Below are 112,388 nucleotides of genomic sequence, written 5' to 3' on the forward strand. Positions count from 1 at the left end.
ATCGCTGGTGGTGGAGTCGGTTCGGCATTCGCCGCAGAATCTGCGCAGTCCTACGCGCCGGAACTCGATATCGTCTCGACAGTCCTCGAGGGCATGGTGATCAAGCCCCGAACATTCATGGAGACAACAGATTCCTCGGTCGGCGCGGGCTTCGGATTTGCGACGCTCCTCGGTCTCGAACCGTGGTATCCCGAGATGAAGTTGAACGACAAGCTCAATCCCGTGGGCCGAGTGATTGCCGACGTGTACCGGGGTGAGTGCCAGATGCCGGCGTACTTCACGCTTCCGTTCGTACCGTTGGCAAGCCTTTTCGCGCCGGGAATCGATCCGATCACAGAACCCAGCTTCCAGCGTGCGTACGACGACAACGTATTGGGCCACGGCGCTCCGGCGTCGAAGGTATTGATAACTTCGTGCGCAAAGGACGACTCCCCGATGTCACTTGTACCGGCAGCCGATGCGCGAGAACTGGCGGACACGTACAGAAGCAGAGGGACGGACGTGAGCTATCAGCCCACCGACTGCAGTATGGATCGCGCAGTCGCGGATCCATACGGTTGGGGGACAGACCTGTTCGGAATGCAGACAATCGATTGGATTGCCCACAATTTCGACAACTGAGTGAAACTATCCGGTGACAGCGAGACGCAAACTCTGATGGCGGCGTACGAACATGCTGGGGACCCAACGTGGCGGGAATTCGGAATCGACTGTGACATGCGAACTGTTTTCGAGAAGTACGGCGATGGCGGTTTTTGCTTCCAGCCTGGCCAGCGCGGCCCCGACACAGAAATGTGCTCCCTTGCCGAAGGCGAAATGCGCTCGGAGATTGGCCCGGTCGAGGTTCATCGCGTGTGGCTCGGCGAACGACTCCGGGTCGCGGTTCGCCGAGCCCCACAGCAGTATGAGATGACTGCCGGCGGGTAGCGCAACTCCGCCGAGGTTTGTGTCCGCATTGACATGTCGGTGGTGTCCGCGAAAAGGCGACTCGAGTCTGAGCGTCTCCTCCAGGAATGCGCTCACGAGTAGAGGGTCCTCGCGCAGCTGCGTCTGTATCTCGGGGCGCTCGGCGAGTAGCCGAGCAGAGTTGGCGATCAGTCCGGCGGTCGATTCGCCACCTGCACCGACGAGTTGCACCAGCATCAGAACGGCCACGTCTTCGCTGAGTTCGCCTGCGTCACAGCAACGGACGAGGTCTCCGAGTAGATCGTCGACCGGGTTTGTCCGCGCCTCACGAAACTTGCTGTAGAGGTACCCGGTGAGTTCGGCCGCCGAGGTGACGACGTCCGTAAACCGTTCCGCCGTCACGATGCCGCTGAGAAGTTCGGTGCTGTCGTAAGACCACGCCAGCAATTGGGGGACGTCGGCTGTCGGCAAGCCGATCAGTGCGGCAACCATCTGCAGTGGGAGGGTGTCCGCTATCGACGTGACCCAGTCGATGTGGCGACCGTCGAAGCCGTTGTCCCACAACTGCTGCGTGTACCCGAGCATCGTCGGCTCGAGTGCTCGTATGCGTTTGGCGACCAGTGTCGGCAGGACAAGTTTGCGATGGTGCTGATGGTCGGGTTCGTCGGCGGTCGCGAGGACATGAGCGGCTTGCCCGCCGCCGTTCATGTCGAACGTCACGGCCGATCCGTCCGGTGTTCGAACCAGTACGCCGGTGAGGTTGGAGGAGAAGTCCTCGGTACGGGAAACGGCTTCGGTGACCAGTTCCCACGTCGACACCAGATAGAAGTCGGTATCGGGTATTCGATACACGGGGTGCTCGCGCCGGAGTACGTCGTAGAGCGGGTAAGGGTCGTCGATATTCGACGGGAGGAAGGGGTTGATGTCCAGCGTCGGTGGTGTCACGAATGGAAGATTTCACGGCCGTCGAGGAGAAGTCAACAGGTGGAAAATGCCTCTGAACTGGCATTTTGAGAAAATCTCACGCACTTCAACCCCCTCGTACTTCTCCCAGGTCAGAGGCTCGCGGCCTTCCGTAGCCTTGAGATTTCTGATTGAATCTGTCTCAGAGTGAGACGAGGTGACGGAGAGTGACCGGTGCAAACGAGCGCCGCGCCGCCGACTGGTTGGCCGGCGGTAACCGCCGTGAACTCGCAACCGAGCGCATCTTCGCGGCTGCAGCAGAGCTGATTCGAGAACAGGGATTCGATCGGTTCAATGCCGACGACGTCGCTTCCCGCGCAGGCTGTTCGCGGGCGACGCTCTACCGCTACGTGGGTGGCAAGTCCGCGATCCGTGAGGGGCTGTTGTCGCGAGGTGCGGCGTCCGTGGCGAGCCAGGTTGCGGCTGCCGTCGAATCACTGCGCGGCGACGAGCGGATCGTGGAGTCGATCCTCGTCGCCGTCGACGCGATCAGAGCCGACGCCGCCATGAGCCATGGCCTTGCGGCGGCGCGGGCCAACGGTATAGACGAGTATCTCGTGTCTTCTTCGTTGCTGCCGCGTACTGCACTCGAACTTGCTGGATTGGATCCCGAAGGTCAACAGTCGCAGTGGGTGGTTCGGATCGTGTTGATGCTGTTGGCGTGGCCTCTAGCAGACAGGGCCGCCGAACGACGGATGGTCGAGTCGTTCGTCAGCTCCTGAGGCTGCCGCGTCAGCGAGTGCCCACGGGTCTGTCGCCGACTATCGAGATTCGATCCATCACTCTGCGGGCGGGGAAGTAGTCGCTGGCCGCGTAGTGCTGACAAGTTCGGTTGTCCCAGAATGCAATCGTATTCGTCCGCCACTTGAGTCGTACTTGGAACTCGGGACGATGTACGTGTCGGTAGAGCAGGGTGAGTAGCTCGTCGGACTCGGCTTCGGACACCCCGACGATCCTCTGGGTGAAGCTGAGATTGACGAAGAGAACCTTTCGGCCGGTCTCGGGAATCACTCTCACCACCGGATGTCGAACCGCCGGGAACTGTGGACGCAACTTCGCCACCGTCGACGGATCCATGTGCTTGCCGAACGAATTGATCCAATCATGCTCGGCAACAAGCTGGTCGATGCGTTCTTTGATGCCCTCTGGGAGTAGCTCGTATGCCGCTCCGGTATCGGCCCACAAGGTATCGCCTCCGACCGGGGGTACCTCGACTGCGCGCAATACCGCTGCGAACGAGGGGAATTCGTGCCAACTGACGTCGTTGTGCCAGTTGTTCTCGACCCCGCCGGTCATCGCATCTTTTGCAAGTGTGACTATGTCGGCTTCGCTTTGACCGGGTTGGGTGTACTTGAAAAACGGATGCTGTTCCAGTGAGCCCCATCGACTCGCGAAATCTCGGTGTTCGCTGCGATCGATAGTTTGATCGCGGAAGAAGAGTACTTTCCATTCGAGTAGCGCTCGGCGAAGTTCCGACATCGTCTCATCCGAGAGTTGGCCACTCAGTTGGATTCCCGAGATTTCTGCACCGATGGTAGGCGTCGTCGGAGTGAGTGTGAAACGTGTGTACGGCAACACTTCGAATCCCTCCGCGGTGCGAGAGGCCACGAGCGGCCCGTAGGCGGCGAGTGGATCGGTTGCTACCGGATAGATCTGTCCGCTCACGAATGCCGTCATGTCCGTCATCCTTACTCGTTCGGGTGGGGTCTTTCGCCACGGTAAGGCAATATCCTTAAATGTGTCAAGGGTGAGTGAAAAGTATGGTTGCATTATTGAGAATTAACTTTATGATCTGAATCAGATGGTCTGCGGCAGATTTGATGGTTCGAAACACTGATCCGTTGGACACTAATCCTAGGAGTGGACGAGTATGGAAACACGTGTCGAGTACACGGAACTATTCATCGGCGGTGCATGGGTGACGCCGTCCGGTAGTGGAGTCATCGAGGTGATGTCGCCGCACACGGAGCGCGTGATCGGTTCGGTCCCAGCGGCGTCGACGGCGGACGTCGACCGCGCAGTGGAGATCGCGAGGGCGGCATTCGATTCCGGGGAGTGGGCACAGACACCTCTTGCTGATCGCATCGCGGTCGTCACTCGCATCAAGGACGCGATCTTCGCCAGGAGTGAGGAATTCGCAGCGCTGATCTCGCGGCAGAACGGTGCTCCGGCCAGTTCGGCGATGCGCACGCAGGTGTTGGGAGCCGTTGCGGCCTACGGCGCGGCGTGTGCCGTTGCGGCGCAGTTCCCGTTCGAAGAGTCGCGTGCGGGCGTCGGCGGCCCGATGTTGATCCGTCACGAACCGGTGGGTGTCGTGGCCGCAATCGTTCCGTGGAACGTGCCACAGTTGGTGATCGCTGCGAAACTTGCTCCGGCACTCTTGAGTGGATGCGCGGTGATCTTGAAACCGGCTCCGGAGACGCCGCTCGATTCGAACTTGCTGGCCGAGATCTGTTCACAGGCAGGGCTTCCAAAGGGAGTGCTGACCGTCTTGCCTGCCGAACGAGACGTGAGCGCTTATCTGGTTGCCCACCCCGGAATCGACAAGGTGGCCTTCACCGGTTCGGTGCCAGCAGGTAAGGCGATCATGGCCGCTGCGGCGGCGAATCTCACGCGGGTGACCCTCGAACTCGGTGGCAAGTCGGCTGCGATAGTCCTCGAAGACGCAGATGTCGATCAGGCGCTGCCCAATATCTTGGCCGGATCGTTCGCCAACAGCGGTCAAGCCTGCGTCGCGCTGACGCGTATTTTGTTGCCCGTCAGCAGGTATGACGAGATCGCGGGGAAGTTCGCTGCCGCAGTCGCGGCGATGAAGGTCGGCGATCCTACCGATCCGGCGACTGTGATCGGCCCGATGACAAGTGCGGCGCAGCAGCGACGAGTGCTCGACTATGTCGGAATCGGCGAGGCAGAGGGTGCGAAGATCTTGACGGGAGGGTCTGTTCCGGAGGGGCTTTCGACGGGCTGGTACGTCGAACCCACGGTCTTCGGCAACGTCGACAACTCCATGCGGATTGCTCGCGAGGAAATCTTCGGGCCGGTCGTCTGCCTGATTCCTTTCGAAGACGAAGCCCACGCAATCGCGATTGCCAACGATTCCGATCTAGGACTCTCCGGAGCGGTCTGGACCGCGGACACTGAGCACGGCGTCGAGGTGGCACGGCAGATTCGCACCGGCACCTTCTCGGTCAACTGCCAACGATTCGACGTCGTTGGTCCCTTCGGCGGTTACAAGAATTCGGGAGTGGGGCGCGAATTCGGCCCGGAAGGTCTGGCGGCGTACCTCGAAGCCAAGAGCATCTTCCTCCCTGCTTGATCAGGCGAAATCACAAAGATTCAGCCCCACTTCGATTGTCGAGGTGGGGCCGAATCAGCTTGAGTCAAATGCCAATGTCCTTGGCGATGATCGTCTTCATCACTTCACTCGAACCCGCATAGATTCGGTTGACCCGTGTGTCCGCATACAGACGAGAGATCGGGTACTCACGCATGTAGCCGTATCCGCCGTGTAGTTGCAGGCACTTGTCGATGACTCGGCCGGCCATTTCAGTACAGAAGAGCTTGATCCTCGCGGCGTCCGCGACGGTCAGCTCGCGGATCTCGTCCAGATCGAGTGCGCGGTCGACCGCAGCTTGCGCGGCCGCGACTTCTGCCGAGCATTCTGCCAAGACGAATTTCGTGTTCTGGAACTGAGCCACGGGGGTGCCGAAGACCTCGCGCTCCTTGACGTATGCGGTCGCGAACTCGATTGCTGCGCTCGCATTCGCGTAAGACCCCACGGCGGCGCCGAGTCGTTCCCGGACGAGATTTCGGGTGAGGTAGCCGAACCCGGCACCTTCCTCGCCGAGGAGGTTCTCGATCGGCACGTGGACATCGGTGAACGACAGTTCTGCGGTGTCCTGCGCTCGCAGCCCCAACTTCTCGAGCTTGCGACCGACGCTGAAGCCTTCCGACGTGGTGTCGACGCAGAGAATCGACAGACCAGCGCGGCGGTCCGCATCGCCTGCAGGACTGGTGCGGGCGACCACGAGAATCAAGTCGGCCTGCACTCCGCCGGTGATGAACGTCTTGGATCCGTTGAGCACGTAGTGGCTGCCGTCACCGGACAGTTTCGCAGTTGTCTTGATCCCGGCAAGGTCGGAACCGGCGCCCGGTTCCGTCATCGCGATGGCGGTCATCAGTTCACCGGAGAGGAAACCGGGAAGCCACCGCGCTTTCTGTTCGTCGTTGCCGTACTCGACCAGATAGGGAAGGACGAGGCACGTGTGGACGACGTCGGCGCCGAAAGTGACCCCTGCCCGTGCGGTCTCCTCACGGATCACTGCCTGATACTTGAAGCTCGTCTCCCCGCCGCCGCCGTATTCCTCGGGTAGCTCGATTCCGAATATTCCGAGGTCACCCAACTGCCGATACAGTGACCGGGGAACCATGCCGGCTTCCTCCCATTCTGCGAAGTGTGGGACGACCTCACGGGCGATGAACGTCCGAATCATGTGACGGAACGTATCGTGATCGCTGTTGTAGACGGTTCGTTGCACGTGATTCTCCTTGGGCTCGGTACCCTGAAGTCAGGTGTCCGGTTCTGAGGTGAGGTAAGGTTCTCTAACCAGATGTTGAGAGAAAATTGCGGAATGAGCTGTTGTTTTCCGGCAATAAGTGAATAATAACTCATAGACGTGTGTTTGACGATGCAACACTGGTTGTTCGGAATTCCGGTTTGTTCGGAAATTCCGGTTGTCGCGAAGGAGAGAGTCAGGATGGTCGTACGTCGGCCCCACGACCGCAAGCAGCAGATACTTGCTGCTGCTGGTGAACTTTTCCGTGAGCACGGCTATCACAACGTGTCCGTTGCGCAGGTGGCTGCGGGAGTTGGAATCACGGCGCCTGCCCTGTATCGGCACTTCAAGAACAAGCCGGATCTTCTCTACGCCGCGGTCAACGCGGGCATCGAATCGCTCTACGACCGGGTCGCCGGGTCCGAGGATCTGAAATCGATGATCGCCGAGCTTGCGGCTTCGGTATCTCGTCGTCGAGGGCTCTCGCTGCTGTGGCAACGCGAAGCCCGCTACCTGCCCGACGAGCAACGGGAAGAAATGCGCGCGACGCTCAAGAGTGCCGCCGCACGCGATGCTGCGCTGATCCGAACGGAACGCCCCGAACTCGACGAGGAAGACAGCTATCTACTCGCCTGGGCTCTCATCGCTGTCTTCAACAGTGTGTCCTCGCATCGGGTGTCCCTGCCGAGACGTCAGATGGAACTGCTGCTGGCGGAGTTGGCGGAGCGGGCGGTGCATACGGAACTCGGCCACTCCGAGGTGAAGGTGGAGACGCCGACCGGTCACGTTCCGTTGGCGATGCCCAGGCGTGAACTCTTGTTGACCGAAGCAATTCGTCTGTTCGACGAGCGTGGGTACCAGGCGGTCAACACCGAGGACATCGGTGAGGCTGCCGGAACTACGGGCCCCAATGTGTACAACCACTTCGATGCCAAGATCGACCTTCTGATCGCGGCGGTTTCGCGAGGTGGTGAGCGGCGGCGGATCGGTGTCGCGCAGGCGCTCGCTGCCGCATCGGGACCGGAGGATGCGTTGTCCGGATTGCTTGCGGCACATATTGATTTCGCGATCAACGAGCGTCATCTGATCGGACTGTTGATCAGTGAACTCGACCAATTGCCGGACAAGTTCCGCCGCACGTGCGAACAGAATCAGCGTGAGTACGTCGCGTTGTGGGTCAAGATGCTCGACGACGTTCGTCCGGGGCTCGAACCCGCGACGGCCAGAATAACCGTCAATGCCGCATTGACCGTTGTGGAAAACGCGGTGCGTATCGGCCGGCTACGTCGTCGTGACGACCTGCCTGAGTGCCTGTTCGAGATCGGCTCCGCAGTTCTGCTGGGCGGCTAGTCGAGACAGTAGCCGGGTGCTGTTGGCGGACAGTCACATTCAAGATGGTATACATTTTTGTATATGTTTTTTGCGAACCTAGTCGATGAATTCAACTGATCGGAGACGTCCATGCGTTTCGACGCAACAGAACTGACGATCGAGGAACTCGAACTTCAGGCAGAAGTGCGGGAGTACCTCGACGAGCGGCTCACCCCCGGTAGCTACCCGCTCGGACTCGGGATGTCCGGGGCAGTGGATCCGGAGTTCTCGCGAGATCTCGGTAGCCGTGGCTGGCTCGGAATGTCTCTGCCGAAGGAATACGGCGGGGGCGGGCGGTCGGCAGTGGATCGATTGGTCGTCGTGGAAGAACTTCTCGCGCGCGGGGCACCCGTCGGTTATCACTGGATCGGAGACAGACAGTCAGGTCCGAGCATCGCAGCCAACGGCACGGAAGAACAGAAGCGGCACTTCCTGCCAGGTATCGCGAACGGTGAGTTCTCGTTCTCGATCGGAATGAGTGAACCCGACTCGGGTTCGGACCTGGCATCGGTAAGAACTCGCGCCGAATGTGTCGAGGGCGGATGGAAAGTCAACGGAACCAAGATCTGGACCACCGGTGCCTTCCACGCCACACACATACTCGCCCTGCTTCGAACCTCGGCAGACAAGCACAACGGACTCACTCAGCTGATCGTCGATCGCGACAGCGAGGGGCTGACCGTCTCACCCATTCCGTTCATCGACGGAAGCGAGGACTTCTGCGAGGTGTCTTTCCAGGACGTTTTCGTGCCGGACTCGCGTCGCCTCGGCGACGTCGGAGCGGGCTGGGGACAAAACACCGGTGAACTCGCACTCGAGCGAGGTGGCGTCGACCGTTGGATGTCGCTGATGCCGGTCCTCGAGAACTGGGCAGCCAACCAGGCGGCGCAGGGCGGCCCCGCGGCCCTGGCCGATCTGGGCTCGATTGCCGCGCGCTGCTGGGCTTTTCGTGGGATGTCGCTGTCCATTGCGCGAATGGTCGACGCGGGTCGCTCGCCGGTCACGGAGGCCGCGCTGATCAAGGAAATGGCAACACGCTTCGAACAGGACTGTGTTGCCACCGTGGCACGGCACCTCGGCCGGGCTCCGGACCTTGCATCCGACGACCCGTACGAGTCACTGCTCGCCCGGGCTGTGCTGGTGGCACCGTCGTGGTCGATTCGCGGTGGCACCAACGAAATTCTCCGCACCGTGATCGTGAAAGGGTTGAACCGATGAATTCGGGGTCAGAGATCAACGCGTACACATTCGACGCCGACCTCGAAGCGATGGTCGAGCAATTCTTCGCCGAGAAGTCCGGCACCGAAGTGGTGGCGCAGGCCGAGATCGACGGTCTTCCCAGCGAACTTTGGAACGCAGCAGTGGAACTGGGGTTGCCGCTGGTCGGTCTTCCCGAATCTGTTGGTGGTTCCGGTGGCTCGCTCCTCGACGCCGTGACTGTGCAGCGCGCTGCTGCGAGGCACGCTGCGCCGTTGCCTCTCGCCGAGACTTACCTCGCGGGCAGGCTGGCAGCAGCGGCCGGGCTACCGGTGCCCTCCGGAATCGCAACCGTCGCCCCGGGATCGCAGCGCGACGATGCGCGTCGGATCGGCGACGGCCACGTATCGGGAACCTTTCACGATGTGCCATGGGGGAGCGCAGCATCAGTGCTGGCGGCAGTCCTCGGTGATCGAGTTGTACTTCTGGACATCTCCGATGCCGAGATCGGGTCCGGGACGGATTTCGCAGGGCAACCGCGTCAGAGTCTGACGTTCACCGAAGCGCGCACCGTCGACGGTGACAACCCGGTCGATGCCCGGATTCTCAGTAGACTCGGTGCCTTCTTGCGCTCGGTACAGATGGCAGGAGCCATGGAGTCGGTGTCGACGTTGACCCGTCGCTACGTTTCGGAGCGGGTGCAGTTCGGCAGGCCGATTGCGCAGTTCCAAGCCGTCCAGCAGCACATCGTCACCCTCGCACAGATGGCATCGATGTCCACACTGGCCGTGGATCGCACGGCGCACGCGCTCACCCGTCGCGACGCCGACTTCGAAGTGTGTGCAACCAAATTGGTGGTTTCGCAGAATGCGCTCGCGAGCGTGCGCGCCGCCCACCAGGCACACGGTGCGATCGGCATGACCCGCGAATACCGCTTGCAACAACTCACCCGACGACTGCATGCCTGGCGATCGGAGTTCGGCGACGACATCGCGCTTGCAACGCAACTCGGAAGTGCTGTCGCGACGAGGCCCTCCCTGCCGCGCTTGATCACCGACCCACAACCGACCTTGGAGCTGAAGTCATGACCGATGCCGTGCACGTGGAAATCGACGGACACGTCGGAACCATCGAGTTCTCACGCCCGCCCGCCAACTACTTCGATCAGGAGATTCTGCAGCAGATCGCCGATGCGGCAGCCGGTCTCGTCAACGGTGGAGACATTCGCGCGATTGTTCTCGCCTCGGCGGGCAAACACTTCTGCGCCGGCGCGAACTTCGGTGAGGGTGGACTGGGGCCCGATCGCGCCGACACGGTGCGCGCGATCTACACCGAGGCGTTGCGGCTGTTCGAGATTCCGGTTCCCGTGATTGCGGCAGTGCAGGGATCCGCGGTGGGCGGTGGTCTCGGCCTCGCCTGCGCCGCGGACTTCCGCGTCGCCGGGCCGTCGACACGGTTGCACGCGAACTTCGCTGCGTTGGGGTTCCACCAGGGATTCGGCCTCAGCGTCACCTTGCCCCGAATCGTCTCGATGCAGTCTGCAGCGGATCTGCTGTACACGGCGCGGCGGCTGACGGGCGTACAGGCGCACGACCTCGGTTTGGTGGACCGATTGGCCGAAGATGCGAACATTCGGCAAGAGGCACTGGCGTACGCCCACGAAATTGCCTCGAGTGCACCGTTGGCCGTCCGCTCCATGAAGGCGACGTTGCGCGCGGGGCTACGGGACGAGGTTGCCACTGTTCTCGAGCGCGAGTTGGCGGAGCAGGTTGTTCTGTGGGGGACCGAGGACTGCGTCGCCGGCATCGAGGCCAACCTCGCACGAGTGCAACCGCAGTTCAACGCGAGGTGAAGTCGACGCGACCACTATCGTATCCACCGTGAAGGAACCAACCGGTGCGCAACGCTGCCTGCAACAGATCCGGCAGATGATCGTCTCGGGTGAGCTGCTGCCTGGACAGAAAGTCCACCAAAGCGAGCTCGCCGAGCGGTTGAACGTCAGCCGAATTCCGGTCCGTGAGGCACTTTCGACCTTGCAGGCAGAGGGCGTCCTCGAACACAAGTCCAACACTGGGTACACCGTCGCCAGATTCAGCAGCGAAGATCTTTCCGAGCTCTACCTGATGCGACGTCTGCTCGAAACGGAGATCCTGGCGTCGATCGATCTCGGTGGCGTCGACGTCGCCGAGTTGGAACGAATCCAGGAGCAGGTCGACCAGGCGGAACCGAGCGAGCAGGGTCCAGAGTTTCAGGAAGCCAACCGTGAGTTCCACTTTCGTCTGTTCTCGTACTCGCCCCTGCAGCGTGTGCTGCAGGAAGTGGATCGGCTCTGGTACATGTCGGACTTCTATCGTGCCCTGTACATCCACGAGCCGTCGTCGCGTCGGAAGGTTTCCGAGGACCACGGCCGGATTCTCCAGTCCGTTCGCGATCAAGATTCGGCCGAACTGATCCGGGCGAGCGACGAACATCGATCTGCTACAGAAGATCTGGTCGTACGAAGGCTGGGTCGCAGTCGACCTCGCTGAGCGAGGACGAAGAGCAAACAGGTGCGCGGTATCCGTCCGGTTCTCGGATACCGCGCACCTGTGGTCGTGGGAGGGCCGAACGCTCAGGGCGCCAGAGTGTCGCGAAGTTCGTTCTTACGGATCTTCCCGGTCTGCGTCGACGGTAGCTCGTCGAGTACGTATACCTCGCGTATCTTCTGGTACGGAGCAACCTGCGTGGCAACGTGATCCATGATCTCGGTCGCAATCTGCTCGATGCGATCGACCGACTCCGGGTTGACCACGACGAAGGCCACCGGAATCTCCCCGGCCAGTTGGTCGGGCGCGCCGACCACGGCTGCCTGCAGTACGTCGGGGTGCGTGCACACCAACTCTTCGAGCGGTTGCGGGTAGACGTTGTACCCCTTGTAGATGATCAAGTCCTTGGAGCGGCCGCCGATGAACAGATTGCCATGCTCGTCACGCCAACCCATGTCTCCGGTATGAAGCCAACCGCCGATGAACTGACCGGCGCTGAGTTCGGGTTCGTTGTGGTATCCGTCGGTGATCTGTGGCCCGCGGGCCCAGATCTGCCCGGTCTCACCCGTAGCCAGGACGGCTTCGGTGACTTCGTCGCGGATCTCGATCTCGGTGTCGGGGAAGGGGAGCCCGACGCTTCCCAACGGAGTGGGGCGTTCGTCGCACGGTGAACCCATGGTCAGACCCATTGTTGCTTCGCTGAGCCCGTAGCCTTCGGTGACGAGCGCGTTCGGGAAGACCTCTCGCAGTGTACGGATCGCCGTCGTGTCGAGTGGGGCTGCTCCGGATCCGAGAATCCGAACCGAACCCAGACCGTGCTCACGCAGAGTGCGTGCGCGTAGCAACGCGTAGTACATCGTGGGAGATCCGCCGATGTACGTCACCTGATACTTGTCGACGTCGGCGAGAAATCGGTCCGGATCGAAGCGCGTCCCTAGTATCACCGTGCCACCGAGCAAGGTGGTGAAGTTGTGACTGACCAGACCGAGGCCGTGGAACAGAGGCGCGATCGAAATCGACGCGCCTTCACCCGGAACGATGGAGTAACGCGTGACTGCGCCCTCGATCGGCCGAACGAGAAGTGCCCCGTCGACGAGTTCGGTTCGATGCCCGGAGCGCCAACAGGCGGATTGGAGCACGTTGGCCACGAGATTCCGGTGAAGTACCCGTACGGCCTTGGACTTTCCGGTTGTGCCGCCGGTCAATTGCAGGTGAGCAACAAGGTTGGGATCCACCCGGTAGTCGGCCAATGGTTTCGACGAGGCGAGGTCCGTGATGGAGGTGAGACCTTCGCAATGGCCTGACTGCGCGCCGACTCCCGGAACCAGTACCAGGATGCGATGCGGTGTGTTGGCCTCGATTGCCGTTGCAGCACAGGATGGATGGGTGAATACGACCTTGGCGTCGACGTCGTCGAGCTGGCGCTTCAATTCGGTCACAGGCTGCGCCGGATTTATCGGAGCCACTGCTGCTCCGGCGCACAGTGCGCCGTAGTACGCGACAATGAACCAGATCGAGTTCGGCATGTGCAGTCCCACTGCGTCACCCGGCTGGACACCACGCTCCCGCAGACCCTGCGCTACGCGCAGCGCTTGATCGTGCAATTGCGAGTAGGTCAGTGACGTGTCGCCGTCGACGAGGGCGAGACGTTCGGGGTACGAGCGGGCCGCTCCGGCCAGAATCGCGTCGGCACCGCATTCGGGATATTCCAAGCTGCGTGGCAGTCCGAGCGGCCAACTCGAACTCATGTCAGGGCTCTGAATTTCTGTAGCCGTCATCTCAGATCAGCTCGAGAATCGTGGCATTGGCCATTCCGCCGCCTTCACACATGGACTGCAATCCGTAGTGGATGCCGTTCTCTCTCATGTGATGTACGAGAGTGGTCATCAGACGTGCGCCGGAACCACCGATCGGATGACCCAATGCCATCGCGCCACCGTTTGGGTTCATGCGTTCGTAATCGGCGCCGGTCTCACGGAGCCAGGCCAGCGACACCGAGGCGAAAGCTTCGTTGATCTCGAACGCACCGATGTCACCGATCGAGAGACCGGACTTCGCAAGAGCTTTCGCCGTAGCCGGAATGGGACCCTTGAGCATGGTGACAGGATCCGTACCGGTGACCACCGCGGTGTGAATACGTGCGATGGGTGCCCAACCTCGAGATTTCGCGAACTCGCTGGTGGTCACGAGCAGCGCGGCGGAACCGTCGGAGATCTGCGACGAATTGCCGGCAGTGATCGAGCCGTCTTCGGAGAAAGCAGGTTTGAGCGATCCGAGCTTCTCGAGAGTGCCACCGCGACGCACCCCCTCGTCCTTCTCGAAGACACTGCTGCGGCCGTCGGCGTCGGTCACCGTCACAGCAGTGATCTGATCCTTGAAACGACCTTCGTCGATCGCGGCGGCGGCGCGCTCGTGCGAATCCAGCGCATGCTGATCCAGTTCGGCCCGCGAGATGCCGTACTTTTCGGCAATCATCTGGGCGCCCATACCCTGGTTGAAACGAATACCGTTGTAGCGCTCCCAGACAAGCGGCCCGTGCGGCTCTCCGAAACGTGCGTCGGCACGTGCGGAGCCCATCGGTACGGCGCTCATCATCTCGACGCCGCCCGCGATTGCGACATCGTACTGGCCGGAGATCACGCCGGCGGCCGCCTGGTGAACTGCCTGTTGGGACGATCCGCACTGGCGATCGACGGTTACCCCTGGCACATGTTCGGGCCAACCGGCCGCCAGGACCGAAGACCGGGCGATGCACCCGGACTGCATCCCGAGCGTGCCGACGCAACCCCAGATCACGTCGTCCACGAGCGCCGGATCGAGATCGACTCGATCGGCCAAGGCCTCGAGAACATGTGCAGACAGCGAGACTGCATGCATTCGGGAAAGTGCACCGTTTCGTTTACCGACTGCGGTTCGGACGGCGTCGACGACGACTGCGTCACGCATGGGAACTCCTTCGATCGTTCGTGTGACTGGGAAGATCTGGATCCGGTCTCTACAGACCCATGTCCTTGGCGATGATCGTCTTCATGACTTCACTTGTACCGCCGTAGATACGGCTCACCCGAGTGTCTGCGTACAAACGTGCGATCGGGTACTCGAGCATGTAGCCGTATCCGCCGTGCAATTGCAGGCACTTGTCGATGACGCGCGCGGCGACCTCGGTACCGAACAGCTTGATGCGCGCTGCGTCGGCGGCGGTGAGTTCGCCTGAGTCGTCGAGTTCGATGCCTCGATCGGCGAGTGCCTGCGCGGCCTCGACCTCGGCAGAGCACTCCGCGAGAACGAACTTGGTGTTCTGGAACGCCGCGACGGGCTTGCCGAACACTTGGCGTTCCTGGACGTAGGCCTTCGCGAATTCGATTGCAGCCCGGGCAGATGCCACACCGCGACTGCCGATCGAGAGGCGCTCTCGCGGCAGGTTCTGCCCCAGGTACGAGAAGCCCTTGTCCTGCTCGCCGAGGAGATCGGCAACCGGAACCTTGACGTCGGTGAACGAAAGTTCGCTGGTGTCACTGGCGCGCAGGCCGAGCTTCTCGAGTTTGCGACCGTATTCGAAGCCGGGTGCGTCGGTGGGAACCACCATCAGGCTCAGTCCGAAGCGGCGATCGTCCTCTGCGGGCGCGGACGTGCGTGCAACCACCACGCACAGTTCGGAATTCACCGCACCGGTGATGAAGGTCTTCGCTCCGTTGAGGATGTAGTGAGTGCCGTCGTCGGAGAGCTTGGCAGTGGTGCGGATGCCGGCCAGATCGGATCCGGTACCGGGCTCGGTCATGGCGATGCACAGCGTCTTCTCACCCGTGGCGATCGAGGGGAGCCAACGCTGCTTCTGCTCTTCGTTCGCCAGACGCAGGAGGTACGGCAGGACGATTCCGGTACTGACCGTGTAGTGGCCGAAGCTGACTGCAGCGCGCGAGGTTTCCTCGTCCATCACGGCCTGGAACTTGTAGCTGATCGTGCCGGTTCCGCCGTATTCCTCGGGGATGTCGAAACCCATGACACCGAGATCGCCGAGTTTGTGGAACAACTCGCGTGGGACGCGGTTGTCGCGTTCCCAGTCTGCGTAGAACGGAGTGACTTCCTTCGCGATGAACGTGCGGATCGTCTCGCGGAAATCCTCGTGCTCCTGGGTGAAGAGGTTGCGCTTCATCTCGTCCTGCTTTCTCGTGGAGGGTTAGTTGACCGCGACGACTGCGGAACCGCGCAGTGTCACGGTGCCGTCGGGCAGCGTCATGGTGAGGTCGAGGTGACCGAGGCCGTCTTCGACCTTGACGACCGTCCCGGTGCACCGTGGCGTCGAGTTCACCGGGGTGATCGCTGAGAACCTGACCGAGAAGGAACGGATGCGCTCCTGCTCGTAGTGATCGGTGAGTAGTCGTCCGAGGTACGCCATGGACAACATGCCGTGGGCGAAGACGTCGGGGATACCAACTGCTGCACAGGCATCCATGTCGATGTGGACGGGATTGTGGTCTCCCGAAGCGCCGGCGTACAGAGCAAGTGTGGTGCGTGTGATCTTCGGGACCGTCAGGTCCAGGATGTCTCCGGTATTCAACTCAGCTCACCTTTTCGTAGAGGGTGACGACTCCGGCCCCGCCGAGGCCGAGGTTGTGCTGCAGCGCGAGGGTTGCACCGTCCACCTGACGTGGACCGGCGTCGCCACGAAGCTGCCATACCAACTCTGCGCATTGGGCGAGGCCGGTGGCGCCGAGTGGGTGGCCCTTGGACAGAAGGCCGCCGGACGGGTTGACCACCACTCGTCCGCCGTAGGTGTTGTCGCCGCTGAGGATGAACTGCTCGGCGCCGCCCTCTTCCACGAGTCCGAGAGCTTCGTAGCAGAGCACCTCGTTCACCGTGAAGCAGTCGTGAAGTTCGACGACCTTGATATCGCGGGGGTCGACGCCCGAGGCCTCGTAAACGTTACGAGCGGCCGAGGCGGTGACGTCGTAGCCGACGGCCTTGATCATGCTTCCTTCGTCGAAGGTGCTGGGTAGATCGGAAGTCATCGACTGCGCCTTGATCGCGACGTCTGTACGAAGTCCGTTGGCGCGGGCGAACTCTTCGGTGCAGATGATCGCTGCCGCGGCGCCACACGTGGGTGGGCAGGCCTGATACCGCGTGACGGGTCCGAAGAGCGTCGGCGCTGCCAGCACTTCTCCTTCGGTGAGTTGTGTGCGGAACACCGCGTACGGGTTGTCGGCCGAGTGCTTGCGTGCCTTCACCTGAATCTTGGCGAACGTTTCGGCCTTCATACCGAACTTCTCCATGTATTCCATACCCGCCACACCGAAGTACTGCGCAGCCCGCGGAACTGATGCGTCGATCCCGGCGGCGGCCTCTAGTACCTCGTCGAAGCGACCGAGGGGGCGTGGGCGGTCCGTCCAGGCACCCTTGAGGGCGCCGGGTTGCATCTGTTCGAAGCCGAGCGCCAGAGCACATTCCACCGCGCCGCTCTCGACTGCCTGGCGGGCCAGCCAGAGCGCAGTCGAACCGGTGGCGCAGTTGTTGTTGACGTTGATCACCGGGATGCCGGTCTCACCGAGGTTGTACAGCGCGCGCTGGCCACTGGTGGAATCGCCGTACACATACCCGACGTAGGCCTGCTGAACCTTCGAGTACTCGAGGCCTGCGTCCTCGAGTGCCGCGGTGGCCGCGCCTGCTCCCATGACGTCGTAGTCGTCGCTCTTACCTGGCTTGGTGAAAGGGATCATGCCGACCCCGGCTACAAATGCTTTACGGCTCATCGTTTCTCCGAATGATCGAGGGGAGCGGTGTCAGACTCGTCCGCCGTCGACAACCAGGCACTGGCTGTTGACGTAGTCGGATTCCGGTGTGCAGAGCAGGTATACGGCACCCGCGGCTTCCACCGGAGTCGCACCTCGACCGAAGGGGATGGTGGTTGCCATGGCTGCCATGCGGTCGGGATTGACTCCGACACGAATGTCGCGACCGTCGATCGTGATCTTGGTGTCGGAATCGGCTGTCACCTCGGTCATTCGGGTGACGACGAAGCCGAATGCAACCGCGTTGACATTGACCTTGTAGCGGCCCCACTCCTTGGCCAGCGTTTTGGTGAGACCGACGATGCCGGCTTTCGCGCTGCCGTAATTGGATTGTCCTGCATTGCCGAAGACACCCGAAGTGGAGGAGATGTTGACGACCTTGCGGTGGTAGTCGGTGGGATTGGCCTTGATGTACGGCTGGGCGGCACGCAGGATCCGGAACGGCGCCTTGAGGTTGACGTCGAGGATGGTGTCCCATTGCTCGTCGGTCATTTTCTGGATCACGCTGTCCCAGGTGTATCCCGCGTTGTTGACGATGACGTCGAGTCCGCCGAATGATTCGACGGCGGTGTTCACGAAGCGTTCGGCGAACCCCTCCTCGGCAACGGAGCCGACGCACGAGACAGCCTGTCCACCTGTGGCTTTGATATCGCGCTCGGTCTGAGCGGCAGGTTCGGGATCGAGGTCGTTGACCACTACCGAGGCGCCTTCGGAAGCGAGCTTGAGAGCGATTTCACGGCCGATCCCGCGTCCCGAGCCAGAGACGATGGCAACTTTGCCGTCGAGTGTTCCCATGATGCGATCCTTTTCGTTTTCAGCTTGCGGCAGTGACTACGCCGATTTCGGCGAGCACTTCGTCGGTGTGTCGGCCGATGACGGGTGCGGGACGCGGGTCGTCGGCCGGTGTATCGGAGTAACGCGGAGCGGGATTCGGTTGGATGTGACCGTCGCCGAGTTTTCCGAATGTCGCTCGGAAGGCATTGTGCGGGTGTACCGCTGCTTCGTCGAAGTTCAATACCGGGGAGACGCAGGCGCCCTGCATGTCGAATGCAGCGTCCCATTCGTCGCGGGTACGGGTCGCGAAGAGATCGGCAAGCCGGTCCGCCATTGCCGTCCATGCTTCTCTGTTGTGCTGCTGTGCGAACAGTGGATCTTCGGTCAGTCCGAGCACTCTCATGGTTGCGGCATAGAACTGTGGCTCCACGCAACCCACCGCCATGAATCCACCGTCGGCGCAACGATAGTTCCGGTAGAAGGGAGCGCCGCCGTCGAACATGTTGGATGCGCGCTCGTCCACCCAGCGATCTCGCGCGAGTAGTCCGTGGATCAATGCCAGCTGCACGGCGGTGCCGTCGGTCATCGCCGCGTCGACCACTTGTCCGCGGCCGTCGATTCGTGCGCGCAACATTGCGGTTGTGATGCCGAGTGCCAGCAGCATTCCGCCACCGCCCATGTCTCCGACCAGATTCAGCGGAACCGGAGGGACCTCCCCGGGGGCTCCCATGGCCCCGAGTGCGCCGGTCAGGGCAATGTAGTTGAGATCGTGGCCCGGTTCCTGTGCCAACGGCCCATTCTGGCCCCACCCGGTCATCCGGCCGTACACGAGCTTCGGGTTCCTGGCGAGGCAGGTGTCCGGGCCGAGCCCCAAACGCTCGGTGACTCCCGGCCGGAAGCCCTCGATTACCGCGTCGGCGGTGTCGATGATCTTCAAGACGGTGTCGACGTCGTGAGGATCCTTGAGATCAAGAGCAACCGAACGCCGGTTGCGATGCAGCACAGGATGTCCGGACTGCTTTCCGGCCTCGGTGCTTCGGTCGATCCGAATCACGTCAGCGCCTTGATCGGCAAGTAGCATGCCGCAGAACGGGCCTGGCCCGATACCGCCGAGTTCGACGACACGAAGGCCGGCGAGCGGACCGCTGGGACTGGCGTCAATCGTCATGGAAATAGACATCTTTCGCTGGTAGGGAGACTAACGCGAGCCGGCATCGACGGTCAGGCACTGCCCACTGACGTAGTCGGTGTCCTGCGTGCAGAGCACGTACACGGCGCCGGCAGCCTCTGCGGGAGTACCCGGGCGACCGAGTGGGTTGGACGTCTTGACTCGTTCCATGACGGCCGCGCTGACACCGGCCTTGATCTTGCGGCCGCCGATCTCGACAAACGAATCGTCGCCGGCAACTGCTTCGGTCATGCGGGTGAGGATGAACCCGTAGGCAACCGCATTGACGTTGACCTTGTAGCGTCCCCATTCCTTGGCGAGAGTCTTTGTCAGTCCGACGATTCCGGCCTTCGCGGCTGCGTAGTTGGACTGTCCGGGGTTTCCGTAGAGGCCGGCCACCGAGGAGACGTTGACGACCTTGCGGTGGTAGTCGGTGGGGTTGGCCTTGATGTACGGCTGGGCGGCCCGAAGAATACGGAAAGGTGCCTTGAGATGGACGTCGAGAATGGTGTCCCACTGCTCGTCGGTCATCTTCTGGATGACGGTGTCCCAGGTAAATCCCGCGTTGTTGACGATGATGTCGAGTCCGTCGAACGCATCGATTGCGGTGCCGACGAAACGCTCGGCGAAATCGGCGTCCGTCACGGATCCGACGCAGGCAATTGCGTGTCCGCCTGCAGCCTTGATGTCTTCGACCGTTTCGTGGGCCGGTTCGGGATCGAGGTCGTTGACCACTACGGATGCGCCTTCGGAAGCGAGGCGGAGTGCGATGTCGCGACCGATTCCGCGGCCGGAACCGGAGACGATGGCGACCTTGCCGTCGAGAGTGCCCATGTTCGATGTCCTTGCAGTCTAGGTGGAATGAGTGTCGTCAAGCTCGAGGATCACGGATGACCGTGGTGGAGCGGAGGGTCGCAATCGGTTGCCCCTCGCGTGTCACCTCGGTGGTGCGGACCAGAAACTGCAGTGCACCAGCCTTTTTCGCGTAGCAATCCGTGACCGAAGTGGAGAAATGGAGAGTGTCACCTGCATACGCGGTCTTCAGGTAGGTGAACTCCTGCTCGCCGTGCAGGATCGTCCGGATGTCGATTCCGAGATCCGCGTAGAAGGTGGAGGGATTCGGTCGCTCCATGTCGAGGCAGAACAAGAACGTCGGTGGGACAGGGATGTCGCGGTGTCCGGCCTGTTCGGCGGCGCTCCGGTCGGTGTAGATCGGGTCGTCCTGTCCGGTGGCGCGGGCAAAGAAGGCGAGTCGCCCGCGCTCGACCTCCACCGAGTGCTCGGGAATTCGGGTGCCGATGACCCCGGCGTCGAGGCTGGTCATGACAAACTCCTCGGAATCTGGGCGAAAGTGTCCGCCATCTGATGAATGAGTTTCGAATCGCGGTTAGCGCATATTCACTTTGGCCCAGATATGTGCAGTTGTCAAGGAGTCTGAGAACCTAATCCGAGTGATGGATGATTCCCGAGCCTGGTGGAGAGGACAGACTAGTCCGACGTGGCGGCCAGGGCACGCAGATCGCGTTTGAGTACCTTGCCGGCACCGTTGACCGGCAACGCATCGACGAACTGGAAGGAGCGAGGAACCTTGTACCCGGCGATGAGTGTCTTCACATGCGCGCGCAATGCGTCGACGTCGACGTTCGAATCCGCTCGAAGGACGACCACGGCATGTACGCGTTCGCCCCACTGGGAATCGGGTAGGCCGATGACAGAGCACGCTGCCACGGATTCATGTCGAGCCAAGGCGTTTTCGACCTCGGTGGAGTAGACGTTCTCGCCTCCGGTGACGATCATGTCCTTGATGCGATCGACGATGAACAGGTAACCGCGCTCGTCGAGGTATCCCGCATCGCCCGTGTGCATCCAGCCGTCGCGTAGTACCTCGGCGGTCTCGATCGGTTTGTTCCAGTATCCGAGCATGATGTGGCTGCCGAACGTGACGATTTCGCCTACCTCACCCGGAGGCAGTTCCGTGCCTGCCGGATCGACGATCCGGACCTCGCAGTGCGGGAGAATGCGACCGGCGCTACGGAGCAACTCGCCGCCTTCCAGATGATCAGCGGGGCTGAGAACACTGATGTGGGCGGTCTCCGTCATCCCGTAGCCCTGCGCGAAGGCGCTGTTGGGGAACATCTGCATGACTTGCCCCAGAAGCGTCGGAGAAATGGGGGAGGCGCCGTACCTCAGGACTCGAACACTGGTCAGATCGTAGGAAGCCGTGTCCTCGTGCGAGATCAACATCTGAAGCATCGTCGGGACCAGGCCGACGGTTGTCGGCCGATGGCGGTCAACTGCTTCGAGGAATATGCCCGGACTGAATCTCGACAGGAAGACCTGAGTGCCACCCATCAGCGACTGGGCCAGCCACCCGACGATCCCAGCGATGTGGAACAGAGGGTTGACCGCTAGGTTCACTCCACCACTGACAGCGACATTTCCTGCGGCGAGTGTGCCCAAGGCAGAGGTGATCAGCGATCGATGGCTGACCATCACACCTTTCGGTACGCCCGTCGTACCACCTGTGTACAGCAGGAGTGCCAGGGTGTCGCCGCCGACGCGTAGATCGGCGACAGGTACCGATTCCGAGATCACCCGTTCGTAGTCGAGCATTCCCTCGGGGGCCTGTCCTTCGCCGCAGTAGATCACAGTCGCCAGACTTGGGCACGATTCGCGGAGGGCGCTCGCGGCGGGAGCGAAGTTGTCGTCGACCAGCAGGAAGGTCGAGCCGGAATCCTCGAGTGCGTAAGTGATTTCCGCTGGGCTCCAACGGGTGTTGACGGGACTCGCCACCGCTCCCGACCACCAACAGGCGACGAGCGCCTCGTGGTACCAGTCCGAATTCAATGCCAGAATCGCGACGCGATCGCCGGGTTGCAGGCCCATTGCCTGCAACCCGCCCGCCAGCTTCGTGATTCGTTCGACCGATTGTCGGCAGCTTCGGACTCGATCTCCGAACACTGTCATCGGGGTTTCCGGGGCTGCTCGCATGGATCGGTGAACGAATTGAGTCAGTTGCATGTGCTTCCTCCAAGGAGTCCGGGGCGCGTGGCCTGATTCAGATCAGTTCCAGGATCATGGCATTGGCCTGACCGCCAGCCTCGCACATCGACTGCAATCCGTACCGAATGCCGTTGTCGCGCATGTGGTGTACGAGGGTGGTCGTCAGACGTGCGCCCGAACCGCCGAGAGGATGACCGAGTGCCATCGCGCCGCCGAGAGGGTTGAGCTTGGCATAGTCGGCGCCGGTCGCCTGCAGCCAAGCCAGAGTGACCGAAGCGAAAGCCTCGTTGATCTCGAATGCCCCGATGTCGGACAGTGACAGCCCCGAACGCTCGAGGACCTTGGCGGTGGCCGGAATGGGACCGGTAGCCATGGTGATCGGGTCGACGCCTGCCAATGCCACGGTGTGGACCCGGGCGATGGGCTTCCACCCTCTGCGAGCCGCCAATTCGCTGCTGGTGACCAGAAGCGCAGCGGCGCCGTCGGAGATCTGTGACGAGTTGGCAGCGGTGATACGTCCGTCGTCCTTGAACGGGGTAGGGAGCGCAGCCAATCGCTCGAGAGTCGATCCGCGCCGGACCCCCTCGTCGGTGTCGACCATGGACACGGTGCCGTCTTCGGCCGTGGTCTTCACCGGGCTGATCTGACTCTCGAATGCGCCCGAGTCGATTGCCGCGCCAGCTCGCTCGTGGGAATCGAGAGCGTGCTGATCCAGCTGCGTTCGGGTCAGCCCGAAGTTCTCGGCGATCATTTCTGCGCCCACACCCTGGTTGAATTCCACTCCGTTGTATCGCTTGCGGACCAGCGGGCCGAACGGCTTGCCGAATTGGGTGGCGCTGCGTGCCGAGCCGATTGGGACGCGGCTCATGCTCTCGACGCCTCCGGCGACGGCGATGTCGTAGTGGCCACTGATGATTCCGGCCGCGGCGAAATGCAAGGACTGCTGCGAGGATCCGCAAGCCCGGTCCACGGTCACACCGGTGACCGATTCGGGCCAACCCGCGGCGAGTACGGCGTATCGGCCGACGCCGCCGGCTTGTTCACCAACCTGGCTGACGCAACCCCACAAGACGTCGTCGACTGTGCTCGGATCCAGGTCGTTGCGTTCGGTGAGGGCGCGAAGGACATGTGCGGACAGGTCGACGGGGTGAACCCCGGACAGCCCTCCGTTCCGCTTTCCGATCGGTGTGCGAACTGCGTCGACGATGACGGCGTCGTTCATGGCGTGCTCCTTCGTTGCCGACTTCGAGGTCGGCGTCTTTGCGGTTGGACAGATAAGTGAATTGCCAATAACTTTTGTTTGGATGGCGATCCATTTCGATCATTGACCCTGCATCTAGTTATGGCAAATTCACATTATTCATTGAACTGCTTGCTAGGAAGCTGTTTTAGTGATTGAATCCTGCCTAGCAGGCAATGTGACGCCCATCACCGAATCGGGCATGTCGGGCGCCAACGGCGAAGTCGTGGCGAATCTTCCCTTACCAGTTCAAGGAGATTTAGTGGTACTCGAACAGCAGGTGAACCGGCCTCGGGCCAAGCTCGGAGAAGCAGGCGAATCCAGGACAGTGGCCTGGGGGATGACCAGCGTGCTGGTCGCCATGTATGTCATCAACTTCGCCGACAAAGCAGTTCTCGGCATCATCGCTCAGCCCTTGGCCAAGGAGTTGGGACTCTCCGCTTCGGATATCGGTCTGACCGGTAGTGCCTTTTTTCTGATGCTCTCGCTCGGTGGCTTGTTCTCGGGCGCTCTCGACAAGTGGCTCGGACTGCGCTGGGCGCTCGTCCTGCTGGTCGTCCTGTGGTCCGTGGCGATGTTGCCGCTCATTCTCTCGGCCAGCTTCGTGACCCTGCTGGTGAGTCGGATGATTCTCGGCTTCGCCGAAGGACCCAACTCGCCCCTGCTGTTCTCCGCCGCGTACTCCTGGCATGCGCCGGCGCGACGCGGACTGCCGGGAGCCGTCCTGACCTGCTCGGCGTCGATCGCGAAGATTGCGATCGCACCCATCCTCGCGTACGTGGCCGTCACCTGGGGTTGGCGTTCTGCGCTGGTCGCATTGGCGATCGCGGGTCTGTTGTGGGCTGTGCTGTGGCTGGCAATGTGGAAGGAAGGTCCGTACGGCCGCAGTGGCAACTCGGGTAAGGCCGATAGCGTCGACTCGGGCCCTGAAGAATCGGGCCCTGAAGACCCGGATCCGGCAACGACAACGGCGCCCGCGACTGACGCTGAGCCGGCTGTGCCCTGGCTGCACATCTTCCGTACCCGCACCTTCATCGGCGGAGTTCTGCTCATTGCAGCCGCCTATGCACTCGCAGCAGTGGTCCTCACCTGGTTGCCGTCGTATTTCGAACTGGGCCTTGGCTATTCACGGCTTCAGGCCGGTTCCATGTTCTCCATCCCCAGCCTCATCGGCCTTGTGATCATGTTGAGCAGCACGTGGCTCAGTGACAGGCTCATCACCAAAGGCGTCAGCATGCGGGCTGCTCGGGTGGTCTTTCCTGCGGTCGGCATGCTGATCGGCGGCACGATGTTGGTCTTCCTGCCGTTCGTCAATACGCCTGTCATGGCTGTGTTCATGGTGTCCTTGGGCTATGCGATATGCACTCCGGTGCTGCCGCTTCTCAATGCCTGTGTGAGCGAATTGTGCCCGCCGAAGCAAATTTCCGGGGTACTCGGGGTGTTCCTGTCGCTCATGGCGTTCGGTGGTTTCATCGCGCCGTACATGATGGGACGCATCGTCGATGCGGCCGGCGACGGTGGTGACGGCTACGCGACCGCCTTCCAGATCCTCGGTGGGGTTGCACTCGTCGTGGCCGTTGTCGGCGTCGTCATCATCGACCCTGCCCGTGACAAGAACTTGGTGCGCCCCAACGCTCCCGTTGTTGCTGCCCGATAGGCCGATCTCGATGACCTTCGTACTCGATCATCATGTTTCGCCTGACTTCGAGAGCCTACTCACTTTGGAAGAGTTGAGCAGCAACGATTTTCGCGGCTACTGCCATGCCGGGCATCCGATGAGGGCGTTCGGCGGGCAGGTGGCGGCTCAGGCTCTGACCGCCGCTGGCTGTACCGTTCCACCGGAAAATCTTGCGCATTCGCTGCACGGTTATTTCCTCAGCGCGGGCGATCCCACCAAACCGATCGTCTACGAGGTGGAACGACTCCGAGACGGGCGGTCGTATCGCTCCCGTCGAGTCACTGCGAGACAAGATGGCGAACCGATCTTCACGTTGTCGGCCTCCTTCAAACTGCCCGAAGGCGGCGCGGATCGGCAGTTCGCGATGCCCGAAGTGCCGCCACCCGAGGAACTTCCGGATCCGTACGAGCACTGGGCGCAAGAGCGGCCTGAGGAGTACCAGGCCGCGACAACAGTGCGAGTGATGTCCCTGCGCTTCGTTCCGCAGGATCGGGTATCGGACCACCGTGCAGTACCGGGACTTTCAGAGCAGACGGTGTGGCTCAAACCCGCTCGAGCCTTGCCCGACAATCCGTTGCTTCACGTCTGCGCCCTCACGTACGGCTCCGACATGACATTGGCGTCGACAGCGTCACTGGACATCCAACCGCATCGTTCGATGCTCAAGGGTCAATCCAGGGCGATCGTGACTTCCCTCGATCACGCTGTGTGGTTCCATCGACCCTTCCGCGCTGACGACTGGATGCTCTTCTCGCAGAGCAGCCCATCGTCCTGCGACGGCCGCGGACTGTCGAGTGGGCACTTCTGGAGTAGGGAAGGAGATTTGGTAGCCACTGTTGTCCAAGAGTCGCTGGTTCGCCGACTCGACTAGAAGATTCATTCCATCCATTCCGAACAGCTGGAGGTTCTACTCATGACGCTCGCCTGGCCGACCGATATGCCTCGGTGCCTCGACTATCCGACGACGGGAATCGACGCAGTTCTCGCGGGAGCTGCGCGCGCCTACCCTGATCGAATCGCGTTGCAAGACGGCGACCTTGCACTCACCTTCGCCGAGTTGCATGATCGTGCACAACGAGCGGCCGGGGGATTGCGTGCACTCGGAGTGCAACCGGGGCACGTCGTGGCGCTCCATATGGTGAACAACCTGTGGTACGTCGTGGCGTACTACGGTGCGTTGTGTGCGGGTGCTGCTGTGGCGCCGGTCAATCCGACTCTCCCGCCCGCCGGTCTCCGCGATCAGTTGGACGATGTGAAGGCCCGGGTGGTCATCTCGCACCCCGAAACCGTCGGCATCGTTCTGGCAGCGGACGCGCAGTGCGTCGACGCAGTGGTGTGCGTATCCGCGACACCCTCGGCGCCGGCGACCGAAACGGTTCTGCCAGAGGGCGTTCGTGCATTCGGCGATCTACTGCAAGCGCAGCCGTTGGTGTCGTACCGCGTCGATCCGGAGCTCGTCGCCCATCTGCAGCTGACCGGTGGTACGACCGGACGCTCCAAAGCTGTTCGCGTACTTAACCGTAACCTGGTTTCGAATGTCATCCAGATGGCGTCCTGGCGATCGGGACTTCTCACCGAACTCGACGAATTCGGTGGGCTTCGCATGCAGTCGACCGTCGATCGCGGTCCTCACGCGCTGGTGCCTGGCGAAGGCGTCAACATCGCAGTGGCGCCCCTCTTCCACGGTCTGGGCTTGGTCGGACAGAACGTCAGCACGCTGCTCGGTTCGACCGTTGTCTTCACCGGCCGCTTCGATCCGGACCGGATGTTGGCAGACATCGAGCGCCTCGGCGTCACGCACATCACCGGTTCGCCAGCGATGTACTACGCGTTGTTGGCGAGCAGCAGGATCGGAGCGCACGACTTGTCCTCCGTGCGTGCGATCAACTCCGGCGCAGCCCCGTTCGACACGACATCGCTGCGGAGCCTTCAAACGATCTTCGGCAACGCCTGGGTCACGGAGGGATACGGCCTGAGCGAAGCGACGATGGGCCTGACCGGTGCGCCTTTGAACAGTGATGTCGCGACGCCGCCGGACAGTGTCGGTGTCGCAATCTTCGACACCGAACTCGAGATCCGAGACGAGAATTCGGCAGTCCTCGGGCCCGGCGAGGTCGGTGAGGTCTGGGCCCGCGGGCCCCAGATCACCGACGGATACCAGAACCAGCCGGAGCTGACCGCGGTTCAGTTCCGCGGTGGTTGGCTCGCTACCGGCGACATGGGGCGGCTGGACGATGCGGGGCACCTGTTTCTGGTCGGGCGATCGAAGGACATGATCATCTACAAGGGCTACAACGTGTATCCGCAGCCGCTCGAAGAGATTCTCTGTTCGCATGCTGCCGTTGCGCAGGCAGCCGTCGTCGGCGAAACGGTGCCGGTGGTCGGCGAGCGTGTGACGGCCTTCGTTCAATTGAACCGCGACTTCGCGTCCGAATCTGCGTCGGACCTGCAATTGCTGGAACGGGAATTGACGGACTACGTGGCCGCGAAGGTGGCTCCGTATCAGAAGGTTCGTTCGATCAGGTTCGTCGACCGCCTGCCTGTCACCGCAACGGGAAAAATACAGAAGAACATATTGCGGAACAGTCTTACCGTCGACACAGCCTAGGACGTTCGTCCAGTTGCCTCTTCCGATTCTGTCCTGCGACGGCGTGATTTCTGCGAGAGTGTCGAACATGCGTGGAATTCTGGTAGCCGGTGTGAGTGCATTCGCGGCGGTCGTCTCGGTCGTCTCGGCTCCCACGGCCGGTGCCGAGGCGACTGCGGACCGAGCTCGCTCGTTCTCCGAGACCACGTCCGTCGGCGTCCACAATTCCTACGAGAAGGCGACGTTTCCGTACTTCGCCGACGCTTTGGACTCCGGGGCCTCGCTGCTCGAATTGGATCTGTGGACCAACGGCGGTGGTCCGGACTGGCGTGTCTCGCACATGAATCCGGTGGCGAGTGACAGCAACTGCGTCGGTGCGCAGGACGCATCCGGGTTGCGAAGTGGTCAGCGAGATCAGGGACTGCGCGGATGCCTGGCAGATATGCGGGCGTGGCACGAAGCCGACCCCGAGCATCCTCCGGTGATGATCAAGTTGGAACTCAAGGACGGTTTCACCACCGGCTACGGACGCGGACCTGCCGATCTCGACGCCTTGATCCTCGGGACTCTGGGCGACGCGGTCTTCACTCCATCCGATCTGATGGGTGAGTCCTACTCGACCCCGGATGCCGCCGTCACCGACCGTGGATGGCCGACCATGTCCGAGATGAGCGGCAAATTTCTGTTCGAGCTGATTCCGGGAACGATCGAGGAGGGAAACCCGCTCGACACGGAGTGGACCGACCGGCAGTACGCGACGCACTTGCGAGATCTGTCCGCTGCCGGACTCGTCCAACTCGGCGCCGCCTTTCCCGCTGTTCACCGGGCGTCACCGGGAGACCCACGAATCGACCGTTACGCCGACCCGGGCATCCGCCCGTGGTTCGTGATCTTCGACGGCGACGCCCTCGATTACACCTCGGGCGTTGTGGATCCGCAGTGGTACCACCATCGTGGCTACCTGCTCGTCATGACCGACGCGCACAAGGTCGCTCCACAGATCGACGGTGCGCATGCCACCGAAGCCGAGGCGAGCGAGCGTCTCGACCGGTTGGCGGGTGATCACGCAAGTTACATCACCGCGGACTGGTCGAGGTTGCCGAACGTACTGTCCACCGTGGTGCCGCGTCGGTGATCTAGAGGGCGGCAATTCTCAGGAACAGGGTGCAGGATGGGTTCATGCGCACTGTCACGTGGAATCCCGAAGTCTACGGCCGCTATTCGGGTGAGCGGTCACGCCCGTTCGTGGACCTGGTGTCACGGGTGGCGACCGAAGACCCGACGCGGGTAGCCGACCTCGGTTGCGGATCAGGTAGCTTGACCGCGATGCTGGGGGAACGATGGCCGGACGCCTCGGTATCCGGTTTCGACTCGTCTCCCGAAATGGTGGCGCAGGCCCCGACAGACCTACCGGGAAACGTCACCGTCGAGTTGGGGGACATCATGTCCTTCGATGCCACGGGTTACGACGTGGTCGTCAGTAACGCTGCATTGCAGTGGGTTCCGAGCCACCGTGAGCTGATCGACCAGTGGGCGGACACCCTGGCATCCGGGTCGTGGCTGGCGTGGCAGGTTCCGGGAAACTTCGATGCACCGTCACATGCGCTCATGCGAAGCCTCGCGGAGTCCGCGGAATGGAGCGAGCGACTGGGCGGCGTCCTACGCGGCCCGGAAGGCGTCGACAGTCCGGTTGCGTACGCGCAGCGTCTGCAGGAGCACGGATTCGACGTCGACGCCTGGGAGACGACGTACGTACACGTGCTGGCCGGTGCTGATCCGGTGCTCGGATGGGTTCGAGGGACTGGACTTCGGCCGGTGCTGGACGTTCTCGGCGAGGCCGACGCTCCGGAGTTCGAGCGCCAGTATTCGGATCTGCTGCGGGAGGCGTATCCCGCAACAGCCGCCGGAACGCTGTTTCCGTTCCGGCGGGTGTTCTGCGTGGGACGCAAGCGGTAACTACTCGGCTGTGCTGCGGTCCGCCGATCACTCAGCGGTGACAAAACCTTCCGAGACCAGCCAGTCGCGAGCCACGTCCGCCGGCTCCTTGCCGTCGACGTCGACCTGCCGGTTGAGCTCGGTCATCACCTCGTTGGTCAGTTTCTCCGAGATCGGCGCCATGACTTCGGCAACCTCCGGATGTGCTTCCGCGAAGTCCTTTTTCATGACCAACGCCGGATTGTATTTCGGGAAGAACTGCAGATCGTCTTCGAGCAGAACGAGATCGAGTGCGATGATGCGACCGTCGGTGGTGAACACCTCGCCGAACTTGCACTGATCGCTGTCGGCTGTCGCCTGGTAGATGATGCCGGTCTGCAGGATCTGGCGCTGGGCACGCGAGGCGTCGAAACCGTATTTCGCTGCCAGGCCGGGGTATCCGTCCTGGCGGACGTTGAACTCGGTCTCGACGCACGTCACCGCGGCGCCGGGATCGGATTCGACCAACTTCGCGTAGTCGGAAACCGTCTTGACGCCGGTCTTCTCAGCGGTCTCCTTGCTCATCGCCAATGCATACGTATTGTTCATCGGCGCCGGATCGGTCCACACCATGTCGTTCGCAGCAAGGTCCGCATCACGGACGGCCTCGAACTGCGCCTGCGAATCGGGAAGCGGAGTCTCGTTGCCGAGGTAGTTGATCCAGCCGGTCCCGGTGTACTCGTACGCAAGGTCGATCTGCCCGTTCAACTGTGCGTCACGGGTGCTGTTCGAGCCCTGGATGTTCGTGAGATCTCGAACATCTGCGCCCGCAGCGGCCATCGCGAATTCGATGACGTATCCGAGCACGATCTGCTCGGTGAAGTCCTTGGAGCCGACGGTCATCTTCACACCCTCGAGCTCAGGAACCGGCTCGATGCTGCCGGGGCCGACAGCCAGGGGCAGTGCGCCACCGGACTCGAGGCCACACGAAGCGACAAGTGTGAGGCCGATCGTGGCAACCGCGACTTTCCAGCCCCACGTTCTGGTGATCGAAGTCTTGGTCATCGTAATCCCTTGGGCCCGAGATAAGTTTCGGCGAGCGCGCCGAGCCAGTCGATCAGCAAGGCCAACGACACCGCCAGTACGGCACCGACCACGAGGGTGACGTTGTCGCGGAGCTTGTATCCGGTGTCGATCAGAATGCCGAGTCCGCCGGCACTGACCAGGAAGCACAGCGTCGCGGTGCCGACTGCCAGAACGAGCGAAGTGCGCAGTCCTGCAAGGATGTACGGGACGGCCATCGGGAATTCGAGTTGACGCAGGACCGTGAGCGAAGACATTCCCTGCCCGCGCCCGGCATCGATCAAGGTCTTGTCCACTTGCTGGTAGCCGAGGATGGTGTTGCGCAGCACCGGGAGCAGCGAATAGAACGCGATGGGAAACACGCCGATCCAGAAGCCCGTCGTTCTTGTTGCGAGATAGAACAGCACGAGCAGGCCGATGGCCGGCGCTGCGGCTCCGATGTTGGCTATTCCCACGAAGAACGGTGCCAATCGGGTGAATTTCGGCCTGGTCAGCAGGGTTCCGAGTGGAACCGCGATGGCGACGACGATGATGACCACGGCGGCCGTGATCAGTACGTGCTGCCAGGTCAGTGTGACGATGTTGTCGAGATTGATGCTCGCCTTCTGCGTCGCGTTGAGATCTCGGCTGAATGCCCAGATCAACACGCCCGCAACCAGGATCAGGACGATGACCGGTTGCACATACAGTCGCATCCGTTCCGCACGGCGTGTGGCGGCGTTCTCGGCCGCGCCCAGATCGGGGGCGTCCGGTTCCATCTCAGGCGCGGAGACGCGCTCCTCTGTCGTGGCAGTCATGTTCAACCTTCGACGTTCTCGGTGTCTGGCTCTTCGTCGTGGTCGTGCGCATGCTCCTCGCGCATCTCGGAGAGATGGCTGACCAGTGTGTCGATGGTGATGAGACCGACATACTCGCCGCGCCGTCCGGTGACCACAGTGGACGCATTGCTTTCGGCGAGAAGAGCCTCCAAGGCATCCTGCAGGGTGGACTGGATGGACACGGCTTCGCCGATCTCGTTACCGACACCTCGAAGCGTCGACGCATGGGCGAGGTGGCCGGGCGAGACCCAGCGAAGCGGCCGTCCACGCTGATCGAGAATCAGGGCCCACTTCCACTTACGCGCTGCGAGTGCGGTTCTCAAATCATCGACCGAATCGGTTTCGCGGGCGGTGAGGCACTGCTTGAGTTTGATCTGGCGCACGCGTGTCAGGGTCAGCTGCTTGAGCGAGGCGTCCGCCCCGACAAATCCCGCGACCATGTCGTTTGCGGGATTGGCGAGAATCGCCTCCGGAGTGTCGTACTGCATGATGCTGGACTGATTGCCCAGCACGGCAATACGGTCACCGAGTTTGACTGCCTCGTTGAAATCGTGGGTGACGAAGACGATGGTCTTACCCAACTCCGACTGCAGACGCATCAGTTCGTCCTGCAGCAGGCCGCGGGTGATCGGGTCGACGGCACCGAAAGGCTCGTCCATCAACAAGACAGGGGGATCGGCAGCCAGCGCCCGCGCCACGCCCACACGCTGTTGCTGGCCACCGGACAACTGGCGAGGGTAGCGGTCGCGATAGGTATCGGGATCGAGGCCGACGAGGTCGAGCATCTCGTCGGTGCGAGCTGCGATACGTTTCTTGTCCCAACCGATGAGGCCGGGCACCGTCGCGACGTTCTTCGCAATGGTGAAGTGCGGGAACAATCCTGCCTGCTGGATCGAGTAGCCGATGCCGCGGCGAAGCTTGTCCGGGTCGATGGACAGCGCGTCCTTGCCGTCGATGGTGATCTTGCCCGAGGTGGGTTCGATCAGACGGTTGATCATGCGCATCGTCGTCGTCTTGCCGCAACCCGAAGGTCCGACGAAGACCACGATCTCACCGGCCGGAACAGTCAGTGAAACATTGTCCACCGCTGCAGCTTTCTGGCCCGGGTAACGTTTGGTCACGGATTCGAGAACGATCTCGACCCCGGATACCTTCTGATCTGTGGATACGTCAGACGGAATGGTTTCAGTCATTGCAGCCCCTTCGAAGTAGTGAGACGACCGATGACGACGTAGATTCCGTCGAGAATCAGAGCGAGAATGACGATCAGTACGGTGCCGACCAGCGCTTGAGGAACAGCGTTCGGGCTACCGACACGCGAGAGTCCGGAGAAGATCAGGTTTCCCAGACCAGGACCCTTGGCGTACGCCGCGATGGCGAGGATGCCCATGAGCATCTGTGTGCTGACCCGCATGCCGGTGAGGATCGACGGCCACGCGATCGGCAGCTCGATTCGACTCAGAACATGCATGCGATTCATTCCGACACCGCGGGCTGCGTCCGTGATCGCCGGGTTGACCGCATCCAGACCGATGATCGTGTTCCGAATGATCGGGAGCAGGGCATACAAGATCAACGCGGTGATCGTGGGAGCGACGCCGAGACCGAGAATCGGAATGAGCAGTCCGAGGAGGGCGAATGAAGGAACCGTCAGGATCGTGCTGGCCAACGCCGTAGCGATGGAGGATCCCGCCGGGCTCCGGTAGACGAGAATGCCGATGATCACGGCGGCAATCGTCGCGATGATCACGGACTGGATAACTGCTGAAACATGTAGGTACGAGTCGGTCATCAATTGCTGTCGTCGTGCAACGACAAAATCCCATAGCGCGCCCATATTTCCGAACCCACTTTCTTCGGACTTCTGCTCGCTCGAACGTCTTCCCTCGACACCGACCGGCGCACAAGGGCTTTCCCCGCAGCCTCCGTAGGCCGAGGGGTTTCCCTCGACTGTCGTCCAAAAACTGAGATACTGCAACTAATTCCGATTGCAGCGTGTCGGATGTTGTTCTGGACGTGAGATTTTGCGGGACGCGGGTAGGTACCCACTGCGTGCGGAGTTGAAACGTGCTGGAGACAGCAAACGCTCGAGACAGCAATGCGGGAGGGCTCCGGAGAACCCTCCCGCATTGTGGGAACTGTACGAGTCGGCCTCAGGCCCAGCTGAGCGCATCCTCATTGGACAGCCGCGGCAGACGGTCGAACCACGGGTTCTCGCCGGGATGGCCGATGTTGACCACCAGGGTGGTCTTGAAGCGTCCGTCCGCGAAGAACTCGCCGTCGATGCCGTCGGCGTCGAAGCCGGCCATCGGGCCGGCGACCAGGCCCTGCGCCCGAATCGCGAGGATCACGTAACCAGCCTGCAGTGCGGCGTTGAACTTGCTGCTCGATGTGGCGGCAGCGTCGTCGGACTCGAAGTAGTCCTTCATCTCCGGACGGATGGGGAACAGTGCCGGAATATGCTCGTAGAACTTGGTGTCAACGGCAAGAACCGCGACAGCAGGCGCCGATGCGGTCTTGGCCTTGTTGCCGTCGGACATGTGCTCGACGAGGCGCGCTTTGCCCTCCTCCGTACGCACGAACAGCACGCGCAGTGGATTGGTGTTGGCCGCGGTCGGTGCCCACTTCGCGAGCTCCCAGATCGCAGTCAGTTCGTCGTCGGTGACCGGTTCGTTGGAGAAGGAGTTTGCCGTGCGGGCTGCTGTGAAGAGCAGTTCACGGCCGGCTGCGTCGAGCTGCTGTGCGGTAAATGGGGTGGCTGCGTCGAGTGACATCGGTGGTTCCGTTTCCGTTGTAGCTCATCCGAGCGTTACCCGGTAAAGCTAGTTGCTAGTAAAAAGAAAGTACTTGGATACGGTAGCACCAGTCGTAGGGTTCAGCGCTGGGGAGTGACGAGTCAGACCGTCTGGGTGGCGAGAATCCTCACCGCCAGATCCTCGATCGCGCACTGTCGTGATTCGAGTCGGACGCGCGTGAGGTCGTTGATCATGCTGATGGTTGCCAACACCGTCGCCCGTGCATCCGCGGTTTCGTTACCGAGCAGGTGTACCCACTCGTCGATGTACTCGCGTTGTGCAATGTGCGTCGAGGCCTGCGCTTCTTCGGGCAAGTTCGCTGTTTCTTCGATGAGAATGGCAATCGCGCTGTCAGGTGAGATCACCGAATTGGTGTACGAATGTACGACGCGGGCAATCGCGTCTTCGCGTGAGTCTGCGTTCCTCAAAGCCTGGACCAGGCCGAGTCGGAGTGTTTCGTTCCCGCGGGCCAGAATTGCTTGCAGCACTTCGGCTTTACTTCCGAAATGGGTGTAGATGCTCGAACTGGGAACGCCGGCGGCGCTGCCGATGTCGTCCATTGTCACGGATCGGTAGCCGCGTTGATCGAACAGCGTGATTGCGGCGCCCATCAAACTTTCGCGACGCGAAGTGTGGCTGAAGTTCGAAGTCGGCTGGGGCTGTGCCGCCGGCTCCTCGGGAAGGACCGGAGCGGTACGAACGACATCGAACAACCTGGCCAACAAAGCCTCGAAGCGTTTCCGAGGAAGCGTCGTGCGGTGTCGAGCGGGGCTGAACGCGATACTGGTGAGCGCCCACCCCAGAACGACGGAATCGGGAACCGACAGGTCGGGACGCTCGTGTCGAAGGGCGGCTGCGACCCGGCTCGTGACTTCCCGAACTCCGGCACGCGCCTCCGTTCTGCGCTCAGGGGTCAGGTTACGGGCCTCCTGATCGAAGAGAAGACTACGGAAGTTGTTGTCGAGTCCGTAACGAACCAGTGCCGTGAAGACCACCTTGGAATCGGTTCGATCGACCTCGTCGAGGATCGCGAGGATCGAAGACGAGCCGTCGAGCATCGCCTGCGCGAGGAGTTCCTGCTTGTTCGGGAAGTGGCGGTACAGCGCGCCTGCGGTGATGCCCACCGCAGACGCGATGCCTTCCATGCTGACGTTGTGGTACCCCGAGCGGCCGAACTGTTCACGAGCCACGGTGATGATCTGCGCCTTGCGGTTGCGTGGGCGCAGCGTCTTCTTCGGGGTCGTTTTCGGCGCGGCCGGCCGGTCCGGCGAGGCCGCAGGTGTGCCGTCCGATGTATCGATCGTCATGGGGCCCTCGAGGTCGGTGGCGTGGTCAGGTGATGGTGCTGGTTGCAAAGTCGGAGAACTGCCTGCGGAGTTCTCTCTTGAGTATCTTGCCAGCCGGGGACACGGGCATTTGCTCGACGATGGTGATACTTCGCGGAGACTTGTAGCCGGCAATCAGCGTCTTCGAGTGTGCGCGGACTTCTTCGCACGTCAGAGACACCCCGGGACGCACGACCAGGACCGCGTGGACTCGTTCGCCGTACTGATCGTCGGGTACGCCGATCACAGCGCAGCTGATTACGTCCGGATGTGTGGCCAGAGCGTTTTCGACCTCCGTCGAATAGACGTTCTCACCACCCGAGATGATCATGTCCTTGATCCGATCCACGACGAAGAGATACCCGGCTTCGTCCATGTAGCCTCCGTCGCCGGTGTACAGCCAACCGTCGCGCAATGCCGATCGTGATTCTTCCGGCCGATTCCAGTAGCCGCACATGATGTTGCCGCCGCGGGCGATGATTTCGCCGACCTCACCGCGAGGAAGCTCGTTGCCGTTCTCGTCGACCACCTGAATCTCGACGTGTCCCATCGGCCGACCGGCAGATTTCAGGCGGGTCGCGTCGACGTGATCTTCTGCGCTCAGGCTGGTGAGTCCGGGTCCGGCCTCGGTCATGCCGTACCCCTGCATGAAGGCTGCCTGCGGAAAAGCCTGTTGCGCTTGCCGAAGCAAGGTTTCGGAGATCGGGGAAGCACCGTACTGCACGGCCAGGATGCTGGACAGGTCCCGGTTCGTCCGGTCCGGATGACGAATCAGCATTTGAATCATCGTGGGTACCAACAGCATCGACGTAACTTTGTGCTGCTCGATCAAGCGCAGTGCGGTGGCCGGTTCGAAACTTGGCTGAATCACCAACGTCGCCCCGACAGTGTTACGGCCGATCCAATTTGCCAGCGACGCAAGATGAAACATCGGGGCGGTGATCAGAGCCAGGCCGTCGGTACCAGGCGTTCTGTTACTGGCCACTGCGCCGAGGCTCGACGTCACGAGGTTGGCGTGGGTGAGCATGACCCCCTTGGGGTGACCGCTGGTTCCGCCGGTATAGAAGATTCCGGCCAGGGTGTCACCGCCGAGTCGCAGGTCCGGTGTGGGTTCGCTCGAGGCGATCAGATTCTCGTAGTCGAGAGCGCCGGCCGGCGTCGGCAGTTCGCCGGCATGTATCACTACGGCGAGCTGTGGGAACAACACCCGTACCTCGTCGAGTAGCGGCAGAAAGGTGTCGTCGACGACCAGCACTCGTGTATCGGAATCGTCCAGCGCAAAAGCGATCTCGGCAGCGCTCCATCTGGTGTTGAGCGGATTGACCGCGCCTCCCATCCACCAGGTGGCAAAGAAGTACTCGTGATAGCGATCGGAGTTGAGCGACAGTATCGCGACGCGATCGCCTACCTGCACACCGAGGTCGCGGAAAGCGCCTGCAAGACGGGTTACTCTCCCGCCGACCTCGGCGCAGGTGCGGATACGGTCCCCACATACGGTCATGGGTTGGTCAGGGCGTTGCTGCATTGATCGTTGCAGAGACTGAGTCAAGTACATGGGGACCGCTCCTTTCGGGAAACGTGAGGTCAGCGACTGCCGCCGTCGCACACCAGGCATTGGCCGCTGACGTAGTCGGTTTCGGGCAGGCAGAGCGCAAATACCGCGCCGGCCGCTTCGTCCGGACGTCCGGCGCGGCCCAGTGGGATGGTCCGCTCGGCTGCCGCCAGGAGCTGTGGGTTGACGCCGACTTTGATCTCGCGACCCTCGACGTCGATGGTCGAGTTACCGTCTGCCGACGCTTCCGTCAGGCGGGTGTTGATCAGACCGTATGCAACGGCATTGACGTTGACCTTGTAACGACCCCACTCACGCGCAAGGGTCTTGCTCAAGCCGATGATGCCGGCCTTGGCGGCTGCGTAGTTGGACTGTCCGGCATTGCCCACCACTCCGGCATTGGAGGAGATGTTGACGACCTTGCGGTGGTAGTCGGTGGGATTGGCCTTGATGTAGGGCTGAGCGGCGCGCAGGATCTGGAACGGTGCCTTCAGATGCAGATCGAGAATCGTGTCCCACTGCTCGTCGGTCATCTTCTGGATGACGTTGTCCCAGGTGAACCCGGCATTGTTGACGATGATGTCGAGGCCGCCGAAGGTATCGATTGCGGTGTTGACGAATCGATCCGCAAAACCTTCTTCGGTGACCGAACCGACGCACGCCACTGCCTTGCCACCGGCCGCGATGATCTCCTCGACCGTCTCCTTGGCCGGGCCCGGATCAAGATCGTTGACTACGACGCTCGCGCCTTCCGCGGCGAACTTCAAGGCGATGGCGCGGCCGATACCGCGGCCGGATCCGGTGACGAGTGCTGTCCTGTTGTCGAGCTTGCCCATGTCGGGGTTCCTTTCGGTAGAGAGAGTTTTCAAGCGGCTACGACGGCGTCGCCGCGCAGGGTGGCGGTGCCGTCGGAGAGAGTGACGGCGATATCGAGGTGGGCCAGGCCGTCCTCGACCTTGGTGACGGTCCCGGTGCACGTCGGCTTGGCGTGCAGCGGTGTGATGGAGGCAAAGCGAACACTGTAGGTGCGGATGCGTTCCTGCGGAACGTAATTGGTCAGCAATCGACCGAGGTAGGCCATCGAGAGCATTCCGTGCGCGAACACGTCGTTCATTCCGCCGGAGCGGGCGACGTCGAGATCGATGTGCATCGGATTGTGGTCACCAGAAGCTCCGGCGTAGAGCGCGAGCGTGGTGCGGCTGATCTCGGGCAATTCCAGCGAAGGGAGAACGTCACCTGTTTTCATTTTTGCGCCTTAGGGTTTCGAACGACCAGGGTGTTGGTGAGGCGGGCGATCAACTCGCCGTCGCGGGTGACCTCGGCGGTCCGGACAAGGAAGTCCAAGGCGCCGTTCTTCTTCGAGTACACGTCCGTGACCTTGCCGTTGAAGGCAAGTGTGTCGCCGGCATAGGCGAGTGCGTGATATTCGAAGGACTGCTCGCCGTGCAGGACGTACCTCATGTCGATTTTCAGCGATCGGACCAGGGCAAACGGGTCCGGTTTTTCCATGTCGAGGCAAAACAGGAATGTCGGCGGTACCACCAGGTCACGATGCCCCGCAGCCTTGGCGGCCTCGACGTCTCCGTAGATCGGGTTGGTCTCACCGATGGCCTGGGCGAAGAAGCGCAGGCGTCCGCGCTCGACCAGTGCCTCGTGGCCCGGGATGATCGTTCCGACGACGGACGGATCGAGCGCCATGTCAGCCCACCTTCTTGAAGATGCTGACCACACACGCACCGCCGAGTCCGAGGTTGTGCTGCAGTCCGATTCGTGCTCCTTCGACCTGCCGCTTGCCGGCCTGACCGCGCAGTTGCCAGACCAGTTCGGCGCACTGGGCAAGACCGGTGGCGCCGAGGGGGTGGCCCTTTGACAGCAGGCCTCCCGACGGGTTGGTGACTACTCGTCCGCCGTAGGTGTTGTCGCCGTCCAGGATGAACTTCTCGGCAGTACCTTCGGGCGTGAGGCCAAGACCTTCGTACGTGATGAGTTCGTTGGCGGAGAAGCAGTCGTGCAGTTCCACGACCTGAACGTCCTCAGGTCCGATGCCGGCGGCTTCGTAAACCTGCGCGGCTGCGGCAGCCGTCATGTCGTAGCCGACGACCTTCATCATGTCGCGGTCCTCGAAAGTGCTTGGTGTATCGGTGGTCAGGGCCTGTGCCTCGATCACTACGTCAGCCGCCAGCCCGTGCTTGCGGGCGAACTCTTCGCTGCAGACGACAGCGGCAGCGGCGCCACAGGTGGGTGGGCAGCACTGGTAACGAGTGAGCGGGCCGAAGATGTGCGGTGACTCCAGCACCTGCTCTTCGGTGAGAAGATCACGGAAGACCGCGTTGGGATTGTTGGCCGCGTGCTTACGGGCCTTGACCGAGATCTTTGCGAAGGTCTCGGGCTTGGTGCCGTACTTCTCCATGTGCGAAAGTCCTGCGCCACCGAACATCTGGGCTGCGCGCGGTGCGTCGTGGACGCCTTGGATCTCGGTCATCAGATCGTCGAAACGGAACATCGGCGCTGGGCGGTCGTCCCAGACCCGCTTGAGCGCACCGGGTTTCATTTGCTCGAAGCCGACAGCCAATGCGCATTCGACGGCGCCGCTCGCGACGGCTTGGCGTGCGAGGAAAAGGGCCGACGAGCCTGTGGCGCAGTTGTTGTTGACGTTGATGACCGGGATTCCGGTGAGCCCGAGACCGTAGACGGCGGCCTGTCCGGCAGTGGAATCGCCGTAAACGTAGCCGGCATAGGCCTGCTGGACCAGCGAGTAGTCGATACCGGCGTCGTCGAGGGCGGCACGGGCGGCGGTCTCTCCCATGACGTTGTAGTTCTCGCTCTTGCCCGGCTTGGTGAACGGGATCATTCCCACTCCGGCAACATGGACTTTTCTGGTCACGATTGTCTCCTAATTGATCGGATGAAAATTTACTTAACACCACGATTCGAGTTTTGTCTACTGGATCACAGTGTGTCTTTACGTGGGACTTTCGTTGCAATTTCCGATGGTTCGCCGAGGTGTGTGGATGATTTTGCGAGACTATTGCGTCAGCATGCCGATTGATGATTTACTTTCTGGGCGGCAAGGTGGCGTGCGTCACAGAGTAGGTGCCTGACGGTCGAAGCGGCCACGTCAGGTTCGCACCGGACCGGTCTCCGAGTCCCGCATCCAGTACTTCGGTGCTGAGATCAGTTCACCCAGCTTCTGTTTCGCATTGCGCTCACTCCGTGGCGCAGTTGTCGCACTTGCCTGAGAGGATCGATGAGAATGACGTTGAGCAAGCCGGCTCTTCCCACCGCCGCACCACCGCGAGAAGTAGGGGAATCCCGAGTGCGGGCATGGGGGCTCACCGGAGTTCTCGTTCTCCTTGTCGTCGTCAACTGGGCTGACAAGGCAGTCTTCGGCCTGGTTGCACAGCCGCTGGCCAAGGAATTCGGGCTGACCTCTGCACAGATCGGACTGGTCGGCAGTGCATTCTTCCTGGCCTTCACCGTCGGTGGCTTCTTTGCCGGGGTATTGCACAAGTGGATGTCGCTGCGGTGGTTGCTGGTTCTGCTCTCACTGGGGTGGGCAGCGTCGATGATCCCGCTCGTCGTGGTTGCCGGTTTCGGCATGCTTCTGTTCACGCGCATGATGCTCGGATTCTTCGAGGGACCAGCGGGTGCGCTGGTTCACACGGGTGTCTACTCGTGGCATCCTGCGGAAAAGCGTGGTCTGCCAGGAGCTTTCCTGGCTTCCGGTGCCTCTATCGCGAAGATTGCGATCGCGCCGCTGATGGCCTTGGCTGTAGCCAGTTGGGGGTGGCGAGCAACGTTCATCATCCTTGCCGGGGTCGGCGTGGTCTGGTGCGTCCTGTGGTTGTTCACCTGGAAAGAGGGGCCGTACATGCAGCGGCCGGTCAGGAAGTCCGAGCGGGAGACCACAACGGCCACAGACTCGGTGGTTGTCGCCAAGGTGCCGCTGACGAAGATCTTCTTCACGCCGACATTCCTCGGTGCGCTTGCCGCGGTGTTCACCATGTACGCTCTCATCACGGTGGTGCTCACGTGGCTGCCGTCGTACTTCGAAGTGGGACTTGGATACTCGCGGGTTCAGGCGGGAACCATGTTCGGCATTCCCAGCATCGCGGGACTGTTCTTCATGTTCCTGTGCACGTCGATCAGTGACAGGCTGATGGCGCGCGGTGCCAGCTCAAGGATCCTTCGCGGTATCGTTCCCGGAATTGCCCTGCTGATCTGTGGGCTCGCCCTGGTCACCATGCCGTTCATCAAGACCCCGATCATTGCGGTGCTCGTGGTATCGGTGGGTTACGGCATCGGCACGGTCATCATCCCCCAGTTCAACGCGGCGATCTCCGAAATCTGCCCGCCGCAGCAGATGGCCGCGGTTCTGGGTGTCTTCATGGCGCTGATGGCAACCGGCGGACTTGTCGCCCCCTACCTGACCGGTGTCATCGTCGACAGCGCCGCAACCCCGGCCGAGGGATACGCCACCGCATTCCAGATCTTCGGAATCGCGACTGTCATCGGTGCCGTCATCGCGCTCTGCGCCGTCAACGCCACCCGCGATCGGGTACGAATCCTCGGCTGAGCACTACTCACTTTCATTTCACAATATCCAGGAGAAACAATGCAGCGCAAAGTATTCAACGAAGAGCACGAAGATTTCCGCAAGGTCATCCGCAGCTTCATCGAAGCCGAGGTCGTGCCCAACTTCTCCGATTGGGAGCGCGAGGGCATGGTGCCCCGCGACTTCTATCGCCAGCTCGGCAAGCTCGGCGTTCTCGGAATGACGGTTCCCGTGCAGTACGGCGGAGCGGGTGAAACAAGCTTCAAGTTCCAGGCAGCCCTGACCGAAGAGACGGCTCGTGCGGCAGTCAGCTTTGGCGCATTCGGTGTACACACCGGCCTGGTCCTGCCATACATCCTGACCTACGGAACCGAAGAGCAGAAGCAGCGTTGGCTGCCCGATTTCATCAGTGGCGACATGATGACTGCCATCGCGATGACCGAACCGGGCACCGGCTCGGACCTGGCGGGCATCAAGACCACGGCCAAACGGTCCGAGGACGGCACTCACTATGTTCTCAACGGCGCAAAGACATTCATCACCGGCGGCGTTCAGGCTGATCGGGTTCTCGTGATCTGCCGTACGTCACCGCCGACGGCAGAGAACCGTCGCGCCGGGTTGAGCATCCTCGCAGTGGACACGTCGAGCGAAGGCTACGAGGTCGGTCGCAAGCTCGAGAAGATCGGCATGCGCACTTCGGACACGGCAGAGCTTTCCTTCACCGACGTGCGGGTGCCGGCCGAGGATCTACTCGGTGAGGAAGGCGCAGCGTTCGGTTACCTGGCCAACAACCTTCCGCAGGAGCGACTGATGATCGCGGTCACCCAGACCGCCGCGGCCGTCGGAGCTATCGAGTTCGCTTCTGCTTACGTGCGTGACCGCAAGGTGTTCGGCCAGGCGGTGGCGGAGTTCCAGAACACCAAGTTCGTCATCGCCGAGTGCATCGCCAAGGTCGAGGCTGCGCAGTGCATGGTCGACCGGGCTCTGGAATTACACGAGACCGGCGACCTCAGTGTTGCCGACGCCGCCAAGGCAAAGCTGTTCTGCACCGAGACGGCAGCCGAGGTCATCGACAAGTGCTTGCAGCTTCACGGGGGCTACGGCTACATGCTGGAATACCCCATCGCGCGTCTGTACGCGGACACCCGTGTGTCGCGCATCTACGGCGGAACCAACGAAGTGATGAAGACGATCATCGCCAAAGCGGCCGGGTTCTGAACGAATCGAGGGAAACCATGGCAGAGCTTCTCTACGACGTCGATGACGGTGTCGCCACGATGACTCTGAACCGACCGGATCGACGCAACGCGATTACGTACACGCTGCTCACCGAGCTGCAGAACGCGCTTACGTCGGCCGCCGGTGACGAGGCCGTGAGAGTCGTCGTGCTCACGGGCGCTGGAGGGAACTTTTCGGTCGGTCGCGATCAGTCCGGTGATCGGTCGAGCCGTGTAGTGCGGGGTGATTCACAGCAAGAGGATCGCACTCGCTTGCTTGATGTTTCACGGGTGATACCAACTTTGGTGCAGCATCCCAAGCCTACGGTGGCGGTGATTCGCGGTGGCTGTGCGGGCGCCGGCTTGAGTCTCGCTCTGGCGTGCGATCTTCGCTATGCCGGAGCCGATGCGATGTTCAACACGGCCTTCCTGGGGGCTGGAATGTCCGGTGACATGGGAATGGCGTGGTTGCTGACCCGCGCAGCGGGCACATCGAAGGCGCGGGAATTGATGCTGCTGTCCGAACGAATCAAAGCTGATCGCGCTGCCTCATTCGGAATGATTCACGAGGCTTTCGCCGAAGAATCGCTGGAAGCGAGGACTACGGAAATTGTTCAGCGGCTCTCTGTTTCGGCACCGTTGGCAGTGCGTGGTGCAAAGCTGAACCTCGATTCGGCGATGTCGCGGCCGCTGTCCGAATTCTTGATGGACGAAGCCGACCGGCTGATCACGTGCGCGTATTCCGAAGACGTGGAGGAAGCGCGCTCGGCATTCCTCGAGAAACGAGTACCGCACTTCACGGGCCGCTGAAAAGAACTGGAACACATTGTTATCGGGATCAGGAGAGTGAACGAGAATGTACTTGACTCAGGGTTTACATCGGTCGGTCCAGCGTGAACCCGACGCGATCGCCGTCGTTGACGGGCAGCGCCAGTTGACGTTCGCTCAACTGGAGAGTCGCGTTGCGCGATTGGCCGGTATGTTCACGTCGTACGGGCTCGAACGAGGTGACCGGGTAGGAATACTGGCCACGAACTGTCTCGAGTATGTCGAATACTCCTTCGCCTGTGCCTGGGCGTCGATGGTCGCGTCCCCGGTGAACAACCGCTGGAGTCCCGACGAGATGGCATTTCACATCGAAGATGCCGGAATCACAGTGCTTCTCGTGGACGGACCGCGTCTGCCCGCTGCGCTGGAACTGCGTGATCGGTGCGCTGTACTGGAGACCGTGATCGTATTCGGTGCGGCGGATCTGCCCGGCGATACGGTCGACTACGACTCTGCTTTGGCGCTGCACGGTCCGATTCCCGATACTCACGCAGATCCCGATGCATTGGCGTTGCTCATGTACACCGGCGGAACTACAGGCCGCCCCAAAGGTGTCATGCTGAGCGCAGGCCAGATCCTGACATCGGTGCTCGGAGTCCTTGCCGGTAGTGGTGAGCCGAATCTGCCAGGCCGCTCCCTGCACGTGGCGCCCCTGTTCCACCTCGCAGCCTTCGCCGGTTTGGTCCAGGCCTCGGTTACCGGATCCGTGCACGTTTTGATGGGGGATTTCACCGTCGAGAAGCTCGTCGAAACCATTGCAGAGAAGGAAGTTACACAATCTCTGCTCGTGCCGACAATGGTGCAAGCGATGCTCGAATACGCTGATCGGACAGGTCTGCCGATCGACAGTCTCACCTCGATCACCTACGGCGCATCGCCGATGCCCGAACCACTGGTTCGGCGCTTGATCGAACGATCACCTGATCTTCGACTGCGCCAGGGCTACGGAATGACCGAGTTGGCCCCGGCAGCAACACTTCTCCGCGACGACGACCACCGCAATCCTGATCACCCGGAACGACTTCGATCAGTGGGACGTGCTGCGCCACACACCGAGGTGCGGATTGTCGACGCAACCGGCACAGAGCTTCCGCGCGGCGATATCGGTGAGGTCGTCGTGCGGGGCTCGAACGTCATGATGGGTTACTGGAACAACGAGGCGGAGACGGCGCACGCGGTGCGCAGTGGATGGATGCATACCGGTGACCTCGGCTTCATGGACGAGCATGGCTACGTGTTTCTCGTAGACCGACTCAAGGACATGATCATCTCGGGCGGCGAGAACGTCTACAGTGCCGAAGTCGAAGCCGCCCTGTCCCAGCATCCCGGTGTAAGCAGTTGCGCGGTCATCGGAGTACCCGACGACAAATGGGGAGAACGCGTCCATGCAGTGGTGGTGCGCATACCTGAAAACAATTCGAGCGGTGATGAACTCCGAGATTTTGTCGGCGAGCGTATAGCTCGGTACAAGGCGCCGAGGTCGGTCGATTTCGTCGACGCACTCCCGCTGTCGCCGGTAGGGAAGATCCTCAAGCGCACTCTGCGTGAGACCTACCGGTGACACAGCCATCTTCCCAACATGCTTCCAGGAGTAGAACCGTGATCGACCCACAGATTCGCGACCTCGATTTCGACGCCTACCGGCAGGTGATCCGCGATTTCACCGACAATGAGCTCATTCCTCGTGAGAACGAAATGGTCTCTGCTGGTGAGGTTCCCGCTGACCTCGTGACAAGGATGGCCGAGGTCGGACTATTCGGCATCACGCTTCCGAGGAGCGTCGGTGGATTGGGGTGGACCGTCGAACAGCAGGTGCTGCTGACTTTCGAGTTCACCCGGTCATCGGCGGTGTACCGTTCCCGATTCTCGACCAGTATCGGACTGGCTTCGCAGATCCTCCTCGAATACGGCACCGACGCTCAGCGTGAACAGTATCTACCGGCGATGGCGGCGGGGGAGTGCGTCATGGCGTTTGCTCTCACCGAGGAGCAGGCGGGTAGTGACGCCTCCGCCGTGCGCGCCACCGCTACCAACACCCCGGACGGCTACATCATCAACGGTGAGAAGCGCTTCATCACCAACGGAGCGTGGGCTGATGTTCTGGTGGTGTTCGCCCGCACCGCGGACGGCGAGATTTCATCCTTCCTCGTAGATCGGGAATCGCCGGGGGTAGAGACCCGGGTGCCTGAATTGATGAACGGTCATGCCGAAGGCCCAGTCGCCGAGATCAGCTTGCGTGACGTTGTGGTGAGCGCCGACCGGTTGATCGGCGGTGCAACAGGTTTGGGGATGATTCACGCGATGCGCGGAATCAACCAGGCTCGCACCCACGTTGCCGCGACCGCAGTCGGTCAGGCGACTCGGATGCTCGCGGAGGCAATGAAATACGCGGGTTCTCGTGAGCAGTTCGACCAACCTTTGGCCGAGTTCGGTGCCGTGCAGGCGATGCTCGGACGCAGCTATGCGGAACTCGAGGCAGGACGAGCGATGATCCTCGACTGCGCCCGTGAGTTCGACCGCGGAACGCCGCCGCGTCATCGGATTGCCGCGGCAAAGCTGTACTGCACCGAGATGGCGTCGGTGGTCGGGGACCGGGCGGTGCAGGTGCTCGGCGGGGTCGGCATCGTCGGCAATCACCCGGTACCGCGTATGTGGCGGGATGTGCGTGCGTTGCGCATCTACGAGGGCGCCTCCCAGATTCACGAACGCAACCTCGCCCGGGCGCTGCCGTCATTGCTCGGCTGAAACCCGTACTTACACAAATATTTCGAGACGAGAGAAAACCGAGGGACAATCATGGGTACCACCACAGGCCGCGGACCGCTCGCCGGACTTCGCGTCGTAGAGCTTGCCGGAATCGGTCCAGGTCCCCACGCAGCGACGTTGCTCGCTGATCTCGGCGCTGACGTCGTCCGTGTTCAGCGCGCCGGTCGGATCCCCGGTCCCGGTCAGCCACGGGATCAGACCCAGCGTGGGCGTCGTATCTGCGAGGTGGACCTCAAGGACCCTGCCGGCGTCGACATTGTTCTCGGATTGATCGAGCGTGCGGACGTGCTCATCGAGGGTTTCCGTCCTGGGGTCACCGAGCGGCTCGGCCTCGGTCCGGAGGTTGCGCTGGAACGGAATCCAGCCCTGGTGTACGGCCGGATGACAGGATGGGGTCAGGAGGGGCCGCTGTCGCAGGCTGCGGGACACGACATCAACTACATCTCGCTGACCGGCGTCCTGCACGCGATAGGTCGTGCCGGTGAGCGTCCGGTTCCGCCGCTCAACATGGTGGGAGACTTCGGTGGTGGCTCGATGTTTCTGTTGTTCGGAATACTTGCCGCGCTCTTCGAGCGACAGAAGTCCGGGCAGGGTCAGGTTGTCGATGCCGCCATGGTCGACGGGACGCTGGCGCTGTCACACATGATGTGGAGTTTCCGCGGTCTCGGACGCTGGTCTGACGAACGCGGTGTGAACATGCTCGACACCGGCGCCCCGTACTACGACACTTACGAGACATCCGACGGCAGATACATGGCCGTCGGTGCCGTCGAACCGCAGTTCTATGCACTACTTCTGGCCGGTTTGGGACTTGATCCCGCGACGTTGCCGAGTCAGAACGACAAGAGTGCATGGCCGCACACGAAGAAGGTGTTCGCAGACGTGTTCGCGTCCAAGACGCGCGACGAGTGGGCTGCGGTCTTCGACGGTACCGATGCATGCACGACGCCGGTTCTGACGTTCGCGGAAGCCTCCTCGAATCATCATGTTGCCCAGCGTGGTTCGCTCGTGGAACTGGACGGGGTCACTCAGCATCGTCCGGCGCCGCGATTCTCCCGCTCCGATTCGGGTCTGCCGTCGGCCCCCGCCGCTGAAGCCGTTGACGCAGGGACGTTGTGGACGTGACGCTCACCGAATCGCGAGAACTCGAGTCCTTCGATCTGCGCACGTTGCTGAGCCTGGAGGATCGCGGCTCCGACAGATTTCAGGGTTACTGTCACGCAGGTTCTCCCGGGCGTATCTTCGGTGGGCATCTGGCGGCGCAGGGTTTGACCGCTGCCGGCCGGACAGCGCCTGCGACTGCGGTGGTGCATTCCCTTCACGGATACTTCCTCAGCTCAGGCGATCCGCGGCAGCCCATCACCTACGAAGTCGGTCGTCTTCGTGACGGACGTACGTACTGGTCCCGTCAGGTCACTGCCCTGCAACTGGGCACGCCGATCTTCACACTGTCCGTGTCCTTCAAACTTCCGGAGGACAGCACCGATCGACAGGGGGAGATGCCCGTCGTACCTGCTCCGGAGGACCTTCCCGATCCATACGAGCGCTGGGCGAGTGCGCGCGCCGACGAGTTCCGCGACAACAAGACACATCGTGCGATGGACATGAGATTCGTTGCCGACGAGGGTGAGCGCGAGCGGGGGTCGGTCGCACAGTCGGTGTGGTTCAAACCGAATCACGCTTTTCCTGACGAACCGTTGTTCCATGCCGGGGTCCTCACCTACGCTTCGGACTTGTCTTTGGCATCGACGGCCTCACTCGACGTCCAGCCCCACCGGTCGTTGATGGTCGGACCTTCGCGAGTGCTGATGGCGTCACTCGATCACGCGATCTGGTTTCACCGACCCTTCCGGGCCGACGAGTGGATGCTCTTCGCTCAGGAAAGCAACTCCGCCACTGATGGTCGGGGATTCTCGACGGGCCACTTCTGGACACGCGACGGCGTCTTGGCTGCAACCGTCGCCCAGGAGTCCCTCTTGCGGCGAGTTGACGGGCCACCGTGGCCTCGGGCCTAGGATGAAGCAATGCCTGGGAAGAGTGAAGCCGAGCACCAACCACGCGTCTGTGACGCGGCGTTGGCTCGCGCTTTCAGCTTTCTCGGCAAACGCTGGAACGGTGTGATCCTGGCGACGCTCCTCGGTGGTCCGGCGGGATTTGCGGAACTCAAGCGTGCAGTCGGCAAGATCAGCGACTCCGTGCTCTCGGACCGATTGACCGAACTGGCTGGTGCGGGCCTGGTCACGCGGACCGTCGACGCCGGCCCGCCCATCGCTGTGGAGTACGAACTCACGGCGTCGGGGCAGGCGCTGCTCCCCGCTCTCAGTGAACTGACAACGTGGGCCGCCGAAAACCTGCCACCCGAGAGTTGCCCGAACTGACCTATTGCGTGTGAACAGTCTTGTGAGATTCGTACCAGGTGTCACCTGCCGGTTCTCCCGCCAAGTTCCAACTCCACGAGACTGTCGGCGTGATGCGTGAATAGATTCCGGGACCGACCATTCCTACCCTTTCGATCGGCTGTTCAGCGATTCCGTAGATCCTGATCCCGCGCGCGACAAACGGCTCGAATGACGGCATGTCGTCGATGACGAGGGCTACTTCGAGTTGTCCTGACCCGATATTGCGGAACTTCCTGGTTTTCAGGACACTCTGGCCGCCCCCGCCGATCCAGAAGTGGGCCCCGTCGTATTCGAAGGCCAATGGAACGACGTCTGGTTGCCCGTGTGGTGAGAGCGTCGCAACGCGCGCCAGTGGCTGCGACTGCATGTATGCGATTTCTTCTTCCGTGAATGCCATCTGTTCTCCTTCGGGGACGAAACACGTACGCAACGTAGATGCAACGTAATCAAAACTAGTGTTCTGGATCACACAGTGTTCGTGTGGTCGAGAGGCCTTTGGTCACGAATCTGTGGGCAGAACGGGTCCTGGTTCGCTACCGGTGGTGGATGAGGACAAGGTTCCGCGGGTTGAGCACACAGCTCGCGGAACCGCCCCACCACGCGCCCCGGCAAGGGCACCGGCCGACAGGAGTTCAGGTGTCCGTAGTTGCGGAAGTCTCGGCGATCGATTTCGCGGAGACCGAATTCGATTGGGCGCAGCGATCGACGCGGATTCGTGAAGTCGACCCACTCGTTCCGGGGCCACCATCCTTGGCGATGTGTCTGAGCGAGCCGACGCGCGGACTGGTCGACATCGCTTCACTGCTTCTCGCGGCTCCTTGGTTGCTTCGATCGCCGCGTGGGGACGGGCATCCGGTCCTCGTTCTCCCCGGATTGCTGACTTCGGACGTGTCGACTCTCGCCTTGAGGACGTACCTGAGCTTTCTCGGATACCGGGTTCACGGTTGGAATCTGGGTCTGAACACCGGTCCGACGGCGACGGTGGTCGACGGATTGCCTGCCGCATTGGCCGAGGTAGCAGATCGATACGAGCAGAAGGTGTCGGTGATCGGCTGGAGTTTGGGCGGTATCTACGCCCGAAAGCTGGCGAGGGATCTGCCGGATTCGGTACGTCAGGTAGTGACACTCGGAAGTCCTTTCGGTCTCACCAGTCTGGAGCAGACGAGAGTCGGATCTCTCTACGCTCGCTTGTCCGGTAATCACGCGATACTGCCTCCGGTCGACGGCATCGAATCCGAACAGGGATCGCCTATTTCCGTTCCTGCCACGTCGGTCTACTCCAGGCACGACGGTATCGTTCCATGGCAAGCGTGCTGTGAAACCTCGGCAGGCCTGTCGGAAAGCATTGCGGTGCAAGGCAGTCATACGGGGTTGACCCACAACCCGTCGGCGTTGTGGACGGTTGCCGATCGTCTGGCGCAGGACGTGGACAACTGGCAACCTTTTGCGGCTCCGAAACGGCTTCGACGCATGTTTCCCTGCTGAGGTACGAGGCTGGGGTTCGAGGCTGGGGTGTGGGGGAGAACCCTGAGTCCGACGCGGGGACGGACTCGTACCTGAGGACACACCGCGTCGGAAAAGATGGGTCCATGGCCTGATGCGCACAGGTGGATCGGCAGCGGATAGTGGAGGTCGACGCGGATGAACCGCGAGTTCCGTTGAAAGGAAACAACACATGACCTCCCCGATGAAGACCCGCAAGCTCACCCGCGCCCGCTCGGGAGCAATGTTCGGTGGGGTGTGCGCCGGAATCGCTCGATACTTCGGTTGGAAGTCGTCGACTGTCCGCTTGCTGTTCGTGCTCTCGTGCCTGCTGCCCGGCCCGCAGTTTCTGATCTACATCGTGATGTGGATTTTCATTCCTCGTGAGCAGATCTGACCGAACCGCTCAACGGCGGCGGTCTTTCAGGCATTGCTTGGCCTCGTGCAATTCCTCCGAACTCAGCGGAGGAAGGGGGAGTGCGTCACGGTGCAAGCCCTCCGTGCGTAGGCCGTCGAGCATTACCGAGAGGTATCGACGCCACACGGTCGGGTTGACGGGCTGAGCAAATTCGGTGACTGCGCCCACCATGAAGATGAGGCCGAACAGGTCCGTCGGTACGGCGTCGGGGCGCAGCATCCCGGCCTCCTGGGCCCGGTAGAAGATCCTCTCGACCGACGGTTCGATGATGGATCGTTGGCATGCGACTTGCTCGCATCCCTCGTCGGTTCCATTCAGGACGTCTTTGAGCCCGCGGTTGACCGACATACGGCTGCAGGCAAATTCGGCAAAGGTGACCAGGCCGTCCCACGGATCCGGATTGGCGAGTGACGCGTCCGCGGCCGCCGCCATGTCGGCGAAGTTCTGTTGGAAGACTCCGTCGATCAATTCTTCCTTGCTGGCGAACCGCCGATAGACCGTTCCGACGCCGACACCCGCGCGCCGGGCGACGTCGTCGAGTGTGACGTCGATCCCTTCTTCGGCGAACAATTCACGTGCGGCGTCGATGATCAACTGCCGATTACGTGCAGCATCGGCGCGAAGGGGGCGCTCCATTGCGGTACTCATGTCCCCACTCTACCCGCCAAGTGGAGACAGCCTCTCCGTTTTCGTGTAGCGTTTTTGCTAACCGGAGAAGCCATCTCCGCATAGGTTGGGCGAGGGACTATGTCAGACATTGCTGAACGGACTGAATTCGAGCAGTCCTCAGCGCCTTCAGGGGACAACCACGCAAAGCGGTGGCTGGTTCTCGCGGTTCTGGGAATTGCGCAGCTGATGGTGGTCTTGGATGCCACCATCGTCAACATCGCGCTGCCTGCTGCGCAGCGCTCACTGGAGTTCGGTGATTCGGACCGCCAGTGGATCATCACGGCATACGCATTGGCGTTCGGCAGCTTGCTGCTACTCGGCGGTCGATTGAGCGACTTGTTCGGGCGCAGGCGAACTTTCATCGTCGGGCTTATCGGCTTCGCAGTGGCTTCCGCCATCGGTGGCGCAGCCGTCAACTTCGAAATGCTTGTTGCCGCTCGTGCCGGCCAGGGCGTATTCGGTGCGCTCCTTGCCCCGGCAGCCCTGTCTCTGCTGTCCGTGACATTCACGGATCCAGGTGAGCGTGCCAAGGCTTTCGGTATCTTCGGTGCCGTTGCCGGCGGCGGTGGCGCCATCGGACTGCTGCTCGGCGGAGCGCTCACCGAGTGGGTCGACTGGCGCTGGTGCCTCTTCGTGAATCTCTTCTTCGCGGCGATCGCCCTGGTCGGAGCAGTCCTGTTGCTCGCGCCGCACACCAGTGACTCGCGACCCAAGCTCGACATCCCGGGAACGATCCTGGTGTCGATCAGCTTGTTCAGCATCGTCTTCGGATTCTCGAAGGCCGAATCGGACGGGTGGAGTGCAACTCCCACCATCTCGTGGCTCGTTGCCGGCGTCGTGTTCATGGCGGCGTTCATCTACTGGCAGACCAAGTCCGAGCACCCGCTCCTGCCGCTGCGGGTGGTCCTCGACCGAATCCGGGCTGGCTCGTACCTGGCGATCTTCCTTTCCGGCGCAGGCATGTTCGCAGTCTTCCTGTTCCTGACGTACTACATGCAGCTGATCCTCGGGTACAGCCCGATCATGACCGGCCTCGCATTCATGCCGATGGTGTTCGGAATCGTGACAGCGGCAACGCTTTCGACAGCGGTTTTGCTACCGCGCGTCGGTCCGCGAGTGCTGATCGTGAGCGGAATGGTCATCGCGGCGATCGGAATGACGCTGCTGGCCCAGATTTCCGTGGACAGCACCTATGCAGTCCACATTCTGCCGGGGCTCGTTGTCACCGGACTCGGCATGGGCAGCATTTTCGTCCCGTCGATGCAGGGAGCAACTTCAGGCGTGCATCACGAAGATGCCGGCGTCGCATCTGCCACGGTCAACACGATGCAGCAGGTTGGCGGCTCGATCGGAACTGCACTGCTCAGCACGATTGCAGCCTCGGCTTCCACCAACTACCTGGTGGGCCGCGAGATGAATCCGCTGACCCAGGCACAGGCTGCCGTCGAGAGCTACACCACGACGTTCTACTGGGCCGCAGGCATATTCGCGGTCGGTGCGGTCTTGACCGGACTGGTTCTTCGGAGTGGACTGCTTCCGGATTCGCCGGAAGGTGAACCGGTAATCGCCCACTGACAGCAAATTTCGGGGTCGACGCCATTGCGGCGTCGACCCCGAAATCGAGTCAGCAGTTCTTATCGGGCGATGCCTGAAACCGATGAAGGACGTGATCGAGTTGTTCGGAGGAAAGCGCCGGGACGGGCAACTCGCGATGGCCGGTGCGGGACGCGCAGAGTCCGTCGATCATGAACCCGAGTGCGCGGCGGTAAGCCTGAGGGGCCTCGTCGCCGCCGAACTTCTGGGCCATCTTGACGACCTGCATGAGAAGCGGAATGTCGTTGACTTCGAAGTCGCTCCGCAGGGTGCCCTGTTCCTTGGCGCGATTGACAAGTGCCGCGGTGTGCTGAGCGATCCCGGCGCGCGCGCGAGCGAAAGTGTCGGACGCGAAGCGCCCGTCCATCAGGAGATCGCCGAATCCGCGGTTGTCTGCCATGCGCAGGGAGATCACGTCGAGAAAGTAGACAAGACCTTCCCAGGCGTCTGGCATCTCCCGGGCGGTGGCGGCAATCGTTTCGATCTCGGAGCACCGTGTGTCGAACAGGGCCTGGATCAGCTCGTCCTTGCTGGCGAACCGGCGATAGACGGTGCCGACGCCGACGCCGGCGTGCTTGGCGACGTCCGCCAGCGTGGCGTCGAGTCCTTGGGCAGCGAACACCTCGCGAGCGGAGTTGAGGATGCGCTCGAGGTTGGCCTTGGCGTCGGACCGAAGGCGCGGCTGTGAGCAGTCGGCCGAGGTCCCCGCATGAGAAGCGTCGGGGTGTGTTGTCGGCATCCTCACAGTCTACGGCACTAAGCGGAATGATCGATTCCGTTAGTGCTATATTACTAAGCGGAACGTGTGGTTCCGATTGTCCGTATGAGAGAAGCCGATATGAGCACGTCTGACATCTGGGTCGGGAGCAATCCGATCTCGATGGTGGGTACGCGGAGTGCAGGTTTCGCGGCAACGAGGCTTCGCGCTCTTGCCGGCGACGGCGCCTTTGCTCAGCTCGTTCGTTTTGCCCTCGTCGGCGGAGCTAGCAACATCTTGTACTTTGCCGCTTTTCTGGCGCTGCGCGGTGACGGAGCGCTGGTCGCCAACGCCGTTGGTGCAGTCTTGAGCACCATTCTGGCCAACGAGCTGCATCGCCGGCTCACCTTCCATGCCGCGGATCGCGTCAACTGGTTCACCGCACAGTGGGAAGGCGGTGGACTCGCTCTGGTCGGGTTGATCGCCAGTTCGGCCGCCATCAGTGCGCTCGGCTTCCTTCTCCCCGGCGCCGACGGACTTCTTCAAGCCGGGCTTGTGATCGCAGTGAGTGGAATTGTCGGTGGCCTGCGATTCGTCGCTCTTCGCGGTTGGGTTTTCTGAGCGGTTCTCGAATTCGAATCGGACTCGGCTCGTAGGGAACACTGTGACCTATGAGCCTTTCGATAGCCGACTCCGGCATCCGTCTGGCTGTGCTCTGCATCGTCATGGCTCTTGTCGCCACGCTCGTCTACCGATTCACCTCTCTCGGTAGCGTTCGGGTAGTCCCCGGCGCACTCGTTCGTGGCGCTCTTCAGTTGGCTGCGATTTCGTTGATACTCGCCGCTGCCTTGGCTCACATCTGGTCAGCGATCCTCGTGCTTGTCGGCATGTTCGCTGCGGCGTCGTTCACCGCTGCACGACGCTGCGGCGCAGGAACGTCCGGAGCGTGGCTGACCATCGCCTTGGCGTCGGGAATCGGTGTGGTTCTGCCACTGATGCTGCTGTCCGGAGTGGTTCCGCTGGAAGGCATCGCTCTGGTGCCGATCGGCGGAATTGTTCTGGGCGGCGCTATGACTGCAACATCGATGGCAGCCAAACGCGGACTCGACGCCGTCGATGATCGATACGGGGAAGTCGAAGCCGCACTGAGCCTTGGATTTTCCCAGCGCGATGCACGGTGGGAAGTAGCCCGCACCGCAGCCTCCGACGCCCTGCTACCGGGAGTCGACCAGACGCGCACCGTCGGCCTCGTGACATTGCCCGGCGCTTTTGTCGGCGTTTTGCTCGCGACGGGTTCGGCCGTTCAAGCCGGTGCCGTGCAAATTCTTGTGCTGGCAGGGCTGCTGTTGGCGCAAACCTGCTCGGTCGCCGTGGCGTTGGAACTCGTCGCCCGCGGCTTCGTCTTTCGAGGTAAGACTGTCAGGCCTGCGCGAGTTCGTTGATCTTGTCGCTGCGAAGGACGCGGTCGGGAAGATCTGGCCTGTTTGCCGCGAGGGTGATCATTGCCCTGCCGATGTTTTCGCTGGTGGTCACGCTGCTGGGCCAGACCTTGCGCAAGAGTGGGTAGAGAGGCACGGAGATTTGATAGAAGGCCTTGTACCACCACGTCTTCGACGGCGATCCCGGGCGCGGACGGATGAATCCGGGCCGGAGGATGTAGGTCGTGAGAGGGAGGGCGAGTAGCGCATTTTCGGTCGCGCCACGTACTCGCTTCCACATGGTCTTGCTGGTTTCGGTGGAGTCGGCGCTTTCGCCGGACACGTAGACGAACACCATCTGAGGGTTCACACCCGACAGTGTCGTGGCGGCGGCAAGCGTGATGTCATGCGTGATGCGGGTGTAGTCGGCTTCGTTCATGCCGGCAGAGGAGACACCGAGGCAGAAGAAGCAGGCGTCCGCGCCGGTCAGATCGGCTTCGATCGCCGAGAAGTCGAGCATGTCGCGGTGAACGATGTCGACGATCTTCGGGGCAGTTGTACCGGACGGATTGCGGCCGACGGTCACGACTTCGTCGATTCGTGGATCGTCGAGGCATTCCCTCAGGACGCTGTTGCCGACCATTCCTGTTGCCCCGAAAACGACGACCTTCATGATGTTCCCCCCGGCGTTGGTTCCACTTTCTGTGATGCGCACACTACGGAACGGTCTGCAGTTCATCCGACCGGAGTGGCCAACTGAACGCTTGACCTGCAATTATGAGTCCATTTTGACCCGACTCGTGACTAAAGTCCCTACAAACCGGCTGGACGGTTGGCTGAAAATAGTTTTATGAACGAAGGAGTTGATGAAATACACGTTCTGGGATCGGAGTCAGCCGGTCGAATGGTAGAGGCGTCGACGATCATCGTTCTCGGTGCGCTCTGTGCCGTGGTCGCAGGTTCTGGCGTGTTCTTTGTCGTCGGATCGATTGGTGGCTTCGCCAGACTGCTCTACCTGGTTGTTCGTGGTCCGCTCAACTCTTGCTCGGTACCGGCGTCGAATGTCGAGCTGGTGCCTTCGAGAACGTCATGTGGTCGTTGATGCTCCCGAACGTGGAGTGAAGACGGTCAAGGATGTAGTTCTGACGCATGTTCCACGGTGACTTCGATCCCTGCTTCGGGAACTGTTCCACGGCACGCATGACGTACCCCGACGCCAGATCCAGGATCGGCCGCTGGTCCATTTCTTCGGTCGCGTGCGGCACGCACTTCGAATAGTCGCGCTTGTCCATCTCCGTCAGCAGTCGGCACACGTACATCGACGTGAGATCTGCTCGCAGAGTCCACGAGGCGTTGGTGTAGCCGACGCACATCGCGAAGTTCGGTACGTCGCTGATCATCATGCCCTTGTAGACGTAACGATCACCGAGGGTGACGGGTTCGCCGTCCACTTCGATGGACATCCCGCCGCACGCCTCCATCTTCAATCCTGTTGCAGTGACGATGATGTCAGCTTCGAGTTCGCGACCTGACGCGAGAAGGATCCCGGTCTCGGTGAAGGTGTCGATGTGATCGGTCTCGATCGAGGCCTTGCCGGATCGGAGGGCTTTGAACAAATCGCCGTCGGGTACGACGCACAAGCGCTGGTCCCAGGGATCGTAGGAGGGTGTGAAGTGAGGATCGAGGGGGATGTCTTTCGGGAGTTGACGACTGATCGCGAGGTTCAGCATCCTCTTTGCACGCGCCGGACTGCGTCGGCACAGTTGGTAGAAACTCAGGTTCACTACGACGCTCTTCCATCGAGCGATGCTGTGCGCGAGTTGATTCGGCAGTACCGCGCGAATGGTGTCCGATAATTTGTCGCTGGACGGAAGCGCCAGAATGTACGTCGGTGATCGCTGGAGCATCGTGACGTGGCTTGCGTCCCGTGACATCGTGGGGACCAAAGTGACTGCGGTGGCGCCGCTTCCGATCACAACGACCTTCTTGTCGGAGTAATCGAGTTCTTCGGGCCAGAACTGGGGGTGCACTACCTCACCGGCAAACGATTCACGTCCGGGGAAGTCGGGGGTGTATCCGCCGTCGTAGCTGTAGTACCCGCTGCAGAGATAGAGGAAGTTACAGGTCAATGTTTCGTCTTCGTCGCCGGTCGTGACCGTGACTGTCCAGGTCGAGGTCGCTGACGACCATGATGCGGCCGTCACCTTCCGGTTGTACCGAATCTTCTTGTCGATCCCGTTCTCTCGCGCGGTGTCGCGCACGTACCGCAGGATCGAATCACCGTCGGCGATTGCTTTGGCATCTGTCCACGGGCGAAACGGGTAGCCGAGCGTGAACATGTCGGAATCCGATCGGATGCCGGGATACTTGAAGAGGTCCCAGGTTCCGCCGCTGTTCGCTCGGGCCTCGAGGATTGCGTACGACTTTCCTGGAAGCTCGGTCTGGAGTCGATAAGCAGCACCGATGCCGGACAAGCCGGCGCCGACGATCAGGACATCGAGGTGTTCGGTGCTCATCAGTTCGGACTCCGTATCGACTATGTGGGGCCACCGGCAGAGTTAGTGCTCGATCACCACACTACTGAACGATGCTCAGTAAGGCGAGGAGGACCATGTGATCGTTGGTGGTCGGATTGCCGCGCACAGTGGTTTACCTGCGGCGTCGGTGAGCCCGAGGTCTCCGTGGAGCACACCGGAAGCGTCGGCCTGCTCGACGATGTGCTCGGGGATCGCGTCGAGCATCAGCTTTGCGCGCCGAAACATCTCGAACGTCTGGTCATCGGATACCGTCACCCAGGACAGGTAGATGAAGCGTCCGCGAGGTGGACCCTGGATGTGTGGACCGAGAATGTCCCAGGCACCGGACTTTCGCTCCTGGCTCGCTGTCAGTTCCCATCGCACTGTCTCGGTATCTCCTGGTACGAGGTCGAGGACTTCGTGTGGCTTGCCTCGGCGCTGAACGCCGACGTGGATGTTGCTGCGCCCTTCGAAGGTTGCGGTTTCGGAACACTCACGTCCGGGCAGGCTGTGACCGGTGATGATGATCTGCATATCGACATCATGCTCCGCACAGGTCGGGAGGGGTTGGCGTGGTGAGTCGTTCGGGTAGAACCTTTGTTGCGGCCGTGGTGGCGAGCATCCTGTTGTCGAGTCTCGGCTGGGGGTCAGGTGCTGCCGCGGCGACGACGGACGAACCGGAAGTCGCGGGCGCGCTGGAGTCCTATGGCGAACTCTCGGCCGCAGTGTTTCCGGTCGGCGCCGGTGAGACGCAGAGGGTCGTGTATCGAACTCTGCGTACCGCTGACAGATGGGGAGAGTCGTCAGGGTCCGTGTTTCTGCCGGAAGGTGCCCCACCGGCGGGCGGTTGGCCCGTCATCTCGTATGCCCACGGAACTTTGGGCAGTGCGGATCAGTGTGCACCCTCGTCGACCGGATTCGGTCCGGGCGAGATCGAACCGATCGAACGCTGGTTGGAGCAGGGATACGCGGTAGTCGCTACCGACTACTCGGGACTTGGTACCGACGGGGTGCTGGCCTATCTCGACGGACATGCCGCCGGCGCGAATGCGGTCGACATCGTGCGGGCAGCGCACGAGTTGTACGGCAGTGTGCTGAGTCCGCGGTGGATGGTTGCGGGTTTGTCCGAAGGCGGTCATGCGGCGTACTTCGCGGGACACGAGGCCACCACTCGTGCACCGGAATTGGATTTCCGCGGCTCGGTCGTTGTTGCCGGCCCCACCCATATGGAAGGTTTGTTTCCGTTGGGCGGACCGCTGTTTCCCGACATCGGCATCACGGGGTTGGTGGGATACGCGCTGTACGTTCTGGCCGGGATCGACGATCAACGACCCGAAGAGAACATTCGGGAGGTTCTCTCGCCGCAGGGGATCGAGTGGATGGAAAAGGCTCGGACACTGTGCGCCGGAGATCTCGGCCGCCACATTCGCGCCGAACGAATCCAGTTGAGCTCGTTGTTTTCTCGGTCGGTGTGGACGCCACGCTTCCACGATCTGTTTCGCGAGATGATGCAGGTGCCGGTCGACGGCTACGACCGGTCACTGCGTGTGGTGCAGAGCGTGTCGGACACAACGGTTCCTGTCGCCCTTACCTGGGCGCAACTGGTCGACATGCGTTCGCGAGGAACGCAGTTCGAGTATCAAGAACTCAGCGGAATCAGCCACGGCCAAACGACGGTCGCTTCGATGGACCAGACCATGGAATTCATCGATCGATTGATGAGGTGATGTTCGGCGGTGTTGTTGTTGCGGTGTTGTTGTTGCAGTTTGTTGTTTCAGGGTGGTTGTTCAGCGCATACGTCGCGGCCCGTAATCGTGGCCACCGTTGGCGAACCACACGATTGCCGCAATCGCGTACAGGATGCAGACTAGGAGTAGTAGCCCGCCTGCGATCCACAGCGAGATCTGACCGAGTCGTTTCACTCGATCGGACGCGTACCGCGACCCGGCCACATCGCCGTCGGCCCACAGCGGATACACGTTGAAGGCGTGCGTGAAAGCGGAGAAGGAGAGCGGCCAGAAGAACAGCAGCGAGACCACTGCCCAACCCGCATTGACGGGCGGTCGAATCGGGTGCTGAGGAACGGATTGCTGGACGGTGGGTTGATCCGGGTTGGTCATGGGGGCTCCTGACATGAGGTGGCCCTTTCGACGCTACTGCGATGGAGCTGAAGAATCACTGAGTGTGCACGATCAGCCGTAATGCCAGTCGCGATCCATCCGTCGGAAGTACGGAAAGAGTGTGGCCTCCTCGAAATCGAGGTGCGACTGCATATGATCCGCCAATTCGGAGATTGCGGCGTGTGCCCGATTGACCGTGGAGGATTCGGTGCTCAGCGCGAGTGACGCACGCTTGGCTTCCGACACGATCTCCCCGACAAGCTTGTGTTCTGCCTGCAGTCGTTCGACCGCAGGGGCCAACTCGGGAAAGTTCCTGGTCATTACGGGGAACATACGTTGATCTTCGATGGTGTGGTGCAGAGTCAGCGTGTTGCAGTAGAAGTCGCAGTTGACCCGTAGTTGCCAGACGAAATCCGCGATCGTCAGATTGTCGATCATTTCGGGTATCCGAGTCAGATCGGCGGTTTCGTCCGACAACAGTTGCAGGGCATTCTCGAGTACCTCGATATCGGCTCGCAGAGGTTCGTGAACCTGACGTAGCTGTTCGATCATCCTCAGACCGGCAACTGTTGCCGTGTTGTGCGAATGAGGGGCGTTCACGTCAGCGCAACTCGATCCCGCTCCGCGAGCATCCTCGCTACCGGCAGGACGTCCTTCGCTGCCATCTCGATACGCTCGAATACCTCAGGGTTGAGGATAGTCGTTCCGTCGAAATCACCGGAGCTGAGATAGATCCCGACCGGAGCGGTCAGCGCTTGGAAGAAAGCGAACAGTGGACGCAGGGCATGATCCAACACGAGAGCGTGGCGGTCGCTGCCACCTGTCGCAGCAAGAATCACCGGAGTGTTGGCAAGCGCGTACTGGTCCACGAGATCGAAGAAATGCTTGAACATTCCCGTGTACGAGCCGCGGAACACCGGTGACGCCGCGATGACGATATCGGCAGACTCGACTGCTGCCAGCGCTTCGGCGGTCACTGAGTCGACGTGATCGCGATCCAGAGCAGATGCAAGACCTGGAATCAGATCCACGATCTCGAAAACTCGTGTGTCGATCTGCTCGAAGTCTCCCAAGGTTTCGACGATCAGGTCGACGAGGGCACGAGTCTTGGAGGGTTTTTGGAGGTTGCCGACAACGGCAACAATTTTGAGCGGTGTGCTCATCGAAACTCCTATTTTTGGGACGATTTCAGTGATTCGATTTCCTTACGCACAACGGGCGCTACTTCGGTGCCGAGGATCTCGATCGCACGCAGCATGTCCTTCTGTGGCACATTGCCGAACCCCATCTGGATCATGATGCGGTCATGATGGAACAGTTCGTACTGCGCCATCGTCTTGTCGATGATTTCCTGCGGGCCGCCGAGGAAGAACGCACCCGCGGTGGTTGCCTGCGCCTCATATGCCCTGCGCGGCATGGGAACTCCGTTTCCCCGCTGATGATGATTCTGCATCCACCCGGCCTGGAAGTACGGGTACGACGTGTCGAGTGCTGTTTGCTTCGAGGTATCGACAAATCCTGGCGAAGCAATCGAGACCGCCAGCTTCTTCGGATCGTGTCCGAACTCCGCTGCAGCCCTGCGGTATAGATCGACGAACGGTTCGAACTGTTGGTAACTTCCACCGATGATGGCCAGTGAGAGGGGCAGGCCCAGTTTCGCGGCACGGACGACAGAGGCCGGAGTACCTCCGACTGCGATCCACACCGGAATCTGACGGTCCGGGCGGGGCGTCACGTCACCGTCGATCAGTGGTGGGCGAAGTTGTCCTTCCCAGTTGATCGGGTTCTCGTCGCGCAGTTTCAGTAGTAGATCGAGCTTTTCGGCGAAGAGTTCGTTGTACTGAGACAGGTCGTACCCGAAAAGCGGAAATGACTCCGTGTACGAACCTCGGCCGGCAATGATCTCGGCACGGCCTTCGGAAAGCAGGTCAACTGTCGCGAACTGTTGGAACACACGGACGGGATCGTCGGAACTGAGTACAGTTACGGCGCTGGACAGCTTGATCTTGTCGGTAGCCTGAGCCATTGCCGCGAGCACAACTGCCGGGGCTGAGACTGCGAAGTCGGTGCGATGGTGCTCGCCGACGCCGAAGACATCGAGTCCAACCTGATCGGCAACGGTTGCCTGCTCGACCAAATGGCGAAGGTGGACACCGGGATTCATCATCGCGCCGGTAGTGGGATCTGGGGTGAGTTCACCGAAATGGTAGACGCCCAATTCGAAAGCCATGTTGTTTCTCGCTATCTGTTCGTGGGGGTGATGGAAAGTTGTTCTGCGTGCGCATCGCATGCGCCGCCTTGATTCGTGTGATGTGCGGCAAGTCGGGAGAAGAAGCGTTCGAGTACCGGAAGCTCCTCGGTTTCAATGAGATCGGAGAAGTATTCGGCGATCCCTCGCGTGTGTATGGCGGACGCTTTTCGAAGCGTCTTCTTGCCCGCAGGCGTCATCGATACCGTCACGACGCGTCGATCGTTGTCCGGGCGAACGCGCTCTGCCAGTCCTGCCTCGACCAATCGATCGACGACGCGCGTCACGCCACTGGTGGTGACCAGGACCAGTTCGGCCAGATCGCCCATTCGGATCGTGTTTCCCGGCGCTTCGTGCAGTCGGAGCAGAACGTCGTACTGGCCAAGGGTGAGCCCGGTGGTGGTTCGAAGGTCCGCCTCCATCTTGCCGAGGATGACGCTGTGGCTGACCACTAGGTCACGCCAGACGGAACCGCGTCGACGTTCGTCGGTAGTCATCGGTGACAGCCTCCATTTATTTGCGCTCGCAAGTATTGCTTACTCAAATAATACGCCTGGATCGATCGAACTATTCCCCGCTCTCATTTGTGCTGGTAGCAAGGTATTGACTCGAACACGTGTTCGAGTATTGTTGGGGGTGGGGATCGGGGGATTCAGTGAGTGTTCTGTTGTCGGATGTGGTGTCTGGTTCTGCGGTGGGGTTGCGCGGACGTCTGTGGCAGTTGTCTGCCGCAGAGTTACGTGCGGTTGCGGTGTCGGTGAGTGCGGAGGTTCTGCGTCTCGAGGCTGTTCGGGTGGCTGTGGTCGACGAACTCTCGATGCGCCCCGATGATCAGGTGATTGCGAGCCGCGGGGTGGGTTGCTGGTTGGCGGCAAACACGATGCTGCAGGTTCGGGACGGGAAGAAGATCGCCGCCCTGGGTGCAGCGCTGCGGCCTTTTCCGGCGGTGGCTGCCCGGTTCGATGGCGGGGATTGCTCCTTCGATCATGCCGTGTTGATCGTGGCGTTCTGCGAATCACCACCGAAGGGCATGTCTGACGAAGCGCTACCGAAGTGCATCGATTTGTTGTTGGCTGCCGCGTCGGGTGTGGAGGCGACGACCACGAAAGTGCGGAACGTGATCGCGACGTTAGAGCGAGTGTTCGAATCCGATGACATTCCACCCGCCGAGGATGTGGACCTCAACGAGCTCCGCATCGCGTCGACATTGAACGGTCGGGTGGTGGTGCGCGGCGATTTCGATGCTCTCACCGGGGAAATGTTGTTGTCGGCGTTGTCGAATCTGACGATGCCCACCCCCGCTCCGGATGGAACCCCGGATTCTCGGTCGGCGGCGAAGCGGACCGCGGACGGGTTCACCGAACTGATCCGGCGGTATCTGGACTGCGCCAAAACTGGCACCGATGGTGGCCAGCGTCCGCACGTGAACGTGCACATCAACGCCCGTGATCTCGCGGAGCATCGGGACTGCGCCGCAACACCAACTGATGGTGGAGCGACTGTGTCGGATCTCGATGTCGGGCACATGCCCTGGCTCGGACCACTGTCCGTATCGCAGACCAGGCTTCTCGGCTGTGACTGCTTCCTGTCCACTGTGCTGCTCGACGACCACGGGGCGCCACTCGATGCGAAACCCGGGAAACGGTTGGTGTCCGCCGAACAGCGAGTGGCGTTGATCGCCCGCGACAAAGGCTGCGCGTTCCCCGGCTGCACGTGTGTACCGGCCTGGACGGATGCGCACCATATTCGGCACTGGGCGAACGGTGGCCCGACGGTGATGAGCAACCTTGTCCTGCTGTGCCGTTCACATCACCGGCTGATGCACCGGAAAGCCGGGTTCGTCGGGAAATGGGTGATCCGCATCGGCGTCGACAACAAACCGTGGTTCATCCCGCCGCCCTCGATCGACCCCGGCCAGCACCCACGGCCCGCGAACACCACCTTCAAAACCTGAGGTAGTACTCCTCGGGCACAACAGAACACGGGCCAGCACCGCATCGAAGGGATCCTCCGATGCGGTGCCAGCAGGCCGTGGGGGAGTCGAATCAGTGCTTCGAGCGCTTGTGGCGGTACATCTCGGCATCGGCCGTATCCCAAGTCTCGGAAAGGCTTTGGAACATGGAAAAGTCGGCTCGGCCGATCGAACAACGGACGTCGGCATTCCGGAACGCCTTCTCCAAACACTCGACCAGGTAGTCGACGGCGCGCGGCTGTGTATCGGGCAGAGCGATTCCGAACTCGTCTCCGCCCAACCGTGAAACCACCGCACCAGGGTGCGCGCATGCTGCCAAGATCTTGCCGGCCCGTTGAACATATTCGTCACCCGCGGCGTGACCGAGTTCGTCGTTGATGGTCTTCATGCCGTCCAGATCGACGATGATGATAGATCCCGGATCGGCGAATTGGCGGTACCGGGTTTGCTCGGCCTCGAGGATGCGGTTCCACCCGCGCCGATTGAGAAGACCTGTCAACGGGTCGGTCTCGGCATCGAGTTGCGCAGTTTCGGCCAGTCGCACTGACTGCGCGCGCTGATAGTCGACATCGAGAATCGTTCCGAGGAGTCGGCACAGGAGAGTGAGGAGGGCCAGGTTGTCCTCGAGTACGGAGTCGCCCGTAATCGGGTCGGCGCCACACAGAGTGCCGAAGAGACTGCCGTCGTTGTGAAGGATTGGGATGCTGACGTATGCGCCTATGCCTTCCCACCTGTCATCTCGGGAAAGTGCAGGTACGAGTGCGCGATTCGATGAGACTGGCGGCGCATTTCCGAGGACTACCTCGCTGCACATGGTGTTTTGCCAAGTACGGGTCTCGCCGACTTCGATGTGAAGTGGGTTGGGTGAGACGGTGAGAAAGATTTGATTCGACCCGTCGAACCGCGTGATCGACCACAGTGCCAGCGGAAGATATTCGTCGAGGTAGGACACGATCGAGCGACTGGCGTCGTCGAAATTCGTCAGTGGTGGCAGGAGTGGCAACATCGGGATGGTGCGCGCCTGGCCGTGCGGCATTTGGTGACCTCCTGATCGACCCTAAGATTCTGTCGATGTTCAGGCTCTTGGTCCCGCGTGCGACAAATCTTCCACGAACAGTCTGCCTCGAGAATCCTGGCGATTGCTGAAAGTGTGCTGTGATTCTTTCGACCGCGGGGCCGTTGATTCTTTGGTGGCCCGCTAATCTTCCGGTATGGAGCTGGCGCGTGGAGCGAACACAGTCGTTGACGGAACTTCGCTGAAGGTGGCGGTGAACGGTAGCGCCCCGGGCACGGTGGACCTGATGGTGTTCCAGCTCGACGAACGGAACAAGGTGCGGAACGACGCAGATTTTGTCTTCTTCAATCAGCCGGTGTCGCCCGAAGGTGCGGTGCGCTTGGAGTCCGGCGGCGTCATCGAAATCGACATTGCGAGGTTGCCCGCCGACATCCACCAGCTGAGTGTTGCCGTGGCGCTTGATGCGGCGGCAAACGGAACCCTTTCTGCTGTCGGGGGCCTTGGTGTCGTGGTGGAGCAGCCTGGTTCCACCGCTATCGTGGCTCAGGCTTTGGGTTTGACGAGTGAGAGGGCAGCGGTCCTCGTCGAGATCTATCGCCGCGGCACGGACTGGAAGGTTCGGAACGTTTCGGCGGGTTGGGACAGCGGATTGGCAGATCTGGTCACTGCATTCGGAGTCTCGGTCGACGAGGAACCGCAGAGCCGACCCGACTCGGCTGAATCGGCAGATGGCATTCGGACCGTGCCCGACGAAGCCAAACTCTCGATGGTGAAGCGGGAAAAGCTGGACCTCCGAAAGCGCGAAGTGGCCAAGGTCCTGCTGACCAAGGGTGGCAACGGAATTCGGGCGCGAGTGGTCCTGGTGATCGACAAAACCGGAAGTATGGCCAAGCAGTACCGCACCAGAGTGGTGCATCGTGTTGTCGAACGCATGGTTCCCGTTGCGATCCAGCTCGATGACGACGGCAAGCTGGAGCCGTACTTGTATGCAGTCAGCTTCGTCAAGCTTCCCGAGATCTCTGTCCATGACGCGGAAGAGTGGTCGGATACCTACCTGCACTTGCGCGGCTCGCACGGCGGATTCAACTATGACAAGATCGGCGCCGCAAATCGTGAAGTGCCGATCATGACTGAGATTCTCTCCGGCCTGACACGTGGTTCGGCGCCGACGCTCGTCCTGTTCTTCACCGACGGAGGCTTCAGCGAGCGCAAGGAAATCACGAAATTGATGCGCGAAGCGTCTGGGCTCCCGGCCTTTTGGCAGTTCGTCGGAATCGGCAAGGCCAACTACGGAGTGCTGGAGAAGCTCGACGACCTCGACGGCAGGGTGGTCGACAATGCCGGATTCTTCGCGCTGGACGACATCGACACCGTCGACGACGCCCAGTTGTACACCCGTTTGCTGAGTGAATTCCCGGATTGGCACAAGGCAGCTGTAGCCGCGGGCATCACGACGCCGTGATTTAGCTGGTCGAAACCAACTGCGGTGCATTCTCTTTCAAGAATTCGTCGATGTGCGCCCAGGTGGAGTCTCTCGCGGTGGGGCCGGCAACGAGCCCGAGGTGACTTCCCGGCGCCTTCTCGAACCGGACCGACGGCGCTCCGGTGAGGACCGACGTGATCGCTTCCACCGAAGCGATGGGTGCAATCACGTCGGTGGTGCCGCCGATCGCGAGAACGGGAACGCTCAGAGCTGACAGTTTGATCTCGCGCCCGGCAAGCGTGACAGCGTCGTTGTAGAGATTGTTGCCGAGCATGAGTTGTTCGCAGATCTGCTGAAATGCCTTGCCAGGGTATCCAGGCATGGCTGCCATGAACTTGTCTATCGATTCCATACGAGCCAGGGTCTCGGTGTTGTGAAGATTGCGGACGATGAACCATGGCTTGAGGACTTCGCGCTGCAACGCCGTCACCTTGTAACTCGCCTGAACGAGTGGAGCAGGTAGTCCGCCGACCAGATTGGTCGCGGAGGTGAGCGGGGTATCGCCCGTGTATTTGCCGATCAGCCTCAACGGGCTGATAGCGGGAATCTTCGTGTAATCGATTGGCGTGCCGATTGCCGTGATCGATGCGATCGGAAGGTCGGAGTGAGCGGAGCCCGTGAGCAGAGACATGGTCCCGCCGAGGCTCCACCCGATCAGCGAAACAGGTGCGCCGTCATGTAGGTCCGAGATCGTTCGGATCGCTTCCGGGATGATGTCGTCGACCCAGGCCTCGAAACCCATACCGCGGTCGGAGTACCGCATGGTCCCGTAGTCGAGGAGGTAGGGCGTGTTTGCGCCATCCAGTAGGTGTGCGGCGAGGCTCTGGCCTGCACGAAGGTCGTAGCAGTCGGCTGAAACCGCGAGGGGAGGTACGAGGAGGACCGGATTGCCTCTGGGCGTCCACAATGCGCCGAAGCGATACAGATCGCGGTGTGGACCTTCGCTGATCAGTACCGACGGCGTGCGTTCGGCCTTCTCGACACCGTCGCCGAACGAGAGTCCCCATGCATTGCGCGCTGCGGTGTCCAGCGTCGGACGCCACGTCGCGATCAAACCACTGATATCGAGCACTGGTTCCCCTCGGAGTCGAATCGGCGGACGGCCGAGTCAGCCGCGCTCGGTGTATGTTACCTGCCTTCACATACATCGATCTCGGGGGTGCAAAAACCCAGCTCGGCAACGGAGCCACCGTGCCGAGCTGGGGTGATCGGGATGATGCGGCAGTGATCAGGCGGGGACGATCAAGCCGGTCGAGGCTGTGGCCGCCGCGTATCGCTGTGCAACGTCTTCCCAGTTGATGACGTTCCAGTAAGCCTTCACATAGTCGGCCTTGACGTTCTTGTACTGCAGGTAGAAAGCGTGCTCCCACATGTCGAGCATGAGCAGCGGAACGATACCGATGCTGATGTTGCCCTGCTGGTCGGTGAGCTGCTCGATGACCAGGCGCTGCCCGACCGTGTCGTAGGCCAGTACCGCCCAGCCGGACCCCTGCAAAGTCGTTGCTACAGCGGAGAAGTGGTTGACGAATGCGTCGAAGGTACCGAAGTGCTCGTCGATCGCGGCTGCCAACTCGCCTTCTGGTCGCTCACCGCCGTTGGGGGAGAGGTTCTTCCAGAAGATCGAGTGGTTGGTGTGGCCGCCGAGGTGGAAGGCGAGGTTCTTACTGAGCAGCGGCGCCTTCGCAGTGATCGTGCCGTCTTCGCGTGCAGCAGCCAACTGCTCGATTGCGCTGTTGGCGCCCGCCACGTACGTGGCGTGGTGCTTGCTGTGGTGCAGTTCCATGATCTCGCCGGAGATGTGCGGTTCGAGCGCGGCGTAGTCGTAGTCCAGCTCGGGGAGAACGTATTCAGTCATGTGACATGCCTTCCTTTGAGGAAATGTTGTGAGACGAGAGATTTCGATAGGTTCGATCGTGATAGACGAGCGGCGCTGACACGTGCTGCGGATCGATGACGTCGACGACGCGCGCGGTGACAATCACTGCGGAGCCACACGTCGTGGCATTCAAGGGAACCGCCCGCAAGGCGTGGCCCGTGCCGTGCAGGAATGGTTCACCCGTCGACAGAAACGACCAGCGCATGTCGTCTCCGAAGCGCACAGCGCCGCGGGTCGCGAACGTGGCCGCCAGTCGCTCGTTCGCCGAATTTGCCAGGTGAACAACAAAACTGCTTGCGGAAGCAATGACGCTCGCAGAACCACGCAACGACTGCAGTGAGAACGCCAGAACTGCCGGATCGGCGCTGATCGAGATCACCGAAGACGACGTGATGCCGGCCGGGCCGTCATTGCCCGTCGCGGTGATGATCGAGACGCCGGCGGGATGATTTCGGAATGCCTCAACGAATGCGCTTCGGATGGACGGCGCCGAATCAACAGCGACGTCCGAAACAGGTTGGGTGCCAACCAGTTTTGTCGTCACACTTAGCACCTCTTCTGACTCGGGTTTTGCTGTCGTTGCACTGTCTTGTGCAATACCGACGTTAAAACCTCGAGTGCAGTTGAGGTCAAGGTGCTGTGGCGGACCTCACCGTCCGAGCTTGGCTGCCAGACGTTCCATGTATCCGACCACCTCTTCGGGGCTCTTGTCCGGAGTGCCGAACATCGCCTCCGTGACGCCGATATCTGCCCAGTGGGCGAGCTTCTCCGGATCGGGTTTGCCTGCCAGGACGGTTATTTCAGGCTCGCCGACTCTACCTGCTTCGGCCCAGATCTTTCGGAGCAGTTCCACGTTTCCGTCGATCTCCTGCTCGATCGGTGTGGTGATCCACCCGTCGGCAGACTTTGCGATCCACTTGAAAGTCTTCTCGTTGCCGCCGCCGCCCAACAAGATGGGAGGACGGGGCTTCTGAACGGGCTTGGGCCAGGCCCAACTAGGCCCGTACTTCACGAATTGGCCGTCGTACGAAGCTTCTTCCTTCGACCACAGTTCACCCATGGCTTCGAGATACTCCCGGAGTGCGGTCCGGCGTTTGTTGGGCGGTACGCCGTGGTCGGCGAGTTCCTCTGCATTCCAGCCGAATCCGACGCCGAAAACCACGCGTCCGTCGGAAAGATGGTCCAGCGATGCGATGGTTTTCGCGAGAGTGATCGGATCGTGTTCGAGGGGGAGGGCCACCGAGGTGCCCAATCGGATGGTGCTCGTGACCGACGCGGCGGTGCCGAGGGCAACCCAGGGGTCGAGTGTGCGCATGTAACGGTCGTCGGGCAATTCTGCCGACTGGGTTCCGGGGTGATCGGAATCCCTCGATACGGGGATGTGAGTGTGCTCCGGAACGTAGAAGGCGTCGAATCCATTCGCCTCCGCAGCCTTTGCTGCATCGGCAGGGCAGATGCCGCGATCACTGGTGAACAGGCTGAGTCCGTAGCGCACTGGTTCTCCTTCGATGGTCCGTCGAAAAACTGTAACCTGTTGCATCTTCGTTCGGATAGGTTTCCAGCCCAGTAGATCGATTGCCGACGTGACCGGGGGCGTGGTGAACTCGGGCGGAGTTGTTGTGGGCCGAGAGGTGGATGCAGTAGAGATGGACGCAGTGGAGATGAATCGGTTGTCGTGGAATGCGGCGACCGTCGCTCACAACAGTCACAATGGTGACCAGGCACAGTTCTTTCGCAACGGCGGGTCGACCTTGTTTCCGGAAGAAGTGGCGCTGCTCGGCGAGATCGACGGCTCCTCGATTCTTCATCTGCAGTGCAATTCCGGTCAGGATTCGTTGAGTTTGGCTGCTCTCGGTGCCGCGGTGACCGGCGTCGACATCTCGGATTCTGCGATCGACTTCGCGCGAACATTGTCTGCGGAATCCGGCATTGCCGCCGATTTCGAGCGAGCGGATGTATCTGCGTGGCTCCGAGATGCCGGCGCTGCCGGGAGGAAGTTCGATCGAGTCTTCTCTTCGTACGGAACGGTGATCTGGTTACCCGATCTCGACGAGTGGGCCGAGGGGATTGCCGGTGTTCTGGCGCCGAACGGTCGATTCGTTCTGGTGGAGTTTCATCCGTTTGCCATGTGTTTCGACGAGAAGTGGTCGCTGACATACCCGTACGGAGGCGGGACTCCCGTGACCGAACCCGGTGGCGTCGGCGACTACGTGGCAGATTCAGCCGATCTCGTCTTGCCGGGCGCTCAGGGAGACGGAGTCGAGAACTTCGAAAATCCCTTCCCTTCATGTGAATTCAACTGGTCCATCGCCGAGGTGCTCGGCGCCCTGCGGCGTGCCGGATTGACGCTCGAGTCCTTCGACGAGTACCCGTACGCCAACGGTTGGCAAGGATTCGAGGAGATGGCAGAACTCGGCGGCAAGCGTTGGGGAGTCCCGGCCGGACGACCAGAGATACCGCTGATGTATTCGCTGTCTGTTCGCTTGGCCGACTGACGCCTATTTCCCCCGCATTTGCGGGTAATTGCAGACACAGGTAGTAATTACCCCCATGCCCACGACGCCACTGACACGACGCATCGCCGTCGACCTGTGCCGTCTTGGTGCCAACTGCTGTTGCTGTTGATTCCTTCCGACTCTCCTGAGTGAGAACGGCGCCGCTCTGTGCGCCTTCGCCCCTGCATGTGCGCTCGTTGCTGCATGTGTGCCGGAATTTTCCGTACGTCGAGGAAGAACAGCGATGTCGACTCCTGTCGAAGCAATAGAACCAACACCAGTCGCGGAACCGAATCGTGAACCGCGTCGGCCGTGGACTTCGAGTGTGACCACTGTCGGACTGCCGGTGCTCTCAGTGATCGCATTCTTGGCCTTGTGGCAGGTCGCCGCGGCGAGCGGCACCTGGAGTGAGACCTTCGTGCCCTTTCCGAGCACGGTCTGGCATGCCTTCGTCAACACGATGACCACGCACGACGGAGTGCGTGGCTACCAGGGGTATTTGCTCTGGGAGCACCTCTACATGACGCTGCGACGGGTGCTGGTCGGTGTGATCATCGGCGTCGGATTGGGCGTGATCCTAGGTTTGGCAATGGGATCGGTGACATGGCTGCGGAGCCTGCTCGAACCGTGGTTGACCTTCCTGCGGGCACTGCCGCCCTTGGCGTACTTCTTCCTGCTGGTGATCTGGCTGGGAATCGACGAGGCGCCGAAGATCACGCTTCTGGCGCTGGCTGCCCTCCCGCCGGCAGCAGTGGCCACCACAGCTGCTGTTGTCGCGGCACCCGTCGGGCTGGTCGAAGCTGCCAGGGCGCTGGGAGCCTCACGGGCACAAGTGATCCGAGACGTGGTTGTCCCGTCGGCGCTGCCTGAAACTTTCACGGGCATTCGCTTGTCGGTGGGTATGGCGTACTCGTCAGTTGTCGCGGCCGAATTGTTCAACGGCATCCCCGGAATCGGCGGAATGGTCAAGGATGCAAGCAATTACAACAACACTCCGGTAGTGCTGGTGGGGATCTTCGCCATCGGATTCTCCGGTTTGATCATCGACGGACTGTTGCGGGCTGCTGAGCGCCGCGCCGTTCCCTGGAGGGGAAAAGTATGACCGACAATGAGATATATGGCAGCATTTCCGAGCCCAGCGGCAATCTGAAGCGCAACAGCAATCCGAACCGCAACGAGGGAAGGGCTTCCCGGACGGCGTTCACGGTGATGATCGGCGTTCTTGCCCTTGTTCTCGGTGCGTGCTCGGTGGATCATTCGGGCCAGGATTCGTCCAAGGAAACGATCCGTATCGCTTACCAGTCGTTCCCGAGCGGCGACTTGATAGTCAAGAACAATCGCTGGCTCGAAGACGCACTGCCCGAGTACAACGTGAAGTGGACGAAGTTCGATTCGGGAGCCGACATCAACACCGCCTTCATCGCCGGTGAAATCGATTTCGGCGCAATCGGTTCGAGTCCGGTTGCTCGTGGCCTCTCGGCACCGCTGAACATTCCGTACCAGGTCGCGTTTGTTCTCGACGTGGCCGGCGACAACGAAGCCTTGGTGGCGCGCAACGCAACCGGAATCAAGACCGTCGCAGATCTGCGTGGCAAGAAAGTGGCCACGGCATTCGCCTCGACCGCGCACTACAGTCTGCTGGCAGCACTGAACCAGGCCGGACTCAGTGCCGACGACGTCCAGTTGGTGGATCTCCAGCCGCAAGCATCCCTCGCTGCCTGGCAGCGAGGTGACATCGATGCCGTCTACACCTGGTTGCCCACGCTCGACGAACTCCGTAAGGACGGAACACAGTTGATCGCCAGCCGCGAGCTCGCGACGGCTGGAAAGCCGACACTCGATCTTGGTGTGGTGTCGACCGCGTTTGCCAAGGACCACCCCGAGATCGTCGACACCTGGCGAAAGGTTCAGGCCCGCGCGCTCACGACGATCGCCACAGACCCCGACGCGGCAGCGGAAGCTGTTGCCGCGCAATTGGGCGCCTCGAAGGAAGGCGCGGCAGCACAGCTGAAGCAGGGAGTGTTCCTCACTCTCGAGCAGATCTCCTCGCCGGAATGGCTGGGCACCGAAGGCGCTCCCGGGAATCTGGCAGTGAACCTGCAGAGTGCAGCGCAATTCCTGGCCGAGCAGAAGCAGATCGACAGTGTGCCTGATCTGGCGGTCTTTCAGAATGCTCTCTATGTGAAGGGGCTTCCCGATGTCCTTGACCAGTAGCGAGACCGCACAGCAGGCCGCGGGAGGATTCGCTGCCGACCGCCCGGGCGCGATCCGAATCGACACCGTCTCGCACAAGTACGGCCACGGTCGAGAGTCCGTCACGGCACTCGGGCCGGTATCGATCGACGTCGCCCCTGGTGAGTTTCTGGTCCTCGTCGGAGCGTCGGGTTGCGGCAAGAGCACGTTGCTGCGGCTGATTGCGGGTTTCGAAAATCCTTCCAGTGGAACAGTTCAGGTATCAGGATCCGACCCGATTCCCGGGGCGAGTGCCGGCGTGGTGTTTCAGCAACCACGACTGTTTCCGTGGAAATCGGTGGGCGGCAACATCGATCTGGCACTCAAATATGCCGGGGTGACGAAGAGCGAACGCGGGCGAAGGCGCGACGAGCTTCTCGACCGCGTCGGTCTGGGCGGCACAGCGGACCGGCGTATCTGGGAAATATCCGGCGGGCAGCAGCAGCGGGTGGCAATTGCCCGGGCCTTGGCGGCCGAAACGTCGTTGCTGTTGCTGGACGAGCCCTTTGCCGCATTGGACGCCCTCACTCGCGAGCGTCTGCAGGAGGACCTCCGCAGTGTCAGTGCCGAATCGGGGCGAACAAGTGTCTTCGTCACTCACAGTGCCGACGAGGCGGCCTTTCTCGGCTCCCGCGTCGTAGTTCTGACAAGCCGGCCCGGCAAGGTCGCGCTGGACCTGAAAATCGATCTGCCACGAACCGGCGTCGATCCCGACGATCTCCGAGGCTCACCCGAATACGCGGCATTCCGAGCCGAAGTCGGCCATGCGGTCAAGGTTGCTGCTGCAGCGTAGGTACCCTGCGCGTCGACTACCAGGTGGCCGAGTCGATAATAGGAAGGAGAACGTGCAGGACACGACGAACAAGGAGTGGTCATGGCAACTGAGGTGGAGTCCGGTGACCTCGTGCAGGCAGCCGGCCATGCGGGTCCGTGGACGGTAGTCGAAGTTCGCCAGGGCATGGCGTTGCTCGAACACAGTGACGGGCACAGGTTGTCGCGTCGAACGACGACGTTGACCGTCGTCCGCAAGGGCTCGGGCAAGAAGACGACGGCGGTCGACGACGGGAAAGACGAAAACGGGTCGCCTACCCTGTTCGACTGACCTTCTGTCAGCCCGAGACGGCGTCAGCTGGAGAAGACGTCGTCGACGCGTTTGTCGAAGTACTCGGCGATTCGGAACGCCAGCGACAGACGCGGGTCGAAGTGGCCCTTCTCGATCGAGATGACGGTTTGGCGCGTGATTCCGAGTGCGTCGGCGCACGCTTGCTGTGACAATCCGGCTGCCGTACGAAGTTCTTGAAGGTTGTTGCGCATCAGATCTCGATCGTGGGGGCGCGGTCCCTCGACACCGCCCAGTACCGAATTCCGAAGTCGACCAGGCCGAGGGCAGTGAAGATCAGGAGCGGCAGTTCGGGAGCGCCGAAGACATTGTGCGCGATCAGCGCGATTCCCATGGCAGTGATCAAGTCTGTGAACGCGCCGAATCCGGCCTTGCGACTCCATTCTGTTTCGACGGTGTCCTCGGGATAGGCGGGAGCCTTGTTCTTTTCCGATGGGAAAAGGGCCCATACCGATCCGATGCAAGCCGGCGCCATGACGATTGCGAAGACGACGAAGGTCAACGTCTTCTGGTCGCCGGCGGTCAGTGCTGCGAAAAAGCCGAGGGTCAGCGTTACTGCGACGCCGATGCCGATAACCAGGCTCCACCGTGCCGTGGTGCTCATGAAGCCTCCCGGATGTAAGAGTTCTTTGACAGGGTTGAGCGTAGATTCACGCACGCCGTATGTCAAAGAACTCTTACATCGCGCTCCGGGTCACGCGATTCCGAAAGGCGCTGCGTATGAAAACTTCCCCGTCTGATCAGCGCGATGTGTGGTGAGCGTTCTGATCTGAAAGTGAGCGCCCCACTCAGCTTCCGGAGACTCCACTCCGACGTCCGTGCTGGTGACGAATCCGAACCGCGGGTAGTACTCGGTGCTGCCCAAGAGTGCGATCAGCGGCACGTCCAGGGCGTCGCACGCGCCGACCACCGCGTGCATCAGTGCCGAACCAACCCCGCTGCGCTGGTTACCCGGGGTGACAGCCAGCGGGCCGAGGCCAACAGCCCCCACGGGACCTACCCATCCGCGTGTCCCGATCACGAAGCCGACGATCTCACCGCCGGCTACGGCGACCAGCGACAACTTCGGTAAGTAGTCGTCCGAGGCGAAGAGTTGGCGTGTCAGTTCGATCTCGTAGGGAGTCTCGCCGGGCGGTGCCTGGTCGGCAAACGCCGCCCCGAGCAGTGAATAGATGGCGTCACGGTCGGAAGAAGTTTCGCGGCGGATGTACATGGCCACGAAACTACCCGGTTCACTTCGGATTGTGCTCCCCGTTTTCGGCCTGACGTGCCACTCGCTTTTCGTAGTCCGCACGCCCGTTCGGATCTACCGATGTCAGTGCGCGGCGATCGTCGATCACCCGGCGGCCGATGTTGATGATCCATTCGGGGACCAGTGCGTCGACGAGATCCCAGCCCGCAAGGTAACGGGGAACTGCAGTTTCGGCTCGCCGATGCGCGACCGTGTCGACGACGGCCTTGGCCACTACCTCGGGCTCAACCGTCGGCATTCCCTTTCCGAGTGGCACGCCTGACGAGAGGCCGGTTCGCACCGCGCTGGGCAGGATCGCGCTGACGCTGACCCCGGAATCTGCGAATTCGACACGGGCAGAAGCCGAAAGACCCACTGCGCCGAACTTGCTGGCGTTGTACACGGCCATCCCGGGTACCGGAAGTTTGCCTGCCATCGATGCGATGTTGACGACGTGCCCGCTTCGTCGATCCACCATGCCGGGCAACACGGCGCGCATCCCGTGAATAGGCCCCCAGACGTTGACGTCGAGGGTGACTCGACTGGTGGCGTCGGACTCGTCGAGGAAGCTGCCGAGCGGCATCACTCCCGCGTTGTTGACGAGAATGTCGATGTGGCCGAATTCGCCGATCACCTTGGAGACGAACACATCCCAGGAATCGCGTGAGGTGACGTCCAGCAGGTAACCGCGGGCACGTGGGCCGATGGACTCCGCTGTGTCGACGGCCGTCTCCTCGTCGAGATCGCCGACGCATACGAGTGCACCGCGAGCAGCGAACAACTTGGCTGTCGCCCTTCCGATTCCGCGGCCACCGCCCGAGATGACGACGACCGCTCCGTCGAGATCGATCGGCGGGTAGGTGGTGCCGAAGAGGCTCATGCGGTGTACTCCGGTTCCGGACTGGCGGTGGGCTCGGATGGCGTGGGTTCAGGGGGCGTGTTGTCTGACTCAGGGTTCGACGTGTGGTTGTAGGCATACGGATCGAAGTCCCGTAGCCGTCGACGCATGGCGCCGGACGACCACGGCCAGTTGAAACTGTTGCGGCCGTTGACGTCGAAGAAATAGCTTTCGCAACCACCGGCGTTGTAGACCGTGGTCCCCAATGCCTCCTGAACCTGAGAGTTGAAGGCTGCCTGAACTTCCTCTCGCACGTCGATGGTCTGCCAGCCGTGACGACGGGCGTGGCCGATTGCCTGCGCCACATAGTTCAGTTGGGCTTCCAAGATCATGAACGCCGATGTGTGCCCGGTGCCGAGGCTCGGGCCCAGCAGGATGAACGCGTTGGGGAATCCACTGACGGCGGAACCGAAGTACGCCTGCGGGCTTCCCTGCCAATGATCGTCGAGTGATCGACCTTCTCCGTCGAATACCTTGGATGCGATGGGCATGTCGAGGATGTGGAAGCCCGTTCCGAAGATGATGGCGTCCACCTCCGCCTCCACTCCGTCGGCGCCGATCACGGTGTTACCGCGGATCTGCTCGACGGCGTTGGCGTGGACGCTGACGTTGGGTTTGCCGAGGGCCGGATAGTACGAGTTCGACATGAGCAGTCGCTTGCAACCGAGGGTGTAGTCGGGAGTCAATGCCTTGCGCAGCTTCGGATCGCGTACCTGCAGGCGCAATTGGGCTGACCCGAGTTTCTGCACGATTCGCAGGATCCACGGATTGCGGAATCCCAATCCGAGCGCTTCCATGATTCCGTATTCGATGCTGCGCAAGGCTTTCTGTGCTCCCGGCACGAATCGCATGACGGACCTTTCGATCCGCGGTACGTAGTGATCGGGTTTGGGGAGAACCCATTGAGCGGTTCGCTGGTAGAGGTGAAGGGCGGAGACCTGGGAGACGATGCGCGGAACGAACTGCACTGCTGAGGCTCCGGTTCCTACGACGGCGACGCGTTTTCCGGTCAGGTCGTAGTCGTGATTCCACTGCGAGGAATGAAACACCTCTCCCTCGAACGCTTCCAGTCCGGGTATCGCCGGTGTCAGGGGTTCGTTCCACGGGCCGGCAGCGGCTATCACGAAGCGAGCAGTCAGTTCGCCGCTGGAAGTTGTTATCTTCCAGAGTGATTGCGACGCATCCCATCGCGCGGAGAGCATTTCGACCCCGAAGCGAACGTGTTTGTCGACTCCGTGCGTGCCAGCCGTGTTCTCGATGTATTCGCGGATCTCCGGTTGCTCCGCGAACAAGCGCGTCCAATCCGGATTGGCGGCAAAGGAGTACGAGTACAGACCGGATGGAACGTCGCAGGCGCACCCGGGATATTTGTTGGCGCGCCAGGTTCCACCGAGGGAGTCGGCCTTCTCGAGTAGCACGAAGTTGTCGATTCCGAGACGCTGCAGATGGATAGCCGCGCCGATTCCGGAAATTCCACCGCCGATGATCACGACCTCGAAGTGGTCAGATTCGTTGTTCACTGAGTCTGCGCTTTCACTGGTGGGAACGAGTGGGCTGGAACGGGTGCACATCGAGTTCGCGCTTGACGCTCGCACGTGTTGTACGCAGCGATGATTCGAAGGTGGCGAGCCGTCGGCGGCCGTCCATGAAGTTGGCGCCCATCACGGCAAGGTCGTCGTCGGTGGCATCGATTCGTATGACTCTGGTACCCGCGGAGCGGACCAGTTCGATCTCCTGATCGAGCCCCTTGGACATGGCATTGCGCAGTGCACCGCGTTCGATACGGGCGGCTCCGCGCGCCGGCCTCAGGGTTCGAGAAGCCATGGGCGCCAGTACAACCAGCTCGTCCAGTTGGAGGGGGAGCAGAAGATCTACCGAAGCCGTGGATGCGGCGCCGCCGTCGATGTACCTGACGCCGTCGATCGTGACGGGTGGAAACCAGCCGGGAATCGCCCATGACGCTCGGAGTGCTTCACCGACGGTCACTTTCGGAGCCCCCTGTGCCCCGAATGCGACCCGTCGCCCCGTTCTGTAGTCCATGGATACCATGTACGCGTTCGGATGTGGGAGCCACGAATCGCCCGGAGCAAGTGATTCGGCGAGCGTAGTGAGCCAGGACGGGTCGCCGCCACCAACCGGTGCGATGCCGCTCATCCGGCTCAGAACCGGAAGGTCTCGACGCGTGAGGAGTCGTGGATTGCCGACGCCCAGTCTCGGAAGTGGCGGGAGCTTTCCGGGCGCCGACGCGATGTGGGTGAGGAGCTCGGGGCGTGCGGCCGCGTTGCCGAGTTGCATGGCAACCAACTCGTCGACACCGACTCCGCTGCCGAGCATCGTCACGAACTCGGCGCCGGCGGATGTCCCGATGATGGCTGTGGCTTCCCGTGGATCCCAGTCGAGCGCATCCCGGACCGAGGCGAGCGCGGCAACAGTCCAGGCAAAACCGAGAGTGCCGCCGCAGCCGATGGCCAAGCCGCGTCTCGGTGCGCTGTTTTGGCGCACGGTGGTACCGGTCACATCTGAAGTCATGTTTCGGAGACTATCAGTATCCGAATAACGTCGGTACCCCAAAAATTGGTTTCAGTACTCCACTCGACGACCGTTCGCGGTATTCGGCTACCGTAGGAATCTCGATACCGAGGACCACTGGGAGGTTCCGATGGCGCGATTGACCAGGCAGGAAGCGCAGGCGTTGACCCGCGAGACCCTGTTGGCGACGGCCGTCGAGCACTTTCTCGATCGCGGATACGCCGCGGCCTCTCTCGATCAGATCGCCGAGGACGCCGGGTACTCCAAGGGGGCGGTGTACTCGAATTTCAAGAACAAGGATGAATTGTGTGCCGAAGTTCTCGGCCGGATCAGGCTGACCAAGGTCGGTGAGATCACTGCGCAACTCGGGGCGAAATCGACCCTCGACGATGCGGTGGCTGAATTCGCGCGGTGGGCCGAGCGAACAATCGGGGACCAGAGGTGGACGCTGCTCGAGGTCGAGTTCTCGGTGAGATCGCGGCACAGCGAGGACATTCGGGAGAAGATCGCGGCGGGTGCAGACCAGGTGCGGGGACTGATCGCCGGATTGGTCCAACACCTCACGGAATCCAACGGGGTGACGCCGACGCTGGATCCGGACGCAGCCGCGCTGCGAATGCTCAGCGTCGGAATCGGTTTGGGGCTACAGCGCGCAATCAGCCCAGAGCTTCCCGTCGATCCGCTGGTGGATACGGTGCGGGAGATTCTGTCGGGCGGCTGAGGAGTGCGCGGAGCATGCCGCCGATCTCGGCGACCGCTGCACGGGATCCGGCACTGGGCCCCAGAACGTTGACGAAGCCGTGGATGAAGCCGGGATAGCGTCGATCCGTGACGTGAACACCGTTGTCTCGCAATCGTGCTGCGTACGCTTCGCCTTCGTCTCGGAGTGGATCGAATCCCGCCGTGATCACGATGGCTGGTGGCAGTCCGGCCACGTCTGGGGCGCGTAGCGGCGATACCAACGGGTCGAGTCGATCGGCATCCTTGCCGAGGAAGCTGGACTCGTAGAAGTTCATATTGGCCTCGGTCAGGAAGAAGCCTTCACCGAACGTCGTTCTCGAGGGAGCCTTCTCGTGAAAGTCGGTAGCGGGGTAGATCAACAGCTGTGCTGCCGGTGGGGTCTTGCCGTCGTCGCGGGCACGCAACGCCACCGTCGCGGACAGGTGCCCGCCCGCACTGTCTCCACCGACAGCGATGCGTGTCGGGTCTGCCCCGAACTCTTCGGCGTGGTCGACGATATCCTGGTACGCGGCATAGGCGTCGTCTACCGGTGTGGGGAAAGCGAATTCGGGTGAAAGCCGGTAGTCGACCGAGATGACCCGTGCGCCGGAGGTCTCGGCCAACAGGCGACACGGAGCGTCGTGGGATTCGATGCCGCCCTGTACCCAGCCGCCGCCGTGGAAGTAGACGAGCAGAGCGCCGGTGTCGGCAGTCGGAACGTAGAGCCGGGCGCGGAGCGGGCCGTCGGCACCCGAAACGGAGATCTCTTCGGTGCGGACCTGCGCGGGTCTGCCGCCCATCATGATCGCGGTTCGGGTGAGATTGGCGCGAGCAGCGGCGAGTGACTGGGGATCGGTGGAATGTGAGGGGAGTGGCCGCGTCTTCGCGAGCGTGAGCAGCAGGTGTGCGTCGGCGTCGAGCGTGTTGCCCTCGATGACGACGGGTGGCCCGGTGATTCGACGTTTCACCGCGCTGGGCAGCGCGAATGCGGCTGCTACCAAGGACGCTTCGGCGCGATCTCGAATGCTGCGGCTGCTGGCCTGCTTCACGGATTCCGACACGTGGCGCAGACTACCAAGCATGACTACTGCGGCACTGTCGATCACGCAGATCGAGAACACACATCTGGTTCGGTGCGGTCACGCCAATTGGGTCCTGGTCGAAGAGGGGGCCGATCTGACGTTGATCGACGGCGGATACCCGGCTAACGGCGCCGACGTCGAACGCTCGATCGAGCAGATCGGTCACCAGCTCGGGGATGTTCGGGCAATCCTCGTCACTCACGCGCATGTCGACCACATCGGTGGAATCGCGGACATCGTGACTCGGCTCGAGGTTCCGGTCCTGATGGATCCGTTGGAAGTGCCCCACGCGAAGCGGGAGTACCTGCAGCAGTTGTCGCCGGCCAAAGTTCCGTTGCTGTTGTGGCGGCGAGGCGCTCCGAAGTGGCTACGTGACGTGATCGGAGCGGGCGCGTTGAAAGGCGCGGAACTGCCTCGAGCACAGGCCTTTGCGTCAGGTGGTGCGCTGGACGTTCCCGGTCGGATCGTGCCGATTCCTACCCACGGGCATACCGACGGCCACAGCGCTTACCTTGTCCCCGAGGCAGGAGTCATCGCGTCGGGTGACGCTCTGGTGACCGGACATGCGACGTCGAGCGTCGCCGGACCACAATTTCTGGTGTGCCCCTTCAACCATGACCGTGGAGCGACGGACCAGGCGTTGGACAATATTGCCGCTGCGCCCGCCGGCGCGCTGTTTCCCGGACACGGGCCGGTCTACGAAGGCAGCTTGGCTGCCGCAGTCGAACAGGCCCGAGCGGGCCGGACAAGGATGCGTCCATGAGTACTGTCGAAACGGTCGACGAAGGCGCGGTGCACGGTTTCCTGCACCGCCCCGAGTCAGTGCCCGTCGCAACCCTGGCATTGACCCACGGCGCCGGAAGTAATTGCGACACTGTGCTGTTGCGTGCTGTCGCCGACGGCTTTGCTGCAGCAGGAGTGCAAGTTCTGCGCTTCGATCTCGCGTTTCGGGTGCGTCGAGCTTCGGGGCCGCCGCATCCGTCGCGTGCTGCGGAGGATCGTGCGGGCATTGCCGAGGTGATTGCCGCTGTTCGCTCGGACTACTCGGTGCCCGGACCCGTTCTGCTCGGCGGACATTCGTACGGCGGTCGGCAGGCGTCGATGCTGGCAGCGGAGAACCCGGGACTTGTCGACGGCCTGGTCCTGCTGTCCTATCCACTGCATCCACCGAAGAAGCCCGAGAAGCTCAGAACCGAACACCTGCCCGACCTGAACACACCCGCCGTTGTCGTCCACGGATCGAAGGACGAGTTCGCGACGACGGAGGAGATACAGGCAGCACTCGACCTGGTTCCCGCCGCGACACGTCTGGTGGAGTTCGAAGGAGCGCGACACGACTTGTCCGTGGTGAAGTTTCCGGTGGTGGAGGCGACAGTCGCGGCCGCATCGGCTTTGTTCGTGTTCTGAACGCCGAGCGGGCAGTTGCCCGTGTCGGTGGTTCCTGGTGAGATCGAATCATGAGTGCCCAGCCGTATCAGCCCAGTGCCCTGTCCGACGTCACGGTGAGCGTCGACGGGGACGACACAGTCGTCAGCTTCCCTCGGGTGCTGCCGTATCCCGTCGAGAAGGTGTGGGAGGCGATCACCGACCCGGAGATGTTGGCGCAATGGACGCCGTACACCGCCGATCGGAATCTGAGCCGTACCGGTGACGCCGTGATCACCATGCTCACCGAGGACGGAGCCCCCGAAATGTCGCTGCCGGTCACCGTTCACGTTGTGGAGACCACTCGGCGGCTCGAACACGAGTGGGGCCCGGACGAATTGGTGTGGGACCTGACCTCGGTCGAGGGCGGCACCCGCGTCGTACTTACGCAGAGGTCGCGCGCCGAGGGGATGGCGTCGGCACTCGCTGCCGGATGGCATTTGTGCTTCGACGTACTCGATGCCCTTCTGGCAGGCGAGCCCTTCGGACCGATCGTGGGCGAACGGGCGCGCGAGTACGGTTGGGACGCACTCAACTCCGGTTACGCGCGACAGTTGGGCATCGACGAATCTCAGGTTTGGTAGCTGCTCAGAGTTTGCGACTGGCAGGCTTTCTGGTGGAGGCTCGCACGATCAGTTCGACGGGAAGTTTCACGGATTCGACGTTCTTGCCGGAGATCAGTGCGAGTAGGTGCTCGAGCCCGGTCGCGCCGATCTTTCGGGCGGGGGACCTCACCGTTGTCAGGGGCACCGGGAGTTGCGAGACAACCGGAATGTCGTTGTAGCCGACCAGCGCAAGATCGTCGGGAATGCTCAACCCGAGATCACGGGCCACACCGAGTACGCCGATCGCGATGGTGTCGCTCACCGTGAAGACGGCGTCGGGGCGTGAATCTCCACCGAGCAATGTGGCCGCCGCATCGACACCCCCTTGAACTTCGAACTCGGACGCCACTATTCGGTTCGGCGGCAGTTCCAGACCGGCTTCGGTCAGGGCATCGCGGAAACCCGCGACGCGTTCCCGCGACGTGCTGGCGTGATCCGGCCCCGCGATCACTCCGAGATCGCGATAGCCGCAGTCCAGTAGATGCTTCCCCGCGAGGTAGCCGCCGAGTCGGTCGTCGCCGCTGACAAAGGGAAGACCTCGGTTCGGAGACGACGTCGCCGAGTCGATGTGCCGGTTCAGCAGCAGGATCGGCAGTGAGCGCAGGGGGAGCGAGTCGACGAAATCGGTACCCGGCAGGTGGATGCTGCTCAGCATGAGACCGTCGACCTGTCGGCTGACCAGGAACTCGACCGCTTTGCGCTGTGCGTCCAGATCGTCGGGTGGGCTGGAGAGCAGGACGGAGTACCCGGCTGCGGTGGCGGCTTCCTCGATGCCTTGGAACATCGTGGCCACCACGACGTCCGTCAGCCTCGGCATCACGACGCCGATGGTGGTGGTCTTGCGGGTACGCAGGCTGGCCGCCCACAGGTTCGGTTGGTAACCGAGTTCCTCGGCAACCTGACGAACTCGGAGTGCGGAGTCGGACCAACCGTCGGCGGGCTCGGGCTGACGGAGGACCCGCGACGCCGTCGAGATGTGGACCCCGGCCTGGTCGGCGATTTCGCGCAGCGTTGGCGGACGGCCGTTGCTGCGGTTCGACGGATCGGGCGTCATCTGCGTCGGGGCTCCTGGTGTGCGTCGGTTCTGAGTTGGTTCTGAGTCGGTTGGCTGTTCGGGGATTGACGGGTGTGCAACCGGGCTCTACTCTAGGCGATGCAAACGATTGCGCAATCGTTCTCGCAAAGGATTGCGCCCGAGAACACTGGAGGCCCCGTGACCACGCCGCAGTCCCTGTCCGAGCTTTTTGCCATCGACACCCTGCTGGACGCCGAGGAGATCGCGATCCGCGACACGGTCCGCAAGATGGTCGACGATCGCATTCGCCCGCACATAGGTGAATGGTTCGAAGCGGCAGCACTGCCGGCGCGTGAGCTGGCCAAGGAACTGGGCGCGCTCGGCGTTCTGGGCATGCACCTCGAGGGCTATGGCTGTGCCGGAATGAGTGCCACGGCGTACGGGTTGGCCTGCCAGGAACTCGAAGCTGTCGATTCGGGCATTCGCAGCCTCGTCTCGGTCCAGGGCTCACTGGCCATGTTCGCGATCCACCACAACGGAAGTGAAGAGCAGAAGGAAGAATGGCTCCCGCGGATGGCGGCGGGTGAAGCCATCGGCTGCTTCGGTCTCACGGAACCCGATTTCGGATCCAACCCCGGCGGTATGCGAACCAACGCCAAGCGCGACGGCGACGACTGGATCCTCAACGGAACCAAGATGTGGATCACCAACGGCTCCATCGCGGACGTCGCCGTGGTCTGGGCGCGAACCGAAGACGGCGTGCGCGGATTTGTCGTTCCCACCGACACTCCGGGATTCTCCGCCCCCGAGATCAAGAACAAGATGTCGCTGCGCGCGTCGGTCACCTCGGAACTGGTGCTCGAGGACGTGCGTCTTCCTGCCTCGGCGATGCTACCCAAGGCACGCGGACTTTCCGGACCCCTCGGCTGCCTCAACGAGGCACGCTTCGGCATCATCTTCGGCGCGATGGGTGCCGCACGTGACTGCCTCGAGACCGCGATTTCCTACGCGCGTGATCGCAAGGTCTTCGACAAGTCGCTCGCCGCGTACCAGATCACCCAGGCCAAGATCGCCGACATGGCAGTCGAATTGGGCAAGGGGCAGTTGCTCGCCATCCACCTCGGACGCCTCAAGGACGCCGGGACGGTTCGCCCCGAGCAGGTCAGTACCGGCAAGCTCAACAATGTCCGCGAGGCCATCAAGATCGCCCGTGAATGCCGCACCATTTTGGGCGCCAACGGCATCACGCTCGAGTACCCCGTGATTCGCCACGCCAACAACCTCGAATCCGTTCTCACCTACGAGGGCACCTCCGAGGTTCACCAGCTCGTGATCGGTCGCGCTCTCACCGGTGAAGAAGCGTTCCGGTGACGGTCGACGCTGTCGGAGCGCTCGACGGGCTGGTGATCGCTGATTTCGGTCGCGTCCTCGCCGGCCCGTACGCCACGATGATTCTCGCCGACCTCGGCGCGGAGGTAGTCAAGATCGAACGTCCGGGTGTCGGCGACGACACTCGTAGTTGGGGTCCGCCATGGGTCGGGGACGAGTCGAGTTACTTCCTGTCGGTGAACCGCAACAAGAAGTCGGTCACTCTGGATCTGCGCGAGCAGGAGGATCTGGAGAGTGCGCGTAAGTTGGTTCGCGGCGCGGACGTAGTGGTTCAGAACTTCCTGCCGGGAACGATGGACCGGCTGGGATTGGGTTACGACTCTGTGCGAGAAATGAATCCGCGTGCCGTCTACTGCTCGATCAGCGGCTTCGGTGGCAACAACTCTTTGCCGGGATACGACCTGTTGATCCAGGCGGTGGGCGGATTGATGAGTATCACCGGCCCCGATTCCAAGACTCCCACCAAGGTCGGCGTCGCGGTGGTCGACGTCATCACGGGCCTACACGCCAGCGTGGGAATCCTTGCAGCGCTGCGCCATCGCGATCGAACGGGCGAAGGACAGCACGTCGAGGTCAATCTGTTGTCCTCGTTGCTCTCCGCGCTCGCCAACCAGTCGTCCGGCTATGTTGCCGCGGGCGTGGTGCCTCAGGCAATGGGCAATCGACATCCGAGCATCGCACCATATGAGGTGTTCGACACCGCGGACCGTCCGCTGGTCCTCGCTGTCGGCAATGACCGGCAATTCGGTTCGTTGACAGAGGTTCTCGGAGTTCCCGAACTTGCCGCGGATGTGCGGTTCATCTCGAACCGGGATCGGGTCGCGCATCGAGAAGAGTTGTTCGATGCCGTCACTGCTGCGTTGGCCAAGGGCACTGCAGACTCGTGGTTCGAGGCGCTGACCGAGCGAGGTGTCCCGTGTGGACCTCTCAACGACATCGCCGACGCGATAGCGCTGGCGGAGCGACTGAATCTCGATCCGGTGGTGTCCATCGACGACCCGCGTCGCGATGCACCGACCCGCCAGGTAGCCAATCCGATTCGGATGAGCGGCACGCCGGCAACCTATCGGTCGGCCCCGCCGCGGTTGGGGGAGGACAGCGTTCCCACTCCGTCGGGAGTCAGTTGACCCAAGCGAATCGGCCACCGGAATACCGGTGGCCGATCTGCGTGTGTGGGTGACTCAGATGACCTTCAGGACCAGCTTTCCGGTGTTCGCACCGGCGAAGAGAAGGTTGAGGCTGTCGCCGAACGCGTCGATACCCCCGTCGACGACGTGCTCGCGGGCAGTCAATTCGCCACTCTTGATCCACTTTCCGATCTGCTCCTGCGCTTCTGCGTAGCGATCGAGGTAGTCGAAGACCACGAAGCCGGCCATCGTGGCCCGATTGACGAGAAGTGACAGGTAGTGCGCGGGGCCTGGCTGAGGCTCGGTGGCGTTGTAACCCGCGATGGCGCCGCAGATGACCACCCGAGCGCCCAGGCGCAAACGGGAGAGAGCAGCGTCGAGAATTTCTCCGCCGACGTTGTCGAAGTACACGTCGATACCGTCGGGAGCGTTGGACTTGAGCGCCTTGTAGACGGATTCGTTCTTGTAGTCGATGGCGACATCGAAGCCGAGGTCCTCGGTGAGCCACGCGCACTTCTCCGGACCGCCGGCGATGCCGATGACCTTGCATCCGTGGAGCTTTGCGATCTGACCGACCAGGCTGCCGACCGCGCCCGCAGCACCGGATACGACGACGGTGTCACCGTCTTTCAGCTTTCCGACGTCGAGCAGTCCGAAATATGCGGTGACGCCGGGGAATCCGAGAGCTCCGAGCCAGGTCGGTAGGGGAGCGATCGATTCGTCGACCCGGGTCACATCTGTTCCGTCGGACACTCCGTACTCGGAAGCGCCGAACGATCCCGCCACGATGTCCCCGACCTGGTAATCGGGGTGTTGGGATTCGGTGATGCGTCCGACGCCGTGGGCGCGCATGACGGAACCGAGCTTGACCGGCGGAACGTACGACTTGACGTCGTTGAGCCAACCGCGCATCGCGGGGTCGAGGGAGAGGTATTCGACCTTGACGACAAACTCACCCGGCCCGGCGGACGGGATCTCGGCGTCGACATATTCCCAGGTGGAAGCGTCGGAAAGTCCTGTCGGGCGGGCGGCGAGGCGTACTTGGCGGTTGGTCATCTCTCCCCTTCGGCGAAACGAATTGAACTTGAGGCCGGATTCAATATAGGTGATGGATCACGAACTGGGAAGAGTTGGATGAACCGATTGACGACTATGTATGTTCGATCGATGAGCAATGTCGTCGAAGACGCGCCTGGTTGGTTCACTCGGGCGCTGGAAGCGCCGGTCGAGACGGGGTCGGTGGAGGTCGAGGGCGCTTCGGTGCACTTTCGGGCTTGGGGGTCGGCGGGGCCGGGAATTGTGCTGATCCACGGCGGCGCAGCCCACAGTCGCTGGTGGGATCACATCGCGCCGCAGTTCGCCGAGGGGCGGCGCGTCGTCGCTCTCGACTTGACGGGCCACGGAGACAGTGACACTCGCGATGCCTACGCGATATCCCAGTGGGCTCGCGAGGTGCTGGCGGCGGCCGAGGCCGGGGGAATCGACGGCAAGCCGATTCTGGTGGGGCACAGTATGGGTGGGATTGTTTCCTTCGTGGCCTCGCATCTGCACGGTGAACTGTTGGACGGCGTTGTCATCATCGATTCGCCACTCAAGGCGCGGACGCCCGAAGAGGAGGCAGCTCGACGCCAGAATGCGTTCGGCCCCAAGAAGGTTTACCCCACCAGGGAAGACGCGATGGGTCGATTCCGCTTCGTTCCGCCCCAGGATTCGGGACTGCCTGCGGTGCGTGACCATGTGGCAGCCACGTCCATGGAGGAAGTCGATGGCGGTTGGTCATGGAAATTCGATCCGAACTTCTTTCTCCGAGTTGGCGCCGAAGATGTTCTCGACAGTGAACCGCGTTGCCGCGTAGCCTATTTCCGAGCTGAGAACGGTATCGTGTCCGATCGACTCATGGAGCACATGCGCGGATTGTTCGGACCGGAGGCCATCGTGGCGGAGATTCCCGAAGCCGGCCATCACGTCATGATCGATCAGCCGTTGCAACTCGTGACCGGGGTGCGAACTGTGTTGAGTGCGTGGGCCGTCGCAAGTCAAGTGCCGGTAAATCAAGCGGCAGGTAACATCGAGGAAAGGGTAGAAGCATGAGCACGGAATTGACGCTCGAACCGAAAGTCGAAGCTGCACTGCAGTTGTGGCACACCATGATCGAAACCGGTGACCTGTCGGCACTGCCGACCATTGTCGCGCCCGACGCGCAGTTCCGATCGCCCACCGGATTCAAGCCGTACCAGTCCGCGGATGCCGTTGTGCTCATTCTCAATACGGTGATCCAGGTGTTCGAGAATTTCGAGTACCACCGTCAGTTCGCCGGAGCCAACGGTCGGCAGGTCGTTCTCGAATTCAGTGCGAACATCGGAGACAAGAGCCTCAAGGGAATCGACATGGTCGAATTCGACGAGGACGGCAAGATCGTCGATTTCGAGGTCATGGTGCGTCCGGCCAGCGGGCTCGCCGCATTGGCTGCCGAGATGGGCCGCAGGCTCGGGCAGACGCTACCGACCTACAAGGCCTGACCTGAGTCCGGGCGCGGGCCCAGTCTGCCTGCTCAGCTGGTGCGGAATCCACCGTTGGAGTGAAGGAGTTGTCCTGTTATCCAGCCTCCGGCGTCGGACATCAGAAATCGAACGAGGTCTGCAGTGTCGCCGGGAGTACCCAGCCGGCCGGCAGGGGTCTGGAGGGTTGCGGCCTGTCTGATCTCCGGTGTCATCCATCCTGTGTCGATCGGTCCTGGGTTGATGACGTTTGCCCTTACGCCGCGTGATCCCAGTTCGACTGCGGCGGCGATGACGATGCGGTCGAGAGCGCCCTTGCTGGCCCCGTACGGAAGATTATGGGCCGCATGGTCGCTGGTGAGTGCGATGATCCGCCCGGTCACCTGACTGATTTCGCGTTGCTCCGGAAGGCGTTCAGCGAACGCTTTGATCAGCAGCCAAGAGGCGCGGGCGTTGACGGCGAAATGTCGTTCCCAGCTCTCGACGGTGGTATCGAGGATCGAGCTGTCGACGCTTTCGCAATGCGAGAGAACCAGCCCACGAAGGTCATTCCGCGATGCGGCAGCGTCAACGAGCTGTGCGGCCGCATCCGGCGAGGCCAGATCTCCGGGAACCAGGTCGACACGGCTCCCGAGTGCGCGACACTTCTCGGCAACGTCCTGCGGATCGTGCGCTCCGCGGACGAACCCGACGCGTTCGTCATAAGGCGCCCAGTAGCCGATCGTCAGATCCCAACCATCCTCGGCGAGACCCAATGCGAGGCTTGCTCCGATCGACTTGCTCCGGCCGACGCCGGTGATCAACACGGTCCCGCGCCTGTCAGACACTGCTCGCCTCCAGAGATGTCCTGCAATTCAAATGGGGTGAGGTCACTTCAGTTGGAAGCATCACTGTAGCGGGCGAGCTGTCGACTGTATCGAGCGAGCTGTCGCCGTAGGTGCCTCGACCTGACCAGTGTCTTGACACGGCGCTGGTCACAGCGTTTGACTGAGATGCAAGCTCGAGTTGATTCGCCGGACTGTGTCCCGGGAGGTTGACCTATGCGCGGCAATGGAATTGCAGGCAAGGCTTTCTCAGGCGAGGGCTGTAGACGTGGACAAGAATCTCACCGAGCAAGGTCTCATCGCGGGACCGTCTCGGTTCTGGCTTTGGTTGGGGTGTGCGTACTTTCGTTTGCCACCACTCAGACGGCCGGCGCGCAACCGGTTGCAGAGAATGTCGATACCGGGTTCGTGATCCCTTTTGCCGGGGCACCGGTCTACGAGAGCGTCGCGCCCACGCAGATGACTACTCCGGACCAACTCAACCAGCCGCTCGGTCAGCAGACTGCGGAAGAGATTGCCGCGCAGATCGGACTCGAGCCCGCTGACGCTTTGACCGAGGAGCAGTATCGCGACCTCATGGCCGGCGGTGGGGTCGGTGGCAATCTCGAGGATGCCGAGGTGATCGACGAATGCGCCCGGATTCTCACCAATACGAACGGGCGGCCCCTCTATTCCGGCACTACGCCGTCGGTTCTGGCCAGTTACGGGTTGTACGTGAATCCCGACGGGTTGCTGGAGAGTCCGGCAAACGCGGATGCGCCGACGCGACAGGTGAATACGCTGATCGCCCCTGGCGGTTTTGTGGGTACCTGGTTGCGCAACAACGGTGCGACGCACACTCTGATTGCGCTCTATCAGTCGGCATACACAGTGCAGGCAGTCTACGGATTTGCAGCGCAACAGATTTCGGGAGAAGCGCAGCTGGTGACCAACACCAAAGGCGATGTGAGTTCGGAAGTCGGCATGTCGATGGCGCCGCCGCTCTGGATAGTGAACTTCGCACTGCTCTACATCTTGAAGCCGTCACTGGCGGCGGCCATGCCTGCGCACTGGGCTCCCATTCCGCCTGCCGTTGCCGACGCCGTGAAGTCCAGTCCCACCGGCCAAGTCGCCTTCAGTGACTATGCGTCCTATTTCGAGTGATCGGTCTGCCGGACAGCGCTGACGAACTTCTCGATCAAAGCGTGGTCCTTGACGCCGCGGGAAGACTCGACGCCGCTGGAGACATCGACGCCCCAGGCACCGGTGGCATCGAGCGCGTCACGGACGTTGTCCGGGGACAGTCCGCCCGCCAGGATCCACTGGCCTTGGGGGCGCGATTGCTGTTGTGCCCAGTCCCACGGCACCCCGGATCCGGCGTCGGCGCCGTCGATCAGAAGTTCGTCCTCGCCGAGGTCGAGGTTGTAACCGTCGCGGACGTTGCTGGAGACAACAGCGCGGATGACAGTGAGGCCGGCGTCGTGCAAGCGCTGCACTTGCTCGGCGTCGACCAGATCGTGAATCTGCACGGTACGAAGACCGGTGATCTCGGCGATCTCGAGGACCTGATCGATCGGGTTCCCGAGAAATACTCCGATTGCCCGGATGTGTTCGGGGATTCGTGCAAGAAGATCGACGGCGAGTGCGGGGTCGACTTTGCGGACGCTCTCGGCGAAGACGAAACCGATGGCGTCGACGCCCAGGCCCACCGCGAGGTCGACCGTGTCAGCGTCCCGCAGCCCACAGACCTTGATGAATGTCACCTGATACACAGTACTAGCGTCGTCGCCGTACCAGCGTCGTCGTCTAGCCTCGTGCGTGCGACATTTCTACGTGCGAGAGGCTTGACGTGGACTGGCTCTACCGAATCAGTTTGATCTCGGGACCACTGCCGGTGATCCTGACTGTGCTCGGGGTCCTGGGTGGTGTGTGGCTGCTCGGTTCGAACGTCCGCTGGTACTACCGCAGAGCGGTGCCGATCGCGGGGCTGATCGCGCTGGTGATCATGATCGCCGTCTGGATCACCGTCGAAAAGGTGATCGTGCCGTTCCCGGATCCCATCGAGATGTCGATCTACGTGTGGATCGGTATCGGTATCTACGCGCTGCTACTTCTCGGGCCGCGAATCAAAGCGGGCGGAACCGTAGCCAAGGCGGCGCTGTCTGTGGTTGCGACTTTGCTGGTCATCGTCACCGCCGCGACGCAGATCAATCTGGTCTTTGCTGCCTACCCGACAGTGGGAATTGCCTTCGGACACGACGATTTCGACCGCATTTCACTCAGCGAAGTTCCCGGTCCGACGGATCCTGTTGTCACCGGCGATCCCACCGACACGGTGTGGAAAGCGCCGGAAGGCATGCCGATTCGCGGACGAGTCACGACTTTGCCTGTTCCCGGAACGATTTCGGGATTCTCCGCGCGCGATGCCCAGGTGTATCTGCCGCCGTCGTACTTCACCAATCCGCGTCCACTTCTTCCCGTGCTCGTGCTCATGGCCGGTCAGCCTGGCAAGCCCGAGGACTGGCTCCAGGGCGGAAAGCTCACCGCGACAATGGATGCTTTTGCCCGGGATCACGAGGGGTTGGCTCCGGTCGTCGTGATAGCCGACGGAACAGGTTCGCAGATGGCCAATCCGCTGTGCACCGACTCGTCGCAGGGCAAGGTCGGCACGTACCTGGCAAAGGACTTGCCCGCTGCGGTGGCGAATGCGTTCCAGATCGACACGAACCCGAGGGCGTGGGCCATCGGCGGACTCTCCTACGGCGGTACCTGCTCGCTGCAGATGGCGACCAACTACCCCGACGTGTATCCGACGTTCCTCGATCTCTCCGGTCAGTTGGAGCCCTCGCTCGGTGACCGACAGCGAACCGTCGACGAGATATTCGGCGGCGACGAGGCGGCATTCGTGAAGGTGAATCCGATGGACCTGCTGGCGACCCGGAAGTTCCCGAACTCGGGCGGAGTGTTCGTGGTCGGAACAGATGACAACGAGTTCAAGCCCGGCCAGCAAAAGGTGTACGAAGCGGCCAAAGCGGCCGGAATGGACGCCAGATATCTCGAGCTTCCCGGTGGTCACAGCTTTTCGGTGTGGTCGGCCGGCGTCGAGCAGGAGCTGACGTGGATCTCGCAGCGAATGGGACTGATCAGCTGAATCCTGTTCCGGTTTTGGAACGTGTTCTATATTCGGTGTGTGGCTGCCGTTCGGCAGTCTCTCGATCGTTCACCGACTGGAGTTCAGGCACATGTACGAGTGGTCCGACACCGACCTGATGTTCCGCGACGCCTTGCGGGGCTTTATCGACAAAGAGGTGCGGCCTCATGTCGACGAGCTCGAAAGTGGTGCGCTGCCGCCGTTCGACATCATTCGCAAGCTGTACTCGACCTTCGGTCTGGCCGACATGGCACGCGAGGGCCTCGAGAAGTCGCTCGCACGCGAGCGCGGCGATGCTCCGTCCGGTGACGGTGAGAAGTCGAGCGCCTTCAGTGGCGCAGGCAGCATGGGCGTTGTGCTCAACAGCGAATTGGCCGGCGTCAGCCTCGGCCTCGTTGCGTCGTTGGGCGTCAGCCTCGGATTGGCCGCTGGAACTATCCGCAGCCGCGGCACACTCGCGCAGAAGGAACGCTGGCTCCCCGGCTTGGTAACTTTCGAAACCGTCGGTGCATGGGCGATCACCGAACCGGACTCCGGCTCGGATGCTTTCGGCGGTATGAAGTCCTACGTACGCCGCGACGGTGACGACTACATCCTCAACGGCAACAAGACCTTCATCACCAACGGTCCGTACGCCGACGTGATGATCGTCTACGCAAAGCTCGACGAGGGGGACGCTTCGGTTGATCGTCGTGACCGCAAGGTGCTCGCCTTCATCCTCGACAAGGGCATGGAGGGGCTCACACAGAGCCCGCCGTTCAAGAAGATGGGAATGAACTCCTCGCCGACGGGTGAGCTGTTCTTCGACAACGTCCGCATCACCAAGGATCGTCTGCTCGGCGAAACCGAGGACAGCGGAAAGTCCGACGGAAAGTCCAGCGCCAAGGAGAGCTTTGCCGCCGAACGCATCGGCATCGCGTCGCTCTCACTGGGCATCATCAACGAATGCCACCGTCTGAGCATCGAATACGCGAAGTCCCGCAAACTGTGGGGACGTGAGATCGGGCAGTTCCAGCTCATCCAGCTCAAGCTCGCCGAGATGGAGGTCGCTCGAATCAACGTGCAGAACATGGTCTTCAACGCGATCGAACGCACCGCGGCCGGAGACAAAGTGAGCCTGGCGGAGGCGTCGGCGATGAAGCTGTACTCGTCGCGCGCAGCGACCGAGGTCGCGATGGAAGCCGTGCAGCTGTTCGGTGGAAACGGCTACATGGCCGAGTACCGAGTGGAGCAGTTGGCGCGTGATGCCAAGTCGCTCATGATCTATGCGGGCAGCAACGAAATTCAGGTCACCCATATCGCCAAGGGCCTCCTGGGCTGACACCGGAACGTTTTCGCTTGTCGGTCGACCGCAGCAGGAACCGGATAGTCTTGCTGCGGTCGGCGACACCGCGCCGACGGATCGGAGTAAGCAGTGAACGCGCCAGATCCCACAAATGTTCATCCGATGGCCGGGCAACCACGAGTGGTGTTGCTGAAGCCGTTGATCGACAACCCGTTGATCGAGGTAGGGGAGTACACCTACTACGACGATCCGGAGTTCGCCGAAGAGTTCGAGACTCGAAACGTGTTGCATCACTACGGTCCCGACAAACTGGTGATCGGCAAGTTCTGCGCCCTGGCCACCGGTGTCACCTTCATCATGAACGGCGCAAACCATCGTATGAACGGTGTCTCCACTTACCCGTTCCCGATCATGGGCGGCGATTGGGCCCGGCACATGGATTTGGTGCAGGATTTGCCGTCGCGCGGTGACACCGTCGTGGGGAACGACGTGTGGTTCGGCGGGAACGTGACAGTCATGCCCGGTGTCCGGATCGGCCATGGGTCGATCGTGTCCACCGGCGCCGTCGTAACGCGCGACGTCCCGGACTACGCAATTGTCGGCGGCAACCCGGCGATGGAGATCAAGCGCCGCTTCAGCGCTGAAGACATCGAGAAGTTGGTGCGAATTGCGTGGTGGGACTGGCCGATCGAGAAGATCACCCGCCACGTCCGAGTGATCTCGGACGGTAGTGTCGCGGAACTCGAAGCGGTCGAGTGATCTCCGCGCCCGCTAGTTCGTTCGTGTGAGCGAGTAGTTCCGGACATAAAGCAGGGCGGCCGCGAGAAGGCCGACGGCAAGACCTGTTGCGGTGAAGGTGATCAGGTTCGGCTCGAGGTCGAAGTGGATAACGGCCGATGCCGGGTAGGGGTTCTGAGGGTCGCGCGGTTCGGGAAGGACCACCGAATAGAAGGTGGGCGGCCAGATTCGTCCGACAACGGCAACCGCGAGTCCGTAGGCTGCGCCGAAAGCTGAAAGGGCAAGCGGAAGAGCAAATTTTCTACCGTGCGCGTCGCGGGCCAGTCGCCATCCCGTCGCGTTCAGTATCGCCGAGACGACAACGGCGACAGCCGTTCCGACCATCAGGAACCAAGCGGCCGCGGGGAACCAATGTGGTGCGTCGGAGTAGCTGTAGCCGTCGATCACCCACATGTACCCCGTCTTGCCGTCCTCTATCGGCGGCGGTGGTGGAGGTTGGATGCCGATATGTTCTGTCCGCGTGGATGGCGTGGCAAATCGCCAGGCGAGCACTCCGAGGACGCTCAGGAGTAATCCGGTCGCGATGAAAACTGCGAAGAGTGGTTCTGCAACGCGGTTGCGAAGCGTAGTGAGTCGCATTCGAGGATCGTCTCATCTCAGCCCGAGATCGAGACTCTTTGTCGGTGGCTTGCATTAGCTTGTGCGCATGACTCTCACACTCGGCATGATCACTTTCGACAGTCTCGATCCCGGTCCGCTCGCAACGTGGTGGGCGGCGCAGTTGGGCGGAAACATCGTCGAGGAGAACGACGGTTGGTTCTACATCGTCGCGGTCCCTGACAGCGCCACCAACTTCGCATTCCAGAAGGTCCCGGACCCCACTGCCGGCAAGAATCGCATCCATCTCGATTTGGGGAGTCCGGATCTCGACGCCGAGGTGGCGCGGCTCGTCGAGGCCGGAGCAACCGAGCACCACCGGGAGAACATGGACGGTTTCCGCTGGGTGACGCTCCTCGATCCTGATGGGAACCAGTTCTGCGTGTCCGGTCCTCACGCCTGAGCTGACAGGTTCTGAGCTCACCCGATTCGCGCCCACTGATTTCGTGCCCACTGATTTCGCGGGCACCGATTCGGGCATGATGAGGGGCATGACTTCTCAGACTTCTCGGACCGGGGCCGACGCAGTCGGCCTGTGCAGCTTCGTCGATTCGTCACCGTCGCCGTTCCATGTGTGCGCGACGGTGGCGACCGAGCTGACGGCCGGTGGGTTCGTCGAAGTCCACGAAACGCAGTCGTGGCCCGCCGAGCCCGGACGGTACTTCCTCGTGCGCGGTGGTTCGCTGATTGCCTGGAGCACCGAGGGCGTGGAAAACGCCGCTCCGTTCCGGATCGTCGGAGGTCACACCGACAGCCCGAATCTGCGGGTCAAACAGCATCCCGACCTCACTTCGGCCGGGTGGCAGATGGTGGGCCTCGAACCGTATGGCGGTGCGTGGCTGAACTCCTGGCTCGACCGCGATCTCGGTATCTCCGGCCGATTGAGTGTCCGGGTGGGAAACACGGTGGAGCAGAAGCTGGTTCGCATCGACGACCCGATTCTGCGTGTTCCGCAGTTGGCTATCCACCTGTCCGAAGATCGCAAGGGCGTGACGCTGGATCCGCAGCGGCACCTCAACGGAATCTGGGGAGTGGGTTCGAAACCCAAGTCGTTCATCGGATTTGTCGCCGACCGTGCGGGTGTAGCCGCGTCGTCGGTTCTCGGCTGGGAATTGATGACACACGATCTTGCGCCCAGCGCAGTCGTGGGGGTGGACAAGGAATTGGTCAGCGCCCCTCGGCTGGACAATCAGGGCACGTGTTATGCAGGGACACAAGCACTTCTGGCCGCAGTCGAGTCACCTGGTCAGCAGGTCCCGGTGCTCGCACTCTTCGATCATGAAGAGGTCGGCAGCATGTCCGACCGTGGAGCTTTCTCAGATCTGCTGAACACCGTGCTCGAACGGATCGTGTTGGGGCGCGGTGGTGGCCGCGAAGAATTCCTGCAGGCGATGGCGGGCTCGGTGTGTGCGTCGGGCGACATGGCTCACGCGACGCACCCCAACTACCCGGACCGCCATGAGCCCGCTCATCGGATCGAGATCAACGGTGGGCCTGTACTCAAGGTGAACCAGAACCTGCGATACGCCACCGATGCGGCCGGTGCAGGCGAATTCGCGCTCGCGTGCGATCAGGCGGGAGTGCCGATGCAGCGCTACGTCCACCGCGCCGATCTGCCGTGCGGCTCCACCATCGGACCCATCACGGCATCACGGACCGGACTGTCCACCGTCGACGTCGGCGCACCCCAGCTCGCGATGCACTCTGCCCGCGAGTTGATGGGCGCGGCAGACGTCCGCATGTATGCCGACGCGCTCGGTGCCTTCCTCACGCCTCGAAGTTAGAGGTCGCGTAGTTAAAGTGCTGAGAGCCCGGCGGGTGCGGCCGGGAGACCCTCGAAGAAGTCGGCGCTCGGTGTGAAGAACATCGAGCCCGTCACGGCCGTCGAGAAGTCGAGTAGTCGGTCGTAGTTGCCGCGGGGGTCGCCGAGAAACATGTTCTCCAGCATCCGTTCGGTGATCGCAGGCGTGCGGCAGTAGCCGATGAAAAAGGTGCCGATCTCGTCGTCACCGAGGCGCCCGTACGGCATGTTGGCACGCAGGATCTCGAGAGCCTTGCCGTTCTCGTCCTTGATTGCGTTGAGCGCGACGTGCGAGTTGGCCGGCTTCACGTCGGACGTCATCTCGATGTCCTCGAGCTTGCTGCGCCCGATCACACCCTCCTGCTCGTCGACGGTGATTGCTTCCCAATCGCGCATCTTGTGGATGTAGCGCTGGATATGGACGTAGCTGCCGCCGGTGAACGCAGGATCCTCGTCGCCGACCGTCACTGCAGCGACGGCGTCGCGGCCGACCGGATTCTCGGTGCCGTCGACGAAGCCGATGAGGTCGCGGTTCTCGAAGTACTGGAAGCCGTGAACCTCGTCGACCACCGTGGCCGCGCCGTGCAGTCGCTTCGTGATCTGCCGAGCCACCTCGAAACACGCGTCCATACTCATCGCGCGGATGTGGAAGAGCAGATCACCGGGAGTCGACGGCGCCGAGTGAACGTCACCCTGCAAAGCGGTGAACGGGTGCAGCAGCGCAGGGCGCTGACCGGCGAACAGTCGATCCCAGGCCAGCGAACCGATGCTCGTCACGACGTCCAAACCCGATCCAGGGACGCGCAGCCCCACAGCCCGCTGCAGGCCGGCGACATCGGCGAGCAGTTCTCGTGTGGTGTTCTCGCCACCCGGATTCACGGTCGCGACCAGGAAAATTGCAGCCGGAGTGAGGGGAGTGGTCACCGACTGGGACTGTGCCGTGAGGTCGGCTTGACGAACATCCTGGGGCATGCGAGACCTTTCGAGGGAAAGAATGAACCGGCCTGACCTTAAGAAAACCGACCGGATTACCCAAACCGGGGCGGGTGTGACGGGCGATACTTCGCAGGCCCGGAGGTGTTGCGGGTGCTGCCGTCTGCGGAAGTCGTCGGCCCACACCGATAGACTGTCCCCCGGCACGTTCTTTCGTTGGGCACATTCGTGGTGTCCCGCTCCGCGCCGGCTTGCCTCTTGACTCCCGTAGGGAAGGGACCACTCTCCAGTGTCTGCTCACCAGGTCGATACCGTCACGCACGCATCGGCTGATCCCGATGCCGCTCAGCCGTTCAAGGAGCTCGGTCTCAAGGACGACGAATACGCACGCATCAAGGAGATCCTGGGCCGCCGTCCCACGGACGCCGAACTGGCGATGTACTCGGTGATGTGGAGCGAGCACTGCTCGTACAAGTCCTCGAAGGTCCACCTCGGATACTTCGGCAAGACCACCACCGACGAGATGCGCGCCAACATGCTGGCCGGAATCGGCGAGAACGCCGGCGTCGTCGACATCGGTGACGGCTGGGCAGTCACGTTCAAGGTCGAGAGCCACAACCACCCCTCGTACGTCGAGCCCTACCAGGGTGCGGCAACCGGTGTCGGTGGCATCGTCCGCGACATCATGGCCATGGGTGCTCGTCCGATCGCCGTCATGGATCAGCTTCGGTTCGGTGCTGCCGACGCCCCCGATACCCGTCGCGTCGTCGACGGTGTCGTGCGTGGTGTCGGTGGATACGGAAACTCCCTCGGCCTCCCCAACATCGGCGGCGAGACGGTCTTCGACGAGTCCTACGCAGGCAACCCGCTGGTCAACGCACTGGCAGCCGGCGTCATGCGCGTCGAGGATCTGCATCTGGCCTTCGCTTCGGGTGCAGGCAACAAGATCATCCTGTTCGGCGCACGCACCGGTCTCGACGGCATCGGCGGCGTCTCGGTCCTCGCGTCGGCGACGTTCGACGACGAGGGTGGAGACACCGGCGGACGTAAGAAGCTCCCTGCGGTTCAGGTCGGCGACCCCTTCACCGAGAAGGTGCTCATCGAGTGCTGTCTCGACCTCTACAAGGCCGGCCTCGTTGTCGGTATCCAGGACCTCGGCGGCGCCGGACTGTCCTGCGCCACCTCCGAGTTGGCTGCGGCCGGCGACGGCGGCATGCACATCAACCTCGAGAAGGTTCCGATGCGCGCCACCGGCATGACCCCGGCCGAGGTGCTCTCGAGCGAATCGCAGGAGCGCATGTGCGCCGTGGTCACGCCCGAGAACGTCGATGCGTTCATGGAGGTCTGCAAGAAGTGGGACGTCCTGGCCACCGACATCGGCGAGGTCACCGACGGTGAGCACCTCACCATCTCCTGGCACGGCGAGACCGTCGTCGACGTTCCCCCGCGCACCGTCGCTCACGAAGGCCCGGTCTACAACCGTCCCGTCGAGCGCCCGGCAAGCCAGGACGCGTTGATCGCGAACACGACCGCCGGACTGAAGCGTCCCGAAACCGACGCCGAGCTCGAAGCGACCCTGCTGAAGATGATCGCCTCGCCTGCCCTGTGCAGCCGCAAGTGGATCACCGAGCAGTACGACCGCTACGTCCGCGGTAACACCGTCCTGGCCGAGAACGCCGACGGCGGTGTCATCCGCATCGACGAGAAGACCGGACGCGGAATCGCACTGTCCACCGACGCTTCGGGCCGCTACACCGCGCTCGATCCGTACACCGGTGCGCAGCTCGCATTGGCCGAGGCTTTCCGCAACGTGGCAGTCACGGGCGCAACGCCCAAGGCCGTCTCCAACTGCCTGAACTTCGGTTCTCCCGAGGACCCGGGTGTCATGTGGCAGTTCCAGCAGGCCGTTCGCGGCCTCGCCGACGGCTGCGCCACCCTCGGCATCCCCGTCACCGGCGGCAACGTCAGCTTCTACAACCAGACCGGATCCACGGCCATCCTGCCGACGCCGGTGGTTGCCGTCCTCGGTGTGATCGACGACGTTCACCGCCGTATCCCGACGGGCCTCGGACTCGAGCCTGGCGAGACGCTGATCCTGCTCGGCGACACCCACGACGAGTTCGACGGCTCCATCTGGTCGCAGGTCGAGCACGGTCACCTCGGTGGCGTGCCGCCGAAGGTCGACCTCGCCCGTGAGCAGCTGCTTGCGGACATCCTGCTCGCCTCCTCGCGTGACGGACTGGTCACCGCAGCTCACGACCTCTCCGAGGGTGGACTGGCCCAGGCTGTCGTCGAAGCCGCGCTGGCCGGCGAAACCGGTTGCCGCATCCTGATTCCCGAGGGCGCAGATCCGTTCGTGACCCTGTTCTCGGAATCGTCCGGACGCGTCCTGGTTGCGGTTCCTCGCACCGAGGAGACCCGCTTCACCGGTATGTGCACCGCTCGCGGCTTGCCGTGGACGCGTATCGGGGTCGTCGACGAGGGCAGCGACTCCGTCGAGGTCCAGGGACACTTCTCCGTCACGATGGCCAAGCTCCGTGAGGCCTTCGAGGGAACGCTGCCCGCACTGTTCGGGTGATAGATGGTCGATTCCGGAGAACTGACTTCTTCTGACAGCCAGCCGCAGGAACACCACCTGCGGCTGGCTGTTCCCGCATCTCTCGAGAAGTTCGACAACCGCTTCACCGAGTGGGCGTGGGGGCTCCTCAAACTCGACTTCACCGGCATCGCGTTTGCCGCGTTCTTCTTCTGCTGGTCTCTGACGCCGTCGTTGCTGCCGCGCGATTGGCTCTTCCAGGGTCTGATCGGCGGCATCAACTCGGCCATCGGCTACGGCGTCGGCACCGCGATCGGTTGGGCTGTGGAGCGATACCTGCTCAGCGGTCGACGGTGGTGGCCCCTGCCCGAGCCGGTGCCTTCCGCGATCAAGGTCTTCGTACCGGTCGCATCCATCGTCGCGGCGATCATCATGTTGGTCTACGCCGCCGGGTGGCAACGCGAAATTGCGGCGCTGACCGACGCCGAAGGCACGACCACCTCCGGCTACATCCGAACCCTCGGATTGAGCCTCTTCATCGGCGGCCTGCTCATCTCGATCTGGCGGGTCCTCCACGATCTGGTGAAACTGATTGCCCGACAGCTGATGCGGCGGTTCCACTGGTCGCGGTCTGTGGCCAATGGTGTCGGCGTCCTGGTTGTCACCGTCCTGTTCTTCATGTTGGTCGACGGCGTCCTCGTCCGCGGAATCTATGCCGCGACCAACTCGATCTTCAGTCTGCAGAACTCGACCACTCGCGACGGCGTCGTCGAACCGCAGGATCCGATGAAATCGGGCAGCCCCGAATCTGCTGCTCCCTGGGACACATTGGGGTTCGAGGGGCGCAACTTCGTCTCGCGTGGACTGGACGCCCAGGAACTCGAAGCGGCAACCGGTAACCCTGCGATGGATCCGATTCGCGTGTATGCCGGACTCGAAAGCGCCGAAGATCCCGAAGAGCGTATGGATCTGGTCATCAAGGAACTGGAGCGAACCGGCGCCTTCCAACGCAAGGTCCTCGTGGTCATTCCGACGACAGGTACAGGGTGGGTCAATCCCACTGCGGCACAGGCAATCGAGCTTGTACATGGCGGCGACACTGCTCTTGTCGCCAGCCAGTACTCGTACCTGCCGAGTTGGATCTCGTTCCTCGCAGACCAGGAGAAGGCGCAAGCTGCCGGTCGCCTTTTGATCGAGCGGGTACACGAAAGATGGCTTCAGGAACCGGAAGCCACCAGACCGAAGTTCATGGTCTACGGCGAGAGCCTCGGCGTCATGGCCGGCGCGGGGGCATTCGACACACTGCAAGCGGCGCGCGATACCGCCGACGGAATTCTGTGGGTAGGTCCACCGAACGCGACGCAGTTGTGGCGTTCGATCGAGAAGAGGCGCGATCCCGGCACTCCCGAAGTGGCGCCCGTGTACGCGGACGGTCTGGCCGGAGTCCGGTTCGCGGATCGCTCCGAAGACATTCCGACCGACGGTATGACGTGGCCGCAGCCGCGAGTTCTGTTTGTCCAGCATCCTTCCGATCCGGTGGTGTGGTGGTCACCCGACCTCATGTTCAACCGGCCCGAGTGGCTCAAGGAAGTACCGGGATTCGACCGCTCACCGTCGATGAAATGGTTCCCGGTCGTGACGTTCTGGCAGGTGTCCGCAGACCTCGGTAACGCCGCGGGAGTTCCGGACGGTCACGGTCACAATTACGGAACTTCCGTTCTGGACGCCTGGATCAGCGTCGCCCAGCCCGAGGGATGGACGGCCGCAGAAACCGAGCGGGTGCGGTCGGCGTTGGTTGTCGCCGTGAAGTCCGAGGGCCCCGAGAAGTGAAGAGAGTCGCCTCGATCGCGCTCTCCGCCGCCGCGATCACCTGGAGCAATGTCGTGCTTCCGGCATTCGGTCTTTCGCCTCGCGCTCGCGCCGTGGTCAACACCGCGGCCGGTCTGTCGGCCATCGGAGTCTTACTCGCACGTGGTTACACCCGCGAGGAACTCGGATTGGCACACACCGGAATTCGTGGTGGTGCCCAGTTCGGCGGAGCCGCGGCCGGGGCGGTCCTCACCGGCTACAGCGCCGCTCTGGTTGTCCCGTCCTTGCGTGCGACACTCGCTGCCGACGAGCGAGCAGACGGCCGTGAGGACTTCCTCGAATGGATCATCTTGCACATCCCCTTCGGCACGGTGCTTTCCGAGGAACTGTTGTTCCGTAGCGCGATGTCCGCAGTCTGGAATCGTGAGCTGAACCGCCCCACCGCGCAGGCTGTTCATGCACTGACTTTCGGGTTGTGGCACGTCGCCCCCGCCCGCGGTGCCGGCGACAACGTTCCCGCTGCAGTGGCATTCACCGGCGCGTCGGCACTGCTGTTCGAGTGGCTGCATCGCAGGGGTGGCAGCGTCCTCGCACCGGCATTGCTGCACCTCGCGACCAATGCCGGTGGCGCACTTGCCGTTCGTATCGCTACTCGAAGACAAGGAGTGAACTGATGCCGCCCCGCCGCGCCGTCGACCCCGCCGAATTCCGTGCCGCAGTCCTGGCTGTCGGCCCGTGGCTTCGCGATCCGGAACTTCCGAAGCCTTCTCGCGCTGAACTCGGCGCCGCAGTGAAGATGAGTGCGCGCACTCTCGAACAGATCGCCCCAGGATCGAGCGTCGAGGTGCGGGTGCCGCCGTTTGTCGCCGTGCAATGCATCGAAGGTCCACGTCATACGCGCGGAACCCCGCCCAACGTCGTCGAGACGGACGCTCGCACGTGGTTGCAGATGGTCACCGGACTGCTCGAGTTCTCCGAGGCCGCAGGTGACGGACGAGTCGACGCATCAGGTAGCCGCGCCCCCGAAATTGCGCACTGGCTCCCACTGCTCCGGTTGGCGTAGTGACAGAGACCATCCGGTTCGCTTCGGCGTGATCTGAGGCCCAAGGCTGCCCTCAGGGGAAGTGTGTCCCAAAATGGCCGTAGACTGTGGATGCCCCCCAACCCCTGCCCACAAAGGGAGCGCCCGGTGACTCGTGCCGATCTGTCGGTCAACAGTCCAAATCTCCTCGCTTCGAACCCGTCCGACGAGGACGAGAACGAGCCCCGCGAAGAATGCGGTGTATTCGGCGTCTGGGCGCCGGGAGAGGATGTGGCGAAGCTCACTTATTACGGCCTGTACGCACTTCAGCACCGTGGTCAAGAAGCTGCCGGCATTGCGGTAGCCGACGGCTCCCAGGTGTTGGTGTTCAAGGATCTCGGCCTGGTCAGCCAGGTATTCGACGAGCAGACTCTCGCAGCGATGCCAGGACATGTCGCCGTCGGACATTGCCGTTACTCCACCACAGGTTCCACGACGTGGGAGAACGCGCAGCCCATCTTCCGTACGACCACTGCCGGTACCGGCATCGCGCTCGGCCACAACGGCAACCTGGTCAACACCGCTGAACTCGCGAGCCGCACCCGTGCAGCCGGCCTGGTCAACGACAAGCGCCCCAATGCCGCGACTTCCGACTCCGACCTCATCGGTGGTCTCCTGGCACACGCTGCCGGCGACAGCACCATCGAACAGGCCGCGATGGAATTGCTTCCCACGTTGGAGGGCGCGTTCTGCCTCACCTTCATGGACGAGCACACGCTGTACGCAGCGCGCGATCCGCACGGCATCCGCCCGCTCTGCCTCGGTCGACTCGACCGCGGTTGGGTAGTCGCCAGCGAGACCGCAGCCCTCGACATCGTCGGCGCGTCGTTCGTTCGCGACATCGAACCCGGTGAGCTACTCGCGATCGACGCAGACGGCGTCCGCTCCTCGCGTTTCGCGAACCCGACTCCCAAGGGTTGTGTCTTCGAGTACGTCTACCTCGCGCGTCCCGACAGCGTCATCGGTGGCCGTTCGGTCCACTCGACCCGCGTCGAGATCGGCCGTCTGCTCGCCAGCGAGCACCCCGCCGAAGGCGATCTGGTCATCCCCGTTCCCGAGTCCGGCACCCCCGCCGCCGTCGGGTACGCCCAGGGTTCGGGCATTCCTTACGGCCAGGGTTTGATGAAGAACGCTTACGTCGGCCGTACCTTCATCCAGCCGTCGCAGACGATCCGTCAGCTCGGTATCAGGCTCAAGCTCAACCCGCTCAAGGAAGTCATCCGCGGCAAGCGGCTTGTGGTGGTGGACGATTCGATCGTCCGCGGTAACACTCAGCGTGCGCTCATCCGGATGCTCCGCGAAGCCGGCGCCCTCGAAATTCACGTCCGTATCGCCTCGCCGCCGGTCAAGTGGCCCTGCTTCTACGGCATCGACTTCGCCTCACCGGCCGAATTGATCGCCAACGGAGCAGGCGGACAGGATGCGACGTTCGAGGAAATGCTCGACGGTGTGCGTCGTTCCATCGGAGCGGACACGCTCGGATACATCTCCACCGAAGGCATGATCGCCGCGACCGAGCAGCCGGCCAGCCGTCTGTGCGCCGCCTGCTTCGACGGGACCTACCCGATCGCGCTTCCCAAGGAAACGTCGATCGGCAAGAACGTCCTCGAGGGGATGCTCGAGAGCACCGCAGGTTCGACGGCCACTCGCGACAACGACAACGCGAGCGCGCTCAGCCGCCCCTGAACACCGAAAGCTGCAAAGCGCCGAAAATCGATAGCCGAGAATCTGCCGTCCACAACATGTGGGCGGCAGATTTTCTGTTCCACGACTTTCCGTTCGACGACACGGCATACGTCGTGAGCATCTGGCATAGTGCCCTCCGTGGCGCAACTGAGAATGGATGGGCACCGGGTACTGGTCGCAGACCTGGTGGGGGACACCATCAAAGCGATCAACGGTTCGATGGTGGCGTACGAGGGTGCGATCACCTTCAAGAACGCCGGTATGGGCGGTGGCGGAGGGTTACGTGCCGCGCTGAAACAGAAGGCGGCAGGTGAATCACTGTCCCTGATGGAAGTCAGCGGACAAGGCACCGTCTACTTCGCGGTCGACGCCCAGGACATCACGATCATCGAACTCGACAACGACGCTCTGCACGTGGAAGCGTCACAGTTGCTCGCACTGGTCGGACAGCTGCGAACCGATGTGAAATTTGCCGGCCTCCGCGGCGCAGGTTCCGGACAGGGCTTGTTCACGACGGTCGTCAGCGGCACCGGTCTGGTGGCCGTGCTGTCGAAGGGCGGACCGATCATCGCGCTCGAAGTCAGCCCGCAGTATCCGCTGGTTGCCGATCCCGACGCATTCGTCGCTCACCGTGGCCAGCTCAACCAGAGCTTCGTCACCGACGTCACCTGGCGCTCCGCGATCGGCGGTGGCAGCGGTGAAGCGTTCTCGCTGCGATTCGACGGATCCGGAGTCGTCTACATCCAGCCCGAGGAGCGCTGAACCATGCCGTTGGAATTGGTGAACAGCAAGGTCGTCAAGTCGACCCTCGCGCCTGGCCAGAACGTGCTTGCCCGCACCGGGTCGATGCTCTACTACACCGGTGACGTCCGCTTCGTCCCGCACAGCATGGGCGGTGGGCCAGGCGCCATGCCGAACATGGGCGGTATCGCCGGGATGGCCGGCCGCATGATGTCCGGCGAGCATGCACGCATGATGGCGGCCGAGGGAAACGGTGAGGTCTTCTACGGGCACGCCGGCTTGTATGTCGAGGTCATCCACCTCGACGGTTCGTCGATGCTCACGGTCGAAGCCGACCGACTCCTCGCACACGACGGTTACCTCCAGAGTTCGATAGTCGCTCTCACGTCGCAGGGCGGTGTGCGCGGAGCGGTACGCGGAGCGATGACCGGTCAAGGACTGTTCACGACGCAGTTGCACGGCCAGGGAAGCGTCGCGGTTCTCTCGCACGGGGGCGCGATTCCGTTGCAGGTCGGTCCGAACAATCCTCAGGTCGTCGTCGACCCACAGGCATACGTGTGCCATATCGGTCAGATCAACGTCGACATCTCCGCGAACGTCGGCTGGCGCGAGGCCGTCGGCAAAGGCTCGGGGGAGTCCATCCAGCTGAAGATGACCGGCGCCGGCACCGTCTGGGTCCAGGCGTCCGAGCAGAAGTTCTGAGAGGGCAAAGAGCATGGGTATCGAAATTCACAATCCGGCAACTCTGCCCGCCAACGACAACGTCCCGGGCAACGACTACGCCTTCTGCGTCGAGATGGCCGGACAACCGTGGTTCACGTCCAAGGGCGCGATGATCGCGTACTACGGAAACATCAACTTCGAGCCCCTCGGGCGCACGAGCATGACGGCGATCGTCGCGGCCAGGTTCTCTTCGCCGCTCTACGCGGACGACTGGGTGCTCGCCCAGGGGCAGGGCAAGTTGATCCTCGGCGACCGCGGATTCAATATCAATTCCTACGACCTCGACGACGGCAACCTCACGATTCGCGCGGCCAATCTCCTCGCCTTCGAGACGAGCCTGGACCTCAAACAGTCCATCGTCCCAGGCTTTTTGACGCTGCTGGGAACGGGCAAGTTCCTGGCGTCGTCCAACGGCCCGGTCATGTTCGCGGAGCCGCCGCTGCGCATCGACCCGCAGGCGTTGGTGGGTTGGGCCGACTGCCCGTCGCCGTCCCATCACTTCGATGCGGACTGGATGCAGAGCTTCCTGGGCGCGGTTCGGGGAAGCATGTTCGGCGCGAATACCGGTGAAGAACGCCAGTTCGATTTCACCGGAGCCGGCACGGTGCTGATCCAGTCGAGCGAGAAGGTCGTCCACGACGGGCACCTCCTCAAACACATCGAATCCGAGACCGTTGCACTCGGGCAGAACAGTCTGCGAGCGCTGCACTCCTCGATCGGTGCGCGGCTGCAGAACTGACGTCTCGGGGTACGCGAGGTCTCACCGAGGGGGCCGGTCCGGTAGCGTATGGGCGTAATCGTCGGTATTTGTGTGCGCGCTCTGGGTCTCGAGTCGAACGATCCATCTCGCGTCACGAGGATTGCAAACACTTCACATTGCAAGACCACTTACCTGTGCACGAGCAATACGTGCTCGCGAGAAATACAAGGCTGGAGTAGTAACCCGATGACCGAGGACAGTCACCGCACCGCAGGCGCCTCCTACGCGGCAGCAGGAGTCGATATCGCCGCAGGCGACCGGGCGGTGGAACTCTTCGCCCCTCTGGCCAAGAAGGCCAGCCGCCCCGAGGTCATGGGTGGCCTCGGTGGTTTCGCCGGCTTGTTCTCCCTCAAGGGTGACTACAAGGAGCCGCTGCTCGCCGCATCGACCGACGGCGTCGGAACCAAGCTCGCTGTCGCGCAGGCGATGGACAAGCACGACACGGTCGGACTCGACCTCGTCGCCATGGTTGTCGACGACCTCGTCGTCTGTGGCGCCGAGCCGCTGTTCCTTCAGGACTACATCGCTGTCGGCCGAGTCATCCCCGAGCGCGTCGCGGAATTGGTCAGCGGCATCGCCGAGGGCTGCATCCAGGCCGGTTGCGCTCTCCTCGGTGGCGAGACCGCCGAGCACCCCGGCATCATGGCTGACGGTGACTACGACCTCTCCGCCACCGGCGTCGGTGTCGTGGAGGCCGAGAAGCTGCTCGGACCGGACCGCGTTCGCCCCGGCGACGTCGTCATCGCCATGGGCTCGTCGGGACTTCACTCCAACGGTTACTCCCTGGCCCGCAAGGTCCTGCTCGAGATCGACCGCATGAACCTGAGCGCACACGTCGACGAGTTCGGCCGCACGCTCGGTGAAGAACTGCTCGAGCCCACGAAGATCTACGCCAAGGACTGCCTGGCACTCGCTGCCGAGACCGACGTGCGCACCTTCTGCCACGTCACGGGTGGCGGCCTTGCCAACAACCTCGCGCGCGTCATGCCCAAGGGCTTGGTCGCCGAACTCGATCGCGGAACCTGGAGCCCCGCTCCGGTGTTCGCGATGATCGCGCAGCGCGGACGCGTCGAGCGCGCCGAGATGGAGCAGACCTTCAACATGGGCGTCGGCATGGTTGCCGTCGTGGCGCCCGAGGACGTCGACCGCGCACTTGCCGTCCTGACTGCACGCCACATCGACTGCTGGACGCTCGGTAGCGTCAAGAAGGCGTCGGACGCCGCTGCAGAGCGTGCGTTCCTGGCCGGAGACCACCCGCGCTTTTAGACCACAACGTCAACTGCCCCATCGGAGAGATCCGGTGGGGCAGTTTTGTGTGTACGTACAAGCAGGCGCGAGGCAGAAAATGGAACGCAAAAATGAGGAAGAGCGATCAGCTCTTCCTCATTTCACAGTCTGCGCGGTGGCAGTGCGCGGTCAACGCCGCCAGTCGTCGTAGTCGTCCTCTCGCGCATGCCCTTCCCTATCGGAAGTCTGGTCCGATCGGACACTGCTCCGATGCGAGTTGGTCGATCCACCTGCGAGCTCTCTTTGCAGGCTGTCGAAATCCGTGGTCGGTACGCTGTATTTCAATTCGCGTGCAACCTTGGTCTGCTTTGCCTTAGCCCGGCCGCGGCCCATGGCTGACCCCCTCGCGCTTTCGCGGGGCGGCCTGGGGAATTTGGCGGCCCCGTTTGAGTGTGTAAGTTTCCTGACACACACTCTAGCGTGGAAAAGTCGCTTCCGCTTCCACGAACGCCTCACCGCCGTGTCTGATTGCTCTCACTATGGCCGCGAGCTGCCAGGATGCTGAAAGAACTCGTCAGAACTTTGTGAGAACTGCTCAGAAGTTTCCGGGAATTGCGCGAATCGTCCCCACTCGGGCGTCCCCGCCGAAGACCGGAGCGTATGCGAGAGCCGCCAATTCCTCGGTCCACTCGGTGTTCATTCGCTTGAGCAGAGCTGCCGCCAATGGCAGGAGCGCCCGCTCGTGGCCGTCGTCGATCTTGAGGGCGAAAGCGGAACCGTCGGGAAGCGCTCCGGCGTAGATGCCGTCGTATCCGGTCTTGGAGAACAGACCCGGCACGGCGGACATCAGGCGCTGATCGTTGCGGCCCGTGCCCGAGACGAGGAAGGGGTTTTCGCGGACCGCGTCGGCCACAGCCCGTTCAGGGGAGTCCGGCTCAGCCGAGGGCAGGCGTCCGAATGCCCGAGCCAGGTTCGTGAGCGAAAGCGGGACGATCGGGAGACCACAACCGTCGATGCCGAGTTCCTGCTCTTCCTCGCCGCTGAGATCGAAGATCGTCTCCTGGATCGCGAGTTGGAGGGGATGGGTCGGCTCCATGTACGTCTCGAGCGGCCAGTCGTTCACCACACACGTCGCGAGCATCGCGGAGTGCTTGCCCGAGCAGGTCATGTAGATCGGACTGGGAAGCTCGCCCGCTGCGATCAGTTCGGCTCGGGCCAGTTCGTTGCCCGGCAGATCGGAGGGGCACTGCAACTGGTCGACACCGAGTTGGTAGCGCGCGAGAAGCGCGGCGACCAGTTCGATGTGATCGGCCTCGCCCGCATGTGAGGACGACGCGACGGCCAACTCTTCCGGACTGGTGGGTGCAAAGCCGTTACGAAGCGCAGCGACGGCTTGCAGCGGCTTGTTCGCCGAGCGCGGGTAGATGGGTGTGTGAATCTCCCCGAGTCCGACAACGACCTCGCCGTCGGCGCCGAGAATGACGGCCGATCCGCGATGCACGCATTCGCGGAATCCGGAGCGGACCACTTCCACCAATTCGATACTCACGAGTGCACCTGCGCTTCTGCTTGTTCGATGAACCTCTGGACGCGCACGGCGACGTTCGGTGCAAGATCGGTGTGTTCTGCGAGGAGCCGTCGGAGTCTCTCGGGGTCGGTTCCGGCGAAGACCTCTCGAACAGTCACGCCGTGATCCGGTACGTGGACTCGGGTGACCGAGTCGCCCGCGGCGATCGTGCCGGTCCGGTTGACGCGAAGGTAGGCGCCGACGTCGGTCCGCTCGGTGAATCTTTTGACCCAGCCCTTTTCCGCGGCCCAGATGCCGAAGGTGCCGCACGGGACGCGGGGAGCGGTTACCTCGAGTTCGAGAACGTCCGACGCCTCGGCTCCGGTGATGTGCCAACGCTCGCCGATCACGGCGTCCGTGACGAGCATTCCGCTGATGTGGAGGTTCTCGCCGAACCACCCCGGGGCGAGCGGTCGGCCCAACTCGTCCGACCATCGCTGCGCTTCGTCGCGCTGATACGCGTAGACAGCTTGGAAGGCGCCGCCGTGGAATTCGGTGTCGCAGACGTAGTCGCCACCCAGACCGAGTCGTCCCACCGCGACGCGGCCGTCGACGGGACGCTTGTCGATCGCGGTCCGGGGGACTCGCCTGACGCCACTGTCACGTTCGGTGTGGACGACGCAGACCGCGTCGACCATGCCCGTCACTTTCCGCGCAATCGGTTGACAGCCTCACGTCCGGCCTGGGGTGCGTCGTCCGCGACGATCGAATCCGGATCGATGGACGCAGCGCTGGGGCCGGCCATCAGTTCGGTGTCGACCGGAATGTTGCGCTTGATCAGAGCGAGCGCGATGGGGCCGAGTTCGTGATGATTGACGACGGTCCCGACACGTCCGACTGCCCGTCCGCCCGCCGTGATCGGGTCACCCGGTTCCGGGACCGCTTCGGCGCTGCCGTCGAGGTGCAACATAACGAGATGGCGCGGGGGCTTGCCGAGATTGTGAACCCGGGCGACGGTTTCCTGACCGCGGTAGCAGCCCTTGTCGAGGTGGACGGCGCCGTGTTCGGCCGGCCCGCCGATCCAGTGGACCTCGTGCGGGATCGTCCGCTCGTCGGTGTCCAGTCCGAGGCGAGGCCTCCTCGCTTCGACGCGGAGCGCCTCGAAGGCCCAACTTCCGGCGGGCTTGGCACCGGCATCGGTCAGCTTGGTCCACCATGCCGCCAGTTGCTCACGTGGGACGAGCAGATCGAAAGAGTCCTCGGTGGGCCACGGCATGCGGCGGACGAACCCGCCGTCGGCCAGCGCGAGAGCGTCGTAGGCATCGGTTGGTGTCTGCACGCCGATCGCGGAGAGGACAGCCGGGGATTCGGGACCGACCAGGCTCAGGACCGCGAGTTCGTTGCCGTCCCGAGGTTCGGCCTTGGACCAGAACACCATCTTCTTCAAGAAGGAGAGGAGGTCGGGTCCGCGATCGGCTTCGGTGTCGATCCAGGTGACACCGGCCAGGTCCGTCTGCACGAAGTGGTGCTCGACGCGTCCGTTGACATCCAGGCTCAGGTTCTCGGCACTCTTGCCGTCGGGGAGCGCGGCGATGTGCTGGCTCGAAATCGTGTGCAGCCACGTGAGGCGTTCGTCGCCGGGAATGGCGATCACGAATCTGTGACTGCGGTCGACCACCACTGCTGCGCGCTGCGCGGTTCGCTGTTCACCGAGGGGATCGCCGTAGTGCCATGCGACACCGATGTCGGCCGAACCGTCCGGTGCGGTGACCGCGCCGGGGGAAGTCAGAAGTGGGCTGTTGGGCACAAGAGCGTTGTCGACCACAAGACCAGTCTAGGAGTGTGGGCGGGATCGCGGTTACAGGGCGGCCCCGGCGGCTTGGCGGATCGTTAGGGTTGATGGCATGCCTGATCGCGTATTGGTGACTCTCGACCATGAGGTGCTCGATGCTGACGCACCGTTTCTGCACGCCGACGACCTGGCGGTGGTGCGCGGCGACGGAGTCTTCGAGACGCTGTTGGTGCGCGACGGTAGGGCGCGGGTGGTCGAGGGACATCTGAGTCGACTGGT

General features: G+C 62.1%; 116 protein-coding genes (2 of these 116 only partly in view). 58 read left to right on the forward strand and 58 right to left on the reverse strand.

What is annotated here, in order from left to right; translation table 11 throughout:
- Positions 1-621 carry the 3' end of a lipase family protein gene (locus tag R4P70_RS05280; protein ID WP_411742457.1) on the forward strand. 765 nt of this gene lie to the left of the window's left edge, so only the last 621 of its 1,386 coding nucleotides appear in the window; its start codon lies off the left edge, out of view; it ends in the stop codon at positions 619-621.
- A gap of 6 nt (positions 622-627) precedes the next feature.
- On the opposite strand, the gene R4P70_RS05285 is transcribed toward R4P70_RS05280, so the two are convergent.
- Positions 628-1,851, reverse strand: coding sequence for a cytochrome P450 (locus tag R4P70_RS05285; protein WP_317830497.1), 1,224 nt, complete (start codon positions 1,849-1,851; stop codon positions 628-630).
- Positions 1,852-2,036: 185 nt separating this feature from the next.
- Between R4P70_RS05285 and R4P70_RS05290 the strand changes: the two genes are divergently transcribed.
- Entirely contained in the window at positions 2,037-2,591 is a 555-nt protein-coding gene (locus R4P70_RS05290) for a TetR/AcrR family transcriptional regulator (RefSeq protein ID WP_133727048.1), read from the forward strand.
- A gap of 10 nt (positions 2,592-2,601) precedes the next feature.
- Here the strand turns inward: R4P70_RS05290 and R4P70_RS05295 are convergent, their stop codons facing one another.
- Entirely contained in the window at positions 2,602-3,555 is a 954-nt protein-coding gene (locus R4P70_RS05295) for a TauD/TfdA dioxygenase family protein (protein WP_019745186.1), read from the reverse strand.
- Between the two features lie 184 nt (positions 3,556-3,739).
- Between R4P70_RS05295 and R4P70_RS05300 the strand changes: the two genes are divergently transcribed.
- Positions 3,740-5,185 carry an aldehyde dehydrogenase gene (locus tag R4P70_RS05300; RefSeq protein WP_317830498.1) on the forward strand — a complete coding sequence of 482 codons (1,446 nt, stop codon included), beginning with the start codon at positions 3,740-3,742 and terminating at the stop codon, positions 5,183-5,185.
- A 64-nt stretch (positions 5,186-5,249) separates the two neighbouring features.
- On the opposite strand, the gene R4P70_RS05305 is transcribed toward R4P70_RS05300, so the two are convergent.
- Positions 5,250-6,407, reverse strand: coding sequence for an acyl-CoA dehydrogenase family protein (locus R4P70_RS05305; protein WP_084324860.1), 1,158 nt, complete (start codon positions 6,405-6,407; stop codon positions 5,250-5,252).
- Positions 6,408-6,626: 219 nt separating this feature from the next.
- On the opposite strand from R4P70_RS05305, the gene R4P70_RS05310 reads away from it, so the two are divergent.
- The 5 genes from R4P70_RS05310 to R4P70_RS05330 all read left to right on the forward strand — a co-directional run bounded on the left by R4P70_RS05310 (position 6,627) and on the right by R4P70_RS05330 (position 11,521).
- Positions 6,627-7,775 (forward strand): helix-turn-helix domain-containing protein, encoded by a 1,149-nt coding sequence (locus tag R4P70_RS05310; RefSeq protein ID WP_317830499.1) that lies wholly within the window; start codon positions 6,627-6,629, stop codon positions 7,773-7,775.
- 111 nt (positions 7,776-7,886) lie between these two features.
- Positions 7,887-9,014, forward strand: coding sequence for an acyl-CoA dehydrogenase family protein (locus tag R4P70_RS05315; RefSeq protein ID WP_269576925.1), 1,128 nt, complete (start codon positions 7,887-7,889; stop codon positions 9,012-9,014).
- Positions 9,011-10,081, forward strand: a complete 1,071-nt coding sequence (locus tag R4P70_RS05320) for an acyl-CoA dehydrogenase (protein WP_020909014.1) — start codon at positions 9,011-9,013, stop codon at positions 10,079-10,081. The genes R4P70_RS05315 and R4P70_RS05320 overlap by 4 nt, the downstream gene beginning before the upstream one ends.
- Positions 10,078-10,845, forward strand: a complete 768-nt coding sequence (locus tag R4P70_RS05325; protein ID WP_269576926.1) for an enoyl-CoA hydratase/isomerase family protein — start codon at positions 10,078-10,080, stop codon at positions 10,843-10,845. Before R4P70_RS05320 ends, R4P70_RS05325 begins: the two co-directional genes overlap by 4 nt.
- Positions 10,846-10,873: 28 nt before the next feature.
- Complete coding sequence (locus R4P70_RS05330; protein ID WP_269576927.1) at positions 10,874-11,521, forward strand: GntR family transcriptional regulator; 648 nt, start codon at positions 10,874-10,876, stop codon at positions 11,519-11,521.
- A gap of 83 nt (positions 11,522-11,604) precedes the next feature.
- Here R4P70_RS05330 and R4P70_RS05335 read toward each other — a convergent pair whose 3' ends face one another.
- The 11 genes from R4P70_RS05335 to R4P70_RS05385 all read right to left on the reverse strand — a co-directional run bounded on the left by R4P70_RS05335 (position 11,605) and on the right by R4P70_RS05385 (position 23,471).
- Positions 11,605-13,296, reverse strand: a complete 1,692-nt coding sequence (locus tag R4P70_RS05335) for a class I adenylate-forming enzyme family protein (protein WP_020970690.1) — start codon at positions 13,294-13,296, stop codon at positions 11,605-11,607.
- 1 nt (position 13,297) lies between these two features.
- Positions 13,298-14,464, reverse strand: coding sequence for a thiolase family protein (locus tag R4P70_RS05340; protein ID WP_317830500.1), 1,167 nt, complete (start codon positions 14,462-14,464; stop codon positions 13,298-13,300).
- Positions 14,465-14,513: 49 nt separating this feature from the next.
- Positions 14,514-15,671: an acyl-CoA dehydrogenase family protein gene (locus tag R4P70_RS05345; RefSeq protein WP_020909009.1), complete on the reverse strand. Its 1,158-nt coding sequence runs from the start codon at positions 15,669-15,671 to the stop codon at positions 14,514-14,516.
- Between the two features lie 24 nt (positions 15,672-15,695).
- Positions 15,696-16,076, reverse strand: coding sequence for a MaoC/PaaZ C-terminal domain-containing protein (locus R4P70_RS05350; protein ID WP_020909008.1), 381 nt, complete (start codon positions 16,074-16,076; stop codon positions 15,696-15,698).
- Between the two features lies 1 nt (position 16,077).
- The gene (locus tag R4P70_RS05355; RefSeq protein WP_317830501.1) at positions 16,078-17,265 is read right to left on the reverse strand and encodes a lipid-transfer protein; all 1,188 of its coding nucleotides are present in this window, start codon (positions 17,263-17,265) and stop codon (positions 16,078-16,080) included.
- Between the two features lie 30 nt (positions 17,266-17,295).
- Positions 17,296-18,099 carry an SDR family NAD(P)-dependent oxidoreductase gene (locus R4P70_RS05360; RefSeq protein ID WP_020909006.1) on the reverse strand — a complete coding sequence of 268 codons (804 nt, stop codon included), beginning with the start codon at positions 18,097-18,099 and terminating at the stop codon, positions 17,296-17,298.
- 19 nt (positions 18,100-18,118) lie between these two features.
- Positions 18,119-19,246: a CaiB/BaiF CoA transferase family protein gene (locus R4P70_RS05365; RefSeq protein ID WP_019745172.1), complete on the reverse strand. Its 1,128-nt coding sequence runs from the start codon at positions 19,244-19,246 to the stop codon at positions 18,119-18,121.
- A 30-nt stretch (positions 19,247-19,276) separates the two neighbouring features.
- The gene (locus tag R4P70_RS05370) at positions 19,277-20,080 is read right to left on the reverse strand and encodes an SDR family NAD(P)-dependent oxidoreductase (protein WP_019745171.1); all 804 of its coding nucleotides are present in this window, start codon (positions 20,078-20,080) and stop codon (positions 19,277-19,279) included.
- Between the two features lie 37 nt (positions 20,081-20,117).
- Complete coding sequence (locus R4P70_RS05375) at positions 20,118-20,570, reverse strand: MaoC family dehydratase N-terminal domain-containing protein (protein ID WP_019745170.1); 453 nt, start codon at positions 20,568-20,570, stop codon at positions 20,118-20,120.
- A gap of 164 nt (positions 20,571-20,734) precedes the next feature.
- The gene (locus R4P70_RS05380) at positions 20,735-22,267 is read right to left on the reverse strand and encodes an acyl-CoA synthetase (protein ID WP_020970683.1); all 1,533 of its coding nucleotides are present in this window, start codon (positions 22,265-22,267) and stop codon (positions 20,735-20,737) included.
- Between the two features lie 37 nt (positions 22,268-22,304).
- Entirely contained in the window at positions 22,305-23,471 is a 1,167-nt protein-coding gene (locus R4P70_RS05385) for a thiolase family protein (RefSeq protein WP_084324865.1), read from the reverse strand.
- 196 nt (positions 23,472-23,667) lie between these two features.
- Here R4P70_RS05385 and R4P70_RS05390 point away from each other — a divergent pair, with 196 nt between their 5' ends.
- The 5 genes from R4P70_RS05390 to R4P70_RS05410 all read left to right on the forward strand — a co-directional run bounded on the left by R4P70_RS05390 (position 23,668) and on the right by R4P70_RS05410 (position 29,710).
- Positions 23,668-25,146 carry an MFS transporter gene (locus R4P70_RS05390; RefSeq protein WP_317830502.1) on the forward strand — a complete coding sequence of 493 codons (1,479 nt, stop codon included), beginning with the start codon at positions 23,668-23,670 and terminating at the stop codon, positions 25,144-25,146.
- 10 nt (positions 25,147-25,156) lie between these two features.
- Positions 25,157-26,038, forward strand: a complete 882-nt coding sequence (locus R4P70_RS05395) for an acyl-CoA thioesterase (protein WP_019745165.1) — start codon at positions 25,157-25,159, stop codon at positions 26,036-26,038.
- Between the two features lie 42 nt (positions 26,039-26,080).
- On the forward strand, positions 26,081-27,775 hold the full coding sequence (locus R4P70_RS05400) for a class I adenylate-forming enzyme family protein (protein WP_317830503.1): 1,695 nt from the start codon (positions 26,081-26,083) through the stop codon (positions 27,773-27,775).
- A 67-nt stretch (positions 27,776-27,842) separates the two neighbouring features.
- Positions 27,843-28,889 (forward strand): phosphatidylinositol-specific phospholipase C domain-containing protein, encoded by a 1,047-nt coding sequence (locus R4P70_RS05405; protein WP_317830504.1) that lies wholly within the window; start codon positions 27,843-27,845, stop codon positions 28,887-28,889.
- 44 nt (positions 28,890-28,933) lie between these two features.
- Entirely contained in the window at positions 28,934-29,710 is a 777-nt protein-coding gene (locus R4P70_RS05410; RefSeq protein ID WP_020908998.1) for a trans-aconitate 2-methyltransferase, read from the forward strand.
- Between the two features lie 27 nt (positions 29,711-29,737).
- On the opposite strand, the gene R4P70_RS05415 is transcribed toward R4P70_RS05410, so the two are convergent.
- The 11 genes from R4P70_RS05415 to R4P70_RS05465 all read right to left on the reverse strand — a co-directional run bounded on the left by R4P70_RS05415 (position 29,738) and on the right by R4P70_RS05465 (position 40,125).
- Positions 29,738-30,733, reverse strand: coding sequence for a glycine betaine ABC transporter substrate-binding protein (locus R4P70_RS05415; RefSeq protein WP_019745161.1), 996 nt, complete (start codon positions 30,731-30,733; stop codon positions 29,738-29,740).
- On the reverse strand, positions 30,730-31,548 hold the full coding sequence (locus R4P70_RS05420) for an ABC transporter permease (protein WP_003939758.1): 819 nt from the start codon (positions 31,546-31,548) through the stop codon (positions 30,730-30,732). The genes R4P70_RS05415 and R4P70_RS05420 overlap by 4 nt, the downstream gene beginning before the upstream one ends.
- Before the next feature lie 2 nt (positions 31,549-31,550).
- The gene (locus tag R4P70_RS05425) at positions 31,551-32,762 is read right to left on the reverse strand and encodes an ATP-binding cassette domain-containing protein (RefSeq protein ID WP_007731456.1); all 1,212 of its coding nucleotides are present in this window, start codon (positions 32,760-32,762) and stop codon (positions 31,551-31,553) included.
- On the reverse strand, positions 32,759-33,406 hold the full coding sequence (locus tag R4P70_RS05430) for an ABC transporter permease (protein WP_019745160.1): 648 nt from the start codon (positions 33,404-33,406) through the stop codon (positions 32,759-32,761). Before R4P70_RS05430 ends, R4P70_RS05425 begins: the two co-directional genes overlap by 4 nt.
- 316 nt (positions 33,407-33,722) lie before the next feature.
- The gene (locus R4P70_RS05435) at positions 33,723-34,343 is read right to left on the reverse strand and encodes a malonic semialdehyde reductase (RefSeq protein ID WP_020908996.1); all 621 of its coding nucleotides are present in this window, start codon (positions 34,341-34,343) and stop codon (positions 33,723-33,725) included.
- A gap of 122 nt (positions 34,344-34,465) precedes the next feature.
- Entirely contained in the window at positions 34,466-35,671 is a 1,206-nt protein-coding gene (locus tag R4P70_RS05440) for a TetR/AcrR family transcriptional regulator (RefSeq protein WP_070795732.1), read from the reverse strand.
- A gap of 25 nt (positions 35,672-35,696) precedes the next feature.
- The gene (locus R4P70_RS05445) at positions 35,697-37,244 is read right to left on the reverse strand and encodes a long-chain-fatty-acid--CoA ligase (RefSeq protein WP_317830505.1); all 1,548 of its coding nucleotides are present in this window, start codon (positions 37,242-37,244) and stop codon (positions 35,697-35,699) included.
- A gap of 29 nt (positions 37,245-37,273) precedes the next feature.
- Positions 37,274-38,077, reverse strand: coding sequence for an SDR family NAD(P)-dependent oxidoreductase (locus tag R4P70_RS05450; RefSeq protein ID WP_317830506.1), 804 nt, complete (start codon positions 38,075-38,077; stop codon positions 37,274-37,276).
- A 29-nt stretch (positions 38,078-38,106) separates the two neighbouring features.
- On the reverse strand, positions 38,107-38,487 hold the full coding sequence (locus tag R4P70_RS05455; RefSeq protein ID WP_317830507.1) for a MaoC/PaaZ C-terminal domain-containing protein: 381 nt from the start codon (positions 38,485-38,487) through the stop codon (positions 38,107-38,109).
- Positions 38,484-38,939 carry a MaoC family dehydratase N-terminal domain-containing protein gene (locus tag R4P70_RS05460; protein ID WP_308371170.1) on the reverse strand — a complete coding sequence of 152 codons (456 nt, stop codon included), beginning with the start codon at positions 38,937-38,939 and terminating at the stop codon, positions 38,484-38,486. Before R4P70_RS05460 ends, R4P70_RS05455 begins: the two co-directional genes overlap by 4 nt.
- 1 nt (position 38,940) lies before the next feature.
- Positions 38,941-40,125 (reverse strand): lipid-transfer protein, encoded by a 1,185-nt coding sequence (locus R4P70_RS05465; RefSeq protein ID WP_020908990.1) that lies wholly within the window; start codon positions 40,123-40,125, stop codon positions 38,941-38,943.
- A gap of 432 nt (positions 40,126-40,557) precedes the next feature.
- Here R4P70_RS05465 and R4P70_RS05470 point away from each other — a divergent pair, with 432 nt between their 5' ends.
- Genes R4P70_RS05470 through R4P70_RS05505 form a run of 8 tightly spaced genes read left to right on the forward strand, consistent with a single transcriptional unit; the run spans position 40,558 to position 48,985 of the window.
- Positions 40,558-41,817, forward strand: coding sequence for an MFS transporter (locus R4P70_RS05470; RefSeq protein WP_205908011.1), 1,260 nt, complete (start codon positions 40,558-40,560; stop codon positions 41,815-41,817).
- A 39-nt stretch (positions 41,818-41,856) separates the two neighbouring features.
- The gene (locus tag R4P70_RS05475) at positions 41,857-43,014 is read left to right on the forward strand and encodes an acyl-CoA dehydrogenase family protein (RefSeq protein ID WP_308371169.1); all 1,158 of its coding nucleotides are present in this window, start codon (positions 41,857-41,859) and stop codon (positions 43,012-43,014) included.
- Positions 43,015-43,031: 17 nt separating this feature from the next.
- On the forward strand, positions 43,032-43,823 hold the full coding sequence (locus tag R4P70_RS05480; RefSeq protein ID WP_029256164.1) for an enoyl-CoA hydratase/isomerase family protein: 792 nt from the start codon (positions 43,032-43,034) through the stop codon (positions 43,821-43,823).
- A 46-nt stretch (positions 43,824-43,869) separates the two neighbouring features.
- Positions 43,870-45,402, forward strand: a complete 1,533-nt coding sequence (locus tag R4P70_RS05485) for a long-chain fatty acid--CoA ligase (protein WP_308371168.1) — start codon at positions 43,870-43,872, stop codon at positions 45,400-45,402.
- 38 nt (positions 45,403-45,440) lie between these two features.
- Positions 45,441-46,586 (forward strand): acyl-CoA dehydrogenase family protein, encoded by a 1,146-nt coding sequence (locus tag R4P70_RS05490; RefSeq protein WP_205906800.1) that lies wholly within the window; start codon positions 45,441-45,443, stop codon positions 46,584-46,586.
- Positions 46,587-46,637: 51 nt separating this feature from the next.
- Complete coding sequence (locus R4P70_RS05495; protein WP_317830508.1) at positions 46,638-47,732, forward strand: CaiB/BaiF CoA-transferase family protein; 1,095 nt, start codon at positions 46,638-46,640, stop codon at positions 47,730-47,732.
- Positions 47,729-48,622 (forward strand): acyl-CoA thioesterase, encoded by an 894-nt coding sequence (locus tag R4P70_RS05500; RefSeq protein ID WP_279218619.1) that lies wholly within the window; start codon positions 47,729-47,731, stop codon positions 48,620-48,622. Before R4P70_RS05495 ends, R4P70_RS05500 begins: the two co-directional genes overlap by 4 nt.
- 9 nt (positions 48,623-48,631) lie before the next feature.
- The gene (locus R4P70_RS05505) at positions 48,632-48,985 is read left to right on the forward strand and encodes a winged helix-turn-helix transcriptional regulator (RefSeq protein WP_019745158.1); all 354 of its coding nucleotides are present in this window, start codon (positions 48,632-48,634) and stop codon (positions 48,983-48,985) included.
- Position 48,986: 1 nt separating this feature from the next.
- On the opposite strand, the gene R4P70_RS05510 is transcribed toward R4P70_RS05505, so the two are convergent.
- Positions 48,987-49,403 (reverse strand): PPOX class F420-dependent oxidoreductase, encoded by a 417-nt coding sequence (locus R4P70_RS05510; RefSeq protein ID WP_029256158.1) that lies wholly within the window; start codon positions 49,401-49,403, stop codon positions 48,987-48,989.
- Positions 49,404-49,642: 239 nt separating this feature from the next.
- Between R4P70_RS05510 and R4P70_RS05515 the strand changes: the two genes are divergently transcribed.
- The gene (locus tag R4P70_RS05515) at positions 49,643-50,491 is read left to right on the forward strand and encodes an alpha/beta hydrolase (protein WP_317830509.1); all 849 of its coding nucleotides are present in this window, start codon (positions 49,643-49,645) and stop codon (positions 50,489-50,491) included.
- A gap of 190 nt (positions 50,492-50,681) precedes the next feature.
- On the forward strand, positions 50,682-50,885 hold the full coding sequence (locus R4P70_RS05520) for a PspC domain-containing protein (protein WP_019745155.1): 204 nt from the start codon (positions 50,682-50,684) through the stop codon (positions 50,883-50,885).
- Between the two features lie 9 nt (positions 50,886-50,894).
- On the opposite strand, the gene R4P70_RS05525 is transcribed toward R4P70_RS05520, so the two are convergent.
- Positions 50,895-51,554 (reverse strand): TetR/AcrR family transcriptional regulator, encoded by a 660-nt coding sequence (locus tag R4P70_RS05525; RefSeq protein WP_019745154.1) that lies wholly within the window; start codon positions 51,552-51,554, stop codon positions 50,895-50,897.
- 99 nt (positions 51,555-51,653) lie between these two features.
- Here R4P70_RS05525 and R4P70_RS05530 point away from each other — a divergent pair, with 99 nt between their 5' ends.
- Complete coding sequence (locus R4P70_RS05530) at positions 51,654-53,150, forward strand: MFS transporter (RefSeq protein WP_317830510.1); 1,497 nt, start codon at positions 51,654-51,656, stop codon at positions 53,148-53,150.
- Positions 53,151-53,199: 49 nt separating this feature from the next.
- Here the strand turns inward: R4P70_RS05530 and R4P70_RS05535 are convergent, their stop codons facing one another.
- Positions 53,200-53,907, reverse strand: a complete 708-nt coding sequence (locus tag R4P70_RS05535; RefSeq protein ID WP_020970663.1) for a TetR/AcrR family transcriptional regulator — start codon at positions 53,905-53,907, stop codon at positions 53,200-53,202.
- 141 nt (positions 53,908-54,048) lie between these two features.
- On the opposite strand from R4P70_RS05535, the gene R4P70_RS05540 reads away from it, so the two are divergent.
- Both R4P70_RS05540 and R4P70_RS05545 read left to right on the forward strand, forming a co-directional pair.
- A complete protein-coding gene (locus R4P70_RS05540; protein ID WP_020908979.1) occupies positions 54,049-54,486 on the forward strand; it encodes a GtrA family protein in 438 nt (145 codons plus the stop codon).
- Between the two features lie 50 nt (positions 54,487-54,536).
- Positions 54,537-55,307: an ABC transporter permease gene (locus R4P70_RS05545; RefSeq protein ID WP_020908978.1), complete on the forward strand. Its 771-nt coding sequence runs from the start codon at positions 54,537-54,539 to the stop codon at positions 55,305-55,307.
- Here the strand turns inward: R4P70_RS05545 and R4P70_RS05550 are convergent.
- The 3 genes from R4P70_RS05550 to R4P70_RS05560 all read right to left on the reverse strand — a co-directional run bounded on the left by R4P70_RS05550 (position 55,285) and on the right by R4P70_RS05560 (position 58,333).
- The gene (locus tag R4P70_RS05550) at positions 55,285-55,998 is read right to left on the reverse strand and encodes an NAD(P)H-binding protein (RefSeq protein WP_317830511.1); all 714 of its coding nucleotides are present in this window, start codon (positions 55,996-55,998) and stop codon (positions 55,285-55,287) included. The genes R4P70_RS05545 and R4P70_RS05550 overlap by 23 nt on opposite strands.
- A gap of 319 nt (positions 55,999-56,317) precedes the next feature.
- A complete protein-coding gene (locus R4P70_RS05555; RefSeq protein WP_020970659.1) occupies positions 56,318-57,799 on the reverse strand; it encodes a flavin-containing monooxygenase in 1,482 nt (493 codons plus the stop codon).
- A gap of 75 nt (positions 57,800-57,874) precedes the next feature.
- Complete coding sequence (locus R4P70_RS05560) at positions 57,875-58,333, reverse strand: DUF5990 family protein (protein ID WP_029256154.1); 459 nt, start codon at positions 58,331-58,333, stop codon at positions 57,875-57,877.
- Between the two features lie 38 nt (positions 58,334-58,371).
- On the opposite strand from R4P70_RS05560, the gene R4P70_RS05565 reads away from it, so the two are divergent.
- Positions 58,372-59,526 carry an alpha/beta hydrolase gene (locus tag R4P70_RS05565; protein WP_060938064.1) on the forward strand — a complete coding sequence of 385 codons (1,155 nt, stop codon included), beginning with the start codon at positions 58,372-58,374 and terminating at the stop codon, positions 59,524-59,526.
- Positions 59,527-59,586: 60 nt separating this feature from the next.
- On the opposite strand, the gene R4P70_RS05570 is transcribed toward R4P70_RS05565, so the two are convergent.
- The 5 genes from R4P70_RS05570 to R4P70_RS05590 all read right to left on the reverse strand — a co-directional run bounded on the left by R4P70_RS05570 (position 59,587) and on the right by R4P70_RS05590 (position 62,664).
- Positions 59,587-59,919, reverse strand: a complete 333-nt coding sequence (locus R4P70_RS05570) for a CD225/dispanin family protein (protein ID WP_003940071.1) — start codon at positions 59,917-59,919, stop codon at positions 59,587-59,589.
- Between the two features lie 72 nt (positions 59,920-59,991).
- Positions 59,992-60,519, reverse strand: a complete 528-nt coding sequence (locus tag R4P70_RS05575) for a hemerythrin domain-containing protein (protein ID WP_020970656.1) — start codon at positions 60,517-60,519, stop codon at positions 59,992-59,994.
- Positions 60,516-61,082 (reverse strand): FMN reductase, encoded by a 567-nt coding sequence (gene msuE, locus R4P70_RS05580; protein WP_019745144.1) that lies wholly within the window; start codon positions 61,080-61,082, stop codon positions 60,516-60,518. The genes R4P70_RS05575 and msuE overlap by 4 nt, the downstream gene beginning before the upstream one ends.
- Positions 61,083-61,090: 8 nt before the next feature.
- Positions 61,091-62,149, reverse strand: a complete 1,059-nt coding sequence (locus R4P70_RS05585) for an LLM class flavin-dependent oxidoreductase (protein WP_097386934.1) — start codon at positions 62,147-62,149, stop codon at positions 61,091-61,093.
- Between the two features lie 11 nt (positions 62,150-62,160).
- Complete coding sequence (locus R4P70_RS05590; RefSeq protein ID WP_060938066.1) at positions 62,161-62,664, reverse strand: MarR family winged helix-turn-helix transcriptional regulator; 504 nt, start codon at positions 62,662-62,664, stop codon at positions 62,161-62,163.
- 158 nt (positions 62,665-62,822) lie between these two features.
- On the opposite strand from R4P70_RS05590, the gene R4P70_RS05595 reads away from it, so the two are divergent.
- Positions 62,823-64,121 carry an HNH endonuclease signature motif containing protein gene (locus tag R4P70_RS05595; protein ID WP_317830512.1) on the forward strand — a complete coding sequence of 433 codons (1,299 nt, stop codon included), beginning with the start codon at positions 62,823-62,825 and terminating at the stop codon, positions 64,119-64,121.
- A gap of 91 nt (positions 64,122-64,212) precedes the next feature.
- Here R4P70_RS05595 and R4P70_RS05600 read toward each other — a convergent pair whose 3' ends face one another.
- A complete protein-coding gene (locus R4P70_RS05600) occupies positions 64,213-65,175 on the reverse strand; it encodes a GGDEF domain-containing protein (protein ID WP_029256150.1) in 963 nt (320 codons plus the stop codon).
- A gap of 175 nt (positions 65,176-65,350) precedes the next feature.
- Here R4P70_RS05600 and R4P70_RS05605 point away from each other — a divergent pair, with 175 nt between their 5' ends.
- The gene (locus R4P70_RS05605; RefSeq protein ID WP_317830513.1) at positions 65,351-66,616 is read left to right on the forward strand and encodes a vWA domain-containing protein; all 1,266 of its coding nucleotides are present in this window, start codon (positions 65,351-65,353) and stop codon (positions 66,614-66,616) included.
- Position 66,617: 1 nt separating this feature from the next.
- Here the strand turns inward: R4P70_RS05605 and R4P70_RS05610 are convergent, their stop codons facing one another.
- From R4P70_RS05610 to R4P70_RS05625, 4 genes are all read right to left on the reverse strand, one after another.
- A complete protein-coding gene (locus tag R4P70_RS05610; protein ID WP_060938070.1) occupies positions 66,618-67,709 on the reverse strand; it encodes an alpha/beta fold hydrolase in 1,092 nt (363 codons plus the stop codon).
- Between the two features lie 156 nt (positions 67,710-67,865).
- Positions 67,866-68,492, reverse strand: coding sequence for a superoxide dismutase (locus tag R4P70_RS05615; RefSeq protein WP_042952832.1), 627 nt, complete (start codon positions 68,490-68,492; stop codon positions 67,866-67,868).
- Positions 68,485-69,057, reverse strand: coding sequence for a flavin reductase (locus R4P70_RS05620; protein ID WP_019745136.1), 573 nt, complete (start codon positions 69,055-69,057; stop codon positions 68,485-68,487). Before R4P70_RS05620 ends, R4P70_RS05615 begins: the two co-directional genes overlap by 8 nt.
- Positions 69,058-69,162: 105 nt before the next feature.
- Complete coding sequence (locus R4P70_RS05625) at positions 69,163-70,008, reverse strand: LLM class F420-dependent oxidoreductase (RefSeq protein WP_317830514.1); 846 nt, start codon at positions 70,006-70,008, stop codon at positions 69,163-69,165.
- A gap of 88 nt (positions 70,009-70,096) precedes the next feature.
- Between R4P70_RS05625 and R4P70_RS05630 the strand changes: the two genes are divergently transcribed.
- The 5 genes from R4P70_RS05630 to R4P70_RS05650 all read left to right on the forward strand — a co-directional run bounded on the left by R4P70_RS05630 (position 70,097) and on the right by R4P70_RS05650 (position 74,342).
- Positions 70,097-71,008, forward strand: coding sequence for a class I SAM-dependent methyltransferase (locus tag R4P70_RS05630; RefSeq protein WP_317830515.1), 912 nt, complete (start codon positions 70,097-70,099; stop codon positions 71,006-71,008).
- Between the two features lie 244 nt (positions 71,009-71,252).
- On the forward strand, positions 71,253-72,110 hold the full coding sequence (locus R4P70_RS05635) for an ABC transporter permease (protein WP_021332086.1): 858 nt from the start codon (positions 71,253-71,255) through the stop codon (positions 72,108-72,110).
- Complete coding sequence (locus R4P70_RS05640; RefSeq protein ID WP_317830516.1) at positions 72,107-73,222, forward strand: aliphatic sulfonate ABC transporter substrate-binding protein; 1,116 nt, start codon at positions 72,107-72,109, stop codon at positions 73,220-73,222. The genes R4P70_RS05635 and R4P70_RS05640 overlap by 4 nt, the downstream gene beginning before the upstream one ends.
- Positions 73,206-74,033 (forward strand): ABC transporter ATP-binding protein, encoded by an 828-nt coding sequence (locus tag R4P70_RS05645; RefSeq protein ID WP_153211672.1) that lies wholly within the window; start codon positions 73,206-73,208, stop codon positions 74,031-74,033. Before R4P70_RS05640 ends, R4P70_RS05645 begins: the two co-directional genes overlap by 17 nt.
- A gap of 81 nt (positions 74,034-74,114) precedes the next feature.
- Positions 74,115-74,342, forward strand: a complete 228-nt coding sequence (locus R4P70_RS05650; protein ID WP_021345436.1) for a hypothetical protein — start codon at positions 74,115-74,117, stop codon at positions 74,340-74,342.
- 23 nt (positions 74,343-74,365) lie between these two features.
- On the opposite strand, the gene R4P70_RS05655 is transcribed toward R4P70_RS05650, so the two are convergent.
- The 6 genes from R4P70_RS05655 to R4P70_RS05680 all read right to left on the reverse strand — a co-directional run bounded on the left by R4P70_RS05655 (position 74,366) and on the right by R4P70_RS05680 (position 79,018).
- Complete coding sequence (locus R4P70_RS05655) at positions 74,366-74,554, reverse strand: helix-turn-helix transcriptional regulator (protein ID WP_019745129.1); 189 nt, start codon at positions 74,552-74,554, stop codon at positions 74,366-74,368.
- Positions 74,554-74,964, reverse strand: a complete 411-nt coding sequence (locus R4P70_RS05660) for a hypothetical protein (RefSeq protein ID WP_020970646.1) — start codon at positions 74,962-74,964, stop codon at positions 74,554-74,556. Before R4P70_RS05660 ends, R4P70_RS05655 begins: the two co-directional genes overlap by 1 nt.
- A 90-nt stretch (positions 74,965-75,054) precedes the next feature.
- Positions 75,055-75,573 carry an N-acetyltransferase gene (locus R4P70_RS05665; protein WP_317830517.1) on the reverse strand — a complete coding sequence of 173 codons (519 nt, stop codon included), beginning with the start codon at positions 75,571-75,573 and terminating at the stop codon, positions 75,055-75,057.
- A 19-nt stretch (positions 75,574-75,592) separates the two neighbouring features.
- A complete protein-coding gene (locus tag R4P70_RS05670; protein ID WP_317830518.1) occupies positions 75,593-76,471 on the reverse strand; it encodes an SDR family oxidoreductase in 879 nt (292 codons plus the stop codon).
- Entirely contained in the window at positions 76,468-78,009 is a 1,542-nt protein-coding gene (locus tag R4P70_RS05675; RefSeq protein ID WP_317830519.1) for an NAD(P)/FAD-dependent oxidoreductase, read from the reverse strand. Before R4P70_RS05675 ends, R4P70_RS05670 begins: the two co-directional genes overlap by 4 nt.
- A 13-nt stretch (positions 78,010-78,022) precedes the next feature.
- A complete protein-coding gene (locus tag R4P70_RS05680) occupies positions 78,023-79,018 on the reverse strand; it encodes a patatin-like phospholipase family protein (RefSeq protein WP_019745125.1) in 996 nt (331 codons plus the stop codon).
- A 130-nt stretch (positions 79,019-79,148) separates the two neighbouring features.
- On the opposite strand from R4P70_RS05680, the gene R4P70_RS05685 reads away from it, so the two are divergent.
- Positions 79,149-79,739: a TetR/AcrR family transcriptional regulator gene (locus tag R4P70_RS05685; protein ID WP_019745124.1), complete on the forward strand. Its 591-nt coding sequence runs from the start codon at positions 79,149-79,151 to the stop codon at positions 79,737-79,739.
- Here R4P70_RS05685 and R4P70_RS05690 read toward each other — a convergent pair.
- Positions 79,675-80,799, reverse strand: coding sequence for an alpha/beta hydrolase (locus tag R4P70_RS05690; protein WP_317830520.1), 1,125 nt, complete (start codon positions 80,797-80,799; stop codon positions 79,675-79,677). The two genes, R4P70_RS05685 and R4P70_RS05690, sit on opposite strands and share 65 nt — an antisense overlap.
- 19 nt (positions 80,800-80,818) lie before the next feature.
- Here R4P70_RS05690 and R4P70_RS05695 point away from each other — a divergent pair, with 19 nt between their 5' ends.
- The 3 genes from R4P70_RS05695 to R4P70_RS05705 are packed head-to-tail and all read left to right on the forward strand — an operon-like array spanning position 80,819 to position 82,829.
- Complete coding sequence (locus R4P70_RS05695) at positions 80,819-81,583, forward strand: MBL fold metallo-hydrolase (protein WP_069145665.1); 765 nt, start codon at positions 80,819-80,821, stop codon at positions 81,581-81,583.
- Positions 81,580-82,227, forward strand: a complete 648-nt coding sequence (locus tag R4P70_RS05700; RefSeq protein ID WP_283384042.1) for an alpha/beta fold hydrolase — start codon at positions 81,580-81,582, stop codon at positions 82,225-82,227. Before R4P70_RS05695 ends, R4P70_RS05700 begins: the two co-directional genes overlap by 4 nt.
- Positions 82,228-82,277: 50 nt before the next feature.
- A complete protein-coding gene (locus R4P70_RS05705; protein WP_020970638.1) occupies positions 82,278-82,829 on the forward strand; it encodes an SRPBCC family protein in 552 nt (183 codons plus the stop codon).
- Between the two features lie 4 nt (positions 82,830-82,833).
- On the opposite strand, the gene R4P70_RS05710 is transcribed toward R4P70_RS05705, so the two are convergent.
- Positions 82,834-83,904: a LacI family DNA-binding transcriptional regulator gene (locus R4P70_RS05710; RefSeq protein WP_020970637.1), complete on the reverse strand. Its 1,071-nt coding sequence runs from the start codon at positions 83,902-83,904 to the stop codon at positions 82,834-82,836.
- Between the two features lie 159 nt (positions 83,905-84,063).
- Here R4P70_RS05710 and R4P70_RS05715 point away from each other — a divergent pair, with 159 nt between their 5' ends.
- Both R4P70_RS05715 and R4P70_RS05720 read left to right on the forward strand, forming a co-directional pair.
- Entirely contained in the window at positions 84,064-85,236 is a 1,173-nt protein-coding gene (locus tag R4P70_RS05715) for an acyl-CoA dehydrogenase family protein (RefSeq protein ID WP_029256136.1), read from the forward strand.
- On the forward strand, positions 85,233-86,381 hold the full coding sequence (locus R4P70_RS05720) for a CaiB/BaiF CoA transferase family protein (RefSeq protein ID WP_084324880.1): 1,149 nt from the start codon (positions 85,233-85,235) through the stop codon (positions 86,379-86,381). Before R4P70_RS05715 ends, R4P70_RS05720 begins: the two co-directional genes overlap by 4 nt.
- A gap of 54 nt (positions 86,382-86,435) precedes the next feature.
- Here R4P70_RS05720 and R4P70_RS05725 read toward each other — a convergent pair whose 3' ends face one another.
- A complete protein-coding gene (locus R4P70_RS05725; RefSeq protein ID WP_317830521.1) occupies positions 86,436-87,437 on the reverse strand; it encodes an NADP-dependent oxidoreductase in 1,002 nt (333 codons plus the stop codon).
- A 111-nt stretch (positions 87,438-87,548) separates the two neighbouring features.
- Here R4P70_RS05725 and R4P70_RS05730 point away from each other — a divergent pair, with 111 nt between their 5' ends.
- Complete coding sequence (locus R4P70_RS05730; RefSeq protein WP_019745115.1) at positions 87,549-88,472, forward strand: alpha/beta fold hydrolase; 924 nt, start codon at positions 87,549-87,551, stop codon at positions 88,470-88,472.
- Complete coding sequence (locus tag R4P70_RS05735; RefSeq protein ID WP_046379194.1) at positions 88,469-88,900, forward strand: nuclear transport factor 2 family protein; 432 nt, start codon at positions 88,469-88,471, stop codon at positions 88,898-88,900. The genes R4P70_RS05730 and R4P70_RS05735 overlap by 4 nt, the downstream gene beginning before the upstream one ends.
- A gap of 32 nt (positions 88,901-88,932) precedes the next feature.
- Here the strand turns inward: R4P70_RS05735 and R4P70_RS05740 are convergent, their stop codons facing one another.
- Positions 88,933-89,706, reverse strand: coding sequence for an SDR family oxidoreductase (locus R4P70_RS05740; protein WP_069145667.1), 774 nt, complete (start codon positions 89,704-89,706; stop codon positions 88,933-88,935).
- A 213-nt stretch (positions 89,707-89,919) separates the two neighbouring features.
- Here R4P70_RS05740 and R4P70_RS05745 point away from each other — a divergent pair, with 213 nt between their 5' ends.
- Positions 89,920-90,846, forward strand: coding sequence for a hypothetical protein (locus tag R4P70_RS05745; protein ID WP_069145668.1), 927 nt, complete (start codon positions 89,920-89,922; stop codon positions 90,844-90,846).
- Here R4P70_RS05745 and R4P70_RS05750 read toward each other — a convergent pair.
- Positions 90,834-91,445 (reverse strand): phosphoribosylanthranilate isomerase, encoded by a 612-nt coding sequence (locus tag R4P70_RS05750; protein ID WP_069145797.1) that lies wholly within the window; start codon positions 91,443-91,445, stop codon positions 90,834-90,836. The genes R4P70_RS05745 and R4P70_RS05750 overlap by 13 nt on opposite strands.
- Before the next feature lie 86 nt (positions 91,446-91,531).
- On the opposite strand from R4P70_RS05750, the gene R4P70_RS05755 reads away from it, so the two are divergent.
- From R4P70_RS05755 to R4P70_RS05765, 3 genes are all read left to right on the forward strand, one after another.
- A complete protein-coding gene (locus R4P70_RS05755) occupies positions 91,532-92,833 on the forward strand; it encodes an alpha/beta hydrolase (RefSeq protein ID WP_019745110.1) in 1,302 nt (433 codons plus the stop codon).
- 91 nt (positions 92,834-92,924) lie between these two features.
- Positions 92,925-94,154, forward strand: coding sequence for an acyl-CoA dehydrogenase family protein (locus R4P70_RS05760; protein ID WP_007733810.1), 1,230 nt, complete (start codon positions 92,925-92,927; stop codon positions 94,152-94,154).
- A gap of 126 nt (positions 94,155-94,280) precedes the next feature.
- A complete protein-coding gene (locus tag R4P70_RS05765; RefSeq protein WP_070796070.1) occupies positions 94,281-94,877 on the forward strand; it encodes a CatB-related O-acetyltransferase in 597 nt (198 codons plus the stop codon).
- A gap of 12 nt (positions 94,878-94,889) precedes the next feature.
- Here the strand turns inward: R4P70_RS05765 and R4P70_RS05770 are convergent, their stop codons facing one another.
- The gene (locus R4P70_RS05770; RefSeq protein WP_047889833.1) at positions 94,890-95,495 is read right to left on the reverse strand and encodes a hypothetical protein; all 606 of its coding nucleotides are present in this window, start codon (positions 95,493-95,495) and stop codon (positions 94,890-94,892) included.
- Between the two features lie 67 nt (positions 95,496-95,562).
- Here R4P70_RS05770 and R4P70_RS05775 point away from each other — a divergent pair, with 67 nt between their 5' ends.
- Together R4P70_RS05775 and R4P70_RS05780 are read left to right on the forward strand one after the other, a co-directional pair.
- Positions 95,563-95,916 carry a VOC family protein gene (locus R4P70_RS05775; RefSeq protein WP_020970627.1) on the forward strand — a complete coding sequence of 118 codons (354 nt, stop codon included), beginning with the start codon at positions 95,563-95,565 and terminating at the stop codon, positions 95,914-95,916.
- Between the two features lie 88 nt (positions 95,917-96,004).
- On the forward strand, positions 96,005-97,297 hold the full coding sequence (locus R4P70_RS05780; RefSeq protein WP_317830522.1) for a M18 family aminopeptidase: 1,293 nt from the start codon (positions 96,005-96,007) through the stop codon (positions 97,295-97,297).
- An 11-nt stretch (positions 97,298-97,308) separates the two neighbouring features.
- Here the strand turns inward: R4P70_RS05780 and R4P70_RS05785 are convergent, their stop codons facing one another.
- On the reverse strand, positions 97,309-98,286 hold the full coding sequence (locus R4P70_RS05785) for a Dyp-type peroxidase (RefSeq protein ID WP_029256131.1): 978 nt from the start codon (positions 98,284-98,286) through the stop codon (positions 97,309-97,311).
- A 250-nt stretch (positions 98,287-98,536) separates the two neighbouring features.
- On the opposite strand from R4P70_RS05785, the gene purL reads away from it, so the two are divergent.
- From purL to purM, 9 genes are all read left to right on the forward strand, one after another.
- Positions 98,537-100,825, forward strand: a complete 2,289-nt coding sequence (gene purL, locus R4P70_RS05790; protein WP_019745104.1) for a phosphoribosylformylglycinamidine synthase subunit PurL — start codon at positions 98,537-98,539, stop codon at positions 100,823-100,825.
- 3 nt (positions 100,826-100,828) lie between these two features.
- Positions 100,829-102,613: an alpha/beta hydrolase gene (locus tag R4P70_RS05795; protein WP_020970624.1), complete on the forward strand. Its 1,785-nt coding sequence runs from the start codon at positions 100,829-100,831 to the stop codon at positions 102,611-102,613.
- A complete protein-coding gene (locus R4P70_RS05800) occupies positions 102,610-103,266 on the forward strand; it encodes a CPBP family intramembrane glutamic endopeptidase (protein WP_317830523.1) in 657 nt (218 codons plus the stop codon). The genes R4P70_RS05795 and R4P70_RS05800 overlap by 4 nt, the downstream gene beginning before the upstream one ends.
- The gene (locus R4P70_RS05805) at positions 103,266-103,655 is read left to right on the forward strand and encodes a sterol carrier family protein (RefSeq protein WP_003939745.1); all 390 of its coding nucleotides are present in this window, start codon (positions 103,266-103,268) and stop codon (positions 103,653-103,655) included. Before R4P70_RS05800 ends, R4P70_RS05805 begins: the two co-directional genes overlap by 1 nt.
- A 126-nt stretch (positions 103,656-103,781) precedes the next feature.
- Positions 103,782-105,359 (forward strand): amidophosphoribosyltransferase, encoded by a 1,578-nt coding sequence (gene purF, locus R4P70_RS05810; protein ID WP_003940541.1) that lies wholly within the window; start codon positions 103,782-103,784, stop codon positions 105,357-105,359.
- A 153-nt stretch (positions 105,360-105,512) separates the two neighbouring features.
- Positions 105,513-106,121, forward strand: coding sequence for an AIM24 family protein (locus R4P70_RS05815; protein WP_020970622.1), 609 nt, complete (start codon positions 105,513-105,515; stop codon positions 106,119-106,121).
- 3 nt (positions 106,122-106,124) lie between these two features.
- Positions 106,125-106,802, forward strand: coding sequence for an AIM24 family protein (locus tag R4P70_RS05820; protein WP_047889835.1), 678 nt, complete (start codon positions 106,125-106,127; stop codon positions 106,800-106,802).
- A gap of 13 nt (positions 106,803-106,815) precedes the next feature.
- Complete coding sequence (locus R4P70_RS05825) at positions 106,816-107,562, forward strand: AIM24 family protein (RefSeq protein WP_019745100.1); 747 nt, start codon at positions 106,816-106,818, stop codon at positions 107,560-107,562.
- A 207-nt stretch (positions 107,563-107,769) separates the two neighbouring features.
- On the forward strand, positions 107,770-108,849 hold the full coding sequence (gene purM, locus R4P70_RS05830) for a phosphoribosylformylglycinamidine cyclo-ligase (protein ID WP_003940225.1): 1,080 nt from the start codon (positions 107,770-107,772) through the stop codon (positions 108,847-108,849).
- A 150-nt stretch (positions 108,850-108,999) separates the two neighbouring features.
- Here the strand turns inward: purM and R4P70_RS05835 are convergent, their stop codons facing one another.
- From R4P70_RS05835 to R4P70_RS05850, 4 genes are all read right to left on the reverse strand, one after another.
- Complete coding sequence (locus R4P70_RS05835; RefSeq protein WP_003940337.1) at positions 109,000-109,203, reverse strand: DUF3073 domain-containing protein; 204 nt, start codon at positions 109,201-109,203, stop codon at positions 109,000-109,002.
- A gap of 202 nt (positions 109,204-109,405) precedes the next feature.
- Positions 109,406-110,359: an asparaginase gene (locus tag R4P70_RS05840; protein ID WP_317830524.1), complete on the reverse strand. Its 954-nt coding sequence runs from the start codon at positions 110,357-110,359 to the stop codon at positions 109,406-109,408.
- Positions 110,356-111,024, reverse strand: coding sequence for an MOSC domain-containing protein (locus R4P70_RS05845; RefSeq protein ID WP_411742458.1), 669 nt, complete (start codon positions 111,022-111,024; stop codon positions 110,356-110,358). The genes R4P70_RS05840 and R4P70_RS05845 overlap by 4 nt, the downstream gene beginning before the upstream one ends.
- Complete coding sequence (locus tag R4P70_RS05850) at positions 111,021-112,142, reverse strand: YgfZ/GcvT domain-containing protein (protein ID WP_020908934.1); 1,122 nt, start codon at positions 112,140-112,142, stop codon at positions 111,021-111,023. Before R4P70_RS05850 ends, R4P70_RS05845 begins: the two co-directional genes overlap by 4 nt.
- 79 nt (positions 112,143-112,221) lie before the next feature.
- On the opposite strand from R4P70_RS05850, the gene R4P70_RS05855 reads away from it, so the two are divergent.
- A protein-coding gene (locus R4P70_RS05855) for an aminodeoxychorismate lyase (RefSeq protein ID WP_019745097.1) crosses the window boundary here: on the forward strand, positions 112,222-112,388 show its beginning. It continues 697 nt past the right edge of the window; only the first 167 of its 864 coding nucleotides appear in the window; the start codon lies at positions 112,222-112,224; its stop codon lies beyond the right edge, outside the window.

It is taken from the genome of Rhodococcus sp. IEGM 1241, from assembly GCF_033142365.1.
Lineage (GTDB): Bacteria > Actinomycetota > Actinomycetes > Mycobacteriales > Mycobacteriaceae > Rhodococcus_F > Rhodococcus_F erythropolis.

Excerpts from the sequence above, each read along its gene's own strand:
- R4P70_RS05295 (WP_019745186.1), bottom strand. The coding sequence starts at position 3,555 with ATGACGGACATGACGGCATTCGTGAGCGGACAGATCTATCCGGTAGCA.
- R4P70_RS05300 (WP_317830498.1), top strand. The coding sequence starts at position 3,740 with ATGGAAACACGTGTCGAGTACACGGAACTATTCATCGGCGGTGCATGG.
- R4P70_RS05310 (WP_317830499.1), top strand. The coding sequence starts at position 6,627 with ATGGTCGTACGTCGGCCCCACGACCGCAAGCAGCAGATACTTGCTGCT.
- R4P70_RS05315 (WP_269576925.1), top strand. The coding sequence starts at position 7,887 with ATGCGTTTCGACGCAACAGAACTGACGATCGAGGAACTCGAACTTCAG.
- R4P70_RS05320 (WP_020909014.1), top strand. The coding sequence starts at position 9,011 with ATGAATTCGGGGTCAGAGATCAACGCGTACACATTCGACGCCGACCTC.
- R4P70_RS05325 (WP_269576926.1), top strand. The coding sequence starts at position 10,078 with ATGACCGATGCCGTGCACGTGGAAATCGACGGACACGTCGGAACCATC.
- R4P70_RS05335 (WP_020970690.1), bottom strand. The coding sequence starts at position 13,296 with ATGACGGCTACAGAAATTCAGAGCCCTGACATGAGTTCGAGTTGGCCG.
- R4P70_RS05340 (WP_317830500.1), bottom strand. The coding sequence starts at position 14,464 with ATGCGTGACGCAGTCGTCGTCGACGCCGTCCGAACCGCAGTCGGTAAA.
- R4P70_RS05345 (WP_020909009.1), bottom strand. The coding sequence starts at position 15,671 with ATGAAGCGCAACCTCTTCACCCAGGAGCACGAGGATTTCCGCGAGACG.
- R4P70_RS05355 (WP_317830501.1), bottom strand. The coding sequence starts at position 17,265 with ATGAGCCGTAAAGCATTTGTAGCCGGGGTCGGCATGATCCCTTTCACC.
- R4P70_RS05360 (WP_020909006.1), bottom strand. The coding sequence starts at position 18,099 with ATGGGAACACTCGACGGCAAAGTTGCCATCGTCTCTGGCTCGGGACGC.
- R4P70_RS05365 (WP_019745172.1), bottom strand. The coding sequence starts at position 19,246 with ATGACGATTGACGCCAGTCCCAGCGGTCCGCTCGCCGGCCTTCGTGTC.
- R4P70_RS05370 (WP_019745171.1), bottom strand. The coding sequence starts at position 20,080 with ATGGGCACTCTCGACGGCAAGGTCGCCATCGTCTCCGGTTCCGGCCGC.
- R4P70_RS05375 (WP_019745170.1), bottom strand. The coding sequence starts at position 20,570 with ATGACCAGCCTCGACGCCGGGGTCATCGGCACCCGAATTCCCGAGCAC.
- R4P70_RS05380 (WP_020970683.1), bottom strand. The coding sequence starts at position 22,267 with ATGCAACTGACTCAATTCGTTCACCGATCCATGCGAGCAGCCCCGGAA.
- R4P70_RS05385 (WP_084324865.1), bottom strand. The coding sequence starts at position 23,471 with ATGAACGACGCCGTCATCGTCGACGCAGTTCGCACACCGATCGGAAAG.
- R4P70_RS05395 (WP_019745165.1), top strand. The coding sequence starts at position 25,157 with ATGACCTTCGTACTCGATCATCATGTTTCGCCTGACTTCGAGAGCCTA.
- R4P70_RS05400 (WP_317830503.1), top strand. The coding sequence starts at position 26,081 with ATGACGCTCGCCTGGCCGACCGATATGCCTCGGTGCCTCGACTATCCG.
- R4P70_RS05405 (WP_317830504.1), top strand. The coding sequence starts at position 27,843 with ATGCGTGGAATTCTGGTAGCCGGTGTGAGTGCATTCGCGGCGGTCGTC.
- R4P70_RS05410 (WP_020908998.1), top strand. The coding sequence starts at position 28,934 with ATGCGCACTGTCACGTGGAATCCCGAAGTCTACGGCCGCTATTCGGGT.
- R4P70_RS05415 (WP_019745161.1), bottom strand. The coding sequence starts at position 30,733 with ATGACCAAGACTTCGATCACCAGAACGTGGGGCTGGAAAGTCGCGGTT.
- R4P70_RS05420 (WP_003939758.1), bottom strand. The coding sequence starts at position 31,548 with ATGACTGCCACGACAGAGGAGCGCGTCTCCGCGCCTGAGATGGAACCG.
- R4P70_RS05425 (WP_007731456.1), bottom strand. The coding sequence starts at position 32,762 with ATGACTGAAACCATTCCGTCTGACGTATCCACAGATCAGAAGGTATCC.
- R4P70_RS05430 (WP_019745160.1), bottom strand. The coding sequence starts at position 33,406 with ATGGGCGCGCTATGGGATTTTGTCGTTGCACGACGACAGCAATTGATG.
- R4P70_RS05435 (WP_020908996.1), bottom strand. The coding sequence starts at position 34,343 with ATGTCACTCGACGCAGCCACCCCATTTACCGCACAGCAGCTCGACGCA.
- R4P70_RS05440 (WP_070795732.1), bottom strand. The coding sequence starts at position 35,671 with ATGACGATCGATACATCGGACGGCACACCTGCGGCCTCGCCGGACCGG.
- R4P70_RS05445 (WP_317830505.1), bottom strand. The coding sequence starts at position 37,244 with ATGTACTTGACTCAGTCTCTGCAACGATCAATGCAGCAACGCCCTGAC.
- R4P70_RS05450 (WP_317830506.1), bottom strand. The coding sequence starts at position 38,077 with ATGGGCAAGCTCGACAACAGGACAGCACTCGTCACCGGATCCGGCCGC.
- R4P70_RS05455 (WP_317830507.1), bottom strand. The coding sequence starts at position 38,487 with ATGAAAACAGGTGACGTTCTCCCTTCGCTGGAATTGCCCGAGATCAGC.
- R4P70_RS05460 (WP_308371170.1), bottom strand. The coding sequence starts at position 38,939 with ATGGCGCTCGATCCGTCCGTCGTCGGAACGATCATCCCGGGCCACGAG.
- R4P70_RS05475 (WP_308371169.1), top strand. The coding sequence starts at position 41,857 with ATGCAGCGCAAAGTATTCAACGAAGAGCACGAAGATTTCCGCAAGGTC.
- R4P70_RS05480 (WP_029256164.1), top strand. The coding sequence starts at position 43,032 with ATGGCAGAGCTTCTCTACGACGTCGATGACGGTGTCGCCACGATGACT.
- R4P70_RS05485 (WP_308371168.1), top strand. The coding sequence starts at position 43,870 with ATGTACTTGACTCAGGGTTTACATCGGTCGGTCCAGCGTGAACCCGAC.
- R4P70_RS05495 (WP_317830508.1), top strand. The coding sequence starts at position 46,638 with ATGGGTACCACCACAGGCCGCGGACCGCTCGCCGGACTTCGCGTCGTA.
- R4P70_RS05505 (WP_019745158.1), top strand. The coding sequence starts at position 48,632 with ATGCCTGGGAAGAGTGAAGCCGAGCACCAACCACGCGTCTGTGACGCG.
- R4P70_RS05510 (WP_029256158.1), bottom strand. The coding sequence starts at position 49,403 with ATGGCATTCACGGAAGAAGAAATCGCATACATGCAGTCGCAGCCACTG.
- R4P70_RS05520 (WP_019745155.1), top strand. The coding sequence starts at position 50,682 with ATGACCTCCCCGATGAAGACCCGCAAGCTCACCCGCGCCCGCTCGGGA.
- R4P70_RS05525 (WP_019745154.1), bottom strand. The coding sequence starts at position 51,554 with ATGAGTACCGCAATGGAGCGCCCCCTTCGCGCCGATGCTGCACGTAAT.
- R4P70_RS05530 (WP_317830510.1), top strand. The coding sequence starts at position 51,654 with ATGTCAGACATTGCTGAACGGACTGAATTCGAGCAGTCCTCAGCGCCT.
- R4P70_RS05535 (WP_020970663.1), bottom strand. The coding sequence starts at position 53,907 with ATGCCGACAACACACCCCGACGCTTCTCATGCGGGGACCTCGGCCGAC.
- R4P70_RS05540 (WP_020908979.1), top strand. The coding sequence starts at position 54,049 with ATGGTGGGTACGCGGAGTGCAGGTTTCGCGGCAACGAGGCTTCGCGCT.
- R4P70_RS05545 (WP_020908978.1), top strand. The coding sequence starts at position 54,537 with ATGAGCCTTTCGATAGCCGACTCCGGCATCCGTCTGGCTGTGCTCTGC.
- R4P70_RS05555 (WP_020970659.1), bottom strand. The coding sequence starts at position 57,799 with ATGAGCACCGAACACCTCGATGTCCTGATCGTCGGCGCCGGCTTGTCC.
- R4P70_RS05560 (WP_029256154.1), bottom strand. The coding sequence starts at position 58,333 with ATGCAGATCATCATCACCGGTCACAGCCTGCCCGGACGTGAGTGTTCC.
- R4P70_RS05570 (WP_003940071.1), bottom strand. The coding sequence starts at position 59,919 with ATGACCAACCCGGATCAACCCACCGTCCAGCAATCCGTTCCTCAGCAC.
- msuE (WP_019745144.1), bottom strand. The coding sequence starts at position 61,082 with ATGAGCACACCGCTCAAAATTGTTGCCGTTGTCGGCAACCTCCAAAAA.
- R4P70_RS05585 (WP_097386934.1), bottom strand. The coding sequence starts at position 62,149 with ATGGCTTTCGAATTGGGCGTCTACCATTTCGGTGAACTCACCCCAGAT.
- R4P70_RS05590 (WP_060938066.1), bottom strand. The coding sequence starts at position 62,664 with ATGACTACCGACGAACGTCGACGCGGTTCCGTCTGGCGTGACCTAGTG.
- R4P70_RS05600 (WP_029256150.1), bottom strand. The coding sequence starts at position 65,175 with ATGCCGCACGGCCAGGCGCGCACCATCCCGATGTTGCCACTCCTGCCA.
- R4P70_RS05605 (WP_317830513.1), top strand. The coding sequence starts at position 65,351 with ATGGAGCTGGCGCGTGGAGCGAACACAGTCGTTGACGGAACTTCGCTG.
- R4P70_RS05615 (WP_042952832.1), bottom strand. The coding sequence starts at position 68,492 with ATGACTGAATACGTTCTCCCCGAGCTGGACTACGACTACGCCGCGCTC.
- R4P70_RS05635 (WP_021332086.1), top strand. The coding sequence starts at position 71,253 with ATGTCGACTCCTGTCGAAGCAATAGAACCAACACCAGTCGCGGAACCG.
- R4P70_RS05640 (WP_317830516.1), top strand. The coding sequence starts at position 72,107 with ATGACCGACAATGAGATATATGGCAGCATTTCCGAGCCCAGCGGCAAT.
- R4P70_RS05645 (WP_153211672.1), top strand. The coding sequence starts at position 73,206 with ATGTCCTTGACCAGTAGCGAGACCGCACAGCAGGCCGCGGGAGGATTC.
- R4P70_RS05650 (WP_021345436.1), top strand. The coding sequence starts at position 74,115 with ATGGCAACTGAGGTGGAGTCCGGTGACCTCGTGCAGGCAGCCGGCCAT.
- R4P70_RS05655 (WP_019745129.1), bottom strand. The coding sequence starts at position 74,554 with ATGCGCAACAACCTTCAAGAACTTCGTACGGCAGCCGGATTGTCACAG.
- R4P70_RS05660 (WP_020970646.1), bottom strand. The coding sequence starts at position 74,964 with ATGAGCACCACGGCACGGTGGAGCCTGGTTATCGGCATCGGCGTCGCA.
- R4P70_RS05665 (WP_317830517.1), bottom strand. The coding sequence starts at position 75,573 with ATGTACATCCGCCGCGAAACTTCTTCCGACCGTGACGCCATCTATTCA.
- R4P70_RS05670 (WP_317830518.1), bottom strand. The coding sequence starts at position 76,471 with ATGAGCCTCTTCGGCACCACCTACCCGCCGATCGATCTCGACGGAGCG.
- R4P70_RS05680 (WP_019745125.1), bottom strand. The coding sequence starts at position 79,018 with ATGACTTCAGATGTGACCGGTACCACCGTGCGCCAAAACAGCGCACCG.
- R4P70_RS05685 (WP_019745124.1), top strand. The coding sequence starts at position 79,149 with ATGGCGCGATTGACCAGGCAGGAAGCGCAGGCGTTGACCCGCGAGACC.
- R4P70_RS05695 (WP_069145665.1), top strand. The coding sequence starts at position 80,819 with ATGACTACTGCGGCACTGTCGATCACGCAGATCGAGAACACACATCTG.
- R4P70_RS05700 (WP_283384042.1), top strand. The coding sequence starts at position 81,580 with ATGAGTACTGTCGAAACGGTCGACGAAGGCGCGGTGCACGGTTTCCTG.
- R4P70_RS05705 (WP_020970638.1), top strand. The coding sequence starts at position 82,278 with ATGAGTGCCCAGCCGTATCAGCCCAGTGCCCTGTCCGACGTCACGGTG.
- R4P70_RS05710 (WP_020970637.1), bottom strand. The coding sequence starts at position 83,904 with ATGACGCCCGATCCGTCGAACCGCAGCAACGGCCGTCCGCCAACGCTG.
- R4P70_RS05725 (WP_317830521.1), bottom strand. The coding sequence starts at position 87,437 with ATGACCAACCGCCAAGTACGCCTCGCCGCCCGCCCGACAGGACTTTCC.
- R4P70_RS05730 (WP_019745115.1), top strand. The coding sequence starts at position 87,549 with ATGAGCAATGTCGTCGAAGACGCGCCTGGTTGGTTCACTCGGGCGCTG.
- R4P70_RS05735 (WP_046379194.1), top strand. The coding sequence starts at position 88,469 with ATGAGCACGGAATTGACGCTCGAACCGAAAGTCGAAGCTGCACTGCAG.
- R4P70_RS05745 (WP_069145668.1), top strand. The coding sequence starts at position 89,920 with ATGCGCGGCAATGGAATTGCAGGCAAGGCTTTCTCAGGCGAGGGCTGT.
- R4P70_RS05760 (WP_007733810.1), top strand. The coding sequence starts at position 92,925 with ATGTACGAGTGGTCCGACACCGACCTGATGTTCCGCGACGCCTTGCGG.
- R4P70_RS05765 (WP_070796070.1), top strand. The coding sequence starts at position 94,281 with ATGGCCGGGCAACCACGAGTGGTGTTGCTGAAGCCGTTGATCGACAAC.
- R4P70_RS05770 (WP_047889833.1), bottom strand. The coding sequence starts at position 95,495 with ATGCGACTCACTACGCTTCGCAACCGCGTTGCAGAACCACTCTTCGCA.
- R4P70_RS05775 (WP_020970627.1), top strand. The coding sequence starts at position 95,563 with ATGACTCTCACACTCGGCATGATCACTTTCGACAGTCTCGATCCCGGT.
- R4P70_RS05780 (WP_317830522.1), top strand. The coding sequence starts at position 96,005 with ATGACTTCTCAGACTTCTCGGACCGGGGCCGACGCAGTCGGCCTGTGC.
- R4P70_RS05785 (WP_029256131.1), bottom strand. The coding sequence starts at position 98,286 with ATGCCCCAGGATGTTCGTCAAGCCGACCTCACGGCACAGTCCCAGTCG.
- R4P70_RS05795 (WP_020970624.1), top strand. The coding sequence starts at position 100,829 with ATGGTCGATTCCGGAGAACTGACTTCTTCTGACAGCCAGCCGCAGGAA.
- R4P70_RS05805 (WP_003939745.1), top strand. The coding sequence starts at position 103,266 with ATGCCGCCCCGCCGCGCCGTCGACCCCGCCGAATTCCGTGCCGCAGTC.
- R4P70_RS05815 (WP_020970622.1), top strand. The coding sequence starts at position 105,513 with ATGGATGGGCACCGGGTACTGGTCGCAGACCTGGTGGGGGACACCATC.
- R4P70_RS05820 (WP_047889835.1), top strand. The coding sequence starts at position 106,125 with ATGCCGTTGGAATTGGTGAACAGCAAGGTCGTCAAGTCGACCCTCGCG.
- R4P70_RS05825 (WP_019745100.1), top strand. The coding sequence starts at position 106,816 with ATGGGTATCGAAATTCACAATCCGGCAACTCTGCCCGCCAACGACAAC.
- purM (WP_003940225.1), top strand. The coding sequence starts at position 107,770 with ATGACCGAGGACAGTCACCGCACCGCAGGCGCCTCCTACGCGGCAGCA.
- R4P70_RS05835 (WP_003940337.1), bottom strand. The coding sequence starts at position 109,203 with ATGGGCCGCGGCCGGGCTAAGGCAAAGCAGACCAAGGTTGCACGCGAA.